The sequence below is a fragment of the Venatorbacter sp. C2-1 genome (assembly GCF_022832715.1).
Lineage (GTDB): Bacteria > Pseudomonadota > Gammaproteobacteria > Pseudomonadales > Oceanobacteraceae > Venatoribacter > Venatoribacter alkanivorans.
Genome location: NZ_CP094879.1, coordinates 4171103 through 4284244 on the forward strand (window position 1 = coordinate 4171103; position 113142 = coordinate 4284244).

The following is a 113142-nucleotide window of genomic DNA, read 5'->3' on the forward strand; positions in this document are numbered from 1 at the left end:
GATACGTTTGCCGTCACCTTCGTTCAGGGAGCCTACTTCGTTTTCAACCTTGCCACAGCCCAGACAACGCACGAAAGCCGCCTGTAAAGGCGTTACTACCAGAGTTTCCGCCGCCTGATCAGCATTGCCGCCGAGCAGGGTAAACGGCAGTGTGGCGCCGTAAATCAATGCACCGGCCTGAGATAATACGAAATACAACGGACGCGCCAACACCGCATCGGCCACCATGGCACCAGCGCTTGGGGTTTCTTCAATCCGTTCAGCGCTGGCAAGAGAACTCATGCCAAGCAATGCGGTGGCCACAGCAATATTTACCGAAGTCCGTAAGGTCGCCATCAGTTGCATTGTTCTTCCTCTTTTGATGCAGATGCGAATAGGCCTGACTATATCAGCACCTGCGCGCCTCGTCACGGCTGGCGGTATGGGCTTTGCAGCAGGTTAACGCTGGCAGACCGGGCAATAAACCGTCGCCCGCTGCCCCTGACGGATTTCTTTCAGCACACTGCTGCACACCTTGCATTGTTCACCCCCACGGCCGTAAACAAAAAGCTGCTGGGCAAAATAACCCGGCTTACCATCGCCACCAACGAAATCACGCAGAGTCGTGCCGCCCTGTTCAATCGCCCGCGCCAGCACCTGTTTAATTTCGCTGACCAGGCACTCATAGCGCGCCAGGCTGATTTTCCCGGCTGCCGTCGCCGGACGAATACCGGCCAGAAACAGGCTCTCGTTGGCGTAAATATTACCGACGCCGACCACGACCTTACCGTCCATCACAAAGGTTTTGATCGCCTGACTTTTGCCACGGGAACGGCGGAACAGGTACTCCGCAGTAAAGTCGCCCGACAAAGGTTCCGGCCCAAGGTGGGTTAAATGATCACTGTCGGTTCCGGGCTCAATCCACAGCAAGGCGCCAAAACGGCGCGGATCGTGGTAACGCAGCACCTTGCCGTTACCCAGCTGCCAGTCGATATGATCGTGTTTACCAGCCGGCGCAGAGGGCTCGACCAGACGCAGCGAACCCGACATACCCAGATGCCAGATGGCGGTGCCGATATCGGTCTCCACCAGAATGTACTTCGCCCGGCGACTCAGACCACGCACGGTCTGGCCTTCCAGCAGTTTTAATTCATCCACCACCGGCCAGCGCAGCTGTGGCTGGCGCACCACCACACGCTCAATACGCTGATTCAGCAGCCAGGGTTCAATACCGCGCTTGGTGGTTTCGACTTCAGGTAGTTCAGGCATAAGGATGTCAGACGTCTGAGTAAAAACGCGATTATGCCAGAAGAGAGAAAGATGAGGCGAAGCAAGCACAGTCCCCAGGATGGCGGCCATAAAAAAACCCGGCACAGGCCGGGTTCTTTTCAAGCGAAAGAAGCTTACTTAATTTTGGCTTCTTTATACATCACGTGCTGACGGATCACAGGATCAAATTTTTTGATCTCCATTTTCTCAGGCATGGTGCGCTTGTTTTTGTCAGTGGTGTAGAAGTGACCGGTACCGGCACTAGACACTAAACGGATCTTATCGCGTGGCATAACAGGTCTCCTTAGACTTTTTCGCCGCGTGCACGCAGTTCTGCCAGAACAGCATCGATACCTTTCTTATCGATGATGCGCATACCTTTGGTAGAAATACGCAGACGCACAAAACGGTTTTCGCTTTCTACCCAGAAACGGTGCTGTTGCAGGTTAGGCAGAAAACGGCGCTTGGTTTTAATGTTTGAGTGGGAAACGTTATTCCCGGTTACAGGACCTTTACCTGTAACTTGGCAAACCTTAGACATTGATCTCGCCCCGATTTTTAACTGTATCGAACAAATTGGAAATTCGTTACCAACCGTGGGCGTTCGTCATCAAAATCTTGATTCGCGACGGCCCTGGCTGAAAAGAGTTGCGCTTTATACCAAAACGCCCCGGCCGTCGCAAGCGAAAGCTTATTTTTTATACGAATGGCAGGCGCGCCCGCGAATTATATCCAGCCGCGTTCGGCAAAGGATACACAGTGCCCGTCACCCACCACCAGATGATCCAGCACGCGGATATCCACCAGCCCCAGTGCCTGCTGTAAGCGGTCGGTCAGTGCCCGGTCGGCGTGACTGGGTTCGGCCACACCGGACGGATGATTGTGCGCCAGTATCACGGCGGCGGCGCCATGACTCAGCGCCAGCTTAACGACTTCACGCGGATACACCGCCGCGCCGTCGATGGTGCCGCGGAACAGCTCGTGGTATTTCAGTACCCGGTGCTGATTATCCAGCAACAGACAGGCAAACACTTCATGATCACGGTCACGCAGCTGAGCCAGCAGATACTGCCGGGTCAGATCAGGACTGGTTAAGGCATCACCACGGGCCAGTTGCTCCGCCAGGTGTCGCCGCGCCATTTCCAGCACCGCCTGCAACTGGGCATATTTGGCACTGCCAAGGCCCAGCGGTTTACAGAATGCGGTTAAATCGGCGGTCAGCAGGGCGCGCAGACTGCCGAATTCCTGCAGCAGCTCACGCGCCAGATCGACGGCACTTTTGCCTTTTACTCCGGTACGCAGAAAAATGGCCAACAGTTCGGCATCCGACAAACTGCCGGCGCCCTGAGCCAACAGTTTTTCCCTTGGCCGCTCAGCGCTGGGCCAGTCACATATTGCCATCCCTACCTCCCTGCAGGTCTGTGATTTACTGAGTCATAAGTCTGACAACCGCACTCCGCTGCGTTGCAGACTTGTCATACGCTTCCTTATATACTCAGGCTCATTCTAGTCAGCGTGAAACCAGCCATGCAACAACTCTGTAATAAGCGTATTTTGCTCGGAATCACCGGTGGGATTGCCGCCTATAAAGCCGCCGAACTGGTGCGGATTCTGAAGAAAGCCGGAGCCGAAGTGCGGGTTGTTATGACCGCCGGCGCCATGGAATTCATCACCCCCCTGACCCTGCAGGCCTTATCCGGTAACCCGGTACATCACGCTCTGCTCGACCCGGAAGCCGAAGCCGGCATGGGCCATATCGAGCTGGCCAAGTGGGCAGACCTGCTGCTGGTAGCCCCGGCATCGGCCAACTTTATTGCCCGCCTGACCCAGGGTTCCGGCGATGACCTGCTGACCACCATCTGCCTGGCAACCGAGGCACCAATAGCTCTGGCTCCGGCGATGAATCAGGCGATGTGGCGCGAACCTATTACTCAGGCCAATATCGCCCGCCTGACCGACCTTAAAGGCAGCAAACTGCATATGTTTGGCCCCGCCGAAGGCGTGCAGGCCTGTGGAGATGTCGGCCCCGGCCGCATGCTGGAGCCGGAGCAGATTGCCGCCCATGCCGCAGATCTGTTTGAAACCGGTCTGCTGGCCGGGCTGGAAGTCGTTATCACTGCCGGTCCAACCCGCGAAGCCATCGACCCGGTGCGCTATATCTCCAATCACAGTTCCGGCAAGATGGGTTACGCCATTGCCGCTGCCGCCCGTGATGCCGGCGCCAGAGTAACGCTGATCAGCGGCCCGGTGGTGATTCCGGCACCGGAACGCGTCAACTGCGTACGTACCGAAAGCGCCCGCGATATGCTGGATGCTTCACTGGCCATGCTTGGTCGCTGCAATATTTTTATCGCCGCGGCCGCCGTCGCCGACTACCGGCCGATGACCGCCGCTCACCAGAAGATCAAAAAATCAGCTGACAGCATGGAACTGACGCTGGTGAAAAACCCCGACGTGGTCGCCACCGTGGCCGCCCACGAACTGCGCCCCTTTACCGTGGGCTTTGCGGCAGAAACCCAGGATGTGGATGTCTACGCCCGCGATAAGCTGGTGCGTAAGAATCTCGACATGATTGTCGCCAATGACGTTTCCCCGAGCGAAATCGGCTTTAACAGCGACCAGAATGCCGTCACTGTTTTCTGGGCAGAAAACCAGCAGAGCTTTGCCCAGATGAGCAAGCAGGCGCTGGCGCGCGAACTGGTCGAGCTGATTGCACACCGCTATCAGCAGACCCAGACACAAAAAATCTCTTAATGCGGACAGAATGACAATGCAAAAGTTACAGGTAAAAGTACTGGATGAACGTCTGGGCAACAGCATCCCACTGCCGGAATACGCTACCACCGGCTCCGCCGGACTGGATCTGCGCGCCTGTCTGGATGCGCCCCTGACCCTGCATCCGGGTGAAACTCAGCTTATCCGTACCGGTCTGGCAATCTATATTGAAGATCCGGGTCTGGCTGCCATGATTCTGCCGCGCTCTGGCCTCGGCCATAAACACGGCATCGTACTTGGCAATCTGGTTGGTCTAATCGACTCTGATTATCAGGGCGAGCTGATGGTCAGCTGCTGGAACCGTGGCAAAGACAGCTTCACCATCGATGTCGGCGAACGTCTGGCGCAGCTGGTGCTGGTGCCTGTTGTACAGGCAGAATTCGAGATTGTGGAGCAGTTTGAAACCACCGAGCGTGGCGCCGGCGGTTTTGGCCACTCCGGGCGCAGCTGAAGCGCCGCACAATCTGCTTGCCTCATACAACAATAAATCAGGGGTAGTGCACAGCCCCGGCCGAAAGGAAGCAACATGAGAACAAAAGCCCGCACGCCCAAACGTACCATCGTCTTTTACAGCCGCCTCACCATCTGGCTGGCGCTGCTGTTTATTGCCGGCGGGCTTTCTTTTCAGAGTATTCAGGTCAACCTGTTTACCCAGTCCGATGTTGATCGTGCCTTTGCCGATGCGATGGCCGAGCAGATGGCACACTCGCTCAGTACCCGCCTGCAGGACACCCGCCGCCTGCAGACAGCTGCCAGTCGCCACCCGCTGACCGTACGCGCACTGGAAGAAAACGATCCGGCCTGGAAGGCAACCCTGCGCCAGTTTTTATCCGGCGTATCCTCATTGCAGCTGATCCGCCGGGAAGATGCGATGGGCCTGCAAAGCAGCCACGGTTATGCCGTACAGGAACTGGTCAGCCGTACTCTCAGTGGTGCCGATATGCGCCTTGAGGCCGTACAGCGCAATGGCAGCCTGCATTTCTACTGGGCTTCACCTATCCGCAATGAACAAAACCAGATCGCCGGCGTGTTACTGGCCGAATACGGCTCAGGCTGGCTGTCGCAGTTTCAGTCCGGCACCAGCCAGACCATGGGACAGATTGTGGTTAACCAGTTTGTCGATAATGACCGCAGCCGTGGTCTGGAAATTTTCCGTATCGGCCAGGAAGTCAAACGCGCCGGCACCATTGTCACCAAGCCAATTAATGATTACTGGTATCTGACCTACATTCCTTCTGACGAGCGCCCGCAACTTGAGCTGGTGCCACTGGCTACGCCCTGGCTCATCGTGCTGGCCGCGACCTTTGTCGGCCTGTTTGTGCTGGTCGGCATGCAGAAGCGCGACATTCTGCGCAACCAGCTGAAGCTGCTGACCTATGTGCGTAACCTCAGCCGCAAAGGCATTGATGAGCAGCCGGTATTTACCCTGGCGCTGTTCCACGAACTGGCGGTCAGTATGCAACATCTGATCAATACCGTACGCCCTGATGTCACCGACAATGGCAAAGCGAATGGCAACAGCCGCGAGCGTCAGGAAATCGCCCTGGAACAGCCAAAGAAAATCACCACCGTCAGCAACGCCAAACGCCAGACACTGCCGGAACTGATGGTCGAAGAAGTTGAACACGAGCACCCGATCGAAGTCGCGCAGGGTATTTTCCGCGCTTACGACATCCGCGGCATCGTCGGTCAGGATCTGACCGGAGATACCTGCTACTGGATCGGCCGCGCGCTGGGGGCTGAAGTACAGGAACGCGGCTTCAGCAAAATCAGCCTTGCCTGGGATGGCCGGGAATCCAGCCCGCAGCTGGCAGCACAACTGCAGCTCGGTCTGAATGACAGCGGCTGTCATGTGATCCGCCTTGGCGCACAGCCAACCGGCCTGCTCTATTTCGCCACCCATGAGCTGGATACGCCGTGCGGTGTAGTCGTGACCGGTAGCCATAATCCGTCGGAGTTTAACGGTCTGAAGATCGTTATCGACCAGCATACCCTGGCGCAGGATGAACTCATGGCGCTGTACCACCGCATCATGCGCCGCGACCTGCCACAAGGGTCGGGCCAGACCGAAGAGCGTGAGCTGGCAGACACCTATCTGCAGCGTATCGAGGGCGACGTGCAGCTCGCCCGCAGCATGAAGATTGTGATTGATGCCGGCAATGGTATCGCCGGCCCTCTGGCCGAAAAACTGATGGCCATGATCGGACTGGAAGCCGAATGCCTGTTCTGCGACGTCGACGGCCGCTTCCCAAATCATCACCCGGACCCAAGCCAGCCAAAAAATCTGCAGGCGTTACAGGATGCGGTTAAAGCTCATAACGCCGATCTGGGCCTGGCGTTTGACGGTGATGGCGACCGCGTGGCACTGGTTGATAATAACGGCAAGATTATCTGGCCGGACCGCCTGCTGATGTTGCTGGTTGACGATATTCTGCCGCGTAATCCCGGCCGCGATGTCATCTACGACGTGAAGTCTTCGCGCCATCTGGCTTCACTGATCAGCCGCCATGGTGGCCGCCCGACCATGTGGAAAACCGGCCACTCGCTGATGAAGCGCAAGATGCAGGAACTGAACGCCGTGGTCGGCGGTGAGTTCAGCGGCCACTTCTATATTCAGGACCGCTGGTACGGCTTTGACGATGGCCTCTATACCGCCGTCCGTTTGCTGGAGATTATCAGCCAGAGAAATCTGCCGGTGGATCAGCTGTTTGCCGCCCTGCCGGAAGATGTCAGTACGCCGGAGATCACCATCGACTGCGATGATGTGCGCAAATTCAGCCTGCTGCAGGAGCTCTCCGCCGACAGCGAACTGACTGCCGGCGCACGGGTATTCAGCACCGACGGTCTGCGCATCGAGTTTGCCGAGGGCTGGGGCCTGATCCGGCCGTCCAATACCACGCCCAAGCTGACCCTGCGCTTTGCCGGCAACAATGCCGAAGCCATTGCCCGGATTCAGCAACGAATGAAGCAGGCACTTACCCGCCACGCGCCGGAACTCAAGGTTCCGTTCTGAGAAAGACGTCAATTCCCGTTGGCAGGGGCGCGCCGTATAACGTTATAATGCGGCGCGGTACATCAGGCTGCTGAGCGATACCGCAGCCTGCCCGACCGTTTCTTATTTATCCGCTCATCAAGGAGCCAGACCATGCCATTGTCGCGTGACAGCGCCATGAATACCGCCAAAGTTCTCAGTGAAGCCTTGCCCTATCTGCAGCGTTTCGTCGGCAAAACCATCGTCGTTAAATACGGCGGCAACGCCATGATCGACGAAGACCTGAAGAACAGCTTTGCGCGCGATATGGTGATGCTGAAACTGATCGGTATTAACCCGATTGTGGTGCATGGCGGCGGCCCTCAGATCGGCGACCTGCTCAACAAACTGAATATCGAAAGTAAGTTTGTGAATGGTATGCGCGTCACCACCGGCGAAACCATGGACGTGGTGGAAATGGTGCTCGGCGGTCTGGTGAACAAAGACATCGTCAACCTGATCAACCAGAACGGCGGCAAGGCCATTGGCCTGACCGGTAAAGACGGCCAGCTGCTGCACGCGAAAAAGCTGCACGTTACCAAGAGCTCCCCAGAGCTGGAAAAACCTGAAATCATCGATATCGGCCATGTGGGCGAAGTATCGCGCATCAACACCCAGGTGCTGGATATGCTGACCAACAGTGACTTTATTCCGGTGATTGCGCCAATCGGTGTTGGCGAAGACGGTGCTTCTTACAACATCAACGCCGATCTGGTAGCCGGTAAAGTGGCAGAAGTATTACGCGCCGAAAAACTGATCCTGCTGACCAATATTGCCGGTCTGATGGATAAAGAAGGCAAGGTACTGACCGGCCTGTCCACCAAACAGGTGGATGATCTGATCGCCGACGGCACCATCTATGGCGGCATGCTGCCGAAGATTCAGTGCGCCCTGGATGCCGTACACGCAGGTGTAACCAGCGCCCATATCATCGACGGCCGGGTTGCTCACTCAACCTTACTCGAACTGTTCACCGACGAAGGTGTTGGTACCCTGATCACCAACCGCCGCAGCTGAGGAAGGTTACATGACTGAGACCGCCGACAAGCTGTCACGACGCGATCAGATTCTGCAGGCGCTGGCGCATATGCTGGAAACCAATCCCGGCGCCCGCATCACCACCGCCAGCCTGGCAAAAGCCGTGGGCGTTTCGGAAGCGGCGTTGTATCGCCACTTCCCGTCCAAGGCAAAGATGTTCGAAGGCCTGATCAGCTTTATCGAAGAAGCGGTGTTCTCCCGGGTCAGCCGTATCCTGCAGGATTTTGAGCAGGCCGATCAGCGCTGCGAACGGACCCTGACACTGGTACTGACCTTTGCCGAGAAGAATCCGGGCATGTGCCGCCTGTTATCCGGCGATGCACTGTCCGGTGAAACCGAACGCCTGCGCCAGCGCATTCAGCAGTTCTTTGAACGTATTGAAATGCAGTTCAAACAGATCCTGCGTGAAGCCGAAATGCGCGAAGGCAAAGTGCCTCTGCAGACCATCAGTGCGGCTGCCAATCTGCTCACCGCCGTACTGGAAGGCCGTATCCGCCAGTATGTACGCACCGAGTTTGACACCCGTCCGACCCAGTACTGGGACGAACAGTGGCAGCTGCTGCAACCACTGTTGCTGCGCGAAAAAAACCTTACCAGCCTGACGGTGTAAACCGCAGGCAAAAAAATCCCGGGACATGCCCGGGATTTTTTTAATCTTTTTTGCCTTCCAGCTCGCGGTCGACTTTATCCAGATCGACATCATCATCCAGCGTACCGGCCGGGTAAACCTGCAGAATGCGCACACGCTCGTATTGCTCAGCAAAATCGCGGGTACTCTCTTTCATTTCCTGCTGACGCGCCTTGATGTTACCTTCGCTGTCACGGATACCATTCTGCAACTGCACAATTTCAAGGCGCATATCGGCAGGAACCTCCTGACCACGGCGCTCAATATTGGCCGCCTGCGCCTGGGCTTTTTCCAGCTTCTGTTCCAGATCAACAATGCGCCGGCGTTGCAGTTGAATGTAGGAGTCGATTTCATCGGCTTTGCGCTGCCGCGCACGTTCCACATCCGAAGGCTTGGCATACAGACGCAGTAAGTCGAGATCCAGCTTGCGCTGGGCAGTAATAGCATCCTGACGGGCTTTTTTCGCAGCTTCTTCAGCGCGACGCTGCGCCAGCTCTTCAGCCGTCGGAGCCGGAGCAACGGTTTTCACCACCATGCCGCTGCTGTTCAGTACTTCGTAACCCAGATGACTGTACTCGGTGGGAATATGATCTTTAACCACCACACGGCCATCGACAGTGAAACGATACAGCTTGTTAGCAAAGCTTGAACCCGAGGCCAGTAAGCAAACAACGGCAAACAGCCCAACCAGTGGCTTCATTGTTACAACACTCCTTTTGGTGCGCTTTATACCCGCACTTTTTTACTCAACCCCGTAACGATCGCGGTAAGCACTGATAGCGGCGGCATACTGCGCCAGCTCTGGTTTTTCAGATACATAATCCAGCACCTGATTCAGGCCCACGATGCTGATCACTTTCATGCCGAAGTCACGCTCAACTTCCTGAATGGCTGACAGCTCACCCTGACCTTTTTCCTGGCGGTCCAGGGCAATCAGGGCAGCGGCCGGCGTTGCACCTTCTGCGGCGTTAATCATAGCCATGACTTCACGGATAGCCGTACCGGCGGTAATAACATCGTCTACGATAAGTACACGGCCGGTCAGCGGTGCGCCGACAAGGTTACCGCCTTCGCCGTGGGTTTTGGCTTCTTTACGGTTAAAAACGTAAGGCATGTCTTTGTTGTAGTGGTCAGCCAGCGCCACCGACAGAGTCGCGGCCAGTGGAATACCCTTATAAGCCGGGCCAAAGACCACATCGTAGTCAACACCGGACGCTTCCAGTGCCGCCGCATAAAAACGTCCAAGCTTGGCCAGCGCGGCACCGCTGTTAAACAGGCCGGCATTAAAAAAATAAGGACTGACCCGGCCGGATTTCAGGGTAAATTCGCCAAATTTGAGTACACCCTGAGCGATGGCGAATTCGATAAATTCTTTCTGATACGTCTGCATACGAAACCTGAGATTCAACCGCCAGCACAGGCCGGCAAAATAGTTCGGACGGAAGGGAGAAATACCGGCAATGCGTGACCAGAAGCACAACATTCTCGCCCATATTTACCCGCTTTCCAAAGGATGCGGTATGATACACGCTTCACCAGTTGGGAACCATGTATGAGGATTATCAGTTTACACGTCAACGGCCTGAAACAAGCGGTCGAAAAAGGGCTGTATACCTGGCTGCAAACCGCGCAGGCTGATGTGGTTGCCATTCAGGGGTTACTGGCCAAGGAATACCAGCTGCCTGATTCCGTCGTGTATCCCGATGGTTACAACGCCTATTTCTTCGATGCCGAAGCCGATAACTATTCCGGTGTGGCCATCCTTACCCGTGAAGTGCCGAAAGCCATTATGACCGGCCTGGCATTCCCGCAGTGCGATATGCAGGGGCGCTTTATTCAGGCGGATTTCGACCATGTCAGCGTTGGCTCCATCCTGTTCCCGACGGTTGATGAGCACAACACCCTGGAAGATAAACTGGCCTTCCAGAAATCCTTCCTGGAGCATCTGAATAAAACCCGGCGCAAACGCCGCGAGTTTATTTTCTGCGGCAACTTTGAAGCGGCGCATAAAACCGTTGATCTGGCCGACTGGCAGAGCAATCAGGACACACCGGGCTTCCTGCCGGAAGAACGCGCCTGGTTCGATCAGATGTTTGGCCCGGCCGGCTACGTTGATGCCTTCCGCGAAGCCAATTTCGGCGAGAACCAGTTTACCTGGTGGCCGGACGCAGAAAGCGCGCGCCGCAATCAGCACGGCTGGCGCAAGGATTATCAGATCTGTACACCGGGCATCCGTCAGTTTGTGGTGGAAGCCAAGCTCGATACCAACCTGCGTTTTGGTGATCACGCCGCGGTCATGGTGGAATACGAGTTCGACGAAGACTGACAACCCGCACCACTGACAGACAATAAAAAAGGCGCCACCGGCGCCTTTTTTATTGCTGCAGACTGATCACTGCAACGATCAGCCAGCCAGCGCTTCCTTCTGTTTCGCGCTCAGTTCGCCGATGGCTTTCTGTGCCAGTGCCAGCATGGCGTTCAGCTCATCCGGTGTGAAGGCTTCACCTTCGGCGGTACCCTGAATCTCTACGAAACCACCGTTCTCGGTCATGATCACGTTCAGATCGGTTTCCGCCGTGGAGTCTTCGGCGTAATCCAGATCCAGCACCGCTTCACCGTTGTAGATGCCCACAGAGACGGCCGCAATCATCTGCTTCAGCGGCTCACCTTTTACTTTGCCTTTGGCTTTCAGCCAGTTAATGGCATCGACCAGCGCTACACAGGCACCGGTAATCGAGGCGGTACGGGTGCCGCCGTCGGCCTGAATCACATCACAGTCGATGGTGATGGTGTTTTCGCCCAGCGCCGTCAGATCAATAGCGGCGCGCAGGCTGCGGCCGATCAGGCGGGAAATTTCCACGGTACGGCCCTGTTGTTTGCCTTTGGCCGCTTCACGGATCATGCGCGAGCCGGTCGAACGCGGCAGCATGCCGTATTCCGCCGTCACCCAGCCCTGACCTTTGCCACGCAGAAACGGCGGCACGCTGGTTTCAACCGACGCGGTACAAATCACTTTGGTGTCACCGAATTCCACCAGTACAGAACCTTCGGCATGTTTGGTGAAATTGCGGGTAATGCGCACATCACGCAGCTGATCGGTTGTACGGCCACTGGGTCTCATAAGCGGAATCCTTGAATCTGATATTGAGTAAAGGCCGGCATTATAGCGGCAAAAAGCCCCAGCCCTTACAATGCAGGGGAATTTATTAACGCGAGAGACTTATGGTTTTCAGTATGACGGCCTTTGCCCGTGCCGGCAGCGAATGCCCGCAGGGACGTTTTACCTGGGAAATCCGCTCGGTGAACAGCCGCTACCTGGAACTGCACTTCCGCCTGCCGGATGCTTTCCGCGATCTGGAACCGGCCCTGCGCGAGCGCCTGAAAAAATCCCTCAGCCGCGGCAAAGTCGAATGCGCACTGCGCTTTCAGCCGTTACAGGGCGAAAACAAACTCAGCGTTAACCACGAACTGGTACACGAGCTGAACCGTGCCGCCGATGAAGTACATGCCATCATCGGCCCCGGCAACGCCATGAATGTGCTCGAAGTGCTGGCCTGGCCCGGCGTAATCAGCAGTGCGGAAACCGACGGCAAAGCACTGCAACAGGCGGCACTGCAGGCGTTCGACGATTGCCTGCGCAGCAGTTGCGATGCCCGGGCACGGGAAGGCGAAGAACTGGCCGCACTGATCCGCCAGCGACTGGAAAAAATGCAGCAGATTGTTGCCAGCGTTGCTGCCGCTATGCCCCAGGCACTGGCCGCCCAGCGTCAGCAGCTGGAAGATAAAATCGCCGAGCTGAATATCACCCTCGACAGCAGCCGGCTGGAAACCGAAATGGTGTTACTGGCACAGAAAGCCGATGTCGCCGAAGAACTCGACCGCCTGAACACCCATATTCAGGAAGTCGGCCGTATTCTCAGCCAGGACGAACCCATCGGCCGCCGCCTCGATTTTATGATGCAGGAGCTGAATCGCGAGGCGAATACGCTATCCTCTAAATCACTGACTACCAGCATTACCCAGGCCGCCGTCGACCTGAAAGTGCTGATCGAACAAATGCGTGAGCAGGTACAGAACATTGAATAACCCAACCCCAACGTCCGGCCAGAACAGCGAGCTTCCTATGATTGGTACCCTGTTTATTTTCTCCGCTCCGTCCGGTGCCGGTAAAACCAGCCTGGTGAAAGCCCTGCTGCAATCCACCGGTTATATCGGTGTGTCCGTATCCCACACCACCCGCGCCCCGCGTCCGGGCGAGGTGGACGGCAAAGATTATCACTTCGTATCCGTGGCCGAGTTTCAGGACATGGTCAGCCGCAGCGCGTTTCTTGAGCACGCTCAGGTATTCGATAACTTCTACGGCACCTCGCAGGAATGGGTCGAATCCGAGCTTTCCGCCGGTCGTGATGTGATTCTGGAAATCGACTGGCAGGGCGCGCAACAGGTCCGTCACCTGATGCCGGATGCCGTCAGCGTATTTATTGCACCGCCGTCTATTGCGGCGTTGCGTGAACGCCTGCAGAAGCGCGGCCAGGACAGCGAAGACATTATCGAACGCCGCATGCGCGATGCGCGTAACGAGATGAGCCACTACGGTGAGTACAACTATCTGATTATTAACGATAATTTTGAAAACACTGTCGAAGAACTGCGCGCTATCGTGATTGCCCGCCGCCATCGTCTGAGCGCCCAGCAGGTGCGCCACGAAGATGTGCTGCAGGAATTACTGAACGGCTGATCACGTCCGGAATCCGCTGGCCTCTTCCCTTGCCGGCGGATTCCGCTACAATACCCGGTTCCACCGAATTCATCTGATTCCACAGGATATCCCATGGCACGCGTTACCGTAGAAGATTGCTTAACCAACGTTGATAACCGCTTTGAACTGGTCATGCTGGCCACCAAACGTGCCCGCCAGATCGCGGTACAGGGTGCCGAGCCACTGGTTGCGGAAGAAAACGACAAGCCAACCGTACTGGCTCTGCGTGAAATCGCTGAAAACCTGGTAACGCCAACCACCATGGCCGCCCAGGAAGAAGCCGCACGAGCGGAACAGTACTAAGCAGACCCAGCCTGAGGTTCTGCTTAAGTGCCCACCATTGATGCCTTATCGGAGCGGCTTTCCCACTATCTGAGCAACCCTCAGATTCAGCAGGTCAGCCGCGCCTATTACTACGCCGAACAAGCCCACGATGGCCAGCGCCGTCGCAGCGGCGAGCCTTATATCATCCATCCGTTAGCGGTCGCCAACATCCTGGCCGACATGCATCTCGACCATCAAAGCCTGATGGCCGCCATGCTGCACGATGTGATTGAAGACACCGGCGTACCCAAAACCGCTCTGGCAAAACAGTTCGGCGATGTGGTCACCGATCTGGTTGATGGTGTGTCCAAGCTCACCAATATTCACTTCGAAAGCAAAGAACACCAGCAGGCCGAAAACTTCCAGAAGATGGCCATGGCCATGGCCAAAGACATCCGCGTCATTCTGGTAAAACTCGCCGACCGCCTGCACAACCTGCGCACTCTGGGCTCACTGAAACCCGAAAAGCGCCGCCGCATCGCCAAAGAAACCCTCGATATCTACGCCCCCATCGCCAACCGCCTGGGTCTGAACAGTATCCGCGTGGAGATGGAAGAGCTGTGTTTCGAAGCCATGTATCCGATGCGTTCGGAGATGATCCGCAAAGCGGTAAAGGCAGCGCGCGGCCACCGTTCTGAGATTGTGAATAACATCGCCACCGCCGTGCGCAACCGCCTCACCGAGGTGGGTATCAGCGCCCGGGTGGTTGGCCGTGAAAAGCATCTGTTCAGCATTTACAGCAAGATGCGCGATCAGCGTAAATCACTGACCGATATTATGGATGTCTACGGTTTCCGCATCATCGCCGACTCCGTCGATTCCTGTTACCGCATCCTCGGTGCCATGCACAGTCTGTATAAGCCGATTCCGGGGCGCTTCAAAGACTATATCGCCATTCCCAAAACCAACGGTTACCAGTCGCTGCACACCACGCTGATCGGTATCGGTGGTGTGCCGATTGAAATCCAGATCCGCACCGAAGAAATGGAAGCCATGGCCAACCATGGTATTGCCGCCCACTGGCTGTATAAGTCGGAAAGCGATCAGGCCAGCGGCACCCAGCGTGCACGGCAGTGGGTGCAGAACCTGCTCGAGCTGCAGAAAAACGCCGGCAGCCCGCTGGAGTTTGTTGAGCACGTTAAAGTCGATCTGTTCCCGGATGAGATTTACGTGTTCACGCCGAAGGGCAAAATTCTCGAATTACCATCCGGCTCCACGGCCATCGATTTTGCTTACGCGGTGCATACCGATGTGGGCAATCACTGCATCGCCTGCCGTATTAACCGCCAGCTGGCGCCACTGAGTGCACGTCTGCAGAACGGTCAGACCGTGCAGATTGTGACCGCACCGGGCGGCCAGCCGAATCCGGCCTGGCTCAACTTTGTGGTCACCGGCAAGGCGCGCTCCAATATCCGTAATTACCTCAAGAGCCAGCGCCGCTCCGAATCGGTGGCACTGGGTGAGCGTCTGCTGAATAAAGCGCTGAATGCGCTGGGCAAAACGCTGGAAGATATCGACCAGCAGCATATTGATCTGGTGTTGCGTGAAACCGGCCTCGATGAACTCGGCGACCTGCTCGAAGATATTGGTGCCGGTAACCGTATGGCGCCGCTGCTGGCGCGCCGCCTGCTGGTTGCTAATAAAGAATCCGACATCGATCTGGAATCGGTTGAACAATCACCGCTGGCGATTAAAGGCACCGAAGGTCTGGTGGTGAATTTTGCCAAATGCTGCAGCCCGATTCCCGGCGACCCGATTATTGGTTACGTCAGTTCCGGCCGTGGTCTGGTGATTCATACCGAAAGCTGTAAAAACGTCGAAGAATTCCGCGATAACCCGGAAAAATGCGTCATTCTCAGCTGGGACAAAGACATCGACAGCGAATTTACCGTCGACCTTAAAGTCTATCTGGAAAACCGCCGTGGCATCGTCGCCGAACTGGCCAGCGCCATTACCCAGGCGGAAGCCAATATCGAAAAAATCAGTGTGGAAGAACGCGATGCCCGCCTCAGCGTTACCCATCTGAGTCTCAGCGTGCATGGCCGTAAACATCTGGCCCGCGCGATCCGCCGCCTGCGCAATATCCGCGGCGTAAATAAAATTGTCCGCAGTAAAAATTAAGGATTGTTATGAGCCGCGAAATCATCGCTACAGAAAAAGCCCCGGCCGCTATAGGCACCTATTCCCAGGCTGTTAAAGTCGGAAAAACCGTTTACCTGTCCGGGCAGATTCCGCTGGTACCGGAAACCATGGAAATGGTTGAAGGCGATATCGAAGCACGCATTCATCAGGTATTTAAAAACCTGAGCGCAGTGTGTGAAGCGGCTGGCGGTTCTCTGCAGCAGATCGCCAAGCTGAATATTTTCCTGACCGATCTGGGCAACTTCGCCACCGTTAATAAAGTGATGGCGGAATACTTTGAGCAGCCATACCCGGCCCGCGCTGCGGTCGGTGTGGCACAGCTGCCACGCGATGCCGGTGTGGAAATGGACGGCGTACTGGAACTCGACTGAGTTTCTTTGCTGCATAAAAAAAGCGCTCACTGAGCGCTTTTTTTATGGCTGTTAACCGCAGGCTAGATCAGCCCCATCTCGGTCAGCAGCTGGTCATAGCCTTCACGATAATTGCTGAATTTAAAATCGTAACCCAGCTCACGCAGACGCTTATTAGAGCAGCGACGGTTAGCACGGCGTGAGGCTTCCGGCACATCGTGATCCGGTTCCACATCACCGATACGGTCTTTCATCCACTCAAGCACATCAAACAGCGTGGCTGGTTCATCGTCGGTGGCCAGATAAATATCATCCAGCGGTTTATCCGTAAGTGCCCGTTCAATCAGCAACTGCAATACACCCAGACAATCATCACGGTGAATACGGTTAGTCCACACCGGTGGTTCCGGATCACAGTGGCTGCCCTGCCGTGCCTGCTCAATCATGCGGGTGCGGCCAGGACCATAAATGCCGGTAAAACGCACAACGGTGCCAGGCAGTTTATCGTTCAGCAGCGCCTGTTCTGCGGCCAGCATTTCTTTACCGGCGAAGCTGGTCGGCGTGGTTTCGCTGGTCTCGTCGACCCATTCGGCGTTCATCTGGTGATAAACACTGGAACTGGAAACAAAGAACGCACGTTTCAGCTTCTGGCCTTTCAGCGCCCGCAGCACATTACGCAATCCTTTGTAGTAATAATCGTGGTAGCCCTCTTTCGAGAACACCGGAGAAGCCACGCTGTAAACCAGGATATCCAGATCCTCAGGTAACTCCTGCAGCGTTTCTGAGTCCGCCACATCGGCCTGAATCAGGCCAATACCGTCACCGATTGGTTTCTCGGAGCGGCGGACACCCCATACCTGATGCCCGTCAGCATGCAGCCGCTGAGCCAGATTACCGCCAATATCTCCTGCCCCCACAATCAGAATCCGAGCCATGTAATTCTCCTCTTGCGCTCAGTCTGGTGCAGCCCTCTGGGCCGCGCATTCATTGTTATTTTAGCCAAGTGACAGCATTCAGCCCCCACGGGCTTTATTCACCCGGATTTAATAGGTAAGCTAAATCAATTTTCCGGCACCCATACAAGGTAACAATTAAGGAACCCTTATGACGCTGACCGAACTCAAGTACATCGTGACTCTTGCCCAGGAACGTCATTTTGGCCGGGCGGCGGAAAAATGCTTTGTCAGCCAGCCGACGCTGAGCGTAGCGATAAAAAAACTGGAAAGCGAGTTAGACATTGCGATATTTGAACGCAGCAAAAGCTCGGTTACCGTTACGCCGCTCGGTGAGCGCATCGTTACCCAGGCGCAAAGGGTGCTGGAAGAAGCCCGCACCATCCGCGAACTGGCCAGTGCCGGCAAGGATCAGCTCAGCACACCGCTGAAGCTTGGCGCTATTTTCACCATCGGGCCTTACCTGTTTCCGCATCTGGTGCCGCAGATTCACCAGCAGGCGCCAACCATGCCACTGTATCTGGAAGAGAACTACACCGGCGTACTGCGCCGCCAGCTGCGCGACGGTGAACTGGATGCCATCATCGTCGCCCTGCCCTTTACCGAAGCCGATGTGCTGACCCGGCCACTGTACGACGAAAACTTCGTCGTGGTGCTGCCGAAAAACCACCCCTGGTGCAAACAGAAAAGCATTGAAGCCGAACAACTGGCCGATGAAGATCTGCTGATGCTGGGCGAAGGCCACTGCTTCCGTGATCAGGTATTCGAACACTGCCCGGCGCTGGCGCGTAAGCATCACACTCGCCTCGGCAGCGTGCTCGAAGGCAGCTCACTGGAAACCCTGAAGCATATGGTCGCCACCGGGCTCGGCATTACCGTGCTGCCGGAGTCGGCGGTCAGTAATCTCGACCAGAATCTGGTGACCACGCGTCCGTTCAAGGCTCCGGCACCTTTCCGTACCGTGGCGCTGGCCTGGCGTGCCAGCTTCCCGCGCGGTCAGGCTATCGATCTGTTGCTGAGCACCGCCCGTCAGTGCCGTCTGGAACCCTGAGGGCAGGTAACGCGTGGCAAAATTCAGCCAGATCACCGAGCTGAAAGGCGTCGGCCCGAAACTGGCCGAACAGCTGCATAAACTGCAGATCCGCAGTCTGGCGGATCTGTTTTTCCACCTGCCTTTCCGCTATGAAGACCGCAGCCAGATCACCCCGATCGGCGCCCTGCAACCGATGCGCCCGGCGGTGATTCAGGGCGAAGTGCGCGGCGCTACCGTGTTGTTTGGCAAACGCCGCAGCCTGCTGGTGAAGCTGCAGGACCACAGCGGTGTCATCAGCCTGCGCTTTTACCATTTCAGCGCCGCGCAGAAAAACCAGTTCAGCACCGGCACCACTATCCGCTGCTACGGCGAACCGCGCCGTGGCGCCAGCGGGCTGGAGCTGTATCACCCGGAATACACCCGGCTGGAAGAAGGCCTCGATTTACCGCTGGAACCGAGCCTGACGCCGGTTTACCCGGCCACCGACGGCATCAGCCAGCAGCGCCTGCGTTTACTACATGAGCAGGCGCTGGAGCTGCTGAAAGCCGATCAGGTCGATCTGACCGATCTGCTGCCCGCCACCTGGCTGCAGCAGTGGCGCCTGCCAACGCTGAAAGACGCCCTGCTGTTTTTGCATACGCCACCACGGGAAACCAATCTGGCATTGCTCGAAAGCGGCCAGCACCCGGCGCAGAAACGCCTGATTCTGGAAGAACTCCTCGCCCACCAGCTGTCTTTGCATAAATTACGGGCACAGGTTCAGGCCGACGAAGCTCCGGCCATCCACAGCGATAAAACCCTGCAGCGGGCGTTACTGCAGCAGCTGCCCTTTACCCCGACCGGCGCCCAGCAACGGGTGGTGAGCGAAATCGAACAGGATCTGACCCAGCCTTACCCTATGCTGCGTCTGGTGCAGGGCGATGTCGGCTCCGGCAAAACCCTGGTTGCCGCACTCGCAGCCTGCGATCTGCTGCAGGCCGGTTTTCAGGTGGCGCTGATGGCACCGACCGAAATTCTCGCCGAACAGCATCTCAACAACCTCTCCGGCTGGTTTGAACCTCTGGGCATCAAGCTTGGCTGGCTGGCCGGCAAGGTCAAAGGCAAGGCGCGCGAGCGCTCGCTGGCGGAGATTGCCAGCGGTGAAGCGCAACTGGTGGTCGGCACTCACGCGCTGTTTCAGGACGATGTGCATTTCGCCCGGCTGGGGCTGATTATCATCGACGAGCAGCACCGCTTTGGCGTGCATCAGCGCCTGTCGTTGCGGGAAAAAGGGGTGGCGCAGAAGTTATCGCCACACCAGCTGATCATGACCGCCACACCGATTCCGCGCACACTGGCGATGAGCGCTTACGCCGATCTGGACACCTCGGTGATCGACGAGTTGCCTCCCGGCCGCAGCCCGATTACCACCGTCGCTATCGGCGAGCAGCGCCGCCCGGAAGTGATTGAACGGGTCAATGGTGCCTGTGCGGAAGGTGCGCAGGCTTACTGGGTCTGCACCCTGATTGAAGAGAGCGAGGCATTGCAGTGTCAGGCGGCGGAGAACACCGCACAGGAACTGGCCGAAGCCTTACCGCATCTGCGTATCGGTCTGGTGCACGGGCGCATGAAAGCGGCCGAGAAAGCCGACATCATGGCGCGCTTTAAAGCCCATGAGCTGGATCTGCTGGTTGCCACCACGGTGATCGAGGTTGGCGTCGATGTGCCCAACGCCAGCCTGATGATTATCGAAAACCCCGAACGCCTGGGTCTGGCACAGCTGCACCAGTTGCGCGGCCGGGTCGGGCGGGGCAGTGCCAAGAGTCACTGTGTGCTGCTGTATAAAGCACCGCTGTCGTTTACCAGCAAACAGCGTCTGCAGGTGATGCGTGACAGCCAGGATGGTTTCTATATTGCCGAACAGGATCTGCAGATCCGCGGCCCCGGCGAGCTGCTGGGTACGCGCCAGACCGGCTTGCAGATGCTGCGCGTCGCCGATCTGCAGCGCGATGGCGATCTGCTGCCACAGGTACGCGATATGGCCCAGCAACTGTGGACGCTGCACCCGCACACGGTCGAACCCCTGATTCAGCGCTGGCTGGGCGACGCCGAACGTTTCGCCAACGTCTGATTTCTCGGCTTTTACCACTGGTCGGAATCATGACCTCAATCACGCTCTCTGCCGCAGCAGATGCAGAAGGCTGGTCTATAGTTATCTCCACCCCTAAACGATCAGCAAACGGATTTCACCATGGCCATCCCTGCCACCGTAATGAAAGTACTGGACGACTGGCACATTGATTACAGCCTGACCGACGACGAGGAGCTGTTCCACCTTATGCAAAGCAATCCACCGGCCTCCTACTCTGCCAAAGTTGCCAATGTCGTCTTCCTTAAGGACGACCTGGGCAAGGTGCAGGTTGTGATCCCCGGCAACCGCATGCTCGACCTGAATCAGCTGGCACATCAGCTCGGCCGGCAATTTACCGCGCTGTCCGCCACCGAGCTGGAACGCCTGAAAAAACAGCACGGTCTGGATGAGTTTCCGGCCCTGCCACAGGTCACCAAGCTGGAGAGTCTGGTCGATGATTCCCTGTTACTGCAGAACGAGCTGTTTATCGTCTCAGGAGCCGGGCACGAGTGGCTGAAGGTGCCGATGGAGCAATTCCGCAACCTCACCACCAGCTCGCGCATCGGCAGCTATACCGCACCGCTGATGACTGACATTCACTACAACGATCCGCAGCAGGATCTGGAAGATGTGCACGCCGCCATCCGCCAGTTCACTCCGCTGCGTATCAAACAGCGTCTGGCCGAAACCCTCGACCTGCCGCCGCTGCCGGAAACCGCACGGCGCATTATCGAACTGCGTGTCGACCCCAATGCCGATACCACTTCACTGGCGCAGGCAGTTGAGCTTGATCCGGGCATGTCGGCACAGGTGGTAAGCTGGGCCCGTTCGCCTTACTACGGCGTGCGCGGCGAGATCAAAACCGTGGAAGAAGCGGTGATCCGCGTGCTGGGCTTCGATCTGGTCATCAATCTGGCGCTGGGTCTGGCACTGGGCCGCACCCTGTCCGTCCCTAAAGAAGGCCCGCATGGCTATGCTCCTTTCTGGCAACAGGCGGTGGTAACTGCGGCACTGTGTGGCGAACTGGCCAAGCTGATGCCCGCCCGTCATCGTCCCAGCCAGGGGCTGGCGTACCTGTGCGGCCTGCTGCATAACTTTGGTTTCCTGATTCTGGGCCATGTATTTCCGCCACAGTTTTCGCTGGTTAACCGCCATATAGAAGCGAACCCGCATATCAACCGCTTCTACGTTGAGCGTCATTTGCTGGGCCTGACCCGGGAACAGATTTCCGCCTGTCTGCTGCAACAATGGCGTATGCCGGAAGAACTGGTGACGGCGATGCGTCAGCAGCACAACCCTTACTACGAAGGCGAGCATGCCGACTATGCCCGCCTGCTGTATGTCGCCACCCGCAGCCTACGCCGTCACGGTTTTGGTGACGGCCCGTTCGAGCAGCCGGAAGACTTTCTGCTGGATACGCTGTACCTGCGCGCAGACAGCGTGGATGAAGTAACGGTGAATCTGCTGGAACGTATGGACGATCTGAGCGAAATGGTGCAGATGCTGAATCACTGAGTGCCTGCCGCCGGGTATAAAAAAAAGCCGCAATTGCGGCTTTTTTTTGCTCAGAAACAGGCGTTACCCAGCCTGCCCGCTCAGGCTTTGTTTCACACCCGCCAGCCATTGCTGCAGTACCGGTTCACGGTAGGCCTGAGCCAGTCGCTGCAGTTCGTCATTCGGGGTGGTGCGGTGAACGTAGAGCAGAAACTCCGTCACGTCGCGCTGCAGACCGGCCTGCCAGTTTTCCGGTGGCTGCCAGTCGCGCAGCACCGCCTGCAGTTGCGGATACACACTGCTGCGGGTAACGCTGAGCAAGGCCGAGAACTGCATGGCTTCGTCCAGCTGTTTAATCAGCGCGACCCGCGCAGGTGCTGGCGGCTGCTGACGCAGACGGCTGATGTAGTCCTGATAGTTACGGCTGTTCTGATCGGCAATGGCACTGAGTTCTTTGTTGCGCGCATTCTGCAGACGACGGCTGTTCAGGGTGCTCTGTAATAACTCGCGCTGCTGATCATCAAGAGAGGCCAGTGCACTGGCCAGGGTATTCTGCAGAGCGTCCGGCGCCCACAGCGGCGTCAGCCGGTCGACCACATCGTACTGAAAACCGAGCGGAGCCTGGGTTTCATTCAGAACCTGCTGTGCCAGATTACGTGCCTGCTCCCCCAGTCCCTGCAGACCGGAAGCGCCGATAATGGCTTCGAGCTGTTGCTGCGCCTGCTCGGCGGCCTGTTGCCTTGCCAGCTCCTCAGCACTCAGCTGAACATCCGCTTCAGCATTGTTTGTCACCGGCATGGAGATGGCACTAATTCCCTGCGCGGCATTAATTCCGCCCTGCTCCGCACTGATTGCCGGCATCGCTATCGTGCTGGCCAGCAGCACTGCCAGCATAGAACCCTGCATCTTCAATTCTGTTCTCCCGCTTTGGGGTTGTTGTAAGTGTCATGGTCAAGCGCCCCTTCACTGCGCGCCACCACCACCGAAACCATAGCATCGCCGGTAACATTCACGGCGGTGCGCATCATATCGAGAATCCGGTCAACGCCGATAATCAGCGCGATCCCTTCAACCGGTAATTGTACCTGTTCCAGCACCAGCGCCAGAGTAACAAGGCCAACCCCCGGCACACCGGCGGTACCGATTGAGGCCAGCATGGCGGTCAGTACCACCAACAGATACTGGCTCAGAGTCAGATCAAAGCCATAGGCCTGGGCAATAAAGGCTGTCGCCACGCCCTGCATAATCGCCGTGCCATCCATATTGATGGTTGCCCCCAGCGGGACGGAAAACGCCGCCACACGATTCTGAACCCCGAGACGCTGCTCAACCGCACGCAGGGTAACGGGCACCGTGGCCGTACTGGAAGCGGTGCTGAAAGCAAATAACTGCACATTGCGCATTTTACGCAGAAAAACTCTCGGTGACAGGCCAGACAGGCCTTTCAGCAATAAGGGGTAAACCACAAAGCCATGCAATAACAACACGCTGGTGACGGTCAGCATATAGAGTGCCAGATCACCGACCTTACCAATCCCCTGTTCGGCAAACAGGGTAAACAGCAAACAGAACACACCGTAGGGCGCGAAGCTCATCAGCAGCGTAACCAGCTTCATCAGCACTTCGTTCCAGTCGTTGAAATGGCTGCCAATGCGCTCGCCGTATTCACCGGCACGGCCAATGGCCACACCGATCAGCAAGGCGAAGACAATCACCTGCAGCATGGTACCTTCGGCCATCGCCTGCACCGGATTGCTGGGGAAAATATTGGCCAGCACGTCGATCAGCGCCATCGGCTGCGGCGGCACATAATCGCCCCCGGTGCTCTTATCAACACCGGCACCGGGCTGCCACCAGCCAGCCAGCAGCAGCGCCAGCGAAATCGCCAGACCGGTGGTCGCCAGATAGAGCACGATGGTTTTCAGACTCAGACGACCGAGAGAACCCTGATCACGCAGATGGCAGACACCACAGACCAGCGATACAAACACCAGCGGCACCACCAGCACTTTCAGGCTGGCAATAAAGATTTTGCCGCCCAGCAGAAACAGCCCATGGGTAAGAAAATCATCAAGGAAATAGTGCAGATACCCCTGCCACACAGGGTCACTCAGCAGGTCAGGAATCAGCAGCAAACGCTGGGTCAGACTGCCCAGCAGAATGGCAGCGGTCATGGCTATCAGAATCTGACGAGTAAGGCTCATACGGATATCCTATTGGCCGGGCCGCCGCGACCGGAGCCGGACGGTAAAGCAAAACCGCGGACGGTGCCGCGGTTTTTATGTTGTTATTTTTTTTTCGGTTTCAGGTATTTGCTCACACCCTGGAACCACATGACCAGTGACAGATCACCGGCAATTTTAATGTCTTTATCCTGAATGCCTTTCATAAAAGCATTTTTGTCTTTCGACGTCAGGATACGCAGACCAGTATCAGCGTTTTTAAAGCTGATGGTAAAGGCCGGATTTTTATGCGCCTTACGCTTGCTGCGTACGCTGTTGTCGGCAACGACATAGTGACGGACGATACCGCCATCTTCGGTCTGCAGCTGAAACGCAAAATCTTTGCCTTCCAGTTGCTTACGGAAATCAGGATTTTTACGCGCCGCTTTTTTCATCAGCAGGCCCAGAGCCCACAGCAGCAGTTGGAACTTGATCATGACACGTCCTCGGAATGGTAGAGAAAAAGAGTCTCTCAGGATTCCGCATGTTCGGTGATGTCGCCTGCATCCTGAAAGAGGCGCGATTGTGCCAGAGCCGGCATACATTGCAAAAGACCTTCTTTGCCTAAGCGGCGCATATGCTGGCGATTACGCTCAGGAATACGTTCCGGACGGCTGACACTGGCCAGCGCCTGCTCGATATCCGCCTCGCGGATAATATGCAGCATCGGGTAGGGGGAGCGGTTGGTAAAGTGGCTCATATCGTCTTCATCCTCACCTTCAAACAGGTAATGCGGATGAAAACTGGCCAGTTGCAGTACGCCTTCATAACCCATCTGAGCCAGCAGATTGTCGCAGATCAGCAGCCAGTTCCAATACAGGTCAAAGTCGTCAAAGCAGGAAGGTACAACGAATAACGCAGTGGGTAATTGCGCCGCATCGGCCTCGGCAACCTCACGCAGCAGTTCCATAAACTGCAGGGTGGCCTGCTCCGGGTCGGAGCTGTCACAGACATCGATACGCAGAGAATCAAAAACAGGAGCGGCAAAGGGGCAGAGCCCCTCGCCGATAACCAGCTGCTTAACCCATTCCCGGGTCAGCAGCTTTGCAGTGCTTATTGCACGGCCTCTTTCAGACCTTTACCAGGCTTGAATGCCGGTACTTTGGCTGCAGCGATGGTGATTGGAGCACCAGTCTGAGGGTTTTTACCCTGACGTTCAGCGCGCTGACGCACTTCGAAAGTACCGAAACCGATCAGGCTGACAGAGTCGCCTTCACTCAACGCTTTAGCAATCTGATCGGTGATCACGGTGATCACTTCTGCTGCTTTTTCTTTGCTCAGATCTGCTTTTTCAGCGATGGCCGCGGCCAGTTCTGGTTTACGCATGGATGATTATCCTTATTGGGCTGTAGTGGTCCCCGATTCCCCGGGGAGAACGTTATCCCCTGCCAATAGCAGGGGAGCGTGAAGTAACGAGAGGTCAGGGCAGAATAGCCGGCAGCTCTTTGTTGAGTGCTACTTTATTCATAACCCTGGCTCCGGTCAAAGCATAGCCGAGCAATTCGCCGTTTTCGTTGCGGAACTCGGCCTGAACGTCGGCTCCGTCACACTCTGTCTGCCACATGCCGGAAACGCCCGGTGCCGGTGGCGAAACCACCACAGGTACAACCGGTGTTTTCACCGTGACCGGCATCACGCCATAGCTCACATCCGTTGCTTCGCCGGCCAGGGTTTTGGCCAGCGCGCGGGCGGATGCCATCAGCGGCAGTACATACAGCAGTACACGGCCTTCGACCTCGGCACAGTCGCCCAGCGCGTAGATATCCGCTTCGCTGGTCTGCAGCTGACGGTTAACCACGATACCGTGATTCACCTGCAGGCCGGCTTTAATCGCCAGATCCAGACGCGGACGCAGACCAATAGCAGACACCACAACGTCGGTTTTCAGTGTCTCGCCATTGCTCAGGGTCGCACTCAGCTCATCGCCATCGTGCACGATACGGCTGACCAGCGGGCCAAGATGGAAACGTACACCCATGCCTTCCAGCCCCTGCTGAACGGCATTGGCGGCTTCCGTTGGCAACAGTGACGGCAGCAGCTGCTCACACGGCGCCACCACGTCGATATCAAAACCACCGTTAGCCATATCGTTGGCGTATTCACAGCCAATCAGGCCGGCACCCATGATCAATACCCGCTTTTTGCCATCGGCAGCGGCACGGAAACGGGCGTAATCTTCGAGGTCATTGATGGAGTAAATACGATCACCGGCATCACCTTCCACCCGCGGACGGATCACTTCCGCCCCCCAGGCCAGCACCAGCTTGCTGTATTCAACCGGCTCTTCGCCGATAAACACTTTATGTGCCGCCGCATCGATATGGGTTACGCGGGTATTGGTGCGGATAACAATATTCAGCTGTTCGGCCATCGCCGCGGCACTGGCCATCGCCAGTTCATCGGCGGTTTTGTTCTTGCCAAAGCCTGTGGATAACATCGGTTTGGAGTAATTACGCCCGTCGTCGGCGGTAATCATCAGAATATTCTGCTGCGGCGCCAGCTTACGCAGTTCTTTGACCAGGTTATAACCGGCCAGCCCGGTTCCGATCACTACAATCGGGGCAGTATTCTCATTCATAGACTTTTATCCGGATGGAGACAGGTGAGAAAAGGACAGGAAGTGCGGAGGCACTTCCCGGATATTGAGCGGGGAGGTATCAGATTTCTACCATCTCGAAGTCTTCTTTACCCACACCGCAATCAGGACAAATAAAGTCTGCGGGTACGTCTTCCCAGCGGGTTCCCGGTGCCAGACCTTCTTCCGGAGCGCCCAGCTCTTCATCATAAATCCAGCCGCAAACAACACATTGCCACTTTTTCATACTATTACCTTAAAAAATACCGATTTTCAGAAAGGCGCTAAAACTACTCAGCCGCCGGGGGAAAATCAACGGTCAATTCCGGGCATTTGCCAGCTGCGCTTGGCCAGCCAGGCCCGCCCGGACTTGCCTGACGCCCCGATTTAGCGCATCCTGCGCGCCTGAAATGATCCCCGGTTTACCGGATGTCTGCGTCTCCACCGAGCCCGTTCATGAAGGCATTGTCCTCCCTGCATACGCCGGCGATTCCGTCTCTGGCACCTGTGCTGCATCCATCTGCTCCGTCCTGGTCCAGCCGTAACCGGCGCCGTGCGTTCTCCCTGCCGCCCGTCTGGCGCGACTGGTTGCTGAACGAACAATCGCTGACAGCGCGCCTCAGCGCCCTGCGCCCGGGCACCTTCAATGTACAGGTGCTGGCGCAGTATTACGGCGAACCGACCACGGTCGAGCGTCAGGCCCTGAAACTGTATGGCAATCAGCGGTTATGGATCAGGGAAGTGATTTTGCATCTCGGCGATGTGCCTCTGGTGTACGCCCGCACGGCGGTTCCCCTGAGCACCCTGACCGGCAGCGAACGGCGCCTGCAGGCACTGGGCTCACGCTCACTGGGCAGTTATCTGTTCAGCCAGCCGTCGCTGCGCCGCACGCCACTGCAGGTCAGCCACTGCAAAGCCAATGCACTGGGGTTAGAATGGTCACGGCGTTCGGTATTTACCCTGCACGGTAAGCCACTCATGGTGTCGGAAGCGTTTTCCCGGCGCCTGACCGAATTTCTCTGAAGGGCAGACCGGCCCCCGGCAAGAAGAAGAACTGTTATGTCCGCATTAACCCAACTGCTTGATCGTCACTGGCCGTCCCGCTGGGCACGCTGGCAGGACTGGATTGCCATTACCCGTCTCGACCGCCCTATCGGTTCTTACCTGCTGCTCGGACCAACGCTGTGGGCTTTATGGATTGCCGCGGCTGGCGTACCCGACCTGAATCTGTTGCTGATTTTCACCGCCGGTGTGTTTCTGATGCGCTCCGCTGGCTGCATCATCAATGACTTTGCCGACCGCAAGGTCGACGGCCATGTTAAACGCACCGCTGACCGGCCGCTGGCCACCGGCCGCATGACCAGCAAACAGGCGCTGACCGGCTTCGCAGTACTGGTGCTGCTGGCCTTCCTGCTGGTGCTGCTGACCAATACCTTCACCATTATGCTGTCGTTTGCCGCCCTTGGGCTGGCGTCGCTCTACCCTTTTATGAAGCGTTACACCCACCTGCCGCAGGTGTTTCTTGGTGCCGCTTATTCCTGCGCCATTCCGATGGCCTTCGCCGCGCAGAGCAACGAAATTCCGGCCGTTGCCTGGCTGCTGTATATCGCCAACCTGTGCTGGACCGTGGCTTACGACACTATGTATGCCATGGTCGACCGCGATGACGACCTGAAGATCGGCATCAAATCCACCGCGGTGCTGTTCGCCGAACTGGATCTGGCAATGATCGGTCTGCTTCAGGGTATAACGCTGTTCTGCCTGCTGGCTGCGGGTAACCAGCTGGCGCTGAGCCGGCCGTTTTATGTTGGTCTGCTGTGCGGCGCGCTCTTCTTTGCTTCGCAGTTATGGCAGATCCGCTCACGCGGCCGCGAAGTCTGTTTTGCGGCTTTCCGCCAGAGTTACTGGTTTGGTCTGATTATCTGGGCCGGCCTCGCAGGCCATTACCTGCTCGCCTGAAGCGCGTTCTCCGAGCACCTCCGCACAGAATGTGCAGAAAGTTCCGCCAATCGGTCGTTACTGAGTCAGTTGTCACATCCCTGTAACATTGCACCAGTGTAATACCAGCGCAATACGGGATTGTGACACTTGCGTGACGACAACTATGACTAAAGCAGGCAAGACGGTATTAATCGTCGATGATGAAGCGCCAATCCGCGAGATGATCGCGGTCGCCCTGGAAATGGCAGGCTACGAGTGTATGGAAGCCGCCAGCGTTCAGGAGGCCCATGCTCATATCGTCGATAATAAACCAGATATGATTTTGCTCGACTGGATGCTGCCCGGCACCAGCGGCGTGGAGTTTGCGCGCCGTCTGAAACGGGATGATCTGACCGCCGAGCTGCCAATTATTATGCTCACCGCCAAAGGCGAAGAAGACAACAAAGTACAGGGGCTGGAAGCCGGTGCGGATGATTACATCACCAAACCCTTTTCCCCGCGTGAACTGGTTGCACGCCTGAAAGCCGTGCTGCGCCGCGCCACACCACAGGGTATTGAAGAGCCTATCGACGTCGGTGGCCTGATGCTGGACCCGGTCTGCCACCGCGTGACCTCACACAGCAGCCCGATTGATATCGGCCCAACCGAATACCGTCTGCTGCAGTTCTTTATGACCCATCAGGAGCGTGCCTATTCACGCGCTCAGCTGCTGGATCAGGTGTGGGGAGGCAATGTGTATGTCGAGGAGCGTACTGTTGATGTACATATCCGCCGCCTGCGCAAAGCATTGGGAGAAACCCACGAGCATCTGATTCAGACCGTTCGCGGCACCGGCTACCGCTTCTCGACCAAAGCGTCCTGAAACCGATGAGCCCGGTCTGGCGCAGGGAATTGCGCCGCCTGTGCTATCTGCTGCTGCTCGCACTGAGTATCGGCTTCAGCTTTCACCAGCCTGGTACAGCGCTAGCACTGGCACTGGCTGGTTATACCGCCTGGCAATGGCTGCAACTGTCGCGCCTGCAGCACTGGTTGCAACAGGGCCAGAGCACACCGCTGCCACGCACCGTCGGCGTCTGGGGCGCGGTTTTCAGCGAAACCCAGAGGCTGCAACAACGCAGCAGCAAGCATCAGCAGAAACTGCAGGCCATTATCAACCGCATTCAGGATTCCACTGCCGCCCTGCAGGATGCCGTCCTGATGGTCGACAGCCACGGCAATCTGGAATGGTGGAATCATGCCGCCAGCAAATTTCTCGGACTGCGGGCGCCGGTCGATGTCGGCCAGCCCATTACCAACCTGATCCGCAACCCGGCTTTTAACGACTACTTTAATCACGGCGAGTATGACGAGCCGCTGGAGATAAAGTCACCGGTTAACAGCCGCATTCATCTGCAATTCAACATTACCCAGTTTGGCCGTAAAGACCGGCTGCTGGTCGTACATGACATTACCCGTCTGAAGCAACTGGAGCAGATGCGCAAAGACTTTGTTGCCAACGTCAGCCACGAATTACGTACGCCACTGACCGTGGTATCCGGTTACGTCGAAACCATGGCCAGTGTCAGCGATCAGCTGCCGCCACGCTGGGGACGTATGCTGGCGCAGATGAGCGAGCAGAGCGCGCGTATGGAAGCGTTAATCAAAGATCTTCTGATGCTGTCACGGCTGGAAACCACCCAGCAGGAACAGCCACAGGCGGTGGCGATTGAGCCACTGCTGGCCAGCATTGCCGCTGATGCCCGGGCATTGAGTCATGAGCGCGGCCACGACATCCGTCTCAGCATCGACTGCCCGGCACAACTACTGGGCTACGCCGACGAACTGCGCAGCGCTTTCTCTAATCTGGTGTTCAACGCGGTAAAATACACGCCGGATGGCGGCAAAGTGGAGTTAAGCTGGTACTGCAACGATGACGGCGCTTTTTTTGCGGTGCGCGATAATGGCAGCGGCATTGAGGCGCATCATTTACCACGCCTGACCGAACGTTTTTATCGCGCGGACCCAAGCCGCAACAAAGCCACCGGCGGTACCGGACTGGGCCTGGCCATCGTCAAACATGTGCTGTTACGCCATGAAGGGGAGTTGCTGATCGAAAGCGAACCGGGCAAAGGCAGCTGTTTTACCTGCCATTTCAAACCGCAGAAGCTGGTTGGCTGTATGCCTGAACATAAAAAAGCGGGCACCGAAGTAAACCCAGTGGAAGCGCTGACTGCTCAGCGCACCTTAGCGATAAAACGTGACAGCGTTGCCAGCTTTTCCGGGTCGTCATCAACGTAGCGGATCAGCATCTGAATGGTCTGAGCATCAGGGTGGGGTTCCTGCGCCTGCATCATGCGTACATAACCGTTAATACGGGCAACATCGCCGCTGTCCTGATCAACAATATCCAGCACGACCTGCTCCAGCAAAGCCGGTAACGGCCCTTCGCGACGGAAGACGCCGATCAGCTCCTGCAGGCTGATATCTTTAATCACCAGCTTGGCGCTGCCACCCGAGCCAAAACGTACACTGGCCAGACCGCGGGCCTTGGCGGCACTTTTGCGGGCTGGAGCGGCCTGCTCACCCATTAATACGGATGCGCCGCCCAGGTCAGCAGCAGCAACGGTTTTCGGTTCAGCCATGGCTTTAGGCGTTGCGCCCATCAGCACGGATGCGCCGCCCAGATCTCCGCCGGCCACCTTGGCTGCTCCGCCAACGCTGGCAGCACCCAGCACATCAGCAGAACCATTGCCGGCAGCCGTTTTACTCTCGCCCTGATTGGGGCGGATTTTCAGATGTTTGTAGACCAGTTTGGCCAGCTTACCGACGAAATTTTCGCGCGTGAAAGGCTTGCCGATATATTCCGAGACGCCCGCCTCCACTGCTTTCAGCACGTGATCGCGTTCGCCGCGGCTGGTGATCATCATAAAAGGGACTTTTTTGTAGCGCTCATCGGCGCGCATCCACTGCAGAACCTCAATGCCGGAAACTTCCGGCATTTCCCAGTCGCACAACACCAGATTGATGCTCTTGCCGTTCATGATGCTGATGGCCTTACGGCCATCGACAGCTTCATGTAATTCACAGCCCGGGTAAGTGTCACGGACTGCTTTTTTTACCAGATCGCGGATAAATGCTGCGTCATCAACGACCAGAATGTTCAGTGCTGCCATCGGCTAACCTTTGCCTGTGGGTATCCCCTTCAGCATAGCCGAATCCGCCGACATTGCCCGGCTGCCCCAACCGCTCAAGACGCAGACGGGTTGCACCGATCACCGCCGCCGGCATAACAAACCAGTTCACCAGCGGAATCATCATCAGAAAGGCCACCACCGCGCCAAAACTCAGCACGGTGAGGTTGTCGCCAGCCATAGCTTTACGCATCTCGGCAAAACTGCGGCCATGATTATCAAAGGAATAATCGATGTACTGCAGCGCCACCACCCAGCTGCCGAACCAGAACCACAGTAACGGGCTGGCCAGATTCAGGCCGGGAATAAAACTCAGCACCAGCAACAGCAGGTAACGCGGCAACAGATAACCAAGCTTGGTCAGCTCGCGGCCAAAGGTGCGGCGGATCATCTTCAGCACAGGCTCTTCCGGCAGCACGATACCCGCACGGCGTTCGACCTGTTCGCTCAGCAAACCATTAAGGGGACTGCCCAGCGTGACCAGCAGGGTACTGAAGAAATACGCCATCACCAGCAGCATGGTCAGCAGTGCCAGTGGCATCAGTAACCAGTACAACCATTCCAGCCAGCCCGGCAGCCAGGCCACCAGGGATTCAATCCAGCTATTCAGCTTGCTTCCGCCCCACCAGCTGGCAGCACTCATCACAACAATATTCAGCAGTAATGGCAAAGCAACAAAGCGGCGCAGGCCCGGTTCGCGTAACGAGAGGAAGCCCTGCCATAAGTAATGCCAGCCAAGAAATGGGTTGCCGTTCATAGATAGCTCCGTGCATCAATCCGGGCGCTTTTATACAATGCATCCCTTTGAATAACCACCCAACAACCCGTGCTGCTGACAGTTAAAAGCGGCCAATCTGAACCGGAGAACCGTGCCCGTGACGCCGCAACGTCTGGAGAGAATTCATCAAACCCTGAGCCTGCGCCAACCCGATTTAACCGTACTGACCGACGAAGTGCATAAAGACCGCAACCTGTCGGCCATCGTCCGTACCTGCGATGCCTTTGCTGTGCCCGAAGTCCACTGTGTCTGGCCCGGAGATCAGTACCGCCTGCGCCGCAACCAGACCGCCGGAGCGGGCACCTGGGTCGATGTACAAACCCACCCTTCTATTGATACCGCCATAGAACACCTGCAGGAGCAGGGCTTTACCGTCTGCGCCGCCCACTTCAGCGACCGCGCAGTCGACTTCCGCGATTATGATTTCACCCGCCCAACCGCACTGATGCTCGGTAATGAGAAAGAAGGTATCAGTGCCCAGGCCGCCGAACTGGCCGACGAGCATCTGATCATCCCGATGCAGGGCATGGTGCAATCCTTTAACGTATCGGTTGCTGCAGCGATCATTCTCAGTGAGGCCCAGCGCCAGCGTGAGGCCGCCGGGTTGTTTGACGAAAACCGCCTGGATGAAGAAACCTACCAGCGCTTACTGTTTGAATGGTGCCAGCCCACCATTACCAAACTCTGCCACAAATATAAGCTGCCTTACCCGGAGCTGGGAGAGGACGGAGAACTGGTGGACCCTCAGGGATTTTCTGCTCTGATCAACGGCCGCAGCTGATATTCCCAGCTCAGGTCACGGCTATTGAACCGCATCTGCGCCAAAGGAATGCGCTGATAGCGGAAATCCTGCTGCCAGAACTGCAACAGGCCCTGCTCAAAGCGGCGCGGAATCTGTGCACCCAGCAAAACCACGCGCAGCGCTTTCGGTGGCAGCCGCAGCAGCCACTGGCGCTGCTGACCAACCTGAATGGACTTATCCACAGTCTCGCGCGCGCAGATCAGGCGCTGCTCTGCCAGAGCCGCCTGACCAACCGGGTCACAGCACAGACTATCGGGCAGCCGTGACGCTCTTGATGTCTGGTAACTGACGGGCTGAAACTGCGCATCCGGCCACTGTTGGGGATCAATCCCTAACCAGATACCGTGAAAACCACCCGTCTGCTGCCAGGCTAACGGACAATAGGGGTCGCTGAAAAAACGTTGCAGCAACCAGTCCTCAGGCTTGCCGATATCCTCTTCTGCCCGCGCTTTACGCTGTGCAACCAATGCTGCTTCTATATCTGCACGCTTGCTCTCCGCCTGACGCAGAAAATCATCGCGGCTGATCAGGCTGCGCAGGTTATCCGGCAGGCGTTCGTATTCGGCATGCATATGTGTCAGATAATCTTCCGCAGCAATGCGTAGCGGAGCTGCCTGAGCAGGAGGCGGCAATAACCAGGGCAGTCCACTGGCGGTTGCCGGTAATAATGGAATAAATCCACGCTTCAGCAGTGGAATGGCCTCTTCTCCTAAAGGCAGATATACCAATTCCGGCGGCAGACTGAGGGTATTACTCATAAAAACGCATGACTCCTGAAGAACCGTCGACAGATAAACGCCACCCCCCTTGTGCGATATATCTCACAAGACAGTGCGACATCTGGGTAAAAAGCACTGGATGTGACGGAAGAAACGACACAGAAAAAATGTAAGGTATTGATTTATAATAACTTTTTAAAAACACGCTATCTCTGATTAACCACAGTATAGAAAACCTGGGCTATCCCAGAAGGTCGATTCTGCTATCTTTAATTCCACAAGGACGAACGCACTGCCGGGATGGCAGTGATCAGGAAGATAGCGCTAAGGATTGCAGTCACGGATAGATAGTCGGCGAAGGATCGCTGGTCAGGGATGAGCAACCGCGAAGGATAGCGGCAAGGATGAACGAAGACTAGGACGCCAGGATGGCGCTAGGGTGCTGTGGCGGTCAGGACAGGATGTCCTGACCGCCCGATTTTTTTGGGGCACGCGAAATTTTTGCTGTACCCACTTCACTCCCTCAATCCCCGGCAACAGCCCAATCGCAGACTTCTTCTGCATTATTAGTCAGCGGCTGTGATAACGCTCTGCCAGTAAACCAACACCGACAAAAGCCCCCACTACCACACTCAGAAACATCCCCGATGACAGCGTGCGTAAATAGCTGTCGATTACGGGCGTCAGCCACACCGACAAGGCACCATAGCCAAACGTACACAACGCGATAAAGACCCCGACACGCACCCAGATAGGATGTGGACGCACTAGCCGGCGTACCAGATCGTTAATCGTATCGCCAAAAATAACCAACAGGGTTGCTACCAGCGCCAGCGCTATATCATCGGTATGTGGCCGGACATGGCTGGCGAGGGTCTGAATCAGGGTCATGCAGGTTCTCCGTCAGGTGAATAAATCTGTCCGCTGAAAGCAAAGCAGACAGGCATCACATTAGTCCGAAAGAACAGCCTGTTCCATTTCTGTTACGAATAAAAACTGAACGTTAACTAAACAGCGTGGTGTTCCATCACCGCTGTGCCATTCTGGAGATGTGCAGTAAAGGACATAATAAGGAACTGCGGACATGAATGAACTTCCTCACCGCCTGGGACAGCTGCTGTTGCAGCAGCAGAGTATTACAGAAGAGCAATTACAACAGGCGTTGAGCTATCAGGTGCAGAACCCCTGTCAGCTCGGGCAGGCATTGATTCAGCTGGGGTTTATCGATGAGCGTGCCCTTCGAGGCGTGTTGCGCCGCCAGCGCTGGCTTAAGCCTTGTGCAGCCTGCTTTGCCCTTATCGCTCCCTTCTCAATGACCTGGGCGGATGAAGACAAAGAAGCCGCTTTCAGCAGTGACTGGCTGGAAGCCAGCCACTGGGATCTGGTTGATGATGAGCGTGTAACAGAACATTCGTCATCGGTTGACCTGATGAAGTTTGTTGCGCTGACCGCCTGGGATATTTATCAGGGCGAACCAGTGCCCGGCGAAGTGCGTTATAACGTCAGCCAGACCAACAATAAAGGCTACAGCCTGGAATTATCGATGCGTTTCTGAATACCACCACGCCCGAAAAGCATAAAAAAAGCCCGTCCAATGGACGGGCTTTTTAATTTGGTGCCGGCACCAAGAGTCGAACTCGGGACCTACTGATTACAAGTCAGTTGCTCTACCGACTGAGCTATACCGGCTAAGTGGGCGGGGATATTACTGACCTGCCTCTGCCCCGTCAACCGCTTTTTTGGCTAAGCCTATGAAAATTATCGCTTTATCGTGTTTTCAGTCAAAACAGCTATATTCCGGCCACAATCCGACGGATTAACACGCCTGATGGGCGGTTTGCTCTGTGCATTGGCAGACATAACCGCCTGCCCGGCCGATTAAATTTAGGGTGAACAGTGCTTAATAAAACTGTCACAATCAGCATCGGAAATTTGCCGTAGAATCGAGGACCCTTATGAGCGGTGGCTATATTCTCGTTGTCGATGACGAGCCTGCAATTTGCGATATGATCCGAACCTGCCTTGAACTCGCAGGCTTCCGTGTGAAGCTATCTGCCAATGGCCATCTGGCCCATCAGATGATCGTCAATGAACGTCCGGATCTGGTAATCGCCGACTGGATGATGCCAATGCTTTCTGGAATTGAGCTGACCCGCCGTCTGAAGCGTGATGAGCTTACCGCCGATATCCCGGTCATTATGCTGACTGCCCGGGCCGACGAAGACGACCGTATCAGCGGCCTCGACAGTGGCGCCGATGACTATATTCTCAAGCCGTTCTCCACCCGTGAGCTGATAGCCCGAATCCGCGCCGTACTACGCCGCACCAATGCGCTGATTGATGACGTGCCGGTGAAGGCCGGTAAGCTCAGCCTTGACCGTTCTTCCCAGAACGCCAGTATCAGCGGTCAGCCTGTTACTCTTGGCCCGCTGGAATTCCGTTTGCTGGAATTTTTCATGCTCCACCCCAATCGCGTATACTCCCGCGCCCAATTGCTGGACCGGGTCTGGGGCGGCAATGTCTACATTGATGACCGCACGGTGGATGTGCATATCCGGCGTCTGCGTAAAGCGTTATCGATCGATGATCAGGAACAGATGATTCAGACCGTACGCGGTGCCGGTTACCGTTTTTCTCCGTCCGATGAAGTAAAGAGCTAAGGGGAAGTGTGTGCAGCAGGTTGCCTGGCAACGTGAGTTTTTCCGCATTCTGGTCGTGGTTGGACTGGGTTTTGCGCTTGGCTGGTCATCGGGCCATGCCATCTGGGGGCTTATCCTCGGCCTGTTAACAGCCCAGGTTATGGCCTTCCGCGCGATGGCCAGCCTGTACCGCTGGAGTTACCGCCAGGGTCCACCACCACAGGACAGCGGCCTGATTGGTTACAGTGTGGATAAACTGATCCGCCGCGAAAAGAACCTGAAAAACAAACTGGCACAGCAGGCCGTGCAACTGCAGCGTTATAATCAGGGCATTGAATCCCTGCATGATGGTGTTGTGATCATCGGTCAGGAAGGCTATATCACCAACTTCAACGGTTCGGCTTCCCGCCTGCTCGGTCTGCGCAAAGAAGACAGCGGCCAGCACATCACCAACTTAATCCGTAATCCACGTTTCACCCGTTATTTTAACGAAGGCGATTACAGCTCCTCTCTGCAGTTTGATGTCAGTCATCGTAAGCAATTCAGCCTGCAGATTCAGATCACCCAGTTTGGCCTCGACCAGAAAGTCATGCTGGTGAAAGACATCACCGAGCGTAAGCGGGTGGAAACCATGCGGCAGAATTTTATTGCCGACGTCTCGCACGAGCTGCGCACTCCCTTAACCGTCATTAATGGTTATCTGGAAATGCTCGGTGATATGGAGTTACCGCCCAGCCTGCAAAAAGCTATCTCGCAGATGAATGGCCAGGGTCAGCGTATGAAGAGTCTGGTCAACGACCTGATTGAGCTGTCCAAGCTGGAAAGCGCCAATACAGAACAGCTGGGTGACTGGTTTAACCTGCAGCAGCTGGGCTACTCGGTGGTTGACCAACTGCAGGCTTACAGCGAAAACCGCATCGTCTTTAAATGCACGCAGCAGATTGAGATTCAGGGCTTCAGTGATGAAATGAGTTCGATACTGACCAACCTGCTGACCAATGCCATTAAATACGGCGGCGAAGGCAAAATTGAATTTGCCATCCGTTCAGGCTTCGACGGCGTAAAAGTCAGTATCAGCGACAATGGCCCCGGCATCCCGGCACAGCATATCAGCCGGCTGACCGAACGCTTTTATCGTGTTGACGATTCGCGTGAATCCACCGTCGGTGGTTCCGGTCTGGGACTGGCCATCGTTAAACACGCGCTGGAGCATCACGATACCGTGCTGGATATCGAATCAACGCTGGGTAAAGGCAGCACGTTCAGTTTTATTATTTCTTCCGACCGCAGCCGGGTTGTGGAAAAAGACTGAGTATTTAACGCCTTAACGCAGAAACAAAAAAGCGCCTTAAAGGCGCTTTTTTGTTTCTGCTTTCGGCATCAATACATGCCGCTATCAGAATTTGTATTCCAGGCCCGCACCGTAGTACTGAGCATTTACGCTTTCGTCATCAGACTCTTCGCTGGTTGCATAAACAAAGGTCTTGGCATTTTTAGCCAGCTTGTAATCAGCACCCAGACTGTAGCTTACGCCACCTTCTTTCTTAATATCAGACGCGCCGTACTGAGCTTTTACAGTAACTGCAGAGGTTGCCTTGAATGCCGCAGAGGCCATCCAGCCTTCTTCAGAGTTGCCATCGGTGTCCAGAGTTTCCCACAGCGCGCCCAGCTGCACCGCGCCCACTTTGTACTGACCAACCACACGCTGAGCGTCAACTTTCTCACCGTTTACTTCGTTGTCATAGGCATAGGCTACGTAAATATCGCCACGGGTATAGGCCAGAGACGCTGACAGGCCGTTGTTTGTGTCTTCATCTTCGGAGTTCAGATGATCGACGGTTGCAACCAGACCGGCAAAAGACGGGGAGGTATACTGCACACTGTTCTTTGAGCGGTTTTCGCTTTTAGAAATGATGTTTTTAATATCACCCTGCAGATCGTTAAACAGATCCACTTTGTTCTGTGCATTTTTAAACGGTGTATCAAACATACCGGCCTGCACACGGCCAAAACCACCTTCGATACCGATAAAGGTATTACGCTGACTGAAAGTCTGACCAGCGGCTTTTTCACCATCATCCTGGAAGGTTTCATACTCAGCCTGGTAGATCCCTTTCAGGCCATGCTCCAGAGCAATCTTACCTTTCACACCCAGGCGGGATGCATTGGAGTTCAGCTGGGAAAAGTTACCGCTATTTTCCGGCTGCACAAATTCCTGAGTGACGTTGATCTTGCCGTAGAATTCCGGCTTTTCAATTTCAAGATTAATGGTTTCAGCCTGAACCAGAACCGGAGAGGCGATAGCGAGAGATAAGGCGATTTTTTTCATAATGAGTCCTGAATAATGTCGTGCAGTGTTATGGCCCATTACCGGTAAGTGCCGTATCAGGCAACAGGCTGGCCGATAGGTGACAATTCTGTTTCAGTTACATTACAGAATTATGACATCGACAACATTTATTGCAGCCAGATGACAATCCCGTGAACGTTTTATGAATATACCTCCCGGCTATCTGTCTAAGTTAAGCCCAGATACGCCACTTTGCTTTATTCCGCTGCGTACAATCCTGACTTGTATCCACAAAAAAGCCCGCACTGAGGCGGGCTTTGGTATTCAGTCAGCGTACAAAAATCACTCTTTGTTGGCTTGCTCTTCTATTTCAGTCAGTGAGCTGTGGCGAACGTCGGTTCCTTTCACCAGATAAATCACCTGCTCCGAAATGTTACGGGCGTGATCACCAATACGTTCGATAGCACGCAGAATCCACAGGATATTGATCGCCTGACCGATAGAGCGCGGATCTTCCATCATATAAGTGATCAGTTCACGCAGGGCCGAAGCGTACTGCTGGTCGACCAGTTTATCGTTGCGCACAACGTCAATGGCGCCATCCACATCGTGACGGGCGAAAGCATCCAGTGCACCGGAAATCATTTTCACAACTTCAGCGCCCATATAACGCATCGCCTGCTGACACAGCTGGTTGCTGCTGTTATCGGCAACTTCCAGAGTGTGAATGGCAATCTTGCTGGCTTCGTCACCAATACGCTCAAGATCGCGCACAACGCGGGATACTGCCAGTACCATGCGCAGGTCAGAAGCAGCCGGCTGGCGACGCACCAGAATCTGCGTGCACTCGTGGTCGATGTTCACTTCCATCTTATCCACTTCGTCTTCACGGCGGATAACATCATCGGCCACACGGGTATCACCGCTGCAGATTGCTTCGATGGCGTTGGCTACCTGACGCTCGACCAGACCACCCATACCCATCATATGGTTGCGGATCGCTTCCAGATCAGCGTTGAACTGTCCGGAAATATGCTGGTTAAAATTCATTTCCATTGTCGCGTCCCCTTACCCGAAACGGCCGGTGATATAGGCTTCTGTTAATGTGTGCTGAGGCGTCGTAAACACCTGATCGGTCGGGTTTACTTCAATCAGCTGACCAAGGTGGAAATACGCCGTACGCTGTGACACCCGCGCAGCCTGCTGCATAGAGTGGGTTACGATGGCGATGGTGTAATTCTCACGCAGTTCGTCGATCAGTTCTTCAATCTTAGCCGTTGCAATCGGATCCAGCGCTGAACAGGGTTCATCCATCAGAATCACTTCCGGATCGACCGCAATAGTGCGGGCGATACACAGACGCTGCTGCTGACCACCGGACAAACCTGTGCCGGGTGAGTGCAGACGATCTTTTACTTCATTCCATAAGCCGGCACGCTGCAGACTTTTTTCCACAATCTCATCCAGATCAACACGCGAATGCGCCAGGCCATGAATACGTGGGCCGTAAGCAACGTTGTCATAAATCGACTTAGGAAATGGGTTTGGCTTCTGGAACACCATACCAACCCGCGCACGTAAAGGCACGACATCCACTTTCGGATCGTAAATATTTTCACCGTCGAGCAGGATTTCACCACTGATACGGCAGATATCGATGGTGTCATTCATGCGGTTCAGACAACGCAGGAACGTCGATTTACCGCAACCGGACGGGCCGATCAGGGCAATCACTTCGTTGGCACCGATATCCAGGCTGACATCAAAAATGGCCTGTTTTTCACCGTAAAAAACGCCAACATCACGGGCCTTTAATTTCGGATTTTCACAAAAAGCGGCGCCATTGGTTTTGTGGTTTTCGATGATGCTCATAATCTATTTAATCCAATCAAATCGTTAATGTGTCAGACCACTTACCAGCGGCGTTCCAGACGACGGCGCAGCATCACCGCGGCGGTATTCATCGTTACCAGGAAGCCCAGCAGCACCATAATGGCACCGGACGTACGCTCCATAAAGGCACGCTCAGGACTGTCTGACCAAAGGAAAATCTGTACCGGCAATACGGTTGACGGGTCATTCACAAAACCCGGTACGTCGACCACAAAGGCCACCATACCAATCATCAGCAGCGGTGCCGTTTCACCCAATGCCTGAGCCATACCAATAATGGTACCGGTCAGCATGCCCGGTAATGCCAGCGGCAATACATGGTGAAAGACCACCTGCATTTTCGAAGCACCCAGACCAAAGGCCGCTTCGCGGATGGATGGTGGTACGGCTTTAATCGCTGCACGACCGGAAATAATAATGGTCGGCAAAGTCATCAGCGTCAGCACCAGACCACCGACCAGTGGGGTGGAACGTGCCACACCGAAAATATTAATAAAAATAGCCAGACCGAGCAGACCAAAAGTAATGGATGGCACTGCCGCAAGGTTATTGATATTAATTTCAACAAACTCGGTAATTTTGTTACGCGGAGCAAATTCTTCCAGATAAATAGCCGCCGCCACACCAATCGGGAACGACAGCAGGAAGGTAACCAGCAAGGTCAGGAAGGTACCGGTAATAGCACCACGGATACCGGCCAGTTCAGGTTCGCGCGAATCACCATTCACAAAAAACAGTTTATTAAACTGCGTGCTCAGAATGCCCTGTTCAATCCACTGTTCCAGCCATTTAACCTGAGTTTCGCTCATGCGGTTATGATGTGATTCGGTACCGCGGTCATGCTTAAACCACTGATCGACATCGTCATCGGCAATCAGGCTGATGCTCAGTTTTTTACCCAATAGTGATGGGTCAGCCATCACCGCTTCCTGCAACTGCCAGGCAGCACCGGCGCTGATCATGCTGTACAGCTGGCGGCGCTCACCGCGCCCCTGTGGCTGCACCATTTCTTTGAAGTGCTGTTTAATCAGACCTTCAAAATCGGCGTTGCGGATTTCCTGATCGTCGGCCTTTTTATTAATCCCCAGATAATCTGCATCGATCATAATTTCGGTGTTAATCACCGTCTGACGAAATGCAGAAGCTCCTTTATTAATAATGTCGCCGAACAGGCCGACCAGGCAGAGCAGACCAAACAACACCGATGCCATGCCATAAACACGGAAACGCTTTTCCGCAGCACGGCGGCGCACCATGCTTTTTTCAACTTTTTCGCGGGTACTCATAGAGGTATTAGTCATATTGTTCCCGATATTTCTGTACGACTTTCAGGGCGACAAAATTGAGCGCCAGCGTCACCAGGAACAGCACCAGTCCCAGCGCAAAGGCAGCCAATGTTTTCGGTGAATCGAATTCCTGGTCACCCACCAGCAGGGTTACGATCTGTACGGTTACTGTGGTCACCGAATCCAGCGGGTTGGCCGTCAGATTCGCAGCCAGACCGGCCGCCATAGCAACGATCATGGTCTCACCAATGGCACGCGATACCGCCAGCATAATGGCACCAACAATACCGGGCAGAGCTGCCGGAATAACCACTTCTTTAACGGTTTCGCTCTTGGTGGCGCCCAGACCGTAACTGCCATCGCGCAGCGATTGCGGCACGGCGTTGATCACGTCATCCGACAACGATGAAACGAACGGAATAATCATAATCCCCATCACCAGACCGGCGGCCAGCGCACTTTCCGACGATACCGTCAGCCCCATCGACTCACCCAGCTCACGGATCACCGGAGCCACCGTTAACGCAGCAAAGAAGCCGTACACAACGGTAGGAATACCGGCCAGAATTTCCAGCGCCGGTTTGGCGTACTGGCGGATAGTCGGCGTGGCGTACTCAGATAAATAAATCGCCGCCATCAGACCAACAGGCACCGCGATAAACATCGCGATTAAAGAAATAAGTAAGGTACCGGCAAACAGTGGTACCGCACCAAAACTGCCGGACGAACCGGATTGGTCGGCACGCAGAGCCACCTGAGGAGACCAGGTGGTGCCAAACAAAAATTCAAACGGGCTGACTTTACCGAAGAACTGCCAGGCCTCGTACAGCACAGAGGCCAGAATACCGAGCGTGGTCAGTACCGCCACACCGGAGCTGGCAAACAGCAGACGGCGGACAATGCTTTCAACCTCGGTACGGGCGCGCATATCAGCTTTAATGCGGCGCCAGGTTAACGCAATACCCAACAGCGCCAGCGACAACACCATGCCACTGTGCAGGATCAGTGTGCGTTCCTGCAGATCAATCAGATGACGCACCGCCGGCTCAAGCTCAGGTGCTGCACTGATACCTGATCCAATAGCCAGGTTATGCACTTTGCTGATGGCCAGCTGAATATCCGACGAGCTGCCCTGCTGAATGGCTTCCGGCAGCTGGGCGATCAGCAGATGATCAATGACCGGCGCTTCGGCCAGCCCCCAGATTAGCAGTAATAACAGTGGCGGCAGGCCCGTCCACAGGGCCATCAACGCACCGTAGTGAGTTGGCAGTGAATGCAGGCGCATGCCTTGGCTGGCAATTGCCCGGGCCCGGTTCCGTCCCAGCAGATAAGCTCCGCCGAGAAGAATCAGAACCGCAATGATCAAGCTACTGTAATTCATGGGTCATTGATCTTTAAGTGGTTGTGACATGCAAAAGCCGAGGCGATTGCCTCGGCTTTTACCGCGGGTCTTCAGACCGCGCTCGCTGCTTACTTAGCGGCCAGCGGTGTCAGATTTTTCACAGTTTTCAGTACGCGGACACGTTCTTCATCCGTCATCGGGATCATGCCCTTATCTGCCAGGTAACCGTCTTCACCCATCGCACGCTCAGAGGTGAATTCAGCCAGATATTCTTCAATACCAGGGATTACGCCAACGTGTGCCTTCTTAACATAGAAGAACAGAGAGCGGCTGACCGGGTAAGAACCATCGGAGATCGCGTCAAAGGTCGGCAGTTTACCGTCAACAGTTGAACCCTGCACTTTATCCTCGTTCTGCTCCAGGAAGCTGAAGCCGAAGATACCGAATGCGTCCGGGTTAGCGACCAGTTTCTGTACGATCAGGTTATCGTTTTCACCGGCTTCAACATAAGCGCCGTCTTCACGCAGACCATGACATACCGCTTTGTATTTGTTCTTGTCGCTGTCTTTCATCGCTTTGATGAATGGGAAAGCCTTACAACCACCTTCCATAGCCAGCTCTACGAAGGCATCACGGGTACCGGATGTTGGTGGTGGTCCCAGAACTTCGATTTTCTTCGCTGGCAGAGCAGGGTTTACGTCTTTCCAGGTTTTGTACGGGTTTTCGACCAGTGTGTCGGAACCGTCTTTAGCCGGAACCATTTTTGCCAGCGCCAGGAAGATATCCTTACGGGTCAGTTCCATATGTGGAGCCGCTGCTGTGTTGGCAAATACGATACCGTCATAGCCAACCATCACTTCAACGATCTCAGTTACACCATTTTTGGCGCACAGTTCGATTTCAGAAGATTTGATCGCACGGGAAGAGTTGGTGATATCCGGTGTCGCATCACCCACACCAGAACAGAACAGCTTCAGGCCGCCACCGGAACCGGTAGATTCAACTTTCGGAGTACGGAAGTTTGTTGCTTTGCCGAAACGCTCAGCCACAACGGTAGAGAACGGGTAAACAGTGGAGGAACCCACAATGCTGATGTAATCACGTTCAGCGTGAGCCGTAACACTTACGACAGAGGCCAGCAGTGCGGCGCCGGCTAACAGAGCTTTTTTCATCTTTGCTTCCTTTTGTATTCCGGTTGTTACCAATCCAGGAACAGCGTTGGCTATTGGATGAACGTGATTATTGGAGCGCAATGTTACAGAAATATGACAGGCAGGCAATTTATTACAACGCCATGACAGTTGTGTGACACAGGAATCGGGCTGCAAGCCGCATATTCTGTGGGTATAATGCGCCGCCCGGGTCATCTCGACCCGTGTTCCGCCGCCAATAATAAGAGCCCCTGATGACTCAAATTTTGCTGAATTCCCTGTTGCAGCTGAACCGGTTAACCCGGCTTATCGGCGAATCCGTACGCTGGCTGTCGCTACTGATGGTTATCTTTTCCTGTCTGGTGGTGGTTCTGCGCTACAGCTTCAGCATTCCGTCTATAGCCCTGCAGGAAGCGGTGATGTATCTGCATGCATCGCTGTTTATGCTCGGTGCCGCCTATACCTGGCAGCAGGGCGGCCATGTGCGGGTGGACGTGTTTTACCGCAACTGGAGCGCACAGCGTCAGGCCTGGGTCGACCGCCTTGGCATTGTGTTGCTGGTGCTGCCGGTCTGTCTGTTTATGCTCTGGGTCAGCTGGGATTACGTGGCCAACGCCTGGGCTATTGGCGAGAAGTCACCTGAAGCCGGTGGCCTGCCCTTTGTTTACCTGCTCAAGAGCCTGATTGTTGCCCTGCCGCTGCTGATTATTCTGCAGGCTCTGGCGGAGCTGGCCAACACCTTCGTGCCGCACACCGATGCACATGAAAGCGCGGAGGTGGAAAAACACTATGGCTGAGTTAATGCCGCTGCTGTTATTCGCGCTGGTCTGTATCGTGCTGATGTGTGGCTTCCCCGTTGCCTTTACCCTGGCCGGCACCTCTCTGCTGTTTGCCGGCATTGGTGTATTAACCGGTACGCTGGATGAGGCCTTTCTGCACGCGCTGCCGAACCGTATGTTCGGCATTCTCAGCAACCAGATTCTGATCGCCGTGCCGCTGTTTGTGTTTATGGGCGTGATGCTGGAGAAATCACGTATCGCCGAACGTCTGCTGCGCAATATGGGCCTGTTGTTCGGCCCGGTACGCGGCGGCCTGGGATTCTCGGTGGTGATTGTTGGCATGCTGATGGCGGCCAGCACTGGCATTATCGGTGCCACCGTAGTGACCATGGGCCTGATCTCACTGCCGACCATGTTGCGTCAGGGCTACAGCCCGGCACTGGCAACCGGCAACATCTGCGCCACCGGCACCCTCGGGCAGATTATTCCGCCGTCCACCGCGCTGATCATTCTGGGCGATGTGCTGTCCAGCTCATACCAGCAGGCACAGCTGAAAATGGGGATTTTCAGCCCGGAAACCATTTCTGTAGCCGATCTGTTTGTTGGTGCGCTGATTCCCGGACTGATGCTGGTTGCCGCTTACCTGCTGTATATCGGCCTGGTGGCTCTGTTCCAGCCACAGGCCGCACCGGCCGTGAGTGACCGGCCGCCGCTGAATAGCGCTTTTGTGCTCGAATTACTCAAGGGCCTGCTGCCACCATTAGCACTGATCATCGCTGTGCTCGGCTCGATTCTGACCGGTATTGCCACGCCTACCGAAGCCGCCGGTATCGGTGCCGGTGGCGCCCTGCTGCTGGCCATTGCCTACCGCGAGTTTGATATTGCGCGCTTAAAAGAAGTGATGGATGCCACCCTGCAGGTGACCAGCATGGTGTTCCTGATCTTTATTGGCGCTGCACTGTTCTCGCTGGTATTCCGTGGTTTTGGTGGCGAAGAGCTGGTGCATTCGGCCTTTACCAGCCTGCCCGGCGGCGTGTTCAGTGCCATGCTGATTGTGATGCTGGTGATCTTCCTGCTCGGCTTTATTCTTGACTTTATCGAGATCACCTTTGTCGTGGTGCCTATTGTTGCACCGGTACTGCTGATGATGGGGGTCGATCCGGTCTGGCTGGGCATTATGATTGCCATTAACCTGCAGACCTCATTCCTCACACCACCCTTTGGTTTCGCCCTGTTTTATCTGCGCGGTGTGGCCCCCAAAGAAATCGCCACACGCACTATCTATCGCGGTGTAATGCCTTTTATTGCCATCCAGCTGTTGATTCTGCTGTTGCTGGCAATCTTCCCGCAATTGGCCACTTGGTTGCCGGAACAGCTCTATGGCTGATCCGGCCTGCCGCTAAAGTCGTATTGGCAGCGGATGTGCTGGAGGCAGAAAACCAGTACACTCCGCACAAAATAATTCCAACCAGGTAGAACCCCATGGACCCGAAAGAGGACGCCGTCGATCATCCACGCGGAGATTCCCTCGAAGAAGCACGCGAAGATTGTGAGCCAACCCCGGAAGGCGAGCTGACCCTGCGCCTGATTCCAACCCGCAGTGAAACCAATGTGCACGGCGATATCAGTGGTGGCTGGGTAGTCGCGCAGATGGACCACGCCGCGGAAAGTGTTGCCAGCCGTTTGGCTCAGGGCCGCATTGCCAATGTGGCACTGGAATCGGTGGTATTTATGTCGCCCATCCGCGTGGGTGCAGCCGTATGCTTCTACACACGTTTGCTGGATATCGGCACCTCATCCATCCGCATCGCTATCGAGGTGTGGACGCAAAACCCGAACGAAGTTGAGCGCCGTAAAGTCGTTGATGCTGTGTTTGTGTATGTTGCGATCGACGAAACCGGGCGTATCCGCCGCGTTCCGCGCTGAGAAAAGCTGAAAGAGCAGGAGCCGGACGGCTCCTGCGGGCGGTATTTACTGCTTAACCGGCCGCGCCCAGCCCGTCACGTTGCGCTGTTTACCCCGTGCCACGGCCAGTTCGCCCTCAGCCACTTCTTTGGTGATCACCGAACCGGCGGCGACCGTTGCGCCTGCGCCAATTTTTGCCGGTGCCACCAGCGACGAGTTGGAACCGATAAAGGCATTGTCGCCGATTTCGGTTTTAAACTTGTTTACGCCGTCGTAATTGCAGGTGATGGTGCCCGCGCCAACGTTCACATCTTTACCAATCTCAGCATCACCGATGTAGGTCAGGTGGTTCACCTTGGAACCTTCGCCAATCACCGATTTTTTCACTTCACAGAAGTTACCGACCTTGGCGCCGTTATGCAGCTCGGCGCCCGGACGCAGACGGGCATAAGGGCCGACATGGCAGTCAGCAGCCAGCAGCGCCTGATCGATCATGGAATAACATTCAATCTCGCTGCCCTGACCGATGCGGCTGTTTTTGATCACACAGTACGGGCCGATCTGTACGCCGTCTTCCAGTACCACATCACCTTCAAACACACAGCCAACATCAATTACCACATCCGCACCCACGGTCAGGGTACCGCGTACGTCGATGCGCGCCGGATCGGCCAGCGACACACCATAACGCAACAGCTGATCCGCCTGCTGGCGCTGATAAACACGTTCCAGACCGGCCAGTTGCAGGCGGTCGTTCACACCCTGCACTTCGTATTCGTCCTGCGGGTGAATCGCCCGCACCGCCACGCCCTGCTCAACCGCCATGGCAATCACATCGGTCAGGTAATACTCACCCTGAGCATTATTGGCGGACAGCTTTGGCAACCACTCATTCAGCAACGCGGCTGAGACTGCCAGAATGCCGGTGTTCACCTCACGGATTTTACGCTGCAGATCGCTGGCATCTTTGTGTTCAACAATGGAGAGAATATTGCCGGCATCGTCACGCACAATACGGCCATAACCGGTCGGGTCTGCCAGCTCAACGGTGAGCAGGGCCAGAGCATGGCCGTCGTGGGTTTCGTCGAGCAGTTTCTGCAGGGTTTCTGTGCGGATTAGTGGCACATCGCCGTACAGCACCAGCACGGTCGCTGCCGGATCAACCTCAGGCATCGCCATCGCCACGGCATGGCCGGTACCTTTCTGCTCACTTTGCAGCGCCCAGGTCACCGGAAAATCCGTGATCTGTTCTTTTACCGCGTCAGCCCCGTGTCCGATCACCACATGCTGCTTCGCCTGTGGCAGCGCCGCAGCACTGTTGAGTACATGCGCCAGCATCGGCTTGCCAGCCAGACGATGCAGTACCTTTGGCAGGTCCGATTTCATACGCGAGCCTTTGCCCGCAGCCAGAGTAACGACGGCCAGTGTCATAACAGCAATATCCACAGAAAATAGTGGCGGCTATTCTAACGGGCCTGCGCTACCTGTCCAGCTACAGTGCGGCGGACAGGCACCCGCTTTGCTGTGCATTTACACGCCCTGCAGCAACACCAGAGCAAAGTAATTTTGCCCATCAGTCCATATCTGGCGGGTTTCAAATCCGGCACTGCGGGCCATGCTTTGCAGCGCATCGGGGCGGTATTTGCAGGAATTTTCGGTGTGAATACTTTCGCCTTTACGCAGTGCTATCTGCTGACCGGCAACATTAATCATCTGATCAACCTCACTGATCAGGTGCATTTCGATGCGCGACTGTTCAGCGTTATAACGCGCTTCATGGCGGAAACGCTGTTCATCAAATCCGGCACTTAAGGTCTGGTTCAGGTGACGCAGAATGTTTTTATTAAAGGCGGCGGTTACGCCCTGCTGATCGTTATAGGCGGCCTCCAGCACGGTACGGTCTTTTACCAGATCAATACCCAGCAAAAAGTAACTGCCTCGCCCCAGTGTCTGGCGTACGCGCTGTAAAAACTGCCGGGCTTCCGGCGGCGTGAAATTCCCCAGACTGGAGCCGGGAAAAAATCCCAGTTTGCGTTCCGCCTGCTCAATCTGGCGCGGCAGGCTGAGCGGCTGGCTGTAATCCACACAGGCTGCATAAATGCTCAGCCAGTCGTAGTCGTCCAGCAGACGCTGCGCGGCGGCCAGTAAAAACCCGCGGCTGATATCCATCGGCACGTAGCAATCCGGGCGCAGCGCTTCGAGCAGCAGGCGGATTTTAAGACTGGCCCCGGCACCATATTCCAGCAGTACACTGCCGGCCCCGACGATACGTGCGATCTCATCACTATGCTGACGCAGCAGGCCAATTTCGGTACGGGTCAGATAGTATTCCGGCAATGCAGTAATCGCCTCGAACAGCTGTGAACCGCGTTCGTCGTAAAACAGCTTGGCCGGCAGCGTCTTCTGCCGTTGCGCCAATCCTTTCAGAACTTCTTCGCGCAGATCCAGCGGTGCAGGCAGATGATCAAAAACCTGCAGAGCCTGTCGTTTCATACCTTATCTCCCGTTAATTGCGGTGAGTGTTCCGGATTGATCAGGGTTAGTGAGTGTCGCGGGCCAGACGCAGGCCGGTGAACTGCCAGCGTTCGTGGGGGTAGAAAAAATTGCGGTAAGTAATACGGCTGTGACCTTCGGGTGTGGCGCAGGAGCTGCCGCGCAATACCATCTGATTGCACATAAATTTGCCGTTGTATTCGCCCACTGCGCCAGCAGCAGGACGGTACCCCGGATAAGCCTGATAAGAGCTGGCGGTCCACTGCCAGCGGCAACCAAACAGCTGCTGCAACTGTTGCGGATATAACCGTGCGGCGCTCTCCCATTCCGCTTCGGTCGGCAGGCGTGCACCGGCCCAGCGGGCGTAGGCATCGGCTTCGTAAAAACTGATATGGCAAAGTGGCGCATGCGGGTCGAGCGGCTGGCGGCCGGCCAGGCCGTAGGTACTCCATTCATTATTGTGCCGGCGCCAGTACAGCGGCTGCCGCTCCTGTGGCGGCAGACTGCTGATCCAGCTCCAGCCATCGGCCAGCCACCATTGCGGCTGCTGATAACCGCCCTGTTCAATAAACTGCAGGCATTCCGCATTGGTGACTAAGCGGCTGGCGATTTCTCCGCCCTGCAGCCACTGGCGGTGACGCGGGGTTTCGTTATCAAAGGCAAAGGCCGGGCCGCTGTGACCGACCTCGGTAACGCCTTCTGTCAGTGACTGCCAGTTCGGCGCTGTCTGTTCTGCAGAGTGCTGTGTGGCCTGCCGATACACAGGTTCCAGCGGATTCTTTGCCCAGCAATACAGCAGGTCGGTGAGCATCAGCTCCTGATGCTGCTGTTCATGATTCAGCCCAAGTTCAATCAGTGGCTGCAGGCGGGCGTCATTCAGCAAGGGCTGCATGGCCTGATCAATATGAGCGCGATAGGCCAGCACCTCATCCAGCGTGGGGCGGGATAACAGACCGCGCTGCGCGCGCGGATAAGGCTGGCCAATGCCGTTGTAATAGCTGTTAAACAGATGGCCGAACAGGGGGTGAAATTCCTGATAATCAGGGCGGTGGGGTTTAAGCAGAAAGGTTTCGAAGAACCAGCTGGTGTGGGCCAGATGCCACTTCAGCGGACTGGTGAATTCAGCGGCCTGCAACTCGTGGTCGGCGGTATTCAGCGGCTGGCACAGAGCGAGTGTCTGTGTCCGGACCTGCTGGTAAAGCTCCATTTACTTTCCTCCATGACGCGCACTGGTCAGACCTTAACCTGACCGAAAGCGCCCGCCATGGCAAGTCCGCATCATGGATTGGCCTGATCAGGACACAGGCCGGTCTGGATCAATCCGGACTTAAACAGGTGGCAAAACGCTGGGCCAGATCCTGGATAAAGTCAGGGTAGCCACTCTTTGTCACAGAAATATGACTGGCCACCGGGTCCAGCTCGCCCTGTTTAACATCCAGACCACGTACCACTGACTGCACCAGCGCCGGTGAGAATTCCGGCTCACTGAACACGCACACCACTTCGCCGGAGGTCAGCTGGTCGCGCATGCGTTGCAGGGTTTTCATACCAGGCTTCTGCTCCGGTGACAGGGTAAAGGCACCAACCTGATTGAGCTGCATGGCCTGCACCCAGTGATCATAGGCACGGTGAAAAACAAAGAAACCACGACTGCGCAACGGCGCCAGTAACTGCTCGGCGCGCTGTAAAGCAGCATCAACATCCGCTGCGAAGTTACCGGCAGGCAGCTCCAGCGCACCGGCCAGCTGCTGCTGGGCGCGTACCATCATGGCCGGCGAAAACCACCAGTGACCATCGTTCGGCTGGCCTTCTTCACGCAGTTTTGCAACATCAATCCAGATTTTGTCCGGCCAGCGGCGGGCAAAACCACTGAGATAAGGCTCAGCATCGGCGCCGGCCCAGATAATGACATCGGCACTCTGGATAACATCAATATCGGATGGGCGCAGGGAAAAGTCGTGTGGCGTCATCCCCGGTGGCAGCAATACGCTGAGTTGTTCAGCTTCCACCAGAGAGGCGGCCATCAGCGCCAGCGGATGAACACTGGCCAACACTTTGTATGGCGGTTCATGGCTGATAGGGGCAGCCTGACCGCTCAGACTGAGACTCAGCAACAGTGAAATCAGCAGCAGCGGCAAATTCTTCATTGTATCGGGGCGTTCCTGTCGTAGAATTGCAACATTATAACCTAATCTCCGAGGCGCGACGATGGCTCAAAACGTCTATAAAGCCCATGACCACCACGCCTGCATCGACAGTGCCGTTTCCCGCGCCCGCACGCTGTGCGAAGAACAGGGCGCACGCCTGACCCCGGTACGCCAGCGTGTGCTGGAACTGGTCTGGGCCAACCACAAACCGGTTGGCGCTTACGATCTGCTGCCGAAACTGGCGGAAGAAGGTTTTAACTCCGCCCCACCGACCGTTTACCGCGCCCTCGATTTTCTGCTCGATCTGGGTCTGGTACACCGCATCAGCTCCCTGAATGCCTTTATTGGCTGCACCCATCCGGGCGAAGCACATCCCAGCTGCTTTTTTGTCTGCCGCGAATGTGGTGAAGCGCAGGAGCTGGATGCCGAGCAGGTGAATAAAATCGCCCGTCAGGCCGAACAGATGCTGGGAGTGAAAGTCGAGCAGCAAATGACCGAACTGATGGGCCTGTGCCCAAGATGCCAGGATGCCGTATGAGCAGCGCCAGTGCCGCAACGATTCTCAGCGCCAGCCAGCTGCAGCTGGTACGCCAGCATAAAACCGTGCTCAACGATATCAGTCTTAACCTTAAAGCCGGCCAGATCATTACCCTGATCGGCCCTAACGGCTGCGGCAAGTCGACGCTGATTAAAGTGCTGCTGGGGTTGGAAACAGCCGATTCCGGCAAGGTCACACGCCGTCCCGGACTGCGTATCGGCTATATGCCGCAGCGCCTGAGCCTTGATCAGCGCATGCCGTTAACCGTCACCGGCTTTCTGCAACTGGCGCGCGGAGCCAGCAACGAGCGCATCCATTACTGGCTGGAACGGCTGGCAATCAGCGCTCTCGCTAGGCAATCGGTACACGACCTGTCCGGCGGCGAATGGCAGCGGGTCTTACTGGCCCGCGCGCTGCTGATCAAACCCGATCTGCTGGTACTCGACGAGCCGGTGCAGGGGGTTGATGTACAGGGCCAGCTGGAGCTGTACAGCCTGATACCGCAACTGCGGGATGAACTCGGTTGTGCGGTACTGATGGTGTCCCACGACCTGCATCTGGTCATGGCCGCCACCGACGAAGTGATCTGCCTGAATGGCCATGTCTGCTGTTCCGGACATCCGGATACGGTTTCTATTGATCCGGCGTATATCCGCTTATTCGGCGCACGCCCACAGGGACAACAACAGGTCCCCATCGCTCATTACACCCATCATCACGATCATCAGCACTGCGCCGACGGCCATGTTGAGCACCACGCACCCGGCAAGGAGATTCTGTGAATCTGTTCGATTACTGGTGGCTGATGCCATTAATGGCGGGGGTTCTGCTGGCTCTGGTGGCCGGACCGCTGGGCAGCTTTGTGGTGTGGCGGCGCATGGCTTTTTTTGGCGACACCCTGGCCCACGGCGCTCTGCTGGGCATTACCTTTGGCGTGCTTACCGATATCAACCTGACGCTGGCTCTGGTGCTCGGCTCGGTACTGCTGGCGCTGCTGTTACTGCCGCTGCAGAACCGCTCGCGCTTATCGTCCGATACCCTGCTGGGCATTGTCTCGCACAGTACGCTGGCGATTGGTCTGGTGACACTGAGTCTGGCCCAGGGCATCCGCGTCGATCTGATGGGTTATCTGTTTGGTGATCTGCTGGCGGTAGAACGTATCGATGTGCTCTGGATTCTGCTGGCGGCCATTCTCATTGCTGTGCTGCTGTTCTGGCAGTGGCGCGCCTTGCTTGCCATTACCGTCAGCCAGGAACTGGCTGCGATCGATGGCCACCCGGTGCAACGTCTGAACCTGATGCTGATTCTGCTGCTGGCGTTACTGGTTGCTCTGGCCATGAAGGTGGTGGGGATTTTACTGGTCAGCGCCCTGCTGATTATTCCGCCGGCCGCAGCGCGCAGTCTGGCGCGCACACCGGAGCAGATGGTCTTTCTGGCCAGCGCAACCGGCGTTATCTCAGTGCTGTTAGGATTGTGGGCATCGTTCCGTTTCGACACCCCGGCCGGTCCCAGCGTGGTGGTTGCGGCTACCGCCCTGTTTGCATTCAGTCTGGTGCTGCAAAGTCTGCGTGACGCCAGACGCCCTGCCTGACCGCAGCACCAAACATAAACCAAACATAAATAACGGACAAAAAAAGACCCGGTCGCCATTGGGGGCAAACGACCGGGTCAACTTCGGATCATTGGGGAAGTACCGAAGAAAAAGAACTACCTGAAAAAGCATCCAGAGAGAAGTCATGCGTCTGGTCATCAATTCCCGAAGGAATGATTAAACTATAGCCACGGATTCGTAATTTGCTGGCTGCAGAGACGCATTTCAGTTGTATTTTCTTATGACGAATAGCTGCGCAATAAATATCAGCAATGACAGTAAGACCGGATGATCTGTAACTCTGCGGCCGCCGTAAACGGCCTCAGAAAAAGGCAGGAGGCCGGCATGGCGCCGGCCATGAGTCAGGCTTCTGGTGTTTCTTCTGTTTCCGCAGCCACATCTTCGGGCGGCAGCAACCAGCTGTTCAGACGCTTTTGCAGTTCGTCGGTGCCTTCACCATTCAGCGATGAGTAAGTCTGCACACTGACCAGCTTACCCAGCGACGATACCGCCTTGCGCACCTGCAGTAAGGCGCTCTGCGCCGGGCCGCGTTTCAGCTTGTCGGCCTTGGTCAGCAGAATATGCAGCGGCATTTCAGAGCGCTTCGCCCACTGAATCATAGCGTTGTCGAATTCTTTCAGCGGATGGCGGATATCCATCAGCAGCACCAGACCAATCAATGCATCGCGGTTCTGCAGATAATTATCCAGCTCGCGCTGCCATTCGTTTTTCACCGCCAGCGGCACTTTGGCAAAGCCGTAACCGGGCAGATCGACCAGTGCCAGCGGCAATTCGCCAATCTGGAAATAGTTAATTAACTGCGTACGGCCTGGAGTTTTACTCGTACGCGCCAGTTTTTTGTGACCTGTTAACCTGTTCAGTGCACTGGATTTTCCCGCGTTGGAACGGCCGGCAAAGGCTACTTCCCGCAAAATATCCATCGGACACTGGCTCAGCTTCGCGGCGCTCTTAACGAAGTGAGTGTTGGTATAGGTCAAGGATTCCTGTTCTATCATGGGGTAAACGTAATGACCGTCCGGAAATTAATGTTATATAATGCTTGGCCTTTGGATGACGCACCCATTCTATCACAGGGCGATGAGTCCGGGGCTAAGCTGTTTTAACCATCTAAAACATGCAATCAGAGAGAGACTCCTATGATTAAAAAATTAGCTGTGATGGCTGCTGTAACCGCAGCGATGAGTGCAAATGTTCAGGCCTTCGACGTAGCGGCTAAATACCAGCAGACCTGCAACGCATGCCACTCAATGGGAGTTGCCGGTGCACCGAAATCCTTTGATAAGGCCGCCTGGGAGCCTCGTATGGCTAAAGGTATGGATGCTCTGATAACCAGCGTCACCAACGGCTTGAATGCCATGCCGCCACGCGGCCTGTGCATGGACTGTACTGCCGACCAGTACAAACAACTGATCAACTACATGGCAGCGCCCAAGTAAGCGCGCCCCTGAGTAGTAGACGAATTCACATACAACCTGGACCTGATGATGAAAAACCTGTTGATTAGCCTGATCGTTTCTGCCGGACTGATGTCTGTTGCTCACGCCGGTGATGCTGAAGCCGGTAAAGCAAAATCTGCTACCTGTGCGGCCTGCCACGGTGCCGACGGTAACAGTCTTGCACCAACTTTCCCGAAAATTGCAGGCCAGGGTGAGCGTTATCTGATCAAACAGATCAAAGATATCCGCGATGGTAATCGTCAGGTTCCGTCAATGGCTCCTTTCGTTACCGGCCTGAGCGATACCGATATTGCTGATCTGGCTGCTTACTTCAGTGCTCAGGTGCCAACTACTGGTGGCGCAAAAGAAGAACTGGTTGAACTGGGCCAGCGTATCTACCGCGCCGGTATCGAAAGCAAAGGCGTTCCGGCTTGTCTGGCATGCCACGGTCCTGACGGTAAAGGTATCGAAGCCGCTGGTTTCCCACGCCTTGCTGGTCAGCACGATGCCTACACCCAGACTCAGCTGACTGCCTTCAGCATGAACCAGCGCACCAATGATGGTGATACCCGCATGATGCGCGATATTGCTTATCGCCTGCATACCACTGAAATCGAAGCCGTGTCTTCGTACATTCAGGGTCTGCGTTAATCCGCAGATAAAAAAGAAGGTGGCCTCGGCCACCTTTTTTTATGCCTGCAGCGCACGGCCCCTTGACCCGTCTTTGCATTTTGACGGTGGGCGATACCGAACCTTTATGCAAAAATGCGTCTAACAAAATCTGATTAATAAGAATGGAGTAACCCATGTTGTCACAGGTAACCAAATGGATGGCAGCCGCTGTATTGCTGATCAGCGCCAGCGCTCAGGCTGCAGAATACGAAGCCGGTAAAGAATATAAAGTACTGGCCGAGCCGGTACCTGTGCTGGCCGATGGCAAAGTGCATGTCGAAGAAGCCTTCTGGTATGGCTGCCCGCACTGTTTCCACCTCGAAGACATCATTACTCCATGGAAGAAAAACCTGCCGGCCGACGTTGCCTTTGAAGGCGTTCCTGCCATGTTTGGCCGCGCCTGGGTGTCCCACGCACAGTTCTATTATGTAGCCGATGTGCTGGGCGTACTGGATCAGGTACACGGCGATATTTTCAAAGCCATCCATGTTGAGCGTCAGCGTCTGCTGGATCGTGATGATCAGCGCGATTTTCTGGTCGCCAAAGCCGGTGTAAAAGCGGCTGATTTCGATAAAGCGTATGAGTCTTTCACCGTGAAAAGCCGTATGAAGCAGGGTGATCAGCGTATCCGCGCGTTCCAGATCTCCGGCGTACCAGCACTGATCGTACAGGGCAAATACATCATCGACGCCACCTCAGCCGGCGGCCAGGACAAAATGCTCGACGTTGCTGACTACCTGATCGCCAAAGAGCGCGCAGCACTGTCCGGCAAGTAACATGACCCATTTCTGCACTCTGCAGGAATTCACAGCGGCACCCCGTGCCGCTGACACCCTTCGTTTACTCTCCTTCAATATGCAGGTCGGCATTCAGACCGGCGGCTATCACCACTACCTGCTGCGCAGCTGGCAGCATTTATTACCCTGCCGTGAACGCGACTGGGCATTAAGCCAGATTGCACAGTTAATAAGCCCCTTCGATATTGTTGCCCTGCAGGAAGCCGATGGTGGCAGCTGGCGCAGCAGCCAGGAAAATCAGGTCGAACGTCTGGCACGGGAAGCCTGCTTCCCGCACTGGTATCAGCAGATCAACCGCAATCTGGGCAAGCTGGCACAACACAGCAATGGTTTACTGACACGACTACCGGCGGCACGGGTGGAGCAACATGCACTGCCCGGCCTGCTACCCGGACGCGGCGTAATGCTGTTGCGTTTCGGTGAAGGCGAGCAGGAACTGGTGGTTGCCATCACGCATCTGGCACTGGGCAAACGCACACAGTTCAGCCAGCTCGATTTTCTCTGCGATCTGGTGGCCGATGCGCGGCGGCTGGTGATCATGGGCGACCTTAATCAGGAGAGTGAAATCCTGCTGCATCAGAGTCCGCTGAAGCGGCTGGCACTGCACCGTCTGGAACAACACCTGCCGACCTACCCCAGCTGGCAGCCCAGCCGCGGGCTCGATCACATACTATTAAGCGACAATATTGAGCTGAAGCGCATCGCCGTTATTGATCATCCGCAGTCAGACCATTTGCCCGTTGCCGCCGAGATTGTCCTGCCCGGATAAGCTGACGCCGGTCATGATTTTTCCGCCATCCGGCGCGGCAACTTCGGTTGCCTTACCTATACTTAGCCTGACTATTTTCAAAGCCCACCAATAGAAGTAACCCGAGGACGCAACATGGCAGAGGGAACAGGGTCGGATTCCGCCCGGCGCTGGCGCGACAAATATCTCGACCTGTTAGACAGCCACGAGAAACTCAAAAACTCTTCAGAACAACAGCACGACCAGATGCGCCGTGGCCTGGTCATGGTTTCCCTGCTGGCCGAAGGCCAGGCAGCCGGTGTCGACAAATCACTGAACGATCTGCGCGAAGCCCTGAAACCCGGCGCCAATGGCATGAACCGGGTAATGGATGAGCTGGAGCGGGCCGTCAAACGTTTTGAAGAACAGAATACCGCCCAGGCCGAAGTTCTGCTGGGACAACTGGCAGACACCGCCGAAAAACTGAGCCTGTGCCCACTGCCCAAACCACTGCTGAAACGCATCCGAGAAATCCGCAAAGGTGCTGCAAACGAGCTGCTGAGCTGGTCCGGCTACATCAACCAGCTGCAGAGCTGGATTCAGATCTTAGGTGAAATTGCCACCCTCGAAGGCTTTGAAGAACAGCGCAGCAGCAAATGGTGGCAGCGCTGGTTTAAGCCCAGCGACAGCAGCAGCGATGAAGGTGACGATAACAATATTGTTTCTGACAGCGATGCAGAACATGACGACCATCCGGAATCTGAACCGGGCTTTTCTCATATCGCTCAGGAAGTCTCTGAAACCCTGCTCAACCTGCTGTCACAACTGGTAATTCCTGACCGTCTGAACCATACAGCCCTGAATCTGCAAAACCGTCTGCAGGAAGGTCTGAACTGGTATGAGCTGGTGCCTCTGCTGGAAGACACCACCGAATTCCTGCTTGAGTGTCTGGGCAACAGCCAGACCGAGCTGGAGCAGTTTCTGCAAAGCCTTGATCAGCGCCTGAAAGCCATTCAGATACTGGTCAGTGAAGCCAGCCAGGGACAGCTGGAGCGCAAGCGCGCCCGCCTTGATCTCGACAGCATGGTGCGCGACCAGATTGCCGATATCCGCTCGGTGGTCACCGGCTCCGGCGATCTCGGCGAGCTGGGCGTCAGTGTGCGTGATCACCTGACCATGATCGTGCAGGCGATGGAGAAATATCAGAAAGAAGAAGAGGAGCGCGAAGAACGCCTCGCCGCCAGGCTGGAAATGCTGCAGGCGCGGCTGAGCGAAATGGAAAAAGAAGTCACCGAAAGCCGGGTTGCCATCGAAGAACAGAAGCGCCGCGCCACCCACGATAATCTCACCGGCCTGCCCAACCGTGATGCCTATCAGGCGCGTCTGGCGGAAGAGCTGCTGCGCCGCAACCGCTATGGGGGTTCACTGGCTTTGGTCGTGGGTGATGTCGATCACTTCAAACGCATCAACGATAATTATGGCCACCTGGCCGGTGATAAAGTGCTGCAACTGATCGCCCGCTCATTGCGCAAAAACCTGCGCGATGTCGATTTTATCGCCCGCTACGGCGGTGAAGAATTTGTCATCCTGATGCCGGAAACCAATACCGCCGATGCGATGATTGCCGCCGAGAAGCTGCGCGCCAAAATCGAAAACAGCCCGTTCAACTTCAAGAAAGAACGGGTTCCTATCACCATGTCCTTTGGTGTCAGTGAGTTTCATGCACTGGAATCACCGGACGCCGTTTTCGATCGCGCCGACAAAGCCCTGTATCAGGCCAAAAACGAAGGCCGTAACCGTATCTGTCAGGGCTGATAGCCCTGACAGATAGCGCCACAATGGCAGAAATCTGGCTATTACTATTGATCTTTTCTTTCGCTCTGATAAATTCCCGCGTCAAATCTTTCGATTCGAAACATAACGATGCCCAAACGCAATACGGTACAACGCCGCCACGGCATTCTCAGCCAGCTGAGCAAGCACGGTCAGGTACAGGTTGAAGAACTGGCGCGGCGTTTTGATACCTCAGAAGTCACCATCCGCAAAGACCTTGCGACCCTTGAGCAAAGCGGTCTGCTGTTACGCCGCTACGGTGGCGCAATTCCGCTGCCAAGCGAGCTGATGAGTGAACCTGCGGGCACGGATGATGGTCAGAGTCCTGCTCAGCAGAAAGTTTCGAAACGAAAGCAGGCAATTGCCCGGGCCGCCGCCAGCTGTATCCGCGACCATAACCGCATCATTATCGATTTCGGCAGCACCACCGCCGCACTGATTCCGGAGTTGCAGAGCAAGCGTGGCCTGGTGGTGATGACCAACTCGCTGAATGTTGCCAACGCTGTGCGCGAGCTGGAAAACGAGCCCACGCTGCTGCTCAGCGGCGGCACCTGGGATGCCCATTCCGAGTCATTTCAGGGCCAGATTGCCGAACAGGTGCTGCGCTCTTACGACTTCGACCAGCTGTTTATCGGCTGCGACGGTATCGACCTCGAACGCGGCACCACCACCTTTAACGAGCTGCTGGGCTTAAGCCGGGTGATGGCCGAAGCGGCGCGTGAAGTGATTGTACTGGCAGAGGCCGACAAGGTCGGACGGCGCATCCCCAACCTCGAATTACCCTGGTCAGCGGTCAATATCCTGATTACCGATGACCGGCTCAGTACTGAGCAACAGACATTAATCGAACAACAGGGCGTGCGCGTAATCATCGCAGCGCCAGACAACGGAGAATAAAAAATGTGTGGCATTGTTGGCGCGGTAGCGCAGCGTGATGTGGCGGAAATCCTGCTCGAAGGCTTAAAGCGTCTGGAATACCGTGGTTACGATTCCGCCGGTCTGGCGATCATTAATGATCAGGCCGAACTGAAACGCCTGCGCCGTCTGGGTAAGGTTCAGGCGCTGGCCGATGCGGTGAAAGCCGATCCGCTGCCCGGCGGTACCGGCATCGCTCACACCCGCTGGGCGACCCACGGCGAGCCCTCCGAAGCCAACGCCCACCCGCATATTTCCGGCGACATCGCCGTGGTGCATAACGGCATCATCGAAAACCACGAAACCCTGCGCCGCGAACTGCAGGCTCAGGGTTATGTGTTTACCTCGCAGACCGATACCGAAGTGATCGCCCATCTGGTCGAGCGCGAACTGAAAAGTGCCGACTCTCTGCTGGCCGCCGTTATGGCTGCCCGCAGCCAGCTGCACGGTGCTTACGGCATGGTGGTGATCGAACGCCAGCAGCCGCAGCATATGATCGTCGCCCGTTCCGGCAGCCCACTGGTGATTGGTTTCGGTATTGGTGAGCACTTTGTGGCGTCTGACCAGCTGGCGCTGCTGCCGGTAACGCGCAAATTCGCGTTCCTCGAAGAAGGTGACGTAGCCGAGATCCGCCGCGACGGCGTCAGCGTTTACGACCGCGACAACAACGCCGTTGAACGCGAAGCCCACGAAAGCACCGTCGAACACGATGCTGGCGACAAAGGCGAATTCCGCCACTACATGCTGAAAGAAATCTACGAACAGCCGCAGGCCATTGCCAACACCCTCGAAGGCCGCCTGTTTAACGGCCAGCTGAACCTCGAAGCGCTGGGCGATCTGAGCGGTATCGAGCAGGTGCAGATCATCGCCTGCGGCACCAGTTATCACGCTGGCATGACCGCCCGCTACTGGATCGAAGATATTGCTGGTGTCGCCTGTAATATCGAAATCGCCTCGGAATTCCGTTACCGCAAATCCGTGGTGCGCCCCAACAGCCTGCTGGTCACCATTTCCCAGAGTGGCGAAACCGCCGACACTCTGGCCGCCCTGCGTCTGGGTAAAGAACTGGGCTTCAGCAAAACACTGACCGTCTGTAACGTGCCCGGCTCTTCACTGGTGCGCGAATCCGATATGGCGCTGATGACCCGTGCCGGTGCCGAAATCGGCGTGGCCTCCACCAAAGCTTTTACCACCCAGCTGGTTGCGCTGCTGCTGCTGACCGCGGCACTGGGCCGTGGCCGTGATATGGATAAAGCCAGCGAACAGCGTATCGCCGACGCCCTCACCAGCCTGCCGGGCTTAATCGATAAAGCGCTGCTGATGAATGCCGACATTCAGAAACTGGCCGAACATTTTGCCGAGAAGCACCACGCCCTGTTCCTCGGCCGTGGTGACCAGTACCCGATTGCGATGGAAGGCGCGCTGAAGCTGAAAGAAATTTCCTATATTCATGCCGAAGCCTACGCCGCCGGGGAACTGAAACACGGCCCGCTGGCACTGATCGACGCCGAAATGCCGATTGTCGTAGTCGCGCCGCACAACGATCTGGTGGAAAAACTGAAGTCGAATATCGAAGAAGTACGCGCCCGTGGCGGCGAATTGTACGTGTTTGCCGACGAAGCCGCGGAAATCAGCCCACAGGCCAATATGCAGGTGATGGCCGTACCGCATTGTGACGACATCGTTGCCCCGGTGCTCTACACATTACCGCTGCAGTTACTGAGTTACCACGTTGCCGTGATCAAAGGCACCGACGTTGACCAGCCGCGTAATCTGGCCAAGAGTGTGACGGTGGAGTAACCCTCCACCCGTCTCCACCGACCGACTCACTGCCCGGACTGTCTGGATATGCTCAGAAAATTACTCACCGCAACACTGCTGTACTGCTTTCTGCCAGCGGTACAGGCCGACCCGGACTTCGCTCAGCTGCGCATTCAGGCGCAACTGTCCGGCGATACTTATCTGGCCGACAGCGAACGTGAAGCACAGCTTCTGCAGCAAGGCCAGACGCTGATTCATCAGGCTACGCTGGCGGATTCGCAGGTCAGTTATTTTCTCAGTCAGGGCAATGGCGTGCAGACCATCGCGATCCGTGGCACCGCTAACCTGACGAATGTGATGGTCGATCTGGATATTGAATTTCAGCCGGACGAGCGTCTGGGCATCACCCTGCACAACGGTTTCCGCAGTGCCGCCGAGGCGGTGTTTAACGATGTCAGGCCACGACTGGTTGCCGGCATGCCGGTGCAGATTACCGGCCACAGCCTGGGTGGCGCCATTGCGGTGGTACTGGCGATGTATTTAAAACACGATACGGCAATGCAGATAACGCAGGTGATTACTTTCGGCCAGCCCAAGGTCACCAACGTTACCGGGGCAGATCTCTACGCCAGTATTCCGCTGACGCGGGTCGTCACCCAGAAAGATCTGGTGCCATTAGTGCCGCCACTCAGTCCGCTGCAGATTAAGGATCTGGATGTTTACTGGCATATGGGCGAAGAAATCATTCTGCTCGGCAGCCAGCAATATTCGCAGACCCGTGGCTTAAAAAGCATGCTGCGCGCAACCAAGCTGAGCACAGCACTGCCGGACGAAAGCAACCTGCAGGCGCATCAGATCACCACCTATCAGGCCCTGATCGATGAGCTGCTGCAGTCGGCCGAAGAAGTGCCTTACCAGATGGAAATCAATCTGTTCGGACTGTCGATTAATTAACCGGCAGCCTTAAAAGCTCCAGCGGATGGTGCTTTCCAGCCGGTTCTGATCATAACTCGCTGCGGCAAAATCAGACTGCCGGTCATCTCGCTGCAAACTGACCGACCACTGCCAGCGCTGACTGAGTTGCCAGCGGCTGCTGATCTCCAGACGCTGGCGCTGCTCCGTCACATCGTCGTACTGACGCTGTTCCAGCCGCGCCCTCAGATGATTCACCACACTGAGCCCAAACCAGCGGCTGCGATGTCTGAGCGACAGCCGTCCGATACCCGCCTGATAACTGTAAACCTGAGCATTCGCCTGTTCATCCACCCCCTGTATCAGGGCGCTGAGCGATAAGCCGCTGCTGCGGAAAAACCAGTAAAGCTGCAGACGGGCAGCGCTGCGTTCACTGTCGCGGGCGCTGTTTTGTTCGTAGGTTTTGCGCATAAAATCGAACTGGGTGCGCACATACAGGGATTCTGACGGGATAAAGCCCAGTGCCGGGCTGATGCGTTCGAGCTGCATATAACTCTGGCCATCCACATCTGCGGTGGCCGCAATCAGCGCCACATCGGTGGCCAGCACATCACCCTGATAACCAAAGCGCAGCAGGCCGGTCTGCAGGCGGTTGTCGTATTCGCTGTAAACCTGCCAGCGCTGTTCTTTCAGCCAGTAGCTGGTCTCAAACTGCACACCACGACGCCCCGCCGTACGCCAGCCAAGCGAAGCTTCCAGTGCATGATAACTGTCACCCAGGCCAGCATTGATATCGGTAACGTCGGGGGCAACATTAGAGTCGTAGCCGGCACCGGCGGCCAGCTCAAGCTGCAGTCCGGCCTTTGCCTGAGCGGCAAACACCAGTAATACGATAAGCAGCAGCCCCCGCTGCCGGAATACTCCGCGCAGGGGGGCTGCTGTTGTGGCTGCTATAGGATTAAGCAAAATATCAGTCATCAATTTCCATCGACTGCACGATCAGTACCTGACCGTCGAATGAGCCTTCAATTTCTACCATACTGCCGCTCACCAGAGAGGACAGCATGGACGGATCCTGCGCGCTGACATCCAGCGTCAGCCCCAGCAACACAACAGTACCGGCACTCAGGTCGATGGCAGACACAGGGGCTTTCAGTTCCACCTTATTGCTGGCGTCAACACGTTCCAGCAACTGTGCACGGTACTGACCGGCCGTGGTTTCTTCGAGCAGCAGTTCAACATGGTCACCGGGCTGCAGCATGCTCAGATTAAAGTACACTTCATCGTCACGGTCATCACGCACGCGGGTACGCAGGTCAGCATTGATAGTAATGCCCATCACCGTCAGGGTGTTTTCAGTTGTCGCCTGAACCATACCTTCGAGTTCAATTTCCGGTGCTTCTTCAAACTCGATTTCTTCAGCCAGCAGCACGCCGTCGGTACCGACAACGCCTTCAACCTCAACCATCACACCCGCCTGTAAAGCCGACTGGTCGCCGTCATCAAATTCGGTCTCGCTGTCAAAACGTACCGTCATACCGTTCAAAACAAACTGGTTGTTGTCGACATCGACCGCGGTAACCGCACCGGACATTTCCAGCTCGGTGTCTTCTTCGAAATCGCTGTCTTCGGCTTCAATTTCGCTGGCAACCAGCACGTCGCCATCCAGGGTACCTTCAACTTCAACCTGCATGCCATCGCTCAGCGTGGCGCCATCCAGATCCAGCGTCGCAACACTGGCATAGCTGATCAGCTGAGAACCGATCAGGAAGGTCTGTGCTGAACTGTCGAGGCCGGCCACAACACCGGTCAGTTCTTCCGGGCTCTGGTCTGCATCGTCCGCGGCGATAAAGCTGGCGATGATGCGTCCTTCACCGGCGCTGTAACCGCTCACTTCAACGCGCTGGCCTACGGTCAGGGTAGCCAGATCAAGGCCTTCGAAAATGGTCATGGCATCAGTAACAACGGTCTGACCCAGCACCGTCAGCGTACCCGAGGCGCTATCAATTGCCGTCACCGTACCTTCCACACTGACGTCATAAATAATTTCGGCAGCAACACCTTCTGCGCCATTGTGGTTGCCAACGATGGTGACCACCTGACCAACACGCAGATCCGCCTGAATACCGGCACGGTCATCCACCGTAAACTGAGTCCGGTCGCTGTTAAAGTGCACGCCGTTAACAATCACGCTGCCAAAGCCGTCGATAACACCGCGTGTTACCTGTTTGCCATTCTCTTTGGCAGAAGAAGAGGAACCACCACAAGCGGTTACCAGCAGCGTACCAGCAAGACAAACGGCAACGGACAGAAGATGTTTTTTCATAGCAATACTCTCTCGTTTATTTCAGTGAACTCACTGGTAAAAACGCCGGGAGCTGAAAAATATTCCATCAAATATTGTTAATTTTCGTTAAAGAGCGACGACATAAGGCCAAAGCCGAAAACCGGATCGCGTCCGGCCTCGCCCAGATCCAGAGCCTGACGGGCTAAACGTTCGCGCTCTGTCTGGCAGTCCTCAGCTGGGCGCGAAGCCAGTACCGCCGTGGCCAGCGCCGTGGCAAATGAAGTACCGGACATCACCCCGTTGCCGTCAGCTGTTACGACCCGGAGGTTTACTCCCGGCAATGCAAACTCAACATGTTCGCCCTGTACTGCCCGGTTAAAAATCCGCTGCTGCTCATCGACCGCGGTAATGGCAATCACCTCCGCATAGGCTGCCGGATAACGCGGAAAGGCGGCCGCACCGTCATTGCCCACCGATGACAACAACTGCACACCACGCGCTTGTACCTGAGTCAGCACCCGTTGCAGCAAGGGGTTAGGTGGGCCGGAGAGCGACATATTGATCAGCTCCACCTCATTCTGTAACAGCCAGTCCAGACCGGCGATCAGCTGACCGGCACTGGCCTGTACCGGCCCGTCCGCCGAGCGGGCAAACACCACCGCATTGACCAGCCGTACCGAGGTCAGCAAACCCGGAACCGCACAGCTGGAGTTGGCCGCCAGCAGACCGGCGATGGCCGTGCCATGGCGGCTGTCGGGCAATGCATCCGCGGCATGAAACTCACGCTGCGCGATATTCACACCGGCAAAGCAGGGGTGCGCCATATCGATGCCGGAATCCATCATACCGATAATACGCTGTGCCGTTCTGGCCTGCGGCCAGCCCAGCGCATCCGCTGCGTGCAGACCGGAATCTGGTGCAGGTTTCTGCGCTGCTTTCGGAACGGCATCACCGTCGAGCCGGTAGTAATGATCCGGCGCAACCGTATCCTGCAACGCTTTCTGCTGCTCTGGCAGCTCCGGCATTTCGTCAAACGTGATCAGATGCAGCCCCAGTGCAGGCAGAGGCTCAGCAGCAACAGCCTTAACCCCCTGTGCCTGCAGGGCCTGCCATTCTTCCGCACTTAATAACGCAATAAAGCGCTCGGGTTCGGTTTCATCAAAGGCCCCTTCCAGCTGCCCTTCCAGCTCGTCCAACTGCCGGGCTGCCAGAATATGCTGCAGCTTATCTTCCAGTTCCTCTTCACGGTCATCCAGAGAATCGTCCAGCTTGTCTTCCAGCTCATCCTCAAGCTCGTCTTCCAAATCATCATCGAGCTCGTCTTCCATGCGTTCCTCAAGAGCATCTTCAAGCCGGTCTTCGAGCTCTTCCTGAGCATCAAGCATCTCTTCCAGCTGTTCCTCCAGACGCTCTTCCAGCAGTTCTTCCTGCTCCTCCAGATCGTCGTCCGCATCACTGTCCGCCAGCAGCGGCAGAGGCATGACTAATAAAATGTACAGCAGCCAAAACACTTTCACTCTAAACTCCCGCTGTCTGTGCTTATTCCGGTATCACCAGCCTGTGTAAAACGCTGGGTTACCCGGTTACTTCTCTCTTTAACGATTAACTGGCCGGAATATTTCCTGCGCATGGAATAAAACTTCATGTCCTGCGTTTACCTGATATGAATATTCAGCATCAACACTTTCAGCAGCAATTACTGGCAGCGCTTCCGGCAATCCGACGCTATTGCCTGGCACTTACCGGTCAGCAACACAGTGCCGATGATCTGCTTCAGGCAACGGTGGAGCGGGCACTGGCTCGCTGGCAACAATATCAGGCAGACACCCACTTTGATCGTTGGTTATACCGTCTCTGCCGCAACCTTTGGATTGATACCATGCGCCGGGAAAAACCAAGCGACAGTCTGGATGAAGAACACGACGCCGTTCTTGCCGGTAACAATATCGCCGAACAATACGAAACCCATACCACGCTGGCCAAGGTTCAGGCACACATGCAGCAGTTAAGCGAAGTGCTGCGCACCACGCTGTACCTGGTCGCAGTTGAAGGCCACAGCTATCAGGAAGCGGCCGACATAATGGAAGTACCGGTCGGTACCATCATGAGCCGCCTTGCCCGCGCCCGCCAACAGCTCAGTCTGGCACTGTAGGAGAACAGTATGCATACCATCAGCGACGAACAGTTATCGGCCTTTATAGATAAGGCTTTATCCGACAGCGAAATGCATCATATCAACAACCAGCTGGCGGAGTCTGCGGAACTCAGGGAACGCCTGCACAGGTTACAACAGGCCGATGAGATGGCACGGCAGTTTTTTGCCAGCCAGGATGAAATCCCCCTGCCCGCCGGCCTGCTGGAGCAGATTAAGGCGCACCGGCCCGAGGCGGAAATCGTCACCCTGCAACCCCGCGCCCGCTGGCCATGGGCCATTGCCGCCAGTGTCGTGCTGAGCGTTGGCCTGGTCTGGCAGATCCTGTCACCGGCGGCCTACACCGCAACCGACCGCGCGTTACTCAGTATGAGTTCCGGCAGCGTGAAAATTATGAGCGCAGGGGAACGCCTTGAAATTACCCGCTCGGAGCTGAACAGCGCAGGTCAGTTCTGCCGGTACTTTATTGTGCATACCCCGGCCAGCTCAGAGGAAAGCAGCGCCTGCTGGCAGGGTGAGCAGTGGCTTTATCAGCCGTCGGGAAGCAGCAGTCTGTACCAGCCTGCCGGCGCCAGCGAACAGCCAGCGCAAAGCCTGAGCGCCGACGAGGAAGAACGCTGGCTGCGTAACCTGTCGCAGCAGACGCAGGCCGACTGAGCAGAGTATTTAAGCCGGGGAGTTTTCCTGCTCCCCGACTGTACCCAGCCGCTGATGCAGCCAGGCCAGCGCCAGCAGCGCCAGACCCAGCCCCATAAAGGACGCCACCCGCCACAGGCCGGTCAGGCCAGCCATATCGATCAGGAACAGCTTGGCCACCACCACCAGCAACAGCACCATACCGCCACGATAAATATCGCGGCTGGATAACCAGCGCCCCAGCGTCAGCGCGCCCGCGGCCAGCAGCATCCACACCACAGAATAGGTGTAGAGTTCGCCATCCGGGGTGTAGTTACTCAGGCTCATACCGGCATCGCCCTGCCAGATCTGACGGATTTCCAGCGAGATAAACCAGAGCGCATTCAGCCCGGCGGCCAGTGCGGCAAAACGGCCGTACTGCGCCGGCAGCTGACGCCACAGCGCCAGCATAATCAGCGTCGGCAGACCGTAGCTGAGCAACAGCAGGTTAAACAGCGGCGTCGAACCTATATTGCCACTGCTCCACAGCGGGTTTTCGGCCAGTAGCAACACAAACAGATAGGTGGCTGCAGCCGCTGCCAGATGCAGCAGACCCACCACCTGATAGAAGCGCGGCAGCTGTTCGCTTAAGCGTGCACGCCACAGGTAAATCACCGCCGCACAACCCCAGATCAGCACGTCGAGGCTGGCTTCGAGAAAGCTGAATTCGTGATGGAAAATATCGCCGTCGTACAGCCAGTAACGCACTTCCGCAGCCAGCGTCAGCACCAGCAGCTGCGCGGCACCACCCTGCAGCCAGGGCTGCATTTTTACTTCATGGCGCAGAATCCAGGCCGCCGCCGCCGCACAAAGCGTGGCGCCGCCGTAGGTCCAGAGTGACCAGTGAGTGCCGGCATCGTAGCTCAGCAGCCAGGGGTTAAAGGTCAGACGCACAACCACCAGCAACAGCACGGCGCGGATAATCCACGCCATCAGCGGCAGTTGATAACGTTGCTGCAGCCAGGCCAGCGACACCAGCTGCAGGGCAAACGCCAGCGTCAGGGTCGCTTCGGCCAGCCAGATCACCGCCGCCAGCGACAGGCCCAGATGCGCTGCGCTGATCAGAATCACGCTGATCAGCGGCCGGGCATCGCCATACTGCAGCTGATTTCTGTTAGCCAGCCACAGATACAGCGTGCCCAGCACCAGCGCCACCAGCCCCCAGGCCCAGTCGAGGCGGAAATCGGTAAACAGGTAATAACCCAGCGCCAGCATCAGCAGTGGTACCGCACAGCCCAACCCGGTCCAGAAAGCGGGGTAAGGTACGCGCATACGCAGCAGCCACAGCGCACTGCCACTGTACAGCAGAGTCAGCCACAGAAAACGCACGCCCAGCTGCGCCTGTCCGGCGGCATCCGGGCCAAGCAGCACCAGCTCATCACCCATGTACGTCAGCATGGGTATAACCGTCGCCAGCACAATCAACAGTAATGGCAGCGCCGCCAGCGGATTCAGTTCCGGGCGACGGCTGGCCCCCAGCAGCATCAGTACCGGCAATGCCAGTAAGGTGAAGTAACCCGATGCGATCACACCTTCGCCAGCGAGGGTAAAACCCTGCGCCAGCAGCACCAGCAACACGCCCGGCAAAGCAGGCCAGTGCGGATCGGCACGCCAGCTCTGCACACGCTGCCACCAGCTGTCTGCGCTGGCTGACTCATCGTCGTTGTTCTGATGACGGTTCTGCAGCAGCCAGTCAAAGTCCGGAACCGCAAGGAACATATAGGCCAGTGCCAGCAGGTAAAGAGAACGCACTCCGTCAGCAGGTTCAGTGGTCAGACTGATCAGCCACCACAAAAGAGAGCCGGCAATCACACCGATCCACAGCCAGCGTTGCTGCACATAGGCCAGCAACCAGAGCGAGAACAGCGTCAGAATGCTGATATACACCAGCGCCAGTTCAATCTGCCCCGAACCACTGCTGAGCAGAATCGGCACCAGATAACCACCGAGCATACCCAGCGCCGCCAGCACCGGGCCATGCCTGAGTGCCAGCGCCAGCGTGGCAAAAGACACCAGCGCCATGCCGGTAAACACCAGTCCGGGCGACGTGCCCGGCAATAATTTGAAGGCTGCAAATAACGCAGAATAGAGAATGATGCTGGCGCCACCGGCCAGAGCAGCAAAGACGTTGTTCTGCCCTTTGTTACGCCGCAGCCACTCGGCGGCAACATGCAGGCCAACACCCGCCAGCAACGACAGCACTACGCGGGTTTCCGGCCCCAGCAGCCCCTGCTCAATGGAGTAGCGCACCATAAACACACCGGCCAGACCTACGCAGATACCACCGAGCCAGACCATCCAGTTGTTGCGGATATTCTGCAGCAGGCGCTCAAGCAGATCCGGTTCGCGGCTTGCAGCCCCGGGAGAGAGAGCAGCAGAAGCTGCCGGCGCCTGATAAGAAGGCGCAGTCGGTGAATACACCGGCAGTTCAGCGGCAGGCTCAGACGCTGGTGCAGATACGGGTTCAGATACTGATTCAGAAGCTGATTCGGAGACCTGGACAGGCTGAACCGCGCTGGCGGCAACCTCAGTCTGTCCGGTTGCCGTAGCAGCCGCTGTTTGTTGCGCAGAACCGACCGCTGTCGGTGGCGGCGAAGTAACCGGGCGCTCAGCTTCTGCTGGTTTTTCCCGGCTGGCCGTCAGGCGGCGCAGAGCGGCTTCCAGCTGCCCGATACGTTGCTCCAGCGTACTGACTTTAAAGAACGCCACCACACCGAGAACCAGCGCTCCCAGCAAGGCGACGGCAAGCAGAAGCGTCAGAGTGACAAATTCATCCATAAACACCATTCACTTTCATTGACTGATAACTCAGCAGGAGACTATACGCAATCCGCCCTGCCGCTGTCCTGATCTTTGCTCAGGAGCCGAAGCGCCAGAGTATAACGCCAGCAGCACGGGAAAAGGTGACCTGAGCCTCAGGCTGATCAGGCAGAGAGTTGTTGTGGCAAATAGCGGGCATAAAAAAAGCGGGCCGGTGTATAAATCCGTGCCCGCTTTTCTTTATCGGCTTGTGCTGCTCACACTCAGAAGTAGTAACCAAACTGCACATTAAAGAAGGTCTGCCAGCCGTTTTCGCCATCGCCTTCTGCAAAGGCTTTGGTGTAATCACCGGCGCCGATGAAAGGTACGTTCTTGGCGCTGGTGACATCGAAGTTGGTGTACAGATTACCGGTTACTACCAGTACGCCCAGCGTGTTGATCTGTGAATCGCGGAAGGCTTCTTTGTTTTTATCCAGCAGGTTGTAGTCGTTGTACAGCTGCACCTGATTGACGATGCCACCTTTCCACGGCAGGTCGTAGCTCAGGTTCAGTACATATACATTCGCCTGTGCGGCGGCCATGTAACGCGCACCAAAACCACCCATCTGGATGGTGTCATCGCTGACGCCATCAGCATTTTCGGCATTGTAGGAATAACGGACCGCTTCCGACTGCACACCAAAGGTACCGTAGGTCGCGGTGTAATGCAGCGCCAGAGCCTGGGCATTACCCATCTTGCCGGTGGTTTCGTTATACAGACCGCCATACTGCAGCGACACACCGGCTTCCGCCTGTTCGCTCAGGGCATAGGCTGCACGCAGGTTGAACTGGTGGGTTTCCTGATTCTGCTGCACACCGGCATCGCCATCGGAGACCACATCAAAAGAGAAACGCTGAGCATCGGTCGGAGCCGCATCGCCGCTGGCGAAGTAAGCCAGCTGCAGATCCCACTTACCCTGCTTGCTCAGTACCTTGATGCCGCTGTCGTAATCATCGTTAAAACCCAGATACAGAGTGGCATCGCCCCAGTAGCTGTGGGATTCGTACGGCAGGATACCGAACGGCACCTTGGTGATACCGACCTGAACTTCGGTGTTATCAGACGCATCGGTAGCAAAATACATATGGTGCACCATGGCGCCATTGCCGCTGTCGTACCAGCGGTACTGGCTCGACAGACGTACGCCCTGATGTTCTGCTTCGATACCCAGGTTGATCTGGTTATAGGTGAAATCGCCACCACGTTCGGTCTGCGCTTCATTCCAGTCTTTGTAGGTGTAATTCAGACGGAAACCACCGGTCAGGCGTACACTTTCCAGCGCGGTTACCCGCTGTTCCAGGCTGTTGGTTTCGTGAGTATCAGCAAAGGCCTGAGGGCCAATCAACAGGGTCGCCAGCAAGGCGCGGGAGAAGGTAGCGTTAGACATGGAATTCTCTGCGATGATTAAAACCTGACCAAGCGGTCACAAAAAGCGCAGCATCATTCCAGAATTGTCCTCTTTGTTGTATGGAATATATGTAACAGAATGTTTCTTCCTGAACCGATGATAGATTTATAACTGAACCTCACCGGAAACCTTTTAAATAACAAAGAGTTAACTTATCAGCCAGAAATCTGTTAAAGGGATACCGGAGAAAAAGTCAGGCGCGTAAAAGCGGCGTATCCGTATATCACCTGCCAGAAATTACTCAGCCAGATAAAAATTAAGCAACTCCCGCAACTGCCCCTGCTTACGCAGCTCACTGAAGCCTTGATCCAGTACTGCTTTCAGTTCCGGACCACGGCGATACAGGCGCGAAATCAGCATTACAAAATCATCGGCCACGATGCCGGGCACCGGTGCAAACAAAATATCATCACCAAGATCAACATCGCCCTGACGGTACAGCCCGTGCAGAACTTCCAGCCGCGTCAGAAACAGTTCGCAACGTCCGCGCCGTACCTGTGCCAGCGCCTGAGCATAATGGTTGGCTTCACGCATAACCCAGCGCGTATCGATTCCGAAACGATTGTAGTCATAGCCCCGTAGGCCACAGATATTGTAGTTTTTCAGATCCATGCTGTTCTGGACCAGCGGTGGAGAGGGAAAGCGGTCGAGCGAGTAGGCATAGCCAGGCTGCACCTGATAATAAGGTTCGGTCGTGAGAAAGCGTACTTTCCGCTCCTTGCTGGCCGAGGCACTGAGAGCAATCTGATAACGGCCTTTTTCTACCTCCAGCAGGCAGCGTTTCCACGGCAACATGCGGATTTCATAATCAAAACCTGCTGCAGGTAAAATCAGCGCCAGTACATCGGCATCGTAGCCACGAACTTCATTGTCCTGCTCAAAGGTATAGGGCGGCCAGCCTGCGGCGTCGCCACATATGCGCAGAATATCGTTAGCCCGTACCGGCAACACCAGCAGCCCGGAGAGAACCAGCCATAACATCCTGCTTTGCCAGATATGCTGCATATTGCGCCCCGCCCCTGCCACGTACGCCATCTGATGAGTGTAGATGGAATCCGTCAATGCATATCAGCACTGAACACATAAGAACATGACTAAAAATCACCGGGTGGCTTCTGGCAAAGAGTACGGAGAAAAAACGCCCGGCATTACTGACGCAATGCCGGGCGTTTTTTAGGCGGCTTGTCAGAAATCGGCCAGCATATTGCGCAGACTGGACAGGGTTTCCTGGCCGCGCTGTTTCTGCTCTTCGGCGGAGGTTTCGGTTTTACCTTCCCAGACGATATCGTCCGGTGGCAGCTCATCGAGGAAGCGCGAATGGGTGGTGTCCATGGCTTCGCCAAACTGACGGCGTTTACCAGCATAGGTAAGAGTGAGGGTGCGCTTGGCGCGGGTAATGCCCACGTACATCAGGCGCCGTTCTTCCTCGATGGTATCGGCCTCGATGCTGTTGCGGTGCGGCATCAGTTCTTCTTCCATGCCCATGATATAGACGTGCGGAAACTCCAGACCTTTGGAGGCGTGCAGCGTCATCAGCTGTACCTGATCGGCTTCGTCTTCTTTTTCCTGCTGCTCCATCATATCGCGCAGGATCAGCTTGGATACCGCATCTTCGATGGTGCATTCATCGCCCAGCTCTTCCGCTTTGGCGATCATCTTGCTGATTGAATCGACCAGGAACCAGACGTTCTTCATCCGTCGTTCGGCCTGATTCGGCGTGCCGGAGTTCTGCAGCAGGTAACCTTCGTAGTCGATATCGCTGATCATCTCTTTGACCGCCGCCACCGGATCATCGGTATAGGCGTTGCGGGTAATGCCTTCGAGCCAGTGACCAAAGCGGCGCAAACGATCCAGCGCCTTTGGCATCAGCTGTTGTTCCAGCCCCATTTCGGTGGTCGCCGCCATCATTGAGATACCGCGCATGGCGGCGTATTCGCCCAGTTTTTCGATGGTGGTCGGGCCGATTTCGCGACGCGGCGTGTTAATCACGCGCAAGAAAGCCGCATCATCGGTCGGGTTAATCAGCAATCGCAGGTAACCCATGATGTCTTTGATCTCGTTGCGGCCAAAGAACGACTGGCCACCGCTGAGTTTGTACGGCACCTGATAGGCCTGCAGTTTCATCTCGATCACACGTGACTGGTGGTTACCACGATAGAGCACGGCAAAATCGCGGTAGCCACAGCCATAACGCAGGCGGCGCTCGACGATTTCGGTGGCAATGCGCTCGGCTTCCACTTCGTCGTTGCGGCATTTAAGAATCTTGATCGGGTCACCGTAGCCCATATCGGACCACAGCTTTTTCTCGAATTCGTGCGGGTTGTTGTCGATCACGCGGTTAGCGGCGTTCAGGATCAGGCCGGTGGAGCGGTAATTCTGCTCCAGCTTGACGATCTTCAGCGTCGGGAAGTCTTTTTTCAGCAGCGACAGGTTTTCCGGACGGGCACCACGCCAGGCATAGATCGACTGGTCATCGTCACCTACCACAGTCAGACCGGTGCGGTGACCCACCAGCAGCTTCACCAGCTCGTACTGACTAGTGTTGGTGTCCTGATATTCATCCACCAGCAGATAGCGGATCTTCTTCTGCCAGCGGGTCAGCACTTCCGGGTGATCACGGAACAGCACCGTCGGCACCATGATCAGGTCGTCAAAATCCACCGCGTTATAGGCTTTCAGCATACGCTGATAAACGCTGTAGGTCTGGGCGATCAGCAATTCCTGCGGAGTCGATGCCACTTTGATGGCATGGTCGGGGGCGATCAGGTCGTTTTTGAGGTTGGAGATGGCGTTCTGCACCAGCTCGATCATATCGCCGTCGTCACCGTGTTCCCGGTGCATCACGTCGCGGATAATGCCTTTGCAGTCATCCTGATCAAGAATTGAGAAACCATTTTTATAACCGGCGGTGGTCAGCTCATGGCGGATGATATTCAGGCCGAGGTTGTGGAAGGTCGATACCGTCAGGCCCTTGGCACCGCCTTTACCCACCAGCGACATCACCCGCTCTTTCATCTCGCGCGCGGCTTTATTGGTAAAGGTTACCGCGGCAATGTGATACGACTTGATACCGCACACACCGATCAGGTAAGCAATCTTACGGGTAATCACCGACGTCTTGCCAGAGCCAGCACCGGCCAGTACCAGCAGCGGGCCATCCACATATTTGGCGGCTTCTTTCTGACGGGGATTGAGCTGACTTAGATCGACCACGGGCTTACCTCTCTGACGGGCGGGCATTCTAACAGCTCAGCGCATGGTTGGAATCCGCCGCAACGTGACTCGGACAGCGAACAGGCACAACTGTCACTGCTTTTATCACCATCGCTGCGGACTCTGGTACGCAAGTCTTTGTCCCTGAAGGATATTTTTCTGCCACAAAAGGAGACACACAACCCGAAATGTCCTATATATAAACACTGATTATTAAAAGAAATGGTTATGGATCGCGTCGTATATTGCCATTCCGGCAACAATACGGAGGTCACACAACCGGGCGTCGCCTTACGGGCAGACACATACCAGACCTAATTCAGTTCGGGTTTTATGGAATTTTCACCACATCAGTCCAGGCTCAATCTGTTGATTCTGAGCACCTGCGAACAGCGCCTCGGAGACCTGCAACACTGGCTGGGTCAACATCAGAGGCAGGACGCTATGCGAACGGAATTCCTGTTCCTGAATCCGCTCTCAACGTCTGTACTGCCCCCCTCAGGCGACGGTTGGCAAGCTGCAGTACTGTTGATAGACACCTTTACAACTGCCCAGCAACAATGGCTTACCCAACTTCCGCCACACCTGCCCTGCCTGATTATTTCCACCACTAAACACCGCGATCAACTGCCTCCGTCCGGACACTGGCTGGCGCTGGATGATTTTAATCGTCAGCGTTTTTTCCAGAGCCTGGGGCCTCTGCAGCAGCAGGTACTCAGAAACATTCCGGCACCTTTACAGCGCAATGAGTTTTTTACCCGCCTGCGCCAGCAACTGACCCAGGCAGACCATGGCTATTATCTGCAGGTGCTGCAATGCCGCTGGTTACGGCATCAGCATGACCGTGACAGCTGGCAGCAACGGGAAAGTATTCAGCAGGAATTTGAACGCACCATCAGCCGGCGCGCCCCCGCCGGAGCCATTATCGGCCGTATCCTGGATGATCAGCTGGTTGTGGTCAGTGACAATTACTACGAACTCCATGCCGACTGGCTGCCACTGCAGCCGGACGATGACGACCGCCCCTGGGTGGTGTACCACAGCTCACCATTGTGTATCAGCGGTTTCTCTGCCCTGAGTGCAGTATTGCAGGAAGGTGTACAACAGATTGCCCGTGAGCGGCTGGTACAGGAAGCCCAGTTCGAATGGCGCCAGCAGGACACCGGCCTGAGCCTGCTGAGCGGTATTCATCTGGCCTTGCAGCGTGATGAGTTTTACCTTGAATACCAGCCCCAGTTTGACAGCCGTACCGGGGCGCTGGTCGGGGCCGAAGCGTTAATGCGCTGGCGCCATCCGGCGCTGGGGGTTATCCCGCCCACAGTGTTTATCCGCGAGGCCGAAAATGCCGGACTGATTCAGGCGCTGGGCCAATGGGCATTGCGCGAAACCATCAGTGCCTGGTGCCGGCTGCAGGAGCTGCTCGACCACCCGCTGCGCATGGCGGTGAACGTCTCTTTTCCGGAGGTTGCCGATCCCTTTTATACCCGGCAGGTACTCGACTTACTCGACCAGTTTGGCATGCCACCACAGTTTCTGGAGCTGGAGCTGACCGAAACCGCCATGATGCGCGACGCCAGCGTATCCTTATTGAATCTGCGCCAGCTGAAAGCCGCGGGCGTGCACATTGTGCTGGATGATTTCGGCACCGGCTTCTCATCGCTGTCCCATTTAAGCGACCTGCCACTGACCGGTATCAAGCTTGACCGTGCCTTTGTCTCACCGTTGCCCGACCACGGACCACAAAGCCATATTGTTACCACCATGCTGGATCTGGCGAACCGCCTGAAGCTGGAAACAACGGCTGAAGGTGTTGAAGACAGTGCCTGTCTGGAAGAGATACGCCGGCTCGGCTGCGACCGTATTCAGGGGTATATTTACGCCCGCCCACTGGCGCTGGGCGAACTGATTTCACAAGCGAAAAGCGGCTTCCCGGAACATTCAGGATTTACTCAGGGACGCTTGTTCTGAGGCGCCGGTGACGGTTCTGCGGGGCGCTCTTTCGGGCCGAAAAAGGCTTCGCCGTCAAAAGGGCTTTCCGTATTGACGTGGTAATACACCATAACTGCCACAGTCAGGGCGATGATGATCAGGAAGACAATCAGTTGCTTTACCATGCTTTATATCCACAGGGTTTCTCCAAGTGTGGCAGATACTGACATCTGTGCAAATAATGCACAAATCTGCAGCCGCCAGCCTTACCCCTGCCGGTAACGATCCAGCGTGCGGTAGCCCAGTGCTTCGAGCAGATGCACACGACCGATGGCCGGCTGGGCATCCAGGTCAGCAATGGTGCGGGCAATATTCAGCAGACGGTGATAACCCCGGGCCGACAGCTGCAGCCGTTCAATCGCCGCCAGCAGCCAGTGCTGATCCTCTTCATGAAGAACACAGACCTGCTCGCGCAGTGTGGGGCTCAGCTCGGCATTAGCGCACCCCTGGCGCTGTTGCTGCAGCGCCTGCGCCGCCATCACCCGCTGCTGTACTGCCGCGCTGCTTTCACCGGCCGGAGCCTGCTGCAGCAAAGCGGTGGCAATGGGAGGCACTTCAACGTGCAGATCAATACGGTCGAGCAGCGGCCCCGAGGTCTGTCCCTGATAGCGGCGGATCTGCTCCTGGGTACAGTGGCAGCGTCCGGCCGGATCACCAAAATAACCACAGGGGCAGGGGTTCATCGCCGCAATCAGCTGAAAACGCGCCGGATAGGTGATCGAACGGTTGGCACGGCTGATAACAATACGTCCGCTTTCCAGCGGTTCACGCAGCACATCCAGCACTTTGCGGCTGAATTCCGGTAACTCATCCAGAAACAGCACACCGCCATGGGCCAGTGAGATTTCACCGGGCTTGGGGGTTGTGCCACCACCGACCAGAGCCACTCCGGATGCGGTATGGTGCGGCGCGCGGAAAGGCCGCACGCGCCACTGATCCTGCCATTGCGACGGCTGGCTGCTGATGGAATAAACCGACGCCGATACCAGCGCTTCTTCTTCACTCATGGGCGGCAAAATGCCGGGCAGACGGCTGGCCAGCATGGTTTTGCCGGTGCCCGGCGGGCCGATAAACAGCAGGTTATGCTGACCTGCTGCGGCAATTTCCAGCGCCCGCCGCGCCTGTGGCTGGCCGCGCACATCGGTTAAGTCGGCCTGTTGCGGACGCCCTGCGGGGACAGCATTGCCCGCTGTTACAGCTGCCAGACTCTGTTGCCCATGCAGATAAGCGGTCACCTCCAGCAGGCTGGCGGCGCTGCGGAATTCACCCTGAGAACACAGTGCCGCTTCGCTGGCATTGGCCTGGGGTAACACCAGCACATTACCCGCACGGGCCGCCTGCAGGGCACAGGGCAATACTCCGGGTACCGGCTGTAAATCTCCGCCCAGACTCAACTCACCGATAAATTCATGACCATCCAGAGCGGTGGCCGGAATCTGGCCGGAAGCCGCAAGAATGCCCAGCGCAATGGCCAGATCATAGCGACCACCTTCTTTTGGCAAATCAGCAGGAGACAGATTGATGGTGATGCGCTTGGCGGGGAATTCAAACTGCGCGTTCATCAGGGCAGAACGCACGCGGTCTTTACTTTCTTTAACGGCGGTTTCCGGCAACCCCACCAGACTGAGCGACGGCAGGCCACTGGACAGGTGCACCTCAACAATGACCGGCGGAGCATCAATACCCAGCTGCGCGCGGGTAAATACGCGGGCTAACGACATAAGCAATCCTTTGCTGTACGGCTGAAACCTCAGGGTAATGCAAAGTGCTGCAATTGCCTATGTGCAGACAAAAGACAACCGGGTCACGCACAGAGCTGCGATTAGCCGCTAAAATACCTGCATCATTATCTGCCGCCTTCCGGAAATCCCATGATCAGCTTCGCACGTCAATCCAGCTTGTTACCCCTGAGTCTGCTGCTGAGTCTTACTCTCAGTGCCTGCGGAGGCAGTAGTGGCAGCAGCAACCCGACAGCCACGTACTCGTTATCGGGCCAGCTGAGCATTGCCACCGGTATTGTTACCGATTCCGATATCAATGATATCTACGCGCCTTATGCCAGTAATGATGATCCCACCAATCCACAACTGTTAAGTAACCTGACGACTGTTCAGGGTTTTGCTTCCGCCAGACCAACAGATGCAGCCGTATCTGAAGACAGTGAATCTGAACGCTATGCCAACAGCGCAGACCGCGACGATTACTTTAAGGCCAGCCTGCAAGCGGGACAGATCATCCGCCTGCAGGTTGTCGACCTCACCTATTTTTACAGCGGCGAAGGCTATCACGGCGACCTTGATTTGTTTCTCGCCGAAGCAACCCCGAATGCTGAGGGCGATTATCTGCTGGCAGACGCATCTCAGCTGGGCCCGGTGGATGGTGCTGCCGGAGCTTTTGAAGAAGTCACCGTTCCGGCCGACGGTGACTACCTGATTAACGTTTATGCCTATTCCGGTATATCCAAATACGTACTGCAGATTCTGCCCGCCAGTGCATCGGCATCCGCAAACAGAATGGATGATTTTGTCGCCGACGAAATCATTGTTAAAGCCAAAGCCGGCAGCAGCATCAGCGCCCAGGCACGTAATGCTGGCTTAAACACCGTGCTCAGTCCTGTGGCTCTGAACCAGCTGAATGCAGCATCGGCAAACGATCCGGACAAACCACAGCTGCTCAGCCTTAACCGCAGCAGCGCGCGGTTAAGCGCCGGCAGTGCCGAGCCCAATCTGCTGCGTGCGTTCAGCGAGGCTCTGTATAACAAACGCCAGACCCTGATCGACAGCAAACGTCTGCGCCAGCAGGAAGGAATCGAATACGCCGAACCCAATTACATCCGTAAGGTACAGGCTACGGCCAACGATCCTTACTACCGTTACCAGTGGCATTATCCGGCTATCAATCTGCCGCAGGCCTGGAATCTGAACAAAGGTGATGGCGTCATCGTGGCGGTCATCGATACCGGTGTGTATCTGGCCCATCCGGATCTGAGTAGTCAGCTGATTGCGGGCTATGACTTTATTGCCAATAGAGACAGCGCCCGCGATGGCAATGGCATCGATAACAATCCTGATGATCCCGGCGACAGCGATATTCCCGGCGCCAGTTCCTGGCATGGTACCCATGTTGCCGGCACCATTGCTGCCGCAAGCAATAACGGCATTGGCGGCGCGGGCGTCGCCTGGAACGCGAAAATCATGCCGCTGCGGGCACTAGGTAAAAATGACGGCACGTCCTACGACATCATTCAGGCCGTACGTTATGCCGCCCGGTTAAGCAATGACAGCAACACACTGCCTGCCCAAAAGGCCGATGTGATAAACCTCAGCCTGGGGGGAAGCAGTTCATCGGCGGCGGAGCAGGCGGTGTACGCCGCGGCGCGCAATGCCGGAGTGATTATTGTTGCCGCTGCCGGTAACGAGGCCACTTCTTCACCATCTTATCCGGCGGCCTATCCGGAAGTGATTTCCGTCAGCGCCACCCGTTACACCGGCACACTGGCCTCGTATTCCAATTATGGCAGCACCATCAGCGTTGCTGCCCCCGGTGGAGAGCTGAGCAATGACGATAACAGCGATGGTCAGAAGGATGGTGTGCTCAGTACCGTTGCTGATGACAGCAGCGGCTCACGCCAACCCAGCTATCGCCTGTTTGAAGGTACGTCCATGGCCAGTCCGCATGTCGCCGGGGTGATTGCGTTGATGAAATCGGCCTATCCGGCGCTGTCTGCCAGCGATGTCGATCAGTTATTGCAGAGCTGTGCCATCACCAATAAGGCCACCAGCTGTAACCGTGACAACCAGTTGGGTTATGGTCAGATTGATGCCTATCGCGCAGTCAGCGAAGCGCTGAAACTGGCTGGCGGCGGCACCCTGCCTCCACGTCCGGTGGCGCTGCAGTCTTCTCCGGCGGAGCTGGTATTTGGCAGCGACAACAGCCTCAGTTTTACCCTGAGCAATGCCGGTGATCTGCAACCGGGGCAACTTACGATCAGTGATGATGCTGACTGGCTGAGCATTACAGCGGTCAGCGTCGACGACAAAAACCTCGGCGCATACAGTGCCAGCGTTAGCCGCAGCGGCCTGAGTGATGGCTACTACAACGCCACCATCAGCGTCAGCGACGGCAGCAACAGCCTGAGTATTCCGGTGTATATGCAAAATGGCGTTATCAGCAGCAACAACGCCATGACCCAGCAGTATGTATTACTCGAAGATGCCGATTGCATTGCCGCCGGGCGCAACGAGAAAGAATGTACAACCAGCATTTTTGCTCAGACGAATGGCCGCTACAGCTTCCCGGCCGTTCCTGCTGGCCGCTACTCCCTGCTGGCCGGCTCTGATATTGATGTGGATAACGTGATCTGTCAGGCCGGAGAAACCTGTGGCGCTTATCCCAGCCTGGGGGCACAACAGATTATTGAGATAAGCGCGAGCCGCAGCGGAGTGAACTTTCTGATAAACCTGAACAGCAATCTGGGCAGCAACAGCCAAAGCACAGCCCATACGCTGCAGCGGCAACAACCCGTTGTCTCCGGCGAAGCGGGCAAAAGTTCTGCTCCATGATGCCGGTAAAGGCGATGCCGCATCATTCAGCTGCGGTTTAGCCGCCGTTCAGCATACTGACGGCTCTGTGCCCGATGGATGTCATGGATGAAACTACCGGATAACGGCCTGCAGCTTGCTGCGCTGACGCTGGTACTGCTGCTCAGCGGCTGCACCGTTTACCCCAGCAAAGTGCCGCTGGATCAGGGCTATGCCCGCTGCGAACTGGTATCACGCCAGCTGGCGCTGAACTATGAGTGGCTGGAGGCTAACACACATGCCAACCTGCTGCGGGGGCTGGGGGATTGTCAGCAAAGCACCGAAGTCTGCCTCGCAGCCTATGTGGTGATTATCGGTGGCTGGACCGCCGGCAGCGCCATCGTCTCCGGCTCAGTATTTCTCGCCGGTAACACCATTCACTGGCTGGAATATCAGGGGCGCTGCGACGACAGCGGATTGCGGCAGCTGATTAAATGGACAAGGCCGCCATTACAAGCAGCGCCCATGCAGGTCAGCCGTTACTGACAACGGGTTATTGAAGGCGGGCACTCAGCGCCTGCAGCAGCGGCACCAGACGTTGTGGATAATGCGGCGGGGCGATATAGCCACGGTAAGCGCCCTGTTTATCCAGAATCACCAGATTGGCACTGTGATCCATCAGATAAGCCACGCCTTCGCCACGCTCCACCTTGCCATACACCGCATTGAGTTCTGCCGCCAGCACGCCCAAACCATTGGCATTACCGGTTAAACCCAGAAAACTCTTATTGAAGTACGCCATATAAGGCTGCAGAGACTGTGGGCTGTCACGCTCAGGATCGACCGAAACCAGCACCACCTGCCATTGCTCGCGGATATCCGCCGGCAACTGTTTCCAGCTGCGGCTGAGGTCGGCCAGTGTGGTCGGGCAGATATCCGGGCAAAAGGTGTAACCAAAAAACAGCAGCACATTGCGCCCCTGCAGTTCTCGCAATGCCATCCGCTGCCCATGCTGATTAATAAAGACCTGATCGCTCACGGCCAGCGCACGCGGAAACAGCATCAGACCATCCTGTTGCAGCAGCTGTGCCTGCTGCCATTGCGGTGCATAAGCAACACCTGCACCGGTCAGCCATGCCGCAAGTAACAGTAAAAACAGTACAATCGCTTTTTTCATCGTGACCAACACCTGCTCAAAGCCTTAACCCCAAATATGTAATCGCAAAACTGAGACGCGGAGTATATCAGCCATGACGGCCAGCCACGCAGTAACAGCCCCTTCTCTGGCTGCGACACAACGCCGCATCTGGATGCTGGCCTGGCCAATTATGCTCAGCAACATCACTGTGCCGTTGCTGGGGCTGGCCGACAGCGCGGTACTGGCACATCTGCCCGACCCGCAACACCTTGGCGCGGTAGCGATAGGCGCGCAGTTATTTACCCTGCTGCTGTGGAGCTTTGGTTTTCTGCGTATGGGTACCACCGCCGTTACCGCCCGCGCCGCCGGAGCACAGCAACAGGCGCAGGTCATTGAAAGCCTGCAACATTCGTTATGGCTGGTGCTGCCAATCTGCCTGCTGGTGATGGCTGCAGCTTTTATCGCGCTGCCGTGGCTGCTGCCGTTAATGGGGGGCAGCGATAATGTGCAGAGCGGAGCGGCAGAATATCTCAGCATCCGCCTGTTATCTGCACCGGCGGTGCTGGCGCAGTATGTACTCACCGGCTGGTTTATCGGTTTGGGAAAAACCCGCATTCCGCTGCTGATTCTGACCCTGGTGAATAGTCTCAATGCCGTGCTGGATTATCTGCTGGTATTTCATGCCGGCATGACCAGCGACGGTGTGGCGCTGGGCAGCGTGCTGGCCGACTACAGCGGCTTAATCGCAGCGCTGTATTTTGCCCGCCGCCATGGTTTGCAATCACTGGGAGTCCGCCCGCCGCTGATAACACTGCGGCCGCTGTTACGCATCAACCGGCACTTATTTGTGCGCACCCTGTGCCTGCTGCTGGTATTTGCCTTTTTTACCGCTCAGGGAGCCCGTATGGGTGAGCTGACACTGGCCACTAATGCATTACTGATTACTGCATTGTTGCTGATATCCAATGCGCTGGATGGCTTTGCCCATGCCGCCGAAAGCCTGACCGGGCACAGTCTGGGCCAGGCAGACAGCGGGCAATTACGCCAGACGCTGCTGCTCACCGGCCTGAACATGCTGGGGCTGGCAGCTACCCTGACTCTGGCCTTATGGCTGGCGGGACCTTACCTGCTCAGTCTGATGACCAGTCAGCCTGAGTTGTTGCCACAGCTGCAGCGCTATCAGCACTACCTGTTCTGGCTGCCTTTAGTGGGGGTGGCCAGCTACTGGCTGGATGGGGTATTTATCGGAGCACAGGCCAGTGCCGCCATGCGCAACGCCATGCTGGCGGCTGCTTTGCTGGTATTTCTGCCAGTCTGGTGGCTGAGCAGAGAGTGGGGGAACGACGGCCTGTGGTGGTCTTTTTACGCCTTCCTCACGACCCGGGCTCTGTTTGCAATTAACACTTTTTTGACACTGTGGAGGCGTCCACAAAATTTTATGTAAATCGACTGGTTGCGGCGTCAAACTTTACTATACTTTCCAAAGTCGACAGAAATTAGATTCGTAAACTATTGATTTTAAAAGATTTTTTAACAAATTAATTTTTAGATCAATTCCGTCTAAGTTGTGCCGTGATTTTCCATTGCGTGTGTAAACCTGAGCTTATAGCTTTACCACACCCTAATCACGGCAGATTGGAAACGAGGCAAACGCATGACCATGGAAGTTATCAACCAGCAAATCCGCAACGCCCTCAGTGATGAAGCCATTACCCTGCAACTGCAGAATGCCCTGAGCTCCCGCGCCGATCAGGTTGCCCGCATCGTCGATCTGCCTGAAGGTGAAGCGGCAGAAAAACTGCTGGAGTTTGTTGTCCGCTATATCGAAGACGTGCCACAAATGCTGCTCGATCTGCAGGCCGCCGCGCTGGAAGCGGGCTTAAGCCACTATGTACAGCCGGTTATCCAGATGGCGACCGAGTTTTTCGTGACGCCTCCGGCCGCGCTCAGCCATGAGGCTGGTCTGGCCGCGCTGATGGACAAAGCCTACCTGGCTCACCGTCTGCTGGAAGAGGTGAACGAAACCTATATCCACCGTGTTGGCCAGCCGCTGATTCCGATGGATATGACGTTGTCGAATGTGATTATCCACACCCTGATTGGCGAGCCATTCGCCAATGATCTGGACCAGCTGGTCGATATTGCCGTGAAGCGTCTGTTCGGCCCGCAGATGGCCTACCAGAGCCCGGAATTCAAAGCCTTTATGAACCGTCAGGAAGCCAGCAATCTGGTGCATATCTGGCGCCAGTGGCCATCTATGTCAAATGAGATGGGCTTAACCAGCACTCTGCTGTAACAGCCGCACATCAGGCCAGCCGGCGTTGCATCTCCGGCAGGCGTTGCAGGATAAACTCCTGCAGCGCCTGTACCCGCGCACTGCGACGCATATCTTTGTGATACACAAACCACATTAATGACGGCTCAGCGCTGAGTCCGAACTCTACCTGCTTCAGACCTGACATACTGTCAGCCAGACGCTGCAAAGCCCCCACCGGGCCAATGCCCATGCCTTCTTTTACCGCCGACAAAATGTCGTTAAAGCTGTTGCTCTGAAAGGCGATCTGGTCCGGATCAAGCTTTTCCAGCAATTGCCGGATACCGGAAATCCGTTGCTTTTCTCCGGTCGGCAACGCCCACCAATGACGGTTAATGTCGGCCATTGAATGCGGCAGGCCATGACGTTCGATATAACTGTCCGCTGCACAGTAATGCATTTGTACCGGCAACAGCGCCCGGGCAATCAGATCCGGTTCCCGCGGCTCGGCGCCCATACGGATGGCCACATGCACATCACCACGCGCCAGGGATAACACATCGTCGGTAGCGACAATCTGCACCCGGATCTGTGGAAATTCCTGACGGAAAGCATGCAGCAACGGCGTAAAAAACGGTGAAAAATCAGACACCGTGGAAATACGCAAAGTGCCGGAAGGTGAAGCATCCAGCGTCGATAATGTCCCCTGCAAACGGCGCATATCGGCCACGATCGGATGCATTTTCTCCAGCAGCAGCTGCCCGGCATCGGTCAGCCGGTAGCCGCGCTGATGGCGGATAAAGAGCTTATGCCCCAGCTGTTGCTCCAGCCGGTTAATGTGGCGCAACACCGTGCTGTGATTCATTCCCAGACGCTCTCCGGCGCGACTGAGACTGCCGGATTCGGCGACCTGATAGGCTATGCGGATATCGTCCCAACTGGTTTCCATGATCAGTTCTCTGAAAATTGTGTGTCGCTACACTCAGGTTGTGCATATTTGCACAACAGTTGTCCGATTATGCGTGTTTTTTTGCTGAACTAAAGTCGCTATGGTGAGTTCTTATCGAGATCAATTCTCAAGGGCACTTCAGGGTCAGGTTTTATGATACGCAACACCACCTCTGCTTACGGCTGGGTCAGCATTGCCTTCCACTGGCTGATGGCGCTGGCCGTTTTCGGGTTGTTTGGCCTGGGGCTGTATATGGTAGAGCTGACCTATTACGACGCCTGGTACCGCGGCTCGCTGGATCTGCACAAAAGTGCCGGCGTCATGCTGGCACTGGCGTGGCTGTTACGTCTTATCTGGAAGTTGCGTAACCCGCAACCGCAGCCACTGGGCAATAAAGTCTGGGAACATAAAGTCGCGCATCTGACGCACATTCTGCTGTACCTGCTGATGCTGGCACTGTTCGCCAGCGGCTATCTGATTTCCACCGCCGATGGCCGTGCCATCGAGGTGTTTGGCTTGTTTGAGCTACCCGCCACCCTGACACACGCCAATCAGGAAGATGTCGCCGGTGTCATTCACTGGGCGCTGGCCTGGAGCATAATGATGCTGGCCGGATTGCATGCCGTAGCTGCTATCAAACACCACTGGCTGGATAAAGACAAAACACTGGTGCGGATGCTTAAACCCGGTGCTTAAGCTCCCATGCAGAACAACTTATTAATGACAAACCGCTTTAAAAACCCAAGGAGCGAACGATGAAAAAACTGATGCTTGCTGCCGGCCTGAGCGCCGCATTGCTGATGCCGTCACTGTCCCAGGCAGCGACCTATAAAATTGATACTCAGGGCGCCCACGCCTTTATCCAGTTCAAGATCCAGCATCTGGGTTACAGCTGGCTGCTGGGTCGTTTCAATACCTTTGATGGCCAGTTTGAATACGATGCCAAGGCACCGGAGAAGTCAGCCATTGAAGTAACGATTGATACCACCAGCCTGGATTCCAATCATGCTGAACGTGACAAGCACCTGAAAGGTTCTGATTTCCTCGACGTCAGCAAATTTCCACAGTCCACATTCAAGAGCACCGGCTTTAAATCCACCGGCGCCGGCGAAGGCGTTCTGACCGGCGATTTCACTCTGCACGGCGTAACCAAGTCGATCAGTTTTCCGGTGAAAATGATTGGTGAAGGTAAAGACCCATGGGGCGGCTACCGCGCTGGTTTTGAAGGTAAAACCACGCTGAAGCTGTCTGACTACGGTATCGATTACAACCTGGGGCCTGCCTCCACAACGGTTGAAATCGGTCTGTTTATCGAAGGTATCCGCCAGTAATCACTGGCACCTGAAATAAAGCAGGCGGAAAAACCACAGGCAGAAAGCGTTACCCGCTTTCTGCCTGTTTTGTTTCAGGCGTCCCCTGTTTTTCAGGCGTCTGTTGGGCGACGACGCTTAAAGATTCCCGGCAAATTGATGACCTGCACAAAGCGGAATACCAACACGGCGTGGATCAGTGCAACAATGCTGCCTACCGCATACTGCCCCGTTCCCATCATTTCCCACACCATCATCGGCAGCACCAGAATCGGAAACCAGGCCAGATAGCGATAGAACACTTTTTCAAAACGTGAACCGGCATCATTGGCCACCGGAGCATCTGTTTTTACCTTCGCATTGCTGCTCTTGTTGTTATTTTTGGACATACCCTGCACCTGTTTCAGCTGAACCTTCAGGGGAGCATATTTCAGCACTCCGGACTATTAGCCCATGGTCGGAATGTCACCACACCAAAGCCACACATTCAGCAGCAGAAAAACCGTAAACTGCTAGGCTTAACAAAGTGTTAGCGAATAGCCGGAGTTACTGTGCGGGGTTGGATTTTAAGGTTGCTGCTCTGCCTGCCATTGGTAGCTACCAGTGGCTGTGACTCGCCGGGATCGCTGCTGCGTGTAGGCACCAACGTCTGGCCCGGCTATGAACCACTTTATCTGGCACGGGAGCAGGGTCTCTACAGTCATCACATCAAACTGGTGGAGCTGCCTTCAGCATCGGATGTTATCGATGCCCTGCGCCTCGGTCATCTGGAAGGCGGCGCGCTGACACTGGATGAAGTGCTAGCACTGGTACAGGAGGGGCAGGATCTGGTCGTGGTGCTGGTGTTTAATATTTCTGCCGGTGCCGACATGCTGATGGTTCATCCTGATATTCACACCCTGAGTGATCTGCGTGGCAAAACCATCGCGCTGGAAACCACTGCCGTGGGGGCACTGATGCTGAAAAGTGCCATGGACTTTGCTGAACTGCCGGACAACTCACTGCGTATCCGCCATATGAACCTGAGTGATCAGCTGAAGGCTTATCAGAACGGCAGCATCGATGCCATGATCACCTACGAGCCCTTCAGCAGCGAACTGGCCCGCGCCGGAGCCCGGGTATTATTCGACAGCAGTGCAATCAAGGGCCAGATCGTCGATGTGCTGGCAATTCGCCGGGAGGTGATGGAACAGCAAACACAGCATATACAGGAGCTGATTGATGGCTATCTGCAAGCCCGCCAGCTGATACAAACCTCTCCGCAGACTTCATTTGCCATTATGAACCAGCGCCTGCGTTTGCCGGACGAGCAGATCAGCGCCATGTTTGATGGGCTGGAATTACCGGATACAGAAGAAAACCGACGCCTGCTCAGCGGCGAACCCTCTCCTTTAAGCCGCAATGCGGACGGCCTTGCTCAGCTGATGGTGAAACAGAAACTGATGCCAGCCCCGCCGCAGCTTAAGCAGTTTACCGATCCCCGTTTTCTGCCGGTGTCACCATGACAGAGAGCCGCAAGCCACATCATAAGCGTCGCCGGAAATACGGCTCTCTGCGCAAAATTCTGCTCAGCTGGTCAGCTCTGGCACTGGGCGTTGCGGCCTTATTGCTCAGCTATTTCCTCTATCAGGCATTGACCCAACAGTTCAGCAGTACCTGGTCAAACAAGCTGGAAGCCGAATTGGGCGGACTGCGTTTAACCCTGCAGCACCAACTGGCGGATGGAGAATGGACGCTCGGCGATCAGACCCTCAGCCGGATGGCAACCCGCCCACACGTCAGCCATCTGTTGCTGCTGGTCGATGGTCAGGTTCTGCTATCAACCCGCAGGGCAGACATTCGCCGGCCTCTGGAAGTTGATCTGGCCAGCAGGCATTTATCTCTGGACCGGCAGCAGTTTCAGTTTTTTCAGGATGGCGGACATTTCTATGGCCTGCAGCCTATTCAGTTCCGCACCCTCGAGCTGCGGGGAGAGCAGCAGGGCTGGCTGTTTGCTCATTACGACGCCAGCGACCAGCGCCAGCAGATGCTGCAAAGCACCGGGCTGCGTATTGCTCTGCTGATCCTGCTGCTGGTGCTTTATACACTGGGTCTGCAGCGCATCGTGCAGCGTCAGGTACTGCGCCCACTGTACCGGCTGGTGCAGTTCACCCGTACCCTGCAGGCCGGACAGCTGGGCCAGACCATTCATTCCGGCTCATCATCCGAATTTGCTCATCTGGAAGGCGCGTTCAACAATCTCAGCCTGCACCTGCAACACTCCATGCAGCAGATCCGTGAACAGCATATGCGTGATCAGGCCTTTACCCGGGCCTTCCCGGATGTGGCTTTTCTGCTTGATAACGACGGCATTATCCGTGGCCGCTATGGCAGCCTCGAAAGTCAGCTGCCAGCCCTGCATGCCGACCTTACCGGAAAGCCTTTCACCTGCTGGTTACAGCCACAGGTAGCAGAGCGCGTTACCGAGAGCCGCGATCAGGCATTGATATCGCAAGATATAGAAATAACCGAGTTCCGCCACGAAGACTTTTATATCGAGTCGCGCATGACGCCACTACTGAGTCAGAGTGAAGAAGGGCAACCACTGGTCAACGGCCTGCTGTGGTTAATCCGTGACATCTCGGAGGTTAAACGCAAGCAGCAGCAGATCGAGTATCAGGCCAATTTCGATTCCCTCACCCGCCTCGCCAACCGCCGCTTTGCCCTGCTGCATATTGAGAAAAAAATGGCCCATGCCCGCCGAGTGGGCAAATTCGGCACGGTGCTTTTTATCGACCTTGATCATTTCAAGAACATCAACGACTCGCTGGGCCACCCGGTTGGCGACAAATTATTGGTGAAAATGGGTGAGCGTCTGAATCAACTGGTACGCGATGAAGACCTGACCGCGCGTCTGGGCGGCGATGAATTCCTGGTGTTGCTTGATGAACTGGCTGACACGCCGGAAGCTGCCGCGCAGTATGGCAGCGACTGTGCCGAACGGCTGCTGGCGGCGATCCGCCAACCGTTCAATATCGATATTCATTGTTTCCATCTGTCGGCCAGTATCGGTATTGCCGTATTTCCTGCGGATCAGGATGAAGCAACCGACCTGGTCCGCCAGTCCGATACCGCGATGTACCATGCCAAGGCGCAGGGGCGCAGCGGCATCAGTATCTACACCCAGAATATGCAGCAGGAAACGCAGGATAAGCTGAATCTGTATAACGACCTGCATCAGGCCATCCAGCAGCAGGCGTTTACCCTGGTATTCCAGCCACAACTCAACGACCACGGTGAAATTACCGGAGCCGAAGTTCTGTGCCGCTGGAATAACCGCGGCACGCCGGTCAGCCCCGATGTGTTTATCCGTGCCGCCGAAGAAACCCGCCTGATTCTGCCGCTGGGGCAGTGGATTCTGACGGAAAGCTGCCGTGTTCTGAAACGCTGGCGACAGGAAAACCGGTTACCCGACAGCTTTCGCCGCCTCGCGGTGAATATCAGTCCGGCGCAGTTTATGGACGAGAACTTCGAGCATTACGTTACTGCTCAGGTCAACAGCCACTCTCTCTGCTCAGCACAGCTGGAGCTGGAAATTACCGAGAGTATTTTCCTCGGCGATAAAGAGATTATCCGCAGTAAAATGGAGCGCCTGAGCAGCCTGGGCTTTACCTTTGCGCTGGACGATTTCGGCACCGGTTATTCATCCCTCAGCTACCTGCAGCACCTGCCGCTGCACAAACTGAAAATCGACCGCTCATTTGTGATGGATATCGAGGACAGTCAGCGCCCTGCACGGATTGTCGACTCCATCATCCAGATGGGACAAAACCTCGGCATGGAGATCATTGCGGAAGGGGTCGAGCATGAAGCCCAGCGCGAATATCTGCAGAACCGGGGCTGCTGTGAATATCAGGGCTATCTGTTCAGCCGGCCACTGGCGGAAGATGAGTTCATTGAATTTGTGCGGCACAATAGGGCATCTTCCGGTCATTAACTGAACGCTGTGCTGCCACTGGTATACCACCCCAACTACTCCTGCCCCTTTCCCGAACAGCACCGTTTTGTGATGTCGAAGTTTGTGCGCCTGCACGATTATTGCCGGCAACAGGGACTGATCGGCCGCAATAACCTGTTCCGCCCTGAAGCTGCAACACTCAGCGACCTCAGCATCGCCCATGCTCCGGAGTATCTGGCCATGCTCTGTGATCAGTCACTGGACCCGAAAGCCTGGCGCCGTATCGGCCTGCCCTGGAGCCAGGGCTTAATCGACCGCACCCTGACCGCGCCCAACGGCACCCTGCTGACCGCCCGGCTGGCGCTGCAGCACGGTATGGCCTGTCATCTGGCTGGCGGGACACACCATGCCCACCGCGATTTTGGCTCCGGTTTCTGTCTGCTCAATGATCTGGCCTACAGTGCTCTGACGCTGCTGGCACAGGGTGAAGTCAGCAAGGTACTGATCTTCGATCTGGATGTGCATCAGGGCGATGGCAGCGCCGCCATACTGGCCAGTGAACAACGGGCCTTTACCTGCTCGATTCACTGCGAGAAAAACTTTCCGTTCCGCAAATCCGCCAGTGATCTGGACATCGGTCTGGATCAGCATCTGAGCGATCAGCCCTATCTGGAAGTGGTGGAAAACACCCTGCTGCGGTTGCTGGACGAGCAGCAGCCCGATCTGGTGCTGTACGATGCCGGCGCCGATGTCTGGCAGGGAGACGAGCTGGGTCATCTGGATATCAGCTGGGCCGGCGTACAACAGCGCGATGAGCTGGTACTCAGTCATTGCCTGCGCCGCCATATTCCGGTGGCGACCGTGATTGGCGGTGGCTATGACCGCGACCATGAACGCCTCGCCCGCCGCCACGCCATCGTGGCTGAAACGGCCGCTCACCTCTATCCGCAGTATCTGGGCTGAATGGCACCCGCCTTGCTAACTCCCTGCTGACCATCCTCTGCCGGTGTCTGAAGCCGGAAAACGCACCCAGGCAGAGCATTTATGCGCTCAGGCGCCTTAATCAGAAGCAGGAGTTATTTATGGATAAAGTCACCATGACGGAAACCATCATCGCCGCCAAACTCAGCAAGGGTCTGAGCTGGGAGCAGATGGGCAAAGATCTGGGCATGTCGCCGGTCTGGCTGACCTCAGCCTGTTTGGGTATGAACAGTGCGCCTGCCGATAAAGCCGCCGCGATCAGCGACTACCTGGGACTGGGCAGCGAAATCAGCAATGCCCTCGCCGCTTATCCCACCAAAATCTGGGATCAGGCCGTTCCCACCGATCCGCTGATTTACCGGCTGTACGAAATTGTCGGCGTCTACGGCGAGACACTGAAAGAAGTGATTCAGGAGAAATTCGGCGACGGCATCATGAGCGCCATCGATTTTTCTATGGAAGTCGACAAAATCGAAGATCCGAAAGGCGACCGCGTTCTGCTGACCCTGAATGGTAAATTCCTGCCGTATAAAAGCTGGTAAGCCGACCGCCATAGTGCGCGCTGGCTGCTCCGGCGCGTAAACAACAGGCAAAGCATCCTGATCTGCATTTACAGAACCAGCGTACAACATTAGGCTCTGTACAAAATAATGATAAGGACAATGCTTTGCGCCATTTACTCGCCTTCTCCCTGATGCTGTTGCTGGCCGCCTGCGGTGGCGACGGCAACTCCGGCCACAGCTCTGCTCCCGACAACAACAATCCCGGCGGCGACGGCGGTGACCCGGGCGACGGCGGTGATCCGGGCGACGGCGGTGATCCGGGCGACGGCGGTGATCCGGGCGACGGCGGTGATCCGGGCGACGGCGGTGATCCGGGCGACGGTGGCGATCCGGGCGATGGTGGAGATCCGACCGATCCCGATTGCGGTTATCAGCCGCCAGCAGAAGTTAATCCGACTCAGACACTGGGCAACACTGCAGCAGCGGCTACCTATGACCTGTCCGCCTACAGCGAACGTACCGAGCTGAATACCGACCTGACCGGCACCTGGGTGATGGTCAGTGACTATGTACGCACGCAGATACCACGCATCCCTACCGAGCAGGAAACCAGGCATATCCGCCGCAAAAGTGTCTTTGTAATCCGCGACAATGCCGGCACTCTGGAAGTTGCCAACTGCGCCGCAGGCAGCAGCACATTCCAAACCCTGCCCGATACAACGGCCGCTTTCTCTTTGCCTCTGTACAGCAACTCTAATGGCAATGAGTCGCAATTTTTTACGCTGACCAGTAACAGCAAAATGGCAGGACAGGCTTTAGCGGGTTACACAACCGGTTTTGGTGAGACCCGTTTCAGTGGTCAGAGTACTGCGGCCATTAAAATATCAGACAGCACCGCTCCCCTTGGCCAGCACTCCCTCACCATCCAATACAATGGCGTCAACATTGATGAGCCGAATCAGCCGGTGTACTGCCTGGTACAGACGCTGGAGCTGAGCGGAACACAGGAATGCGGCGGGGCACCGGCAGCCAGCGAACTGATTCAGCAACTTCAGACCCGAAGCAGCAGCGGCCTTGGCCTGCTTTTTCTGACAGAGCAGAACGGTAACCTGAAAAGTGCACTGGCACGGGATAGCGGCAGCGTGAAGTTGATTTCCCAGTCCGAAGCTCTCGGCAACCTGACAACAACCGCCGATAATCTCCAGCTGATTCTGAGTGCAGATCTGGACTCAGCCTCCGCGTATGTCAGTGGCAGCAACAGCTCTCCTGCCGCCACCGGCAGCTACAGCACAACACTGACCCTGCCCTAACCCGATACTGCGCCGGGCATCAGCCCGGCCATCTGCTCCTTCAGCCACATCACCGCCGGATCACGGCTGGCCTTACGGTGCCAGTACAGATGCATCTCTAACGGTGCCAGAGGCAGTGGTAATGGTAACACGGTGAAATCGGGCTGCCGGGTGGCCATGCTTCTGGCAAAACTGCCGGGCAATGTCAGCAGCAGGTCGGTCTGCTGCATCACCTGAATCGCGGCGTAATAATTCTGGCAGCGCAAAGCCACCTGCCGCACCTTACCCAAACGCGTCAGCGCAAAGTCTTCCACCCCCGGGCCTTCGGCACGGCTGGAAACCAGCACATGACGGGCACTCAGATAGCTATCCAGACTCCACGTATTTCCCTGTAGCGGATGCCCATTGCGCATTGCCACAACCAGCTGCTCTTCGCCAATCGCCTGATGCTCAATGTCATCGCCAACGGGCAGCAACACATCGGCGGCAAAATCGATCTGGCCGGATGATAACGCGCTTTCCATATCACGCCGTGCCAGCCGCACACTGCGCAGCTGAATGCCCGGCGCCTGTTGTTGCAGGCGCGCCATTAACAGCGGCAGTGCCGTCGCCTCCATCACATCTCGCGAGGCCAGGGTAAATACCCGGCTGGCCTGCGCCGGGTCAAAGGCCAGCCCCTCGGTTAACGTGGATTCCAGATCCTGCAGGGCCGCCCGCACGCGACCGATAATGGCTTTCGCCAAAGGCGTCGGGCTCATCCCCTTGCCCGCCCGCTCAAACAGCGGATCGTCAAAGCGCTCCCGCAGACGCCCCAGCGCATGACTGACCGCCGGTTGCGACAGATTCAGCTGCTCGCTGGCGCGGGTCAGATTGCCCTCACGATAAATCACATCAAAGACCACAAAGAGATTCAGATCGACGCGGGATAAATTCATTTTCTGCATACACAGACCCAGCAGTATTCACAAGAACAATAAGAGTACCATGCGAGTCCAGACTGGAGTCAGCCGCTTATTTGACCTGCCACACAGCCTCCCCCTATATTGACGGCGTCAACATAATCAATAACAACTGCCATCAGACAACCATAAGGATCTGCCATGAGTGCCCTGCCTGAATTCCAGAGCTTTAACGTCAGTGTCGAAAACCACATCGCTCACGTGCAACTGTGCCGTCCGGATGCCCTGAACTCCATGAACCAGGCTTTCTGGCTAGAGCTGCCGCAATGCATGCGCGCTATTGAAGCCCAGACCGATGCACGGGTAATTGTGATTTCTTCGACCGGCAAGCACTTCTCGGCCGGCATGGACCTGGGGGTATTCACCAATCCGAAAGCGGTGCCAATGAGTGGCGATGCAGGGCGTATGGCCGAAAATCTGCGCCGTGTCGTGCTGCAACTGCAGGACACCTTAAGCTCACTGGAGCAGATCCGTTTGCCGGTACTGGCCGCCATTCAGGGTGGTTGTATTGGTGGCGCGCTGGATATGGTCTGCGCCGCCGATTCCCGCTACTGCAGCGCCGATGCCTACTTCACCATTAAAGAAACCGAACTGGGTATGACCGCCGACGTTGGTACCCTGCAGCGTCTGCCAAAACTGATGCCGCAGGGTGTGGTACGCGAACTGGCCTACACCGGGCGTAAATTCAGTGCGCAGGAAGCCAAGGCTCTGGGCTTCGTTAATGAAGTGTATGAATCCCAGCAGGCCATGCTGGATGGCGTAATGACCATTGCCGCCCAGATTGCCCAGAATTCCCCACTGGCCGTCACCGGGTGCAAAGAAATGCTGAATTACAGCCGCGACCACAGTGTCGAAGACAGCCTGCGCTATATGGCAACCTGGCAGGCCGGTATGTTCCGCCCGACCGATATGATGAAAACCTTCCAGGCGAAAGCGCAGAAGCAACAGGCAGAATACGATGACCTGTTTTCAGTGAAGGGATTGTTTGAAGAGTAAGAGCGATAAGCGGCGGAGTACATACTCCGCCTCACTCACTAAAACCAATCAGAAAATAATGCGCAATCCGGTATTGAAGTAATTCATACGAGTCGACAAATTTAAGCGCACATCGTTAGTAACCGAATCCATTTCCTGCCATTCAATCCGTTTTTCCTGATAGCCAATTTCCAGCTCAACGTGCTCAGCCAGAGGAGCAAAGATACCAACGCCAATATTGACGGCGGTGCCGCTCAGGTCATCATATCCTTTCACCAGAGATGCAGTATCGTCGTAATCATAGGACCCCAGACCAATCATCAGGTAAGGCCGCACAGGTTTACTACCGATGCTGAAAAACAGATTCAGATCCATACCGCTCAGATCATTCCGCGATGTGCCGACATCCATATCAACCCGGGTTTTGGCAAGCTCCAGCCGCACTGCCGTGGAGAACAGAATGCCCAACTTAAAATCTTTTATATCCTGATCGTAATGTGTGGTGCTGATTTTCTGGTTACTGTAATCCCAGTCGTGCGAGCCATCACCTGTCCCCCAACCGGCACCAACATAAAGGTGTAATGGCCCCTGATTTTCAGAAGCCTGTAATGGCAGAATGGATACAGCAAACAGCAGCAGAGATCTGCAAAGGTGGGTCAGCATTGCCTTTCCTTAGCGACGAATAAAAGGCGGTGATTATAACGCTGATAAATTTATTTTTTATGACAGATGGATCGGAAAAACGGAAATTCCGGCCACAGGGAAATTAAAAATTAAATGAATATAAAACACAGGGCATTTTTCAGAAAACAGGGAAAGCTTAACATTTGCCCGGTTTTTCGCGGATCTGCTGGACTTGTTATGGCCGCAGCTGAGCTGCGTTCCGGCAGAAATCCAGACATAAAAAAACCCGCGCTGTTTGCACAGAGCGGGATTCTTTTGCAGAAAACAGGGGAAGCTTAACGCTTGCCGAGTTTTTCGCGGATCTGCTGGATAGTACGCAGCTGAGCCGCAGCTTCTGCCAACTGAGTCAGTGCACGTGAGTAATCAAAGTCTGCACCCTGATTCTCAATCGCCTGCTCAGCGTGTTTCTTAGCTTCCAGAGCAGCTGCTTCGTCGATGTCGCTTGCGCGCACCGCCGTATCAGCCAGTACGGTTACTGTATTGGGCTGAACTTCCAGATAACCGCCAGAGACGTAAACAATCTCTTCTTCGCCGTTTTGCTTAACAATACGGACCGGACCTGGTTTCAGTGGGGTCAGCAGCGCTGCGTGGCCGGGTTCAATACCCAGATCACCCAGTACACCGGACGCCACAACACGCTCTACCAGGCCAGAGAACAGATTCTCTTCGGCGCTGACGATATCGCAGTGGACGGTAATCGCCATAATCTTTCCCTCAGACTGAGGAGGCCGGGGAGCGGACTACACTACTCGCTCCCTGACCCGCCCAAGTTACATTTTCTTGGCTTTCTCGATAGCTTCGTCGATGGTACCAACCATGTAGAACGCTTGTTCTGGCAGGTCATCGAATTCACCATTGAGGATGCCCTGGAAACCACGGATGGTTTCTTTCAGAGACACGTACTTACCAGGCGCACCAGTAAAGATCTCGGCCACGTGGAATGGCTGAGACAGGAAACGCTCGATCTTACGTGCACGGGCTACCAGCTGCTTATCTTCGTCGGACAGTTCGTCCATACCCAGAATCGCGATGATGTCTTTCAGCTCTTTGTAGCGCTGCAGAACACCCTGAACGCCACGAGCTACGTCGTAGTGTTCGTTACCGATTACCAGTGGATCCAGCTGACGGGAGGTGGAATCCAGAGGGTCGATCGCAGGGTAGATACCTTTAGAAGCGATATCACGTGACAGTACTACGGTTGAGTCCAGGTGGGCGAAGGTGGTCGCCGGGCTTGGGTCAGTCAAATCATCCGCAGGTACGTATACGGCCTGTACCGAAGTAATGGAACCAGTCTTGGTAGAAGTAATACGTTCCTGCAGAACGCCCATCTCTTCCGCCAGAGTTGGCTGGTAACCTACCGCTGAAGGCATACGACCCAGCAGTGCAGATACCTCGGTTCCCGCGAGGGTGTAACGGTAGATGTTGTCTACGAACAACAGTACGTCTTTACCTTCGTCACGGAATTTTTCGGCCATGGTCAGACCAGTCAGAGCTACACGCAGACGGTTACCCGGTGGCTCGTTCATCTGACCGTAAACCATTGCTACTTTGGATTTGACTTTGTCGTCCAGGTTTACAACACCGGATTCAGCCATTTCGTAGTAGAAGTCGTTACCTTCACGGGTACGCTCACCAACACCGGCGAATACAGACAGACCGGAGTGTGCCTTGGCGATGTTGTTGATCAGTTCCATCATGTTAACGGTCTTACCAACACCGGCACCACCGAACAGACCAACTTTACCACCCTTAGCGAATGGACAAACCAGGTCGATTACTTTGATACCAGTTTCCAGCAAGTCGGTGCTTGCTGCTTGTTCGTCGAAGCTTGGTGCTGCACGGTGAATAGAAGCAACTTCTTTCTCACCGATAGGACCACATTCGTCGATTGGACGGCCGAGCACGTCCATGATGCGACCCAGAGTCTCGATACCAACAGGTACAGAGATTGGAGCGCCAGAGTTTGTTACAGGAAGGCCACGTTTCAGACCTTCTGTCGAGCCCATCGCAATAGTACGAACTACGCCGTCGCCCAGCTGTTGCTGAACTTCGAGGGTTGTCTCAGTACCATCTACGGTCAGGGCGTCGTAGACCTTAGGCACCACGTCGCGTGGGAATTCCACGTCGATAACGGCGCCGATGATCTGTACGATACGTCCGCTCATATTCGGTTCCTCTTAACCTTAAAACCTGTGTTCCCGGGCCTTAAACGGCCGCGGCACCGCTAACGATTTCTGAAATTTCCTGGGTGATTGCTGCCTGACGAGCTTTGTTATACAGCAAGTTCAGCTCTTTGATCATGCCGCCAGCGTTATCGGTGGCGTTTTTCATCGCCAGCATACGCGCGGCCTGCTCACAGGCGTTGTTTTCAATCACACCCTGATACACCTGAGATTCTACGTAGCGTACCAGCAGACCTTCGAGGATCTCTTTGGCATCAGGCTCGTAGATGTAGTCCCAATGGTGTTTCAGTGAATCGTCTTGTTGTGCCTTCAGGGGCAATAACTGCACCGCTTCTGGCGATTGGGTCATGGTGTTCACAAAACGGTTATGCATGATGTACAGACGATCGATCTGACCATTGTCAAATGCGTCCAGCATCACTTTTACCGCTCCGATCAGGCTCGCCAACTCAGGAGCATCTCCCAGATGAGACTGGGAGGCTACTACGTTGCCGCCAAAGCTGTTGAAGAACAGACCGGCTTTGGAGCCGATAGCGCAGAAGTCAACTTCCACACTTTTGTTCTTCCACTCTTTGGACTGCTGTGCAACACGCTTGAACAGGTTGTTGTTCAAGCCGCCACACAAGCCACGGTCGGAAGACACCACGATATAACCAACACGCTTGATTTCGCGGTCTTGCAGATAACGGTGACGATATTCAGATGTCGCATTTGCCAGATGACCAATCACATCACGGATTTTATCCGCGTATGGACGGCTCTCCTGCATGCGCAGCTGAGCGCGACGCATCTTACTTACAGCAACTTTTTCCATTGCTGAAGTAATTTTCTGCGTGCTTTTTACACTCGTAATCTGCTCTTTAATCTCTTTTCCGACTGCCATTTAGCTGCCCTACGTTGAGTGAATCCAGCTGGCGGCTACCGTTGCCGGGCCGCCAGCACCGGACTTACCAGGTCTGAGTGCTCTTGAATTTCTCAATACACTCTTTCAGACCGGCGGCGATTTCATCGTTGTAGTCGCCCTTCACATTGATCTTCGCCATCAGTTCAGCGTAAACGCTGTTGGCGTAGCTCAGCAGAGCAGCTTCAAACGCTTGAATCTTGTTCACGTCAACGTCTTTCAGGAAGCCTTCAGTCGCAGCGTAGATCACCAGACCCATCTCAGCGGTGGACATTGGCGCGTACTGCTTCTGCTTCATCAGTTCGGTAACGGCACGGCCGTGTTCCAACTGTTCGCGAGTCGCTTCGTCCAGGTCCGATGCAAACTGAGCGAAAGCCGCCAGTTCACGGTACTGAGCCAGAGCCAGACGGATACCACCGCCCAGTTTCTTGATGATCTTGGTCTGTGCAGCACCACCTACACGGGATACAGAGATACCCGCGTTCATCGCCGGACGGATACCGGAGTTGAACAGGTTGGTTTCCAGGAAGATCTGACCGTCAGTAATAGAGATCACGTTGGTCGGTACGAACGCCGAAACGTCACCGCCCTGAGTCTCAATGATTGGCAGAGCGGTCAAAGAACCGGTTTTGCCTGTCACTTCACCGTTAGTCATGCGCTCAACGTAAGTTGGGTTAACGCGACATGCGCGCTCCAGCAGACGGGAGTGCAGGTAGAATACGTCACCTGGGTAAGCTTCACGGCCTGGTGGGCGCTTCAGCAGCAGGGAGATCTGACGATATGCCCATGCTTGCTTGGTCAGATCGTCATAAACGATCAGAGCGTCTTCACCACGATCCAGGAAGTATTCACCCATCGCACAACCGGCGTAAGGAGCCAGGAACAGCATTGCTGCCGGGTCTGACGCGCCTGCCGCGACGATGATGGTGTGTTCCATCGCGCCGTGTTCTTCCAGTTTGCGTACTACGTTAGCGATAGAAGATTGCTTCTGACCGATAGCAACGTAGATACACTTAATACCAGAGCCTTTCTGGTTGATGATGGCGTCGATAGCCATCGCAGTTTTACCAGTCTGACGGTCACCAATGATCAGCTCACGCTGGCCACGGCCTACCGGCACCATGGAGTCAACCGCTTTGTAACCAGTTTCAACTGGCTGATCAACGGATTGACGTGCAATTACGCCAGGCGCAACACGTTCAATCGGAGCAGTCAGGTTGGTTTCGATCGGACCTTTACCGTCGATCGGGTTACCCAGAGTGTCGACTACGCGACCCAGCAGGGCTTCACCAACTGGTACTTCCAGAATACGGCCAGTACATTTGGCAGTCTGACCTTCAGCCAGACCTTTGTATTCGCCCAGAACAACGGCACCAACGGAGTCACGCTCCAGGTTCATTGCCAGGCCGTATACGCCGCCTTCAAATTCAATCATTTCACCGTACATGGCGTCAGCCAGACCGTGAATACGAACGATACCGTCAGATACAGATACGACGGTGCCCTCGTTCTGGGCTTGTGAAGTCACATCGAGATTTTCGATGCGTTTTTTGATGACTTCACTGATCTCAGATGGATTCAGTTGCTGCATGCATCGTCCCTCAAACTAGGATTTCATCGCTTCGGCTAATTTTGACAGCTTACCGGTTACGGAGCCGTCGATTACCAAGTCCCCGGCACGAATGATGGCGCCACCGATGAGAGACTCATCGACTTCGCTGGTCAAACGTACATCACACTGCAGTTTGGCTTTAAGGGCCTGTGCCAGTTTATCGGCCTGCTCATTGCTCAGTTCGAACGCGGAGGTGACGACTACGTCAACCGTGTTCTGCAACTGGGCTTTCAGCTCTTCATACAGAGCTGCGATTTCAGGCACCAGCATCAGGCGCTTGTTTTCCGCCAGAACGGCTACCAGGTTTTTGGCTGCTTCATTCAGCTTGTCGCCACATACGTCGGTTAAAGCCTGTGCCTGCTGTTGCGCAGTCAGAGACGGATGCACCAGTACTTTTGCCATATCGGCATCGGCAACACAGGCTGCCAGTAATGCCAGGTCCGCAGACCAGGCGTCCAATGCACCTTTCTCACTTGCTTCAGCAAACACCGCTTTGGCGTATGGCCGAGCGAGAGTTGTTAATTCAGCCATGGAAACCTCGCTTACAGCTCGTCAGCTAATTGGTTCAGCAGCTCAGAGTGAGCGGCCGCATCAACTGACTTACCAAGAATTTTGGCTGCACCGGCCACGGCCAGCTCAGACACCTGCTTGCGCAGAACTTCTTTAGCGCGGTTCACCTCTTGCTCAACTTCAGCTTGAGCAGCAGCTACCAGACGCTCACCTTCGGCGCGAGCAGCTTCTTTAGCTTCGTCGACGATTTGGTTAGCGCGTTTGTTAGCCTGTTCGATGATTTCAGCAGCTTTTTCTTTACTTTCACGCAGCTGGGAAGCGGCTTTTTCCTGAGCCAGTTCCAGGTCACGTTCGGCACGGTTAGCTGCGTCCAGACCATCGGCAATTTTCTTTTCGCGTTCTTGCATAGCACCCAGCAGGTGAGGCCATACAAACTTCATGCAGAACCACACGAAGATAGCGAAAGTGATGATCTGGCCGATCAGAGTCGCGTTAATGTTCACGCCAGAGCCCTCATGTTCATTGATTAAGGAAGTTCGTTGTTACATGAACCCTTAGGCAGCGAACATCAGGTACAGACCCAGACCAACACCGATCATTGGCACGGCGTCCAACAGACCAGCGATCAGGAACATTTTACCTTGCAGCATTGGACCCAGTTCAGGCTGACGAGCAGTACCTTCCAGCAGACGACCACCCAGCAGACCAAAACCGATTGCTGTGCCCAGAGCACCCAGACCGATCATCAGAGCCGCAGCCAGGAATACCAGACCTTGTTCCATAGTTATCTCCAAATATAGAAGTTAAGTTAGTGAGTTAAGGGTTAAAAAAATTAATGATCTTCGTGCGCCATGCTCAGATACACGATGGTCAACATCATGAAAATGAACGCTTGCAGTGTGATCACCAAAATGTGGAAAACAGCCCAGGCCCACTGCAGGACACCGCCCAGCAGACCGAGGAAAGCACCAGCAGAGAACATCAGCGCGATCAAGATGAAGATCATCTCACCGGCATACATGTTACCGAACAAACGCAGTGCCAGAGAGATCGGCTTAGCGATCAGTGCGATCGATTCCAGGAAGAAGTTAACCGGAATGAACAGCGCCTGGACAACAGGGTTTTTCGCATTGAATGGGTGCAGCGTCAGCTCGCCCACAAAACCGCCGATACCTTTAACCTTGATGGAGTAGAAAATCATCATGGCAAAAACAGTCAGAGCCATACCCAGGGTGATGTTCACGTCAGTAGAAGGAACAACCTTCATGTAGTGAACGCCCAAAGCACCAAAAATGGTTGGCAGCACGTCAACCGGGATCAAATCCATGAAGTTCATCATGAAGACCCAGGTAAAAATAGTCAGGGAAAGAGGAGCAACCAGTGCATTTTTGCCATGGAATGCTTCTTTAACGGTGTTGTCGATAAACTCGACGATCATTTCCACGAAGTTCTGGAAGCCGGTAGGCACCGCAGTGGTGGCCTTTTTGGCAGCACGCCAGAACAAAAACATCAGCATAGCGCCGAGACCGAAAGACCAGCCAAGGGAATCCACGTGTACCGCAGAAAAGCCCATATCTGCTGCTTCCTGGCCGCTGTGAGCCATAGTCCAGGTCGCTTCAGTCAGTTCAGTTTCAGTACCATCCGCATTATGACGAACATAACCAGCAGGCAGTTTGCCGTAGGTCAGATTGGTTAAATGGTGCGAGATATACTCTTGGGAGTTACCAGCCATTGTTCACTCTCAATTCCAAAGGTTTATAAATTAGCTATCTTTGCTGCGGCCAGATGGCCCAGCTGCACTGTTATGAACGCAGCAAACAGTGCCAGAACATTCAGAGGCTCGACGCGCTGAAAAATCACAGCAAAACTCAGCGCCGTCAGCACAAATTTCCAGGATTCCCCCTGGTAAAACGACTGTACGATCTGTACAGAAGACCGGGCTCCGCTATAACGGAACGCACGCCAGACAAAGTACGCATTAGGCAGGGCGCAGGTTAAGCCCCCCAACAATGCCGACTTGGCGGCTACATCGCTATGCAACCAGGCAACCAATGCGGCCAGAACCGTCAGGATCAGTTGTAAAATCACGATCCGGTAGGCCGGAGGACGCGGTATGCCTGTCATCCTTAGCCCCACAATTGGTCAAAAATCTGCAACAGCCTATTTTAAGGCGCGGTGATTATATTGGCTCGACCCTTCAGCTTCAACCGAAACCGGGGGGCAAAACGAGAATAATTCGACCAATAGGTATGATGCAGGTCAGGCAAAGGCTGAATCCCGCGCCAGTTTGAGCTGCGCGAGTCCCAACGTCAGGATTTGTCAGGCTTACGTAAGAAAGTGATGACTTACTTAATGCTGCCTGAGCGCCACTCTCAGACGCCCCGTGGCATCCTGACGTTTATGCCTCCGAAGGGTACACAGAGTTCTATCAATAGCCATTTGCATTCGCCCTTCACACGCATAGGCTGCCCCTTTTGCTTTTGTCCGGAACAACCAATGAAGAAGGGAATCCTCTTACTGCTGCTATCGCTGCTCAGTGCCTGCGGCGGCGACAATAACTCATCCCAGAGCCCTACGCCACAGCCAGAAAACCCCGACACGCCTGTCGCCGGCCTGACCATCCCGGTGGTGGTTCATATCATGGAGCATCCCGCGTCTGATGACAGCCGTATCAGCGTTGCTAAAGTTCACTCGCAGATAGCCGCACTGAACCGTGCATTCAACCGCCAGAATGATGACCTGAGCCAGGTGCCGGCAGAGTTTCAGCCATTTATCGCCGATATGCAGATCCGCTTTGAACTGGCCACAACCGACCCGCAGGGGCAACCAACCACCGGCATTACCCGCACCACGCAGAATATTGAGCTGGCACCGGAGGAATACCGCTGGGGTTATCGCTATCTGCATTACAGCGCTTTAGGTGGTAAAGACCCCTGGCCACGGGAGCGCTATCTCAATATCTGGGTCAGTGATATGCGCGACCACCATGGCAGAGTTGGGCTGGCCGGACGCGCCAGCCTGCCCGGCGACCCGGCGGAAGAAGATGGTGTGCTTATTGCCACTTTGGCCTTTGGCACAGAACCGCCACTGGAGCAGGGGCTGCATCTGGGCAAAACCACCGCCCACGAAGTCGGCCACTGGCTGGGGCTGAAACACATCGCCGGTGAGCAGGAGAGCTGTAACGTTGATGACGGCATCAGTGATACACCACTGAGCAGCAGCAATTACGGCGGCCTGAACCCCTCCCACCCAAGTTCAACCTGCGGCAGCGCCGATATGTTTATGAACTATATGTCACTGGCCCGTGACGAGAGCCTGCTGATGTTCAGTCAGGGTCAGAAAGCTGCGATCTGGTCGGTACTTAACGAAGGAGGAGAGCGACACTCGCTGTTGCAGAACAATCAACCTCTGCCTGCTCAATAACAGAAAAGTCGGCATTTATCTCGATAAATGACTCCGATATTAATAAACTCCGTCCCTGTTACTTTTTTCAGGGACTGAAATGAAACACCTCATCTTTATCGCCTCAGCCATAGTGCTGGCGGCCTGCAATGGCAACAATAAAGCAACACTGGCCGAGGTTCGGCCGATCGGCAAAATCGGCACAAACACGCCGACTTATGTATTCAAAAGCTCCGCCGGCGGCAAAATCAACTACCGCGGCTCGTGCCGGAGTGACAAGCAATACGCCCACCGTGGCGTAAATGAAATTTCCTTCACACCTTTAAAAGAAGGCATTTACAGCGACTGCTCCCTGCAGCTTATCGACGACAGCGGCAACAGCAGCGAAATTCTCTATATCAGCACCTTTGAAATCGACGCCCCGAAACGCCTGCTTGAGACGCACTCTTTCATCATGGACTACGATGGCAACGGCACAGAAGAGGTCTACCTTTCAACCCGCACAGAAAGTTTTGATGATTACGGAATAGTCACTGCTTATTCTGGCGAGACAAAAAAGAAACCAGAATGGTGGTCAGGCAGGGAGGACCCCTACGCTTACAAGCAACAAAACACTTATCGTGAAGACGGAAGAATATTGTCAAACTTAGAGGATAACGACGGCGACGGTATTTTCGAGCAGCAGAAAAACTGGGAATATTCCCCCGATGGCAGCATTGCACAGATCATCACCCGCAACCTGCCTTCCGGCGAAATCAGTGAGACAGAAACTCATAATTACAGCAACGCTGGTCGCAACCTTTTAATCGAATGGCACAACAGCAATGGCGACCTGGTCAAAACCAAAACCTATACCTACGACCGGCATGGCAACACGCTGGAGGTGGCCGATGACGATTATGCTGACGGCATTATAGATTGGCGCGAAGTCAGTACCTTTGACCGGGACAATAATCAGATAAGCAGGCAAAAATACCGCCGGCAACAAGACTCTGAGACACTGACAGAGAACTGCAGCTACCGTTACGACTATTACCCGCGCCTGATTAAAAGCAACTGCAATAACTCCTGGGGTGCCTCTGAGGATATCTACACCTACGGTCGGTCGGAGTCTGGAAGTTTTATAAAAACGGTGAGTTTCAATAACGGCGAGCTTTCAGGTACTGATATTGAATATCAGAATCAGCGTGGAGAAACAGTGAGAGCTGAAGTTGGCATAGAGAGAGAATTATCCACAATAATAACAAGCGATTATGATGAGCTGGGCAATATCTCCCGTATAGTGTTTAAAGATTCATACTCACTCCAGACAATAACTTTCCAGTATGAATATTAAAGGGAGCACAACTCCCTTTATTTGATATGCGCCAGAATGCTGCCGTCTGATCGGTATTAGAAAAGGACGGAGAGAAGCACTCGCTGCTGCAGAACAGCCAGCTTCTGCCTGCTCAATAACGGAAAAGTCGGCATTTATCTCGATAAATGACTCCAATATTAATAAACTCCATCCCTGTTACTTTTTTTCAGGGACTGAAATGAAACACCTCATCTTTATCGCCTCAGCCATAGTGCTGGCGGCCTGCAATGGCAACAATAAAGCAACACTAGCCGAGGTTCGGCCGATCGGCAAAATCGGCACAAACACGCCGACTTATGTATTCAAAAGCTCCGCCGGCGGCAAAATCAACTACCGCGGCTCATGCCGGAGTGACAAGCGATACGCCCACCGTGGCGTAAATAAAATTTACTTTACCCGTTTGAAAGAAGGCATTTACAGCGACTGCTCCCTGCAGCTTATCGACGACAGCGGCAACAGCAGCGAAATTCTCTATATCAGCACCTTTGAAATCGACGCCCCGAAACGCCTGTTTGAGACGCATTCGTTCATCGAGTACCATGATGGCAGCGGCCCAGAAGAGATCTACCTTGAAACCCGCACAGTCAATTTTAACGATTACGGAATGATCACTGCTTACTCCAGAGAGATAAAAAAGAAAGCAGAAGGGTGGTCAGGTAGGGACACCTCCGCTTACAAGCAACAAAACACTTATCGTGAAGACGGAAAAATCCTGTCCAGCCTGAGGGATGGCGACGACGACGGTATTTTCGAGCAGCAGACAAGCTGGGAATATTCCCCCGATGGCAGCATTGCACAGATCATCACCCGCAACCTGATTTCCGGCGAAATCAGCGAGACAGAAACTCATAATTACAGCAACGCTGGTCGCAACCTTTTAATCGAATGGCACAACAGCAATGGCGACCTGATCAAAACCAAAACCTATACCTACGACTGGCATGGCAACACGCTGGAGGTGGCCGATGACGATTATGCTGACGGCATTATAGATTGGCGCGAAGTCAGTACCTTTGACCAGAACGATAATCAGATAAGCAGACAACTATACCGCCGGCAACAGGGATCTGAGACACCGACAGAGAGCTGCAGCTACCGTTACGACCATTACCCGCGTCTGATTAAAAGCAACTGCAATAACTCCTGGGGTACCTCTGAGACTATCTACACCTACGGCCGGTCGGAGTCCGGAAGTTTTATAAAAACGGTGAGCTTCAATAACGGCGAGCTTTCAGGTACTGATATTGAATATCAGAATCAGCGTGGACAGACGGTTAGACTTGAATCATTTTATGAAGAAGACAACGGACCTACTTTTACTTTTAGCTATGATGAGCTGGGCAATTTTTCCCGTACCGAGTTTGAATTCAGAACAACCTCAATCACAATAACTTTCCAGTATGAGTATTAAAGGGAGCACAGCTCCCTTTATTTGATATGCGCCAGAATGCCGTCCAGCTCATCCAGATTGGTGTAGTTAATCACCAGCTGGCCTTTGCCTTTGGCACTGTGCTTGATGGCGACTTTGGCGCCCAGACGATCGCCCAGTAAACGCTCCAGACGCTGAATATCCGGGTTGGGTTTGCTGGCGGTTTTATCTGCGCTTTTGCCTTCCTGCAGATGACGCACCAGCGCTTCGGTCTGACGCACGGTCAGCGTACGGCTGACAACCTGCGCCGCGGCTTCGCTCTGTTGGCCACCACTTAAGCCGAGCAAGGCGCGGGCATGGCCCATTTCGATATCACCGTGCTCGAGCAGGCGCTTTACGTCTTCGTTCAGGTTCATCAGACGCAGCAGGTTGGCCACGGTGGCGCGGTTTTTACCCACAGCCTCGGCAACTTCCATCTGCGTCAGTTCAAACTCGTGCTGCAGGCGGTGCAGAGCTGCCGCTTCTTCCATCGGATTCAGGTTTTCACGCTGAATATTCTCAATCAGCGCCATGGCAATGGCAGCATCGTCGGCCACGTCACGAATCAAAGCCGGAACGGTATCGAGCTGCGCCAGCTGGCAGGCGCGCCAGCGGCGCTCACCGGCAATAATTTCAAAACGATCGTCGGCACTGGCCAGCGGACGCACCACAATCGGCTGCATCAGACCCTGCGCCTTAATAGAGGCCGCCAGTTCTTCCAGTGCTTCCGGCTGAATGTCTTTGCGCGGCTGATACTGGCCCGGCTGAATCCACTCGACCGGCAGGTGACGCAATTCACCGGCTTCCGCCGGCATACTGCTTTCAATGTTCTCTGCGTTGTCCGGCTGAGTGGCGACGGCGGCCGCCCGCGAGCTGGTCAGCAGGGCGTCGAGGCCACGGCCAAGGCCGCGTTTTTTCTTTGTCATGCGTTCAGATAACCTTATTCAGCTTTCAGGCCGTCGCGGCCTGACGGGTGCGGCGGTTCATTTCTCCGGCCAGGGCCAGATAAGCAACCGCACCACGCGAGGATTTGTCATAACTCAGCACCGGCACGCCGTGGCTTGGCGCTTCGGCCAGACGCACATTGCGCGGAATCACAGTGCCATACACCCGGTCGCCGAAATGGCTGATCAACTGGGTGGAAACATCAACGGTGAGGCTGTTACGCGGATCGTACATGGTGCGCAGCAGGCCTTCGATTTCCAGTTTCGGATTAGAAGTTGCCTTGATCGACTCAATGGTCTGCATCAGAGCACTCAGACCTTCCAGCGCGTAGTACTCGCACTGCATCGGGATAAGTACTCCCTGAGCCGCCACCAGCGCGTTGACCGTCAGCATATTCAATGACGGCGGGCAGTCGATCAGGATGTAGTCGTAATCCGGGCGTATTTCAGCCAGCGACTCACGCAGGCGGCTTTCGCGCCGCGGCAGATCCATCAGTTCCACTTCGGCGGCGGTTAAGTCGCCATTGGCCGGCAGCAGATCAAAGCCAGCCGTCGCTTCGGTTTTCTGAATCGCGGCGGCGGTGCGGCATTTGCCGGTCAGCACATCGTATAAAGAGACATCCAGATCGTGCTTGTCGATACCACTGCCCATGGTGGCGTTGCCCTGCGGATCGAGGTCCACCAGCAGCACGCGGCGCTTGGTCGCCACCAGCGAGGCGGCCAGATTCACCGCCGTCGTGGTTTTGCCGACACCACCTTTCTGATTCGCAATTGCCAGAACTTTGCTCACAACTCAGCTTCCTTCAGTGCCTGACGGCGATCCGCCTTCAATCGTTGGTATTAACCGGCAGCAGGCGCAGCAGATGCCGTTCGCCTTCCACACCGGGAACGCTGATGGCATCGGAAGCCACCACGCGGAATTTGTCGGCGATGGCGGCAATTTCATCCTGTGGATATTGCCCTTTCATCGCCAGAAAGCAGCCCTGCTCAGCGCGCAGATGCTGACACCAGTGGGTCATATCGGCGAGTGAGGCAAAAGCGCGGCTGACAATCATATCGAAAGGCCGGGGGGGATGATATGCCTCGACCCGATCGTTCACTATGGTCACGTTATCCAGCCCGAGTGCGGTGCGCGCCTGAAACAGAAAACGGGTTTTCTTGCCGTTGCTGTCGAGCAGGGTAAAGGTTTTATGCGGGTTCATAATCGCCAGCACAATGCCCGGCAACCCTGGCCCGGTGCCGACGTCGGCGATATTGTCCGCTTCCTGCACAAAGGGATGCACCGCCAGACTGTCGAGCAGATGCAGTGCAACCATACGCTCCGGTTCGCGGATGGCGGTCAGGTTGTAGGCTTTGTTCCACTTCTGCAGCAGATCCAGATAGGCACGTAACGCACTCAGCTGCTCTGCCGTCAGGGCAATCTGCATCTGTTCGGCGCCGTACGCCAGCTGGCGGGTTAAGGAATCTGTTTCAGCGTTCATGGTGCATCAAACCGGCTAGATAGAAGGCCGCGGATATTAGCATATGCCCGCAACAGACGGGAAACACACGCCTTAAGCGCCCATTAAGAGCCCCATTCACCAGACTTGTTCCGGACATAACCTAAGTCGGATTGGGCTTATCAGCACTTAGTCCTATCATGCACATACTCATTAACGGAGCCAGCGTATGAATTCCACTGCCAGTCATCAGCCATCCTCCCACTGGTGGCCTATTATCGCTGCGGCGGTATCGTTGATTGTGGTGCATGGTTTCGGCCGCTTTGTGTACACCCCGTTGCTGCCGCTGCTGGTTGATGATGGCCTGATCACGCTGGCCCAGGCCGCCTCGCTCGCCACCTGGAACTACGTCGGCTATTTAAGCGGTGCCATGCTGGCGCTGTTTCTCTATCAGCGCGGTCACGGCCGCAATGCCCTGGCGGTGATGCTGACAACCAACGCCCTGATTACCCTGCTGCAGGTGTTTGTCAGTCAGTACGAACCCCTCGCCGCCCTGCGCCTGCTGAACGGCATCGGCAACGGTGTGGTCTTTGTGCTGGCACCAGCACTGGTGCTGGAGTGGCTGGTGACACAACAGAAAGCGCAACTCAGTGGCCTGATGTATCTGGGCGTGGGCATTGGCCTGCTCAGCTCCAGTGCGCTGGTTGAACTCAGTGCCGCCTGGCTGGCCGGCCCGCAACGCTGGCTGCCGGCGGCCATCGCCGCCATCCCGCTGGCATTGTGGAGCAGCTGGTATCTGCACCGTTTACCCGGCCACGCACCGGCCGGGCAGGGTGACGATCATTCCGCACTCTGGGACCGCGCCAGCACGCCGTTATTTCTGGCCTATGCCGGTGCCGGGTTAGGCTACATTCTGCCGATGACCTTTCTGCCGGCGGTCGCCGCTGACTGGCAACTGACCATGGTGCCCAGCGCCTGGCTGTTGGTAGCCATTACCTCGCTGCCATCGACCTGGCTGTGGAACCACCTGGGTGCCGCTATCGGTGATAAAACCGCACTGCTGTGGAACTACGCCATTCAGGCGGCGGGGGTCGGAGCGCTGTTGCTATTGCCACAGCAGTCGGCGGGATTGTGGCTCTGTGCGATTCTGGTCGGCGGAACGTTTTTAGGCGCGGTACTGCTGACACAGCGTCTGGCGCGCAGCCTGCACCCGCATCAGGGACCAAGGTTAAGCGCTGCGCTTATTGCACTCTATGGCTTCACCCAGCTGCTCGGCCCCTGGCTGGCAAAACTCGGCATTGAAGGCGGCGCCAGTTTGTCATCCACCTTTATCTGGGGATTTGCAGCATTGGTATGGGCGTTTGTATTAATGTTGTGGGTACCCGCACGCCGCGATCACTGAGGGCACCGATATGTCAGCCAACCAACGCCAGCCGAGTCTCTATATTCCCCACGGCGGCGGCCCGTGCTTTTTTATGGAATGGCCGGGCAACCCGCAGCTGTGGGATAACATGGCCGCCATGCTGCGTTCAATTCCTGCGCGTCTGCCGCAACCACCCAGCGCCATTCTGCTGATTTCGGCCCACTGGGAAGCGCCGGTATTTACCTTTTGCGGTGGCTCACACCCGAAACTGGAATACGACTATTACGGTTTCCCGCCGCATACCTATGAGATCCGCTATCAGGCTTCGGGCGCTCCGGCACTGGCGGAGCGGGCAGCGCAATTACTGCAGGATGCCGGTATCGGAGCGGCGGTGGATAACAACGCGCCCTGGGATCACGGTGTGTTTATTCCGCTGAAGGTCGCCTATCCGCAGGAAGAGATTCCGGTATTGGCGATGTCGCTGAAAAAAGGGCTGAACCCGGCCGAGCATCAGGCTGCCGGAAAAGTACTGGCACAGCTGCGCGATGAAAACGTACTGATCATCGGCAGTGGTCTGAGCTACCACAACCTGCGCGCATTTTTTGCCGACTCAGCCGCCGATGCTGCCGCCGCCAAAGCCTTTGATGACTGGCTGATTGACGCCGCAGCGCAGGACGAAACCCAGCGCACCGCAGCGCTCAATCACTGGAGCGATGCCCCCGGCGCACGCCAGGTACATCCGCGCGAGGAGCACCTGCTGCCGATGATGATGGTGGCCGG

General features: G+C 55.7%; 113 protein-coding genes and 1 tRNA gene (2 of these 114 only partly in view). 56 read left to right on the forward strand and 58 right to left on the reverse strand.

Annotated elements, in window-relative coordinates; genetic code table 11:
* The 5 genes from MT343_RS18785 to radC all read right to left on the reverse strand — a co-directional run.
* Window positions 1-345: the 5' end (the start) of an outer membrane beta-barrel protein gene (locus MT343_RS18785; RefSeq protein ID WP_145467593.1), read on the reverse strand. 483 nt of this gene lie to the left of the window's left edge; the window shows 345 of its 828 coding nt (coding positions 1-345); its start codon is at window positions 343-345; its stop codon lies beyond the left edge, outside the window.
* 93 nt (window positions 346-438) lie between these two features.
* Window positions 439-1248, reverse strand: a complete 810-nt coding sequence (gene mutM, locus MT343_RS18790) for a bifunctional DNA-formamidopyrimidine glycosylase/DNA-(apurinic or apyrimidinic site) lyase (protein ID WP_145467591.1) — start codon at window positions 1246-1248, stop codon at window positions 439-441.
* A 134-nt stretch (window positions 1249-1382) separates the two neighbouring features.
* A complete protein-coding gene (gene rpmG, locus MT343_RS18795; RefSeq protein ID WP_145467589.1) occupies window positions 1383-1541 on the reverse strand; it encodes a 50S ribosomal protein L33 in 159 nt (52 codons plus the stop codon).
* An 11-nt stretch (window positions 1542-1552) separates the two neighbouring features.
* Window positions 1553-1789: a 50S ribosomal protein L28 gene (rpmB, locus tag MT343_RS18800; RefSeq protein WP_145467587.1), complete on the reverse strand. Its 237-nt coding sequence runs from the start codon at window positions 1787-1789 to the stop codon at window positions 1553-1555.
* A 185-nt stretch (window positions 1790-1974) separates the two neighbouring features.
* Window positions 1975-2649 carry a RadC family protein gene (radC, locus tag MT343_RS18805; RefSeq protein WP_145467584.1) on the reverse strand — a complete coding sequence of 225 codons (675 nt, stop codon included), beginning with the start codon at window positions 2647-2649 and terminating at the stop codon, window positions 1975-1977.
* Between the two features lie 126 nt (window positions 2650-2775).
* Between radC and coaBC the strand changes: the two genes are divergently transcribed.
* The 5 genes from coaBC (at window position 2776) to slmA (ending at window position 8702) form a co-directional block, all read left to right on the forward strand.
* On the forward strand, window positions 2776-4002 hold the full coding sequence (gene coaBC / locus MT343_RS18810; protein ID WP_145467582.1) for a bifunctional phosphopantothenoylcysteine decarboxylase/phosphopantothenate--cysteine ligase CoaBC: 1227 nt from the start codon (window positions 2776-2778) through the stop codon (window positions 4000-4002).
* 16 nt (window positions 4003-4018) lie between these two features.
* Window positions 4019-4474 (forward strand): dUTP diphosphatase, encoded by a 456-nt coding sequence (gene dut / locus MT343_RS18815; protein ID WP_222428499.1) that lies wholly within the window; start codon window positions 4019-4021, stop codon window positions 4472-4474.
* A gap of 75 nt (window positions 4475-4549) precedes the next feature.
* The gene (locus MT343_RS18820; protein ID WP_145467578.1) at window positions 4550-7036 is read left to right on the forward strand and encodes a phosphomannomutase/phosphoglucomutase; all 2487 of its coding nucleotides are present in this window, start codon (window positions 4550-4552) and stop codon (window positions 7034-7036) included.
* Window positions 7037-7168: 132 nt separating this feature from the next.
* Window positions 7169-8071, forward strand: a complete 903-nt coding sequence (gene argB, locus MT343_RS18825) for an acetylglutamate kinase (RefSeq protein ID WP_145467576.1) — start codon at window positions 7169-7171, stop codon at window positions 8069-8071.
* A 10-nt stretch (window positions 8072-8081) separates the two neighbouring features.
* Entirely contained in the window at window positions 8082-8702 is a 621-nt protein-coding gene (gene slmA / locus MT343_RS18830) for a nucleoid occlusion factor SlmA (RefSeq protein WP_145467573.1), read from the forward strand.
* A gap of 40 nt (window positions 8703-8742) precedes the next feature.
* On the opposite strand, the gene MT343_RS18835 is transcribed toward slmA, so the two are convergent.
* Complete coding sequence (locus MT343_RS18835; RefSeq protein ID WP_145467572.1) at window positions 8743-9420, reverse strand: DUF4124 domain-containing protein; 678 nt, start codon at window positions 9418-9420, stop codon at window positions 8743-8745.
* Between the two features lie 42 nt (window positions 9421-9462).
* Window positions 9463-10110, reverse strand: coding sequence for an orotate phosphoribosyltransferase (gene pyrE / locus MT343_RS18840; protein ID WP_145467570.1), 648 nt, complete (start codon window positions 10108-10110; stop codon window positions 9463-9465).
* A 162-nt stretch (window positions 10111-10272) separates the two neighbouring features.
* Between pyrE and MT343_RS18845 the strand changes: the two genes are divergently transcribed.
* The gene (locus MT343_RS18845) at window positions 10273-11046 is read left to right on the forward strand and encodes an exodeoxyribonuclease III (protein WP_145467568.1); all 774 of its coding nucleotides are present in this window, start codon (window positions 10273-10275) and stop codon (window positions 11044-11046) included.
* 78 nt (window positions 11047-11124) lie between these two features.
* On the opposite strand, the gene rph is transcribed toward MT343_RS18845, so the two are convergent.
* Window positions 11125-11841 carry a ribonuclease PH gene (gene rph / locus MT343_RS18850; protein WP_145467566.1) on the reverse strand — a complete coding sequence of 239 codons (717 nt, stop codon included), beginning with the start codon at window positions 11839-11841 and terminating at the stop codon, window positions 11125-11127.
* 101 nt (window positions 11842-11942) lie between these two features.
* Here rph and MT343_RS18855 point away from each other — a divergent pair, with 101 nt between their 5' ends.
* From MT343_RS18855 to MT343_RS18875, 5 genes are all read left to right on the forward strand, one after another.
* Window positions 11943-12806, forward strand: a complete 864-nt coding sequence (locus MT343_RS18855; protein WP_145467564.1) for a YicC/YloC family endoribonuclease — start codon at window positions 11943-11945, stop codon at window positions 12804-12806.
* Window positions 12807-12843: 37 nt separating this feature from the next.
* Window positions 12844-13458 carry a guanylate kinase gene (gene gmk / locus MT343_RS18860; protein ID WP_145468114.1) on the forward strand — a complete coding sequence of 205 codons (615 nt, stop codon included), beginning with the start codon at window positions 12844-12846 and terminating at the stop codon, window positions 13456-13458.
* A 93-nt stretch (window positions 13459-13551) separates the two neighbouring features.
* Window positions 13552-13782 (forward strand): DNA-directed RNA polymerase subunit omega, encoded by a 231-nt coding sequence (rpoZ, locus tag MT343_RS18865; RefSeq protein WP_145467562.1) that lies wholly within the window; start codon window positions 13552-13554, stop codon window positions 13780-13782.
* A 27-nt stretch (window positions 13783-13809) separates the two neighbouring features.
* Entirely contained in the window at window positions 13810-15924 is a 2115-nt protein-coding gene (gene spoT, locus MT343_RS18870) for a bifunctional GTP diphosphokinase/guanosine-3',5'-bis pyrophosphate 3'-pyrophosphohydrolase (protein ID WP_145467560.1), read from the forward strand.
* 8 nt (window positions 15925-15932) lie between these two features.
* The gene (locus tag MT343_RS18875) at window positions 15933-16316 is read left to right on the forward strand and encodes a RidA family protein (protein WP_145467558.1); all 384 of its coding nucleotides are present in this window, start codon (window positions 15933-15935) and stop codon (window positions 16314-16316) included.
* 62 nt (window positions 16317-16378) lie between these two features.
* Here MT343_RS18875 and MT343_RS18880 read toward each other — a convergent pair whose 3' ends face one another.
* Window positions 16379-17230 carry an SDR family oxidoreductase gene (locus tag MT343_RS18880; RefSeq protein ID WP_145467555.1) on the reverse strand — a complete coding sequence of 284 codons (852 nt, stop codon included), beginning with the start codon at window positions 17228-17230 and terminating at the stop codon, window positions 16379-16381.
* A 169-nt stretch (window positions 17231-17399) separates the two neighbouring features.
* Between MT343_RS18880 and MT343_RS18885 the strand changes: the two genes are divergently transcribed.
* The 3 genes from MT343_RS18885 to MT343_RS18895 all read left to right on the forward strand — a co-directional run bounded on the left by MT343_RS18885 (window position 17400) and on the right by MT343_RS18895 (window position 21906).
* Window positions 17400-18299: a hydrogen peroxide-inducible genes activator gene (locus MT343_RS18885; RefSeq protein ID WP_145467553.1), complete on the forward strand. Its 900-nt coding sequence runs from the start codon at window positions 17400-17402 to the stop codon at window positions 18297-18299.
* 13 nt (window positions 18300-18312) lie between these two features.
* Window positions 18313-20391, forward strand: coding sequence for an ATP-dependent DNA helicase RecG (recG, locus tag MT343_RS18890; protein WP_145467551.1), 2079 nt, complete (start codon window positions 18313-18315; stop codon window positions 20389-20391).
* A gap of 120 nt (window positions 20392-20511) precedes the next feature.
* Complete coding sequence (locus tag MT343_RS18895; protein WP_145467549.1) at window positions 20512-21906, forward strand: HDOD domain-containing protein; 1395 nt, start codon at window positions 20512-20514, stop codon at window positions 21904-21906.
* 63 nt (window positions 21907-21969) lie between these two features.
* Here MT343_RS18895 and MT343_RS18900 read toward each other — a convergent pair whose 3' ends face one another.
* The 7 genes from MT343_RS18900 to MT343_RS18930 form a co-directional block, all read right to left on the reverse strand.
* Window positions 21970-22791 carry a hypothetical protein gene (locus tag MT343_RS18900; protein ID WP_145467547.1) on the reverse strand — a complete coding sequence of 274 codons (822 nt, stop codon included), beginning with the start codon at window positions 22789-22791 and terminating at the stop codon, window positions 21970-21972.
* A 2-nt stretch (window positions 22792-22793) separates the two neighbouring features.
* Entirely contained in the window at window positions 22794-24089 is a 1296-nt protein-coding gene (locus MT343_RS18905; RefSeq protein ID WP_145467545.1) for a dicarboxylate/amino acid:cation symporter, read from the reverse strand.
* A gap of 83 nt (window positions 24090-24172) precedes the next feature.
* Entirely contained in the window at window positions 24173-24544 is a 372-nt protein-coding gene (locus MT343_RS18910) for an SCP2 sterol-binding domain-containing protein (RefSeq protein WP_145467543.1), read from the reverse strand.
* A gap of 35 nt (window positions 24545-24579) precedes the next feature.
* The gene (locus MT343_RS18915) at window positions 24580-25164 is read right to left on the reverse strand and encodes a DUF1415 domain-containing protein (RefSeq protein WP_145467541.1); all 585 of its coding nucleotides are present in this window, start codon (window positions 25162-25164) and stop codon (window positions 24580-24582) included.
* Window positions 25161-25433 (reverse strand): HU family DNA-binding protein, encoded by a 273-nt coding sequence (locus MT343_RS18920; RefSeq protein ID WP_145467539.1) that lies wholly within the window; start codon window positions 25431-25433, stop codon window positions 25161-25163. The genes MT343_RS18915 and MT343_RS18920 overlap by 4 nt, the downstream gene beginning before the upstream one ends.
* Before the next feature lie 94 nt (window positions 25434-25527).
* On the reverse strand, window positions 25528-26685 hold the full coding sequence (locus MT343_RS18925; RefSeq protein ID WP_145467537.1) for an FAD-dependent oxidoreductase: 1158 nt from the start codon (window positions 26683-26685) through the stop codon (window positions 25528-25530).
* Window positions 26686-26764: 79 nt separating this feature from the next.
* Window positions 26765-26929, reverse strand: a complete 165-nt coding sequence (locus MT343_RS18930; protein WP_145467535.1) for a rubredoxin — start codon at window positions 26927-26929, stop codon at window positions 26765-26767.
* 209 nt (window positions 26930-27138) lie between these two features.
* Here MT343_RS18930 and MT343_RS18935 point away from each other — a divergent pair, with 209 nt between their 5' ends.
* From MT343_RS18935 to phoR (MT343_RS18950), 4 genes are all read left to right on the forward strand, one after another.
* The gene (locus MT343_RS18935) at window positions 27139-27705 is read left to right on the forward strand and encodes a chorismate--pyruvate lyase family protein (protein WP_186435828.1); all 567 of its coding nucleotides are present in this window, start codon (window positions 27139-27141) and stop codon (window positions 27703-27705) included.
* 36 nt (window positions 27706-27741) lie between these two features.
* Window positions 27742-28641, forward strand: a complete 900-nt coding sequence (gene ubiA / locus MT343_RS18940; protein WP_145467532.1) for a 4-hydroxybenzoate octaprenyltransferase — start codon at window positions 27742-27744, stop codon at window positions 28639-28641.
* Window positions 28642-28786: 145 nt separating this feature from the next.
* The gene (gene phoB / locus MT343_RS18945; RefSeq protein WP_145467530.1) at window positions 28787-29485 is read left to right on the forward strand and encodes a phosphate regulon transcriptional regulator PhoB; all 699 of its coding nucleotides are present in this window, start codon (window positions 28787-28789) and stop codon (window positions 29483-29485) included.
* A 5-nt stretch (window positions 29486-29490) separates the two neighbouring features.
* Window positions 29491-30900 carry a phosphate regulon sensor histidine kinase PhoR gene (gene phoR / locus MT343_RS18950; RefSeq protein ID WP_145467528.1) on the forward strand — a complete coding sequence of 470 codons (1410 nt, stop codon included), beginning with the start codon at window positions 29491-29493 and terminating at the stop codon, window positions 30898-30900.
* Here the strand turns inward: phoR (MT343_RS18950) and MT343_RS18955 are convergent.
* Window positions 30837-31775 carry a response regulator gene (locus MT343_RS18955; RefSeq protein ID WP_145467526.1) on the reverse strand — a complete coding sequence of 313 codons (939 nt, stop codon included), beginning with the start codon at window positions 31773-31775 and terminating at the stop codon, window positions 30837-30839. The genes phoR (MT343_RS18950) and MT343_RS18955 overlap by 64 nt on opposite strands.
* Window positions 31747-32550 (reverse strand): sulfate transporter CysZ, encoded by an 804-nt coding sequence (cysZ, locus tag MT343_RS18960; protein ID WP_145467524.1) that lies wholly within the window; start codon window positions 32548-32550, stop codon window positions 31747-31749. The genes MT343_RS18955 and cysZ overlap by 29 nt, the downstream gene beginning before the upstream one ends.
* Window positions 32551-32668: 118 nt before the next feature.
* On the opposite strand from cysZ, the gene trmH reads away from it, so the two are divergent.
* Entirely contained in the window at window positions 32669-33352 is a 684-nt protein-coding gene (gene trmH / locus MT343_RS18965) for a tRNA (guanosine(18)-2'-O)-methyltransferase TrmH (protein WP_186435827.1), read from the forward strand.
* Here the strand turns inward: trmH and MT343_RS18970 are convergent.
* Window positions 33316-34131, reverse strand: coding sequence for a hypothetical protein (locus tag MT343_RS18970; protein ID WP_145467520.1), 816 nt, complete (start codon window positions 34129-34131; stop codon window positions 33316-33318). The genes trmH and MT343_RS18970 overlap by 37 nt on opposite strands.
* Window positions 34132-34662: 531 nt before the next feature.
* Entirely contained in the window at window positions 34663-34983 is a 321-nt protein-coding gene (locus MT343_RS18975; protein ID WP_145467519.1) for a DUF3392 family protein, read from the reverse strand.
* A gap of 193 nt (window positions 34984-35176) precedes the next feature.
* On the opposite strand from MT343_RS18975, the gene MT343_RS18980 reads away from it, so the two are divergent.
* Window positions 35177-35647, forward strand: a complete 471-nt coding sequence (locus MT343_RS18980) for a hypothetical protein (protein ID WP_145467517.1) — start codon at window positions 35177-35179, stop codon at window positions 35645-35647.
* A gap of 58 nt (window positions 35648-35705) precedes the next feature.
* On the opposite strand, the gene MT343_RS18985 is transcribed toward MT343_RS18980, so the two are convergent.
* Window positions 35706-35781 (reverse strand) — tRNA-Thr (locus MT343_RS18985).
* 266 nt (window positions 35782-36047) lie between these two features.
* Between MT343_RS18985 and phoB (MT343_RS18990) the strand changes: the two genes are divergently transcribed.
* Both phoB (MT343_RS18990) and phoR (MT343_RS18995) read left to right on the forward strand, forming a co-directional pair.
* A complete protein-coding gene (gene phoB / locus MT343_RS18990) occupies window positions 36048-36752 on the forward strand; it encodes a phosphate regulon transcriptional regulator PhoB (protein ID WP_145467515.1) in 705 nt (234 codons plus the stop codon).
* A 10-nt stretch (window positions 36753-36762) separates the two neighbouring features.
* Window positions 36763-38043 (forward strand): phosphate regulon sensor histidine kinase PhoR, encoded by a 1281-nt coding sequence (gene phoR / locus MT343_RS18995; RefSeq protein ID WP_145467513.1) that lies wholly within the window; start codon window positions 36763-36765, stop codon window positions 38041-38043.
* An 84-nt stretch (window positions 38044-38127) separates the two neighbouring features.
* Here the strand turns inward: phoR (MT343_RS18995) and MT343_RS19000 are convergent, their stop codons facing one another.
* The 6 genes from MT343_RS19000 to MT343_RS19025 all read right to left on the reverse strand — a co-directional run bounded on the left by MT343_RS19000 (window position 38128) and on the right by MT343_RS19025 (window position 44714).
* Window positions 38128-39060 carry a porin gene (locus tag MT343_RS19000; protein ID WP_145467511.1) on the reverse strand — a complete coding sequence of 311 codons (933 nt, stop codon included), beginning with the start codon at window positions 39058-39060 and terminating at the stop codon, window positions 38128-38130.
* A 303-nt stretch (window positions 39061-39363) separates the two neighbouring features.
* Complete coding sequence (gene phoU / locus MT343_RS19005; RefSeq protein WP_145467509.1) at window positions 39364-40077, reverse strand: phosphate signaling complex protein PhoU; 714 nt, start codon at window positions 40075-40077, stop codon at window positions 39364-39366.
* 12 nt (window positions 40078-40089) lie between these two features.
* Window positions 40090-40893 (reverse strand): phosphate ABC transporter ATP-binding protein PstB, encoded by an 804-nt coding sequence (gene pstB / locus MT343_RS19010; RefSeq protein WP_145467507.1) that lies wholly within the window; start codon window positions 40891-40893, stop codon window positions 40090-40092.
* A 41-nt stretch (window positions 40894-40934) separates the two neighbouring features.
* Entirely contained in the window at window positions 40935-42215 is a 1281-nt protein-coding gene (pstA, locus tag MT343_RS19015; protein WP_145467505.1) for a phosphate ABC transporter permease PstA, read from the reverse strand.
* Window positions 42208-43581: a phosphate ABC transporter permease subunit PstC gene (gene pstC / locus MT343_RS19020; RefSeq protein WP_145467503.1), complete on the reverse strand. Its 1374-nt coding sequence runs from the start codon at window positions 43579-43581 to the stop codon at window positions 42208-42210. The genes pstA and pstC overlap by 8 nt, the downstream gene beginning before the upstream one ends.
* Window positions 43582-43670: 89 nt before the next feature.
* Complete coding sequence (locus MT343_RS19025) at window positions 43671-44714, reverse strand: PstS family phosphate ABC transporter substrate-binding protein (RefSeq protein ID WP_145467501.1); 1044 nt, start codon at window positions 44712-44714, stop codon at window positions 43671-43673.
* A 233-nt stretch (window positions 44715-44947) separates the two neighbouring features.
* Between MT343_RS19025 and MT343_RS19030 the strand changes: the two genes are divergently transcribed.
* The 3 genes from MT343_RS19030 (at window position 44948) to MT343_RS19040 (ending at window position 47398) form a co-directional block, all read left to right on the forward strand.
* Entirely contained in the window at window positions 44948-45490 is a 543-nt protein-coding gene (locus MT343_RS19030; protein WP_145467499.1) for a TRAP transporter small permease subunit, read from the forward strand.
* Window positions 45483-46859, forward strand: coding sequence for a TRAP transporter large permease (locus tag MT343_RS19035; protein ID WP_145467497.1), 1377 nt, complete (start codon window positions 45483-45485; stop codon window positions 46857-46859). The genes MT343_RS19030 and MT343_RS19035 overlap by 8 nt, the downstream gene beginning before the upstream one ends.
* A gap of 95 nt (window positions 46860-46954) precedes the next feature.
* Window positions 46955-47398, forward strand: coding sequence for an acyl-CoA thioesterase (locus MT343_RS19040; protein WP_145467496.1), 444 nt, complete (start codon window positions 46955-46957; stop codon window positions 47396-47398).
* Between the two features lie 45 nt (window positions 47399-47443).
* Here the strand turns inward: MT343_RS19040 and glmU are convergent, their stop codons facing one another.
* The 4 genes from glmU to MT343_RS19060 form a co-directional block, all read right to left on the reverse strand.
* Window positions 47444-48808, reverse strand: a complete 1365-nt coding sequence (gene glmU, locus MT343_RS19045) for a bifunctional UDP-N-acetylglucosamine diphosphorylase/glucosamine-1-phosphate N-acetyltransferase GlmU (protein WP_145467494.1) — start codon at window positions 48806-48808, stop codon at window positions 47444-47446.
* A 99-nt stretch (window positions 48809-48907) separates the two neighbouring features.
* Window positions 48908-49870 carry an L-histidine N(alpha)-methyltransferase gene (gene egtD / locus MT343_RS19050; RefSeq protein WP_145467491.1) on the reverse strand — a complete coding sequence of 321 codons (963 nt, stop codon included), beginning with the start codon at window positions 49868-49870 and terminating at the stop codon, window positions 48908-48910.
* Window positions 49871-49916: 46 nt separating this feature from the next.
* Window positions 49917-51077, reverse strand: coding sequence for an ergothioneine biosynthesis protein EgtB (egtB, locus tag MT343_RS19055; protein ID WP_145467489.1), 1161 nt, complete (start codon window positions 51075-51077; stop codon window positions 49917-49919).
* Window positions 51078-51186: 109 nt separating this feature from the next.
* Window positions 51187-52017, reverse strand: coding sequence for a metal ABC transporter solute-binding protein, Zn/Mn family (locus MT343_RS19060; protein WP_145467487.1), 831 nt, complete (start codon window positions 52015-52017; stop codon window positions 51187-51189).
* Window positions 52018-52078: 61 nt separating this feature from the next.
* Here MT343_RS19060 and MT343_RS19065 point away from each other — a divergent pair, with 61 nt between their 5' ends.
* The 3 genes from MT343_RS19065 to znuB are packed head-to-tail and all read left to right on the forward strand — an operon-like array spanning window position 52079 to window position 54146.
* Window positions 52079-52555 (forward strand): Fur family transcriptional regulator, encoded by a 477-nt coding sequence (locus MT343_RS19065; RefSeq protein ID WP_145467485.1) that lies wholly within the window; start codon window positions 52079-52081, stop codon window positions 52553-52555.
* Window positions 52552-53337: a zinc ABC transporter ATP-binding protein ZnuC gene (gene znuC / locus MT343_RS19070; protein ID WP_145467483.1), complete on the forward strand. Its 786-nt coding sequence runs from the start codon at window positions 52552-52554 to the stop codon at window positions 53335-53337. The genes MT343_RS19065 and znuC overlap by 4 nt, the downstream gene beginning before the upstream one ends.
* 2 nt (window positions 53338-53339) lie before the next feature.
* Window positions 53340-54146 (forward strand): zinc ABC transporter permease subunit ZnuB, encoded by an 807-nt coding sequence (znuB, locus tag MT343_RS19075; protein WP_371736702.1) that lies wholly within the window; start codon window positions 53340-53342, stop codon window positions 54144-54146.
* Window positions 54147-54508: 362 nt separating this feature from the next.
* On the opposite strand, the gene yihA is transcribed toward znuB, so the two are convergent.
* On the reverse strand, window positions 54509-55162 hold the full coding sequence (gene yihA / locus MT343_RS19080) for a ribosome biogenesis GTP-binding protein YihA/YsxC (protein ID WP_145467481.1): 654 nt from the start codon (window positions 55160-55162) through the stop codon (window positions 54509-54511).
* 141 nt (window positions 55163-55303) lie between these two features.
* Between yihA and MT343_RS19085 the strand changes: the two genes are divergently transcribed.
* The 8 genes from MT343_RS19085 to MT343_RS19120 all read left to right on the forward strand — a co-directional run bounded on the left by MT343_RS19085 (window position 55304) and on the right by MT343_RS19120 (window position 63262).
* On the forward strand, window positions 55304-55603 hold the full coding sequence (locus MT343_RS19085) for a c-type cytochrome (protein ID WP_255605696.1): 300 nt from the start codon (window positions 55304-55306) through the stop codon (window positions 55601-55603).
* 48 nt (window positions 55604-55651) lie between these two features.
* Entirely contained in the window at window positions 55652-56254 is a 603-nt protein-coding gene (locus MT343_RS19090; RefSeq protein ID WP_145467479.1) for a c-type cytochrome, read from the forward strand.
* Window positions 56255-56409: 155 nt separating this feature from the next.
* Window positions 56410-57051: a thiol:disulfide interchange protein DsbA/DsbL gene (locus tag MT343_RS19095; protein ID WP_145467477.1), complete on the forward strand. Its 642-nt coding sequence runs from the start codon at window positions 56410-56412 to the stop codon at window positions 57049-57051.
* A 1-nt stretch (window position 57052) separates the two neighbouring features.
* Window positions 57053-57841 (forward strand): endonuclease/exonuclease/phosphatase family protein, encoded by a 789-nt coding sequence (locus tag MT343_RS19100; RefSeq protein WP_225691225.1) that lies wholly within the window; start codon window positions 57053-57055, stop codon window positions 57839-57841.
* A gap of 114 nt (window positions 57842-57955) precedes the next feature.
* Window positions 57956-59614 carry a GGDEF domain-containing protein gene (locus tag MT343_RS19105; RefSeq protein ID WP_145467475.1) on the forward strand — a complete coding sequence of 553 codons (1659 nt, stop codon included), beginning with the start codon at window positions 57956-57958 and terminating at the stop codon, window positions 59612-59614.
* A 108-nt stretch (window positions 59615-59722) separates the two neighbouring features.
* Window positions 59723-60529: a DeoR/GlpR family DNA-binding transcription regulator gene (locus MT343_RS19110; RefSeq protein ID WP_145467474.1), complete on the forward strand. Its 807-nt coding sequence runs from the start codon at window positions 59723-59725 to the stop codon at window positions 60527-60529.
* Window positions 60530-60532: 3 nt separating this feature from the next.
* Window positions 60533-62347, forward strand: coding sequence for a glutamine--fructose-6-phosphate transaminase (isomerizing) (glmS, locus tag MT343_RS19115; protein WP_145467472.1), 1815 nt, complete (start codon window positions 60533-60535; stop codon window positions 62345-62347).
* Window positions 62348-62395: 48 nt separating this feature from the next.
* On the forward strand, window positions 62396-63262 hold the full coding sequence (locus tag MT343_RS19120) for a lipase family protein (protein ID WP_145467470.1): 867 nt from the start codon (window positions 62396-62398) through the stop codon (window positions 63260-63262).
* A 9-nt stretch (window positions 63263-63271) separates the two neighbouring features.
* On the opposite strand, the gene MT343_RS19125 is transcribed toward MT343_RS19120, so the two are convergent.
* The 3 genes from MT343_RS19125 to MT343_RS19135 all read right to left on the reverse strand — a co-directional run bounded on the left by MT343_RS19125 (window position 63272) and on the right by MT343_RS19135 (window position 67024).
* A complete protein-coding gene (locus tag MT343_RS19125; RefSeq protein ID WP_145467468.1) occupies window positions 63272-64198 on the reverse strand; it encodes a hypothetical protein in 927 nt (308 codons plus the stop codon).
* Window positions 64191-65546: a DUF5666 domain-containing protein gene (locus MT343_RS19130; RefSeq protein WP_145467466.1), complete on the reverse strand. Its 1356-nt coding sequence runs from the start codon at window positions 65544-65546 to the stop codon at window positions 64191-64193. The genes MT343_RS19125 and MT343_RS19130 overlap by 8 nt, the downstream gene beginning before the upstream one ends.
* A 77-nt stretch (window positions 65547-65623) precedes the next feature.
* The gene (locus MT343_RS19135; protein WP_145467464.1) at window positions 65624-67024 is read right to left on the reverse strand and encodes a S8 family serine peptidase; all 1401 of its coding nucleotides are present in this window, start codon (window positions 67022-67024) and stop codon (window positions 65624-65626) included.
* Between the two features lie 146 nt (window positions 67025-67170).
* Here MT343_RS19135 and MT343_RS19140 point away from each other — a divergent pair, with 146 nt between their 5' ends.
* Window positions 67171-67659, forward strand: coding sequence for an RNA polymerase sigma factor (locus MT343_RS19140; protein ID WP_145467462.1), 489 nt, complete (start codon window positions 67171-67173; stop codon window positions 67657-67659).
* Window positions 67660-67668: 9 nt separating this feature from the next.
* A complete protein-coding gene (locus MT343_RS19145) occupies window positions 67669-68316 on the forward strand; it encodes an anti-sigma factor family protein (protein WP_145467460.1) in 648 nt (215 codons plus the stop codon).
* A gap of 9 nt (window positions 68317-68325) precedes the next feature.
* Here the strand turns inward: MT343_RS19145 and MT343_RS19150 are convergent, their stop codons facing one another.
* From MT343_RS19150 to rep, 4 genes are all read right to left on the reverse strand, one after another.
* On the reverse strand, window positions 68326-71112 hold the full coding sequence (locus MT343_RS19150; RefSeq protein WP_186435826.1) for a DUF2339 domain-containing protein: 2787 nt from the start codon (window positions 71110-71112) through the stop codon (window positions 68326-68328).
* A 245-nt stretch (window positions 71113-71357) separates the two neighbouring features.
* The gene (locus tag MT343_RS19155; RefSeq protein ID WP_145467457.1) at window positions 71358-72521 is read right to left on the reverse strand and encodes a hypothetical protein; all 1164 of its coding nucleotides are present in this window, start codon (window positions 72519-72521) and stop codon (window positions 71358-71360) included.
* 258 nt (window positions 72522-72779) lie between these two features.
* Complete coding sequence (locus MT343_RS19160; protein ID WP_186435825.1) at window positions 72780-73547, reverse strand: substrate-binding periplasmic protein; 768 nt, start codon at window positions 73545-73547, stop codon at window positions 72780-72782.
* Between the two features lie 180 nt (window positions 73548-73727).
* Window positions 73728-75755, reverse strand: coding sequence for a DNA helicase Rep (gene rep / locus MT343_RS19165; RefSeq protein ID WP_145467453.1), 2028 nt, complete (start codon window positions 75753-75755; stop codon window positions 73728-73730).
* Between the two features lie 444 nt (window positions 75756-76199).
* Between rep and MT343_RS19170 the strand changes: the two genes are divergently transcribed.
* Window positions 76200-77723 (forward strand): EAL domain-containing protein, encoded by a 1524-nt coding sequence (locus MT343_RS19170; protein WP_186435823.1) that lies wholly within the window; start codon window positions 76200-76202, stop codon window positions 77721-77723.
* Here MT343_RS19170 and MT343_RS19175 read toward each other — a convergent pair.
* Together MT343_RS19175 and MT343_RS19180 are read right to left on the reverse strand one after the other, a co-directional pair.
* A complete protein-coding gene (locus tag MT343_RS19175) occupies window positions 77705-77869 on the reverse strand; it encodes a hypothetical protein (protein ID WP_186435822.1) in 165 nt (54 codons plus the stop codon). The two genes, MT343_RS19170 and MT343_RS19175, sit on opposite strands and share 19 nt — an antisense overlap.
* An 81-nt stretch (window positions 77870-77950) precedes the next feature.
* On the reverse strand, window positions 77951-79465 hold the full coding sequence (locus tag MT343_RS19180; protein ID WP_145467449.1) for a YifB family Mg chelatase-like AAA ATPase: 1515 nt from the start codon (window positions 79463-79465) through the stop codon (window positions 77951-77953).
* A 150-nt stretch (window positions 79466-79615) separates the two neighbouring features.
* Between MT343_RS19180 and MT343_RS19185 the strand changes: the two genes are divergently transcribed.
* Both MT343_RS19185 and MT343_RS19190 read left to right on the forward strand, forming a co-directional pair.
* Window positions 79616-82306 (forward strand): S8 family serine peptidase, encoded by a 2691-nt coding sequence (locus tag MT343_RS19185; protein WP_145467447.1) that lies wholly within the window; start codon window positions 79616-79618, stop codon window positions 82304-82306.
* A gap of 87 nt (window positions 82307-82393) precedes the next feature.
* On the forward strand, window positions 82394-82810 hold the full coding sequence (locus tag MT343_RS19190) for a hypothetical protein (RefSeq protein WP_145467445.1): 417 nt from the start codon (window positions 82394-82396) through the stop codon (window positions 82808-82810).
* Window positions 82811-82817: 7 nt separating this feature from the next.
* Here the strand turns inward: MT343_RS19190 and MT343_RS19195 are convergent, their stop codons facing one another.
* A complete protein-coding gene (locus MT343_RS19195; RefSeq protein WP_145467444.1) occupies window positions 82818-83441 on the reverse strand; it encodes an SCO family protein in 624 nt (207 codons plus the stop codon).
* A 73-nt stretch (window positions 83442-83514) separates the two neighbouring features.
* Here MT343_RS19195 and MT343_RS19200 point away from each other — a divergent pair, with 73 nt between their 5' ends.
* Both MT343_RS19200 and MT343_RS19205 read left to right on the forward strand, forming a co-directional pair.
* A complete protein-coding gene (locus tag MT343_RS19200) occupies window positions 83515-84846 on the forward strand; it encodes an MATE family efflux transporter (protein ID WP_145467442.1) in 1332 nt (443 codons plus the stop codon).
* 210 nt (window positions 84847-85056) lie between these two features.
* Window positions 85057-85698 carry a hypothetical protein gene (locus tag MT343_RS19205; RefSeq protein WP_145467440.1) on the forward strand — a complete coding sequence of 214 codons (642 nt, stop codon included), beginning with the start codon at window positions 85057-85059 and terminating at the stop codon, window positions 85696-85698.
* Between the two features lie 10 nt (window positions 85699-85708).
* Here the strand turns inward: MT343_RS19205 and MT343_RS19210 are convergent, their stop codons facing one another.
* Entirely contained in the window at window positions 85709-86605 is an 897-nt protein-coding gene (locus MT343_RS19210) for a LysR family transcriptional regulator (RefSeq protein WP_145467438.1), read from the reverse strand.
* 153 nt (window positions 86606-86758) lie between these two features.
* Between MT343_RS19210 and MT343_RS19215 the strand changes: the two genes are divergently transcribed.
* Both MT343_RS19215 and MT343_RS19220 read left to right on the forward strand, forming a co-directional pair.
* Window positions 86759-87301, forward strand: a complete 543-nt coding sequence (locus MT343_RS19215; RefSeq protein ID WP_145467436.1) for a cytochrome b — start codon at window positions 86759-86761, stop codon at window positions 87299-87301.
* 59 nt (window positions 87302-87360) lie between these two features.
* Window positions 87361-87936 carry a YceI family protein gene (locus MT343_RS19220; protein ID WP_145467434.1) on the forward strand — a complete coding sequence of 192 codons (576 nt, stop codon included), beginning with the start codon at window positions 87361-87363 and terminating at the stop codon, window positions 87934-87936.
* A 92-nt stretch (window positions 87937-88028) separates the two neighbouring features.
* On the opposite strand, the gene MT343_RS19225 is transcribed toward MT343_RS19220, so the two are convergent.
* Window positions 88029-88304: a hypothetical protein gene (locus MT343_RS19225; RefSeq protein WP_145467432.1), complete on the reverse strand. Its 276-nt coding sequence runs from the start codon at window positions 88302-88304 to the stop codon at window positions 88029-88031.
* Window positions 88305-88466: 162 nt separating this feature from the next.
* On the opposite strand from MT343_RS19225, the gene MT343_RS19230 reads away from it, so the two are divergent.
* The 5 genes from MT343_RS19230 to MT343_RS19250 all read left to right on the forward strand — a co-directional run bounded on the left by MT343_RS19230 (window position 88467) and on the right by MT343_RS19250 (window position 94646).
* Complete coding sequence (locus MT343_RS19230) at window positions 88467-89420, forward strand: ABC transporter substrate-binding protein (RefSeq protein WP_186435821.1); 954 nt, start codon at window positions 88467-88469, stop codon at window positions 89418-89420.
* Window positions 89417-91891, forward strand: a complete 2475-nt coding sequence (locus tag MT343_RS19235; RefSeq protein WP_145467428.1) for an EAL domain-containing protein — start codon at window positions 89417-89419, stop codon at window positions 91889-91891. Before MT343_RS19230 ends, MT343_RS19235 begins: the two co-directional genes overlap by 4 nt.
* 9 nt (window positions 91892-91900) lie before the next feature.
* On the forward strand, window positions 91901-92815 hold the full coding sequence (locus tag MT343_RS19240; RefSeq protein ID WP_243989436.1) for a histone deacetylase family protein: 915 nt from the start codon (window positions 91901-91903) through the stop codon (window positions 92813-92815).
* A gap of 119 nt (window positions 92816-92934) precedes the next feature.
* Entirely contained in the window at window positions 92935-93375 is a 441-nt protein-coding gene (gene cynS / locus MT343_RS19245; protein WP_145467426.1) for a cyanase, read from the forward strand.
* Window positions 93376-93500: 125 nt separating this feature from the next.
* A complete protein-coding gene (locus MT343_RS19250; RefSeq protein WP_243989437.1) occupies window positions 93501-94646 on the forward strand; it encodes a hypothetical protein in 1146 nt (381 codons plus the stop codon).
* Here MT343_RS19250 and MT343_RS19255 read toward each other — a convergent pair.
* Window positions 94643-95569, reverse strand: a complete 927-nt coding sequence (locus tag MT343_RS19255; protein ID WP_222428497.1) for a LysR family transcriptional regulator — start codon at window positions 95567-95569, stop codon at window positions 94643-94645. The two genes, MT343_RS19250 and MT343_RS19255, sit on opposite strands and share 4 nt — an antisense overlap.
* 156 nt (window positions 95570-95725) lie before the next feature.
* Between MT343_RS19255 and MT343_RS19260 the strand changes: the two genes are divergently transcribed.
* Entirely contained in the window at window positions 95726-96580 is an 855-nt protein-coding gene (locus MT343_RS19260; protein ID WP_145467423.1) for a crotonase/enoyl-CoA hydratase family protein, read from the forward strand.
* A gap of 48 nt (window positions 96581-96628) precedes the next feature.
* Here MT343_RS19260 and MT343_RS19265 read toward each other — a convergent pair whose 3' ends face one another.
* The 10 genes from MT343_RS19265 to MT343_RS19310 form a co-directional block, all read right to left on the reverse strand.
* Window positions 96629-97222 carry an outer membrane beta-barrel protein gene (locus MT343_RS19265; RefSeq protein ID WP_145467421.1) on the reverse strand — a complete coding sequence of 198 codons (594 nt, stop codon included), beginning with the start codon at window positions 97220-97222 and terminating at the stop codon, window positions 96629-96631.
* A 296-nt stretch (window positions 97223-97518) separates the two neighbouring features.
* Window positions 97519-97947, reverse strand: coding sequence for a F0F1 ATP synthase subunit epsilon (locus tag MT343_RS19270; protein ID WP_145467419.1), 429 nt, complete (start codon window positions 97945-97947; stop codon window positions 97519-97521).
* A 66-nt stretch (window positions 97948-98013) separates the two neighbouring features.
* A complete protein-coding gene (gene atpD, locus MT343_RS19275; RefSeq protein ID WP_145467417.1) occupies window positions 98014-99408 on the reverse strand; it encodes a F0F1 ATP synthase subunit beta in 1395 nt (464 codons plus the stop codon).
* A gap of 40 nt (window positions 99409-99448) precedes the next feature.
* Entirely contained in the window at window positions 99449-100309 is an 861-nt protein-coding gene (atpG, locus tag MT343_RS19280) for a F0F1 ATP synthase subunit gamma (RefSeq protein ID WP_145467415.1), read from the reverse strand.
* 64 nt (window positions 100310-100373) lie between these two features.
* Window positions 100374-101918: a F0F1 ATP synthase subunit alpha gene (gene atpA / locus MT343_RS19285; RefSeq protein WP_145467413.1), complete on the reverse strand. Its 1545-nt coding sequence runs from the start codon at window positions 101916-101918 to the stop codon at window positions 100374-100376.
* A gap of 15 nt (window positions 101919-101933) precedes the next feature.
* On the reverse strand, window positions 101934-102470 hold the full coding sequence (locus MT343_RS19290) for a F0F1 ATP synthase subunit delta (protein ID WP_145467411.1): 537 nt from the start codon (window positions 102468-102470) through the stop codon (window positions 101934-101936).
* 11 nt (window positions 102471-102481) lie between these two features.
* Complete coding sequence (locus MT343_RS19295) at window positions 102482-102952, reverse strand: F0F1 ATP synthase subunit B (RefSeq protein WP_145467409.1); 471 nt, start codon at window positions 102950-102952, stop codon at window positions 102482-102484.
* A gap of 51 nt (window positions 102953-103003) precedes the next feature.
* Window positions 103004-103231 (reverse strand): F0F1 ATP synthase subunit C, encoded by a 228-nt coding sequence (gene atpE, locus MT343_RS19300; protein WP_015488783.1) that lies wholly within the window; start codon window positions 103229-103231, stop codon window positions 103004-103006.
* 50 nt (window positions 103232-103281) lie between these two features.
* Window positions 103282-104181, reverse strand: a complete 900-nt coding sequence (gene atpB / locus MT343_RS19305; protein WP_145467407.1) for a F0F1 ATP synthase subunit A — start codon at window positions 104179-104181, stop codon at window positions 103282-103284.
* A gap of 23 nt (window positions 104182-104204) precedes the next feature.
* The gene (locus tag MT343_RS19310; protein WP_145467405.1) at window positions 104205-104573 is read right to left on the reverse strand and encodes a F0F1 ATP synthase subunit I; all 369 of its coding nucleotides are present in this window, start codon (window positions 104571-104573) and stop codon (window positions 104205-104207) included.
* Between the two features lie 372 nt (window positions 104574-104945).
* On the opposite strand from MT343_RS19310, the gene MT343_RS19315 reads away from it, so the two are divergent.
* The 3 genes from MT343_RS19315 (at window position 104946) to MT343_RS19325 (ending at window position 108619) form a co-directional block, all read left to right on the forward strand.
* On the forward strand, window positions 104946-105872 hold the full coding sequence (locus MT343_RS19315; protein WP_186435819.1) for a M43 family zinc metalloprotease: 927 nt from the start codon (window positions 104946-104948) through the stop codon (window positions 105870-105872).
* 79 nt (window positions 105873-105951) lie between these two features.
* On the forward strand, window positions 105952-107187 hold the full coding sequence (locus MT343_RS19320) for a hypothetical protein (RefSeq protein ID WP_145467401.1): 1236 nt from the start codon (window positions 105952-105954) through the stop codon (window positions 107185-107187).
* A 232-nt stretch (window positions 107188-107419) separates the two neighbouring features.
* Window positions 107420-108619: a hypothetical protein gene (locus MT343_RS19325; protein WP_145467399.1), complete on the forward strand. Its 1200-nt coding sequence runs from the start codon at window positions 107420-107422 to the stop codon at window positions 108617-108619.
* A gap of 17 nt (window positions 108620-108636) precedes the next feature.
* On the opposite strand, the gene MT343_RS19330 is transcribed toward MT343_RS19325, so the two are convergent.
* The 3 genes from MT343_RS19330 to rsmG are packed head-to-tail and all read right to left on the reverse strand — an operon-like array spanning window position 108637 to window position 111041.
* Window positions 108637-109542, reverse strand: a complete 906-nt coding sequence (locus MT343_RS19330) for a ParB/RepB/Spo0J family partition protein (RefSeq protein ID WP_145467397.1) — start codon at window positions 109540-109542, stop codon at window positions 108637-108639.
* A 25-nt stretch (window positions 109543-109567) separates the two neighbouring features.
* Complete coding sequence (locus tag MT343_RS19335; protein ID WP_145467395.1) at window positions 109568-110350, reverse strand: ParA family protein; 783 nt, start codon at window positions 110348-110350, stop codon at window positions 109568-109570.
* A gap of 37 nt (window positions 110351-110387) precedes the next feature.
* Window positions 110388-111041, reverse strand: coding sequence for a 16S rRNA (guanine(527)-N(7))-methyltransferase RsmG (gene rsmG, locus MT343_RS19340; RefSeq protein WP_145467393.1), 654 nt, complete (start codon window positions 111039-111041; stop codon window positions 110388-110390).
* 187 nt (window positions 111042-111228) lie between these two features.
* Here rsmG and MT343_RS19345 point away from each other — a divergent pair, with 187 nt between their 5' ends.
* Window positions 111229-112401, forward strand: coding sequence for a YbfB/YjiJ family MFS transporter (locus tag MT343_RS19345; RefSeq protein ID WP_145467391.1), 1173 nt, complete (start codon window positions 111229-111231; stop codon window positions 112399-112401).
* Between the two features lie 10 nt (window positions 112402-112411).
* Window positions 112412-113142 carry the 5' portion of a DODA-type extradiol aromatic ring-opening family dioxygenase gene (locus MT343_RS19350; protein WP_145467389.1) on the forward strand. Its footprint extends 85 nt past the window's final position, so only the first 731 of its 816 coding nucleotides appear in the window; its start codon is at window positions 112412-112414; its stop codon lies beyond the right edge, outside the window.

Excerpts from the sequence above, each read along its gene's own strand:
- MT343_RS18910 (WP_145467543.1), bottom strand. The coding sequence starts at position 24,544 with ATGATCAAGTTCCAACTGCTGCTGTGGGCTCTGGGCCTGCTGATGAAA.
- ubiA (WP_145467532.1), top strand. The coding sequence starts at position 27,742 with ATGTCCGCATTAACCCAACTGCTTGATCGTCACTGGCCGTCCCGCTGG.
- MT343_RS18845 (WP_145467568.1), top strand. The coding sequence starts at position 10,273 with ATGAGGATTATCAGTTTACACGTCAACGGCCTGAAACAAGCGGTCGAA.
- MT343_RS19105 (WP_145467475.1), top strand. The coding sequence starts at position 57,956 with ATGGCAGAGGGAACAGGGTCGGATTCCGCCCGGCGCTGGCGCGACAAA.
- MT343_RS18925 (WP_145467537.1), bottom strand. The coding sequence starts at position 26,685 with ATGAATGAGAATACTGCCCCGATTGTAGTGATCGGAACCGGGCTGGCC.
- MT343_RS19265 (WP_145467421.1), bottom strand. The coding sequence starts at position 97,222 with ATGCTGACCCACCTTTGCAGATCTCTGCTGCTGTTTGCTGTATCCATT.
- mutM (WP_145467591.1), bottom strand. The coding sequence starts at position 1,248 with ATGCCTGAACTACCTGAAGTCGAAACCACCAAGCGCGGTATTGAACCC.
- coaBC (WP_145467582.1), top strand. The coding sequence starts at position 2,776 with ATGCAACAACTCTGTAATAAGCGTATTTTGCTCGGAATCACCGGTGGG.
- rsmG (WP_145467393.1), bottom strand. The coding sequence starts at position 111,041 with ATGAACGCTGAAACAGATTCCTTAACCCGCCAGCTGGCGTACGGCGCC.
- rpoZ (WP_145467562.1), top strand. The coding sequence starts at position 13,552 with ATGGCACGCGTTACCGTAGAAGATTGCTTAACCAACGTTGATAACCGC.
- znuC (WP_145467483.1), top strand. The coding sequence starts at position 52,552 with ATGAGCAGCGCCAGTGCCGCAACGATTCTCAGCGCCAGCCAGCTGCAG.
- rpmB (WP_145467587.1), bottom strand. The coding sequence starts at position 1,789 with ATGTCTAAGGTTTGCCAAGTTACAGGTAAAGGTCCTGTAACCGGGAAT.
- atpB (WP_145467407.1), bottom strand. The coding sequence starts at position 104,181 with ATGGCTGGTAACTCCCAAGAGTATATCTCGCACCATTTAACCAATCTG.
- atpA (WP_145467413.1), bottom strand. The coding sequence starts at position 101,918 with ATGCAGCAACTGAATCCATCTGAGATCAGTGAAGTCATCAAAAAACGC.
- MT343_RS19225 (WP_145467432.1), bottom strand. The coding sequence starts at position 88,304 with ATGTCCAAAAATAACAACAAGAGCAGCAATGCGAAGGTAAAAACAGAT.
- atpE (WP_015488783.1), bottom strand. The coding sequence starts at position 103,231 with ATGGAACAAGGTCTGGTATTCCTGGCTGCGGCTCTGATGATCGGTCTG.
- pyrE (WP_145467570.1), bottom strand. The coding sequence starts at position 10,110 with ATGCAGACGTATCAGAAAGAATTTATCGAATTCGCCATCGCTCAGGGT.
- MT343_RS19100 (WP_225691225.1), top strand. The coding sequence starts at position 57,053 with ATGACCCATTTCTGCACTCTGCAGGAATTCACAGCGGCACCCCGTGCC.
- MT343_RS19180 (WP_145467449.1), bottom strand. The coding sequence starts at position 79,465 with ATGTCGTTAGCCCGCGTATTTACCCGCGCGCAGCTGGGTATTGATGCT.
- MT343_RS19220 (WP_145467434.1), top strand. The coding sequence starts at position 87,361 with ATGAAAAAACTGATGCTTGCTGCCGGCCTGAGCGCCGCATTGCTGATG.
- MT343_RS19140 (WP_145467462.1), top strand. The coding sequence starts at position 67,171 with ATGAATATTCAGCATCAACACTTTCAGCAGCAATTACTGGCAGCGCTT.
- MT343_RS18880 (WP_145467555.1), bottom strand. The coding sequence starts at position 17,230 with ATGGCTCGGATTCTGATTGTGGGGGCAGGAGATATTGGCGGTAATCTG.
- MT343_RS18885 (WP_145467553.1), top strand. The coding sequence starts at position 17,400 with ATGACGCTGACCGAACTCAAGTACATCGTGACTCTTGCCCAGGAACGT.
- MT343_RS18820 (WP_145467578.1), top strand. The coding sequence starts at position 4,550 with ATGAGAACAAAAGCCCGCACGCCCAAACGTACCATCGTCTTTTACAGC.
- MT343_RS19065 (WP_145467485.1), top strand. The coding sequence starts at position 52,079 with ATGGCTCAAAACGTCTATAAAGCCCATGACCACCACGCCTGCATCGAC.
- MT343_RS18980 (WP_145467517.1), top strand. The coding sequence starts at position 35,177 with ATGAATGAACTTCCTCACCGCCTGGGACAGCTGCTGTTGCAGCAGCAG.
- MT343_RS19200 (WP_145467442.1), top strand. The coding sequence starts at position 83,515 with ATGACGGCCAGCCACGCAGTAACAGCCCCTTCTCTGGCTGCGACACAA.
- rpmG (WP_145467589.1), bottom strand. The coding sequence starts at position 1,541 with ATGCCACGCGATAAGATCCGTTTAGTGTCTAGTGCCGGTACCGGTCAC.
- MT343_RS19095 (WP_145467477.1), top strand. The coding sequence starts at position 56,410 with ATGTTGTCACAGGTAACCAAATGGATGGCAGCCGCTGTATTGCTGATC.
- MT343_RS19000 (WP_145467511.1), bottom strand. The coding sequence starts at position 39,060 with ATGAAAAAAATCGCCTTATCTCTCGCTATCGCCTCTCCGGTTCTGGTT.
- MT343_RS18900 (WP_145467547.1), bottom strand. The coding sequence starts at position 22,791 with ATGCAGGGTTCTATGCTGGCAGTGCTGCTGGCCAGCACGATAGCGATG.
- MT343_RS19160 (WP_186435825.1), bottom strand. The coding sequence starts at position 73,547 with ATGCAGCATATCTGGCAAAGCAGGATGTTATGGCTGGTTCTCTCCGGG.
- MT343_RS19090 (WP_145467479.1), top strand. The coding sequence starts at position 55,652 with ATGAAAAACCTGTTGATTAGCCTGATCGTTTCTGCCGGACTGATGTCT.
- gmk (WP_145468114.1), top strand. The coding sequence starts at position 12,844 with ATGATTGGTACCCTGTTTATTTTCTCCGCTCCGTCCGGTGCCGGTAAA.
- MT343_RS19205 (WP_145467440.1), top strand. The coding sequence starts at position 85,057 with ATGACCATGGAAGTTATCAACCAGCAAATCCGCAACGCCCTCAGTGAT.
- MT343_RS19255 (WP_222428497.1), bottom strand. The coding sequence starts at position 95,569 with ATGCAGAAAATGAATTTATCCCGCGTCGATCTGAATCTCTTTGTGGTC.
- MT343_RS19260 (WP_145467423.1), top strand. The coding sequence starts at position 95,726 with ATGAGTGCCCTGCCTGAATTCCAGAGCTTTAACGTCAGTGTCGAAAAC.
- MT343_RS19060 (WP_145467487.1), bottom strand. The coding sequence starts at position 52,017 with ATGAAGAATTTGCCGCTGCTGCTGATTTCACTGTTGCTGAGTCTCAGT.
- pstC (WP_145467503.1), bottom strand. The coding sequence starts at position 43,581 with ATGAATTACAGTAGCTTGATCATTGCGGTTCTGATTCTTCTCGGCGGA.
- MT343_RS19320 (WP_145467401.1), top strand. The coding sequence starts at position 105,952 with ATGAAACACCTCATCTTTATCGCCTCAGCCATAGTGCTGGCGGCCTGC.
- MT343_RS19310 (WP_145467405.1), bottom strand. The coding sequence starts at position 104,573 with ATGACAGGCATACCGCGTCCTCCGGCCTACCGGATCGTGATTTTACAA.
- argB (WP_145467576.1), top strand. The coding sequence starts at position 7,169 with ATGCCATTGTCGCGTGACAGCGCCATGAATACCGCCAAAGTTCTCAGT.
- MT343_RS19150 (WP_186435826.1), bottom strand. The coding sequence starts at position 71,112 with ATGGATGAATTTGTCACTCTGACGCTTCTGCTTGCCGTCGCCTTGCTG.
- MT343_RS18835 (WP_145467572.1), bottom strand. The coding sequence starts at position 9,420 with ATGAAGCCACTGGTTGGGCTGTTTGCCGTTGTTTGCTTACTGGCCTCG.
- atpG (WP_145467415.1), bottom strand. The coding sequence starts at position 100,309 with ATGGCAGTCGGAAAAGAGATTAAAGAGCAGATTACGAGTGTAAAAAGC.
- rph (WP_145467566.1), bottom strand. The coding sequence starts at position 11,841 with ATGAGACCCAGTGGCCGTACAACCGATCAGCTGCGTGATGTGCGCATT.
- MT343_RS19040 (WP_145467496.1), top strand. The coding sequence starts at position 46,955 with ATGGACCCGAAAGAGGACGCCGTCGATCATCCACGCGGAGATTCCCTC.
- MT343_RS18970 (WP_145467520.1), bottom strand. The coding sequence starts at position 34,131 with ATGAGTAATACCCTCAGTCTGCCGCCGGAATTGGTATATCTGCCTTTA.
- glmS (WP_145467472.1), top strand. The coding sequence starts at position 60,533 with ATGTGTGGCATTGTTGGCGCGGTAGCGCAGCGTGATGTGGCGGAAATC.
- MT343_RS19025 (WP_145467501.1), bottom strand. The coding sequence starts at position 44,714 with ATGAAAAAAGCTCTGTTAGCCGGCGCCGCACTGCTGGCCTCTGTCGTA.
- MT343_RS19195 (WP_145467444.1), bottom strand. The coding sequence starts at position 83,441 with ATGAAAAAAGCGATTGTACTGTTTTTACTGTTACTTGCGGCATGGCTG.
- MT343_RS19125 (WP_145467468.1), bottom strand. The coding sequence starts at position 64,198 with ATGACTGATATTTTGCTTAATCCTATAGCAGCCACAACAGCAGCCCCC.
- MT343_RS19120 (WP_145467470.1), top strand. The coding sequence starts at position 62,396 with ATGCTCAGAAAATTACTCACCGCAACACTGCTGTACTGCTTTCTGCCA.
- phoB (WP_145467530.1), top strand. The coding sequence starts at position 28,787 with ATGACTAAAGCAGGCAAGACGGTATTAATCGTCGATGATGAAGCGCCA.
- yihA (WP_145467481.1), bottom strand. The coding sequence starts at position 55,162 with ATGATAGAACAGGAATCCTTGACCTATACCAACACTCACTTCGTTAAG.
- MT343_RS19130 (WP_145467466.1), bottom strand. The coding sequence starts at position 65,546 with ATGAAAAAACATCTTCTGTCCGTTGCCGTTTGTCTTGCTGGTACGCTG.
- MT343_RS19085 (WP_255605696.1), top strand. The coding sequence starts at position 55,304 with ATGATTAAAAAATTAGCTGTGATGGCTGCTGTAACCGCAGCGATGAGT.
- MT343_RS19235 (WP_145467428.1), top strand. The coding sequence starts at position 89,417 with ATGACAGAGAGCCGCAAGCCACATCATAAGCGTCGCCGGAAATACGGC.
- MT343_RS19190 (WP_145467445.1), top strand. The coding sequence starts at position 82,394 with ATGAAACTACCGGATAACGGCCTGCAGCTTGCTGCGCTGACGCTGGTA.
- MT343_RS18905 (WP_145467545.1), bottom strand. The coding sequence starts at position 24,089 with ATGAGCCTTACTCGTCAGATTCTGATAGCCATGACCGCTGCCATTCTG.
- MT343_RS18875 (WP_145467558.1), top strand. The coding sequence starts at position 15,933 with ATGAGCCGCGAAATCATCGCTACAGAAAAAGCCCCGGCCGCTATAGGC.
- MT343_RS19315 (WP_186435819.1), top strand. The coding sequence starts at position 104,946 with ATGAAGAAGGGAATCCTCTTACTGCTGCTATCGCTGCTCAGTGCCTGC.
- radC (WP_145467584.1), bottom strand. The coding sequence starts at position 2,649 with ATGGCAATATGTGACTGGCCCAGCGCTGAGCGGCCAAGGGAAAAACTG.
- atpD (WP_145467417.1), bottom strand. The coding sequence starts at position 99,408 with ATGAGCGGACGTATCGTACAGATCATCGGCGCCGTTATCGACGTGGAA.
- MT343_RS19145 (WP_145467460.1), top strand. The coding sequence starts at position 67,669 with ATGCATACCATCAGCGACGAACAGTTATCGGCCTTTATAGATAAGGCT.
- dut (WP_222428499.1), top strand. The coding sequence starts at position 4,019 with ATGCAAAAGTTACAGGTAAAAGTACTGGATGAACGTCTGGGCAACAGC.
- MT343_RS18975 (WP_145467519.1), bottom strand. The coding sequence starts at position 34,983 with ATGACCCTGATTCAGACCCTCGCCAGCCATGTCCGGCCACATACCGAT.
- egtB (WP_145467489.1), bottom strand. The coding sequence starts at position 51,077 with ATGGAGCTTTACCAGCAGGTCCGGACACAGACACTCGCTCTGTGCCAG.
- cynS (WP_145467426.1), top strand. The coding sequence starts at position 92,935 with ATGGATAAAGTCACCATGACGGAAACCATCATCGCCGCCAAACTCAGC.
- MT343_RS18930 (WP_145467535.1), bottom strand. The coding sequence starts at position 26,929 with ATGAAAAAGTGGCAATGTGTTGTTTGCGGCTGGATTTATGATGAAGAG.
- MT343_RS19270 (WP_145467419.1), bottom strand. The coding sequence starts at position 97,947 with ATGGCGATTACCGTCCACTGCGATATCGTCAGCGCCGAAGAGAATCTG.
- MT343_RS18955 (WP_145467526.1), bottom strand. The coding sequence starts at position 31,775 with ATGGCAGCACTGAACATTCTGGTCGTTGATGACGCAGCATTTATCCGC.
- cysZ (WP_145467524.1), bottom strand. The coding sequence starts at position 32,550 with ATGAACGGCAACCCATTTCTTGGCTGGCATTACTTATGGCAGGGCTTC.
- egtD (WP_145467491.1), bottom strand. The coding sequence starts at position 49,870 with ATGAAACGACAGGCTCTGCAGGTTTTTGATCATCTGCCTGCACCGCTG.
- MT343_RS19290 (WP_145467411.1), bottom strand. The coding sequence starts at position 102,470 with ATGGCTGAATTAACAACTCTCGCTCGGCCATACGCCAAAGCGGTGTTT.
- MT343_RS18935 (WP_186435828.1), top strand. The coding sequence starts at position 27,139 with ATGAAGGCATTGTCCTCCCTGCATACGCCGGCGATTCCGTCTCTGGCA.
- MT343_RS19185 (WP_145467447.1), top strand. The coding sequence starts at position 79,616 with ATGATCAGCTTCGCACGTCAATCCAGCTTGTTACCCCTGAGTCTGCTG.
- MT343_RS19215 (WP_145467436.1), top strand. The coding sequence starts at position 86,759 with ATGATACGCAACACCACCTCTGCTTACGGCTGGGTCAGCATTGCCTTC.
- MT343_RS18895 (WP_145467549.1), top strand. The coding sequence starts at position 20,512 with ATGGCCATCCCTGCCACCGTAATGAAAGTACTGGACGACTGGCACATT.
- slmA (WP_145467573.1), top strand. The coding sequence starts at position 8,082 with ATGACTGAGACCGCCGACAAGCTGTCACGACGCGATCAGATTCTGCAG.
- MT343_RS19175 (WP_186435822.1), bottom strand. The coding sequence starts at position 77,869 with ATGGTAAAGCAACTGATTGTCTTCCTGATCATCATCGCCCTGACTGTG.
- MT343_RS19170 (WP_186435823.1), top strand. The coding sequence starts at position 76,200 with ATGCGAACGGAATTCCTGTTCCTGAATCCGCTCTCAACGTCTGTACTG.
- MT343_RS19155 (WP_145467457.1), bottom strand. The coding sequence starts at position 72,521 with ATGTCTAACGCTACCTTCTCCCGCGCCTTGCTGGCGACCCTGTTGATT.
- phoR (WP_145467528.1), top strand. The coding sequence starts at position 29,491 with ATGAGCCCGGTCTGGCGCAGGGAATTGCGCCGCCTGTGCTATCTGCTG.
- glmU (WP_145467494.1), bottom strand. The coding sequence starts at position 48,808 with ATGACACTGGCCGTCGTTACTCTGGCTGCGGGCAAAGGCTCGCGTATG.
- phoU (WP_145467509.1), bottom strand. The coding sequence starts at position 40,077 with ATGGAAATGAATTTTAACCAGCATATTTCCGGACAGTTCAACGCTGAT.
- MT343_RS18855 (WP_145467564.1), top strand. The coding sequence starts at position 11,943 with ATGGTTTTCAGTATGACGGCCTTTGCCCGTGCCGGCAGCGAATGCCCG.
- MT343_RS18920 (WP_145467539.1), bottom strand. The coding sequence starts at position 25,433 with ATGCGTAAACCAGAACTGGCCGCGGCCATCGCTGAAAAAGCAGATCTG.
- MT343_RS19345 (WP_145467391.1), top strand. The coding sequence starts at position 111,229 with ATGAATTCCACTGCCAGTCATCAGCCATCCTCCCACTGGTGGCCTATT.
- MT343_RS19210 (WP_145467438.1), bottom strand. The coding sequence starts at position 86,605 with ATGGAAACCAGTTGGGACGATATCCGCATAGCCTATCAGGTCGCCGAA.
- pstA (WP_145467505.1), bottom strand. The coding sequence starts at position 42,215 with ATGACTAATACCTCTATGAGTACCCGCGAAAAAGTTGAAAAAAGCATG.
- pstB (WP_145467507.1), bottom strand. The coding sequence starts at position 40,893 with ATGAGCATCATCGAAAACCACAAAACCAATGGCGCCGCTTTTTGTGAA.
- MT343_RS19330 (WP_145467397.1), bottom strand. The coding sequence starts at position 109,542 with ATGACAAAGAAAAAACGCGGCCTTGGCCGTGGCCTCGACGCCCTGCTG.
- MT343_RS19110 (WP_145467474.1), top strand. The coding sequence starts at position 59,723 with ATGCCCAAACGCAATACGGTACAACGCCGCCACGGCATTCTCAGCCAG.
- MT343_RS19030 (WP_145467499.1), top strand. The coding sequence starts at position 44,948 with ATGACTCAAATTTTGCTGAATTCCCTGTTGCAGCTGAACCGGTTAACC.
- phoB (WP_145467515.1), top strand. The coding sequence starts at position 36,048 with ATGAGCGGTGGCTATATTCTCGTTGTCGATGACGAGCCTGCAATTTGC.
- MT343_RS19035 (WP_145467497.1), top strand. The coding sequence starts at position 45,483 with ATGGCTGAGTTAATGCCGCTGCTGTTATTCGCGCTGGTCTGTATCGTG.